This window comes from Streptomyces sp. GL_141, assembly GCF_057834385.1.
The window spans coordinates 5,500,276-5,614,106 of record NZ_CM174402.1; the positions used below are offsets into that span (position 1 = coordinate 5,500,276).

A 113,831-nucleotide genomic window follows, 5' to 3' on the forward strand; every position below is an offset into this window, starting at 1 on the left:
GGTCGTCGAGGTACAGGTACCCGTCGGCGTCGAAATGCCCGACGTCCCCCGTGCGCAGCCAGCCGTCGTGCAGCACCTCGGAGGTCAGGGCGGGCTGGTTGCGGTAGCCGGCCATGACCATGGGGGACCGCACCCACACCTCACCGGTGGCCCCGGGCGCCGCTTCCCGCACCTCGACCTCCACCCCGGGCGCCGGGCGGCCGACGGAGCCGAGCAGGTGGGGGCGGTCGGCGGCCGCCGCGTCGTGGTCGGCCGGGGAGAGCCGACTGAGCACCCCGGCCTCGTTCATCCCGTAGCCCTGGGTCCAGCGCACCCCCGGACCCCACCGGGTCAGCGCCCGCCGCAGCCGCTCGGGGTGCACGGGGGAGTCGCCGTAGGAGACCCGTACCAGGCCGGGCACGCCGTCGGCGGTCTCCGGGTCGTCGAGCAGCCGGTACAGCATGGAGGGCGTCAGGTACGTGGCCGCGGGCCCGAGCCGCCGGCAGGCCTCGGCGAACTCCCGGGTGCCGAAGGGGTGCAGGATCTCGGAGCGGCCGCCGACCCGCAGCTGCTCCAGGCACCGGCCGCCGGAGCGCTGGGAGAGCGAGTCGGTCGACACGAAGGTGAGCGGGGCGGAGTCCGGGGAGCCCGGGGCGTCGGTGCGGGTGGCCGTACGGGCCGCCATCGCGGCGAAGGTCGAGGCCACCCCCTTCGGCCGGCCCGTCGTACCGCCCGTGTAGGTCACCCGGGCCACGTCCTCGCCGCGCGCCGCCACCTCGACGGGCAGTGCCTTGCGGGCGGAGGCCGACTCCAGCAGGGCGGCCAGGCCGATGCGGGCGCCCGGGCCCGGCGGCACCGGGGTGTCGTGGACCACCAGGGCGGGCGCGCAGTCCCGTAGCAGGTGGTCGAGTCCGTGGGTGGTGGGGCCGACGCACACGTGGGTCAGCCGGGCCCCCAGCACGTGCGCGGCCAGCCGCACGAGCAGGGTCTCGGGCGGATTCCCCGCCGATACGCAGGCCAGCCCGGAGCCGCGCCGGATCCCCAGCTCGGCCAGGGCGCCCGCCAGCCGGTACGTCCAGGCGAGCACCTCGGAGTAGGTCAGGACCCAGGGCCCCGACCCGAAGGCGGGCCGGTCCGCGTACCGCTCGCAGGCGTCGATCAGGTCGGTGACGTACCGCGCGCCGGTGCTCATGGCGCCACGGTATCCGGCGGGCCCGAGCCGGGGCACGGGCCCTACGGGTCGGCCGATGGATCGGCCGGCTAGGGGTCGACGGTCTCCACCAGCGGCGGGTGGTCGTGCCAGGTGCAGAACACCGACACCTCCCGGCCGTCACGGGTGAAGGTGACGCGGATCCAGGACGGCTGCTTCCAGACCTGCATCCGCCAGCCGGCCAGCGGGGTCGCCGACACCAGCTCGGCGGAGGCGGCGCCGAGATCGAAGACGACGCGGCCGCCCGAGACGCTGTACGCCTTCACGTTCGCGCTCGGGGTCCCCTGCCGCTGCGAACGCGGGGTGGGCGTCGCGGAGGGCTTGGCCGAGGGGGAAGGGGAAGGGGACGGAGAGGCCGGCGCGGTGGACGCGGAGGGGGAGGGGGACGGCGACGGCGAGGGCGTCGGATCCGGCGGCTGCGCCCGGTGGGTGGAGGAGGAGAGGGGCTGCGTGGCCAGCGGCACCGCGAGCGGCGGATCGTAGGCGGTACCGGACATGACCGAGTGCACGCCCCACCACGACAGCGTCACCGCCGCCCCGGTCGCCAGGGTCCACGCCCCCGCATGGCCGACTGCTCTACCGACAAGTCCTCTTCGCATCGGGGGACATACTGCACCACCCGCCCCAGACCCGGCCCGCCACCCCTCGGGGTCCCCCGGATGGGCTACGGTGCGGGCCATGGCAAGTGTGCTCGTGGTCGAGGACGACCAGTTCGTACGTTCCGCCCTCATCCGGCACCTGACCGAGGCCTCGCACACCGTGCGCAGCGTCGGCACCGCTCTGGAGGCGCTGCGCGAGGTCGCCCACAACCGTTTCGACGTGGTGATCCTCGACCTCGGACTGCCCGACCTGGACGGGGCCGAGGCGCTCAAGATGCTGCGCGGGATCACCGACGTGCCCGTCATCATCGCGACCGCCCGCGACGACGAGGCGGAGATCGTCCGGCTGCTCAACGACGGCGCCGACGACTACCTGACCAAACCCTTCTCCGTGGAACACCTCTCCGCCCGGATGGCCGCCGTCCTGCGCCGTGCCCGTTCCGCCGCCGGGGCCGAGCCGCCCTCCCGGGTGCTGCGCGTCGGCGGTCTCGCGATCGACCCGCTGCGCCGGCAGGCCGAGCTGGACGGGGCCGTACTGGACCTCACGCGCCGGGAGTTCGACCTGCTGGCCTTCCTGGCCGGGCGGCCGGGCGTGGTCGTGGCCCGCCGGGAGCTGCTCGCCGAGGTCTGGCAGCAGTCGTACGGCGACGACCAGACCATCGACGTCCACCTGTCGTGGCTGCGCCGCAAGCTCGGCGAGACCGCCGCCAGTCCGCGCTACCTGCACACGCTGCGGGGGGTCGGGGTCAAGCTGGAGCCGCCGCGGTGATCCGCCGATGAGGTGGGCCCTGGTCAAGGTGTGCCTCGCGGTCACCGTGATGGTGGTCGTGGCCTTCGCCGTACCGCTCGGGATGGTCGTCCAGGAGATGGCCAGCGACCGGGCGTTCTCCAACGCCGAGCGGCAGGCCGCCACCATCGGGCCGACGCTGTCCATCACCACCGACCCGGTGCAGTTGCGGAAGGCCGTGGAGTCCACGCAGATGGGCGCCGACCGGCGGATGGCCGTGCACGTGCCGGCCGTCGGGGACGACCCGCGCGTGGACGTCGGCGACGGCTGGGCCGGTGAACGGGCCGTCTCCGAGACCCGGCGGATCGGGCGGGCCGCGACCGTCCCGGTGGCGGGCGGCGGCTCCGCGCTGCTCCAGCCCGTGGCGCTCGGCTCCGGGGACATCGCCGTCGTGGAGATCCTGGTTCCGGAGAGCGAGGTCAGCAATGGCGTCGCCACCGCCTGGCTGGTCCTCGCGGGCGTCGGCCTCGCCCTGATCGTGGGCTCGGTGGCGGTCGCGGACCGGCTCGGAGCCCGTCTGGTGCGGCCCGCCGAGCGGCTCGCGGACGCCGCGCACCGGCTGGGCGAGGGGCGGCTGGGGGCCCGGGTCCCGGAGGAGGGGCCGAAGGAACTCCGCTCGGCGGCCGTCGCCTTCAACTCGATGGCGGACCAGGTCGTGGAACTCCTGGCCAACGAGCGGGAGCTGGCCGCCGACCTCTCGCACCGGCTGCGGACGCCGCTGACGGTCCTGCGGCTCAACGCGGCCTCCCTCGGCGACGGCCCGGCCGCGGAGCAGACCCGGGCGGCCGTGGAGCAGCTGGAGCGGGAGGTCGACACGATCATCCGTACAGCCCGCGAGCAGCGCCCGGCCGCCGCGCAGGGGCCGGGCGCGGGCTGCGACGCCTCCGAGGTGATCCGCGACCGGATGGGGTTCTGGTCGGCGCTGGCGGAGGACGAGGGCCGCGAGGTGCGGCTCGCGGGGGTCGACCGTACGGTACGGATCCCCGTGGCCCGGCCGGAGCTCGCCGCGGCGCTGGACGCCATGCTCGGCAACGTGTTCCGGCACACCCCGGAGGGCACGCCCTTCGCGGTGGACGTCCACGACGCGGGGGACGCGGTCATCGTGCTCGTCTCGGACGCGGGGGGCGGCATCGCCGATCCGGACGCGGCCCTGCGGCGCGGCAACGACGGCGGCCGCGACGGGTCCACGGGCCTGGGGCTGGACATCGTCCGGCGGGTCGCGGAATCGACGGGCGGGGACGTGCGGCTGGGGCGTTCGGTGCTCGGCGGCACCGAGGTGCGGGTGTGGATCGCGCTGGACGGGCGGGCCCGGGGAGACTCGGGGCGCGCCGGACGCAGCCGACGCAAGCGGCGACGCAACTGACGTAACCCTGCGGGCGGCGGGGGCGCGCCGCGCGCCCGGTACGTCCCCCGGTCGGTACGGTCCGCGCCATGGACACCCTCATCTTCGGCGGCCTCCTCGCCACCCTGATCGCGATGTACCGGGACTCTCCGCGGTTCGTCGTGCTCGGCGCCTGGTGGCTCGTGCTCCTCGCCGTGATCCTGCTGATGGCGCACCACATCACCAGCGGTCTCGCCCTCACCTTGAGCTACTGACCGTGGCCGCGATGTCCAGCCTCCTTCCGGAGGCACAGCTGGAGGGCGGCCTGCTGGGCCGGGTCCAGTTCTGGTTCGCGTGCGCCTTCGCCATCGGCTGGACCGGGGTGGTGTGCGGCGGGCTCTTCTACCAGTTCGGGCTGGGGGAGTACCCGTGCCCGCTCTGCATCGTGCAGCGGATGTTCATGCTGCTGGCCGCCATGGGGGCGGCCCACATCGTCCGCACGGCCCTGTTGCGCGGGGCGGTGACCGGCCGCGACTACATGATGGGCTGGGGCCTGTCCCTGGTCGCCGTGATCGCCGGCTCCTTCGCCTCGTGGCGGCAGACGATGCTGCACATCCTGCCGGGCGACAAGGGGTACGGGAGCGAGGTGTTCGGCCTGCACCTCTACGTCTGGGCGTGGATCCTCTTCCAGGCCTCGGTCGTCGCCGTGGGCATCGTCCTGGCCTTCGCCCACGCCACCGCGGACCGGGCCGTCCCGGCCGAGGACCCGGGACCGTACCGCACGGTGGGGATGGTGGCGCTGTGGTTCCTGGGGCTGGTGATCGCCGTGAACCTCGTGGCCGTCTTCCTGGAGGAGGGCTTCCACTGGTTCCTGCCGGACGACCCGACGCGCTATCAGTTCTTCTACGACGTGGGGATCCTGGACTAGCTGAGGTTGGCGCGGAGTTGACGCCTCCCGCGCGGGAATCCGTACGACCTGCTTGAGTGGGTCCGCCTTTCTCTTCCGCTTGGTTCCTTTCCCCGATTCCTTCCGTACGCGATGGGAAGCCGTCATGCGCTATGCAGTCCTCGGCACCGGGATCGTCGGCCGTACGGTGGCCGCCCGCTTGCTCTCCCTCGGCCACGAGGTCGTCATCGGCACCCGGGACCCCGGGGCCACCCTCGAGCGCACCGAGTACGCCGCATGGCAGCAGGCCCACCCGGAGGCGGGCCTCGCCCCCTTCGCGGAGGCGGCGCGGCTCGGCGAGGTGCTCGTCAACGCCACGGGCGGGCAGGTCAGCGTGGCCGCCCTGACGGAGGCCGACGCCGCGCACCTGGACGGCAAGATCCTGATCGACATCGCGAACCCGCTGGACTTCTCGCGCGGGTTCCCGCCCGGGCTCGAACCGGTGGACAGCGACAGCCTGGGCGAGCTGATCCAGCGGACCTTCCCGGGGCTGCGCGTGGTCAAGACGCTGAACACCATGAACTGCCAGGTCATGGTCGACCCGGCCCGGGTCCCCGGCGACCACACCGTCTTCCTCTCGGGTGAGGACGCCGAGGCCAAGAAGGCGGTACGCGAGCTCCTGTACTCCTTCGACTGGCGCGAGCACACCGTCATCGACCTGGGCGGCATCGAGACGGCGCGCGGCACGGAGATGCTGCTGCCGGTCTGGCTCCGGCTGATGGGGACCCTCGGGCACACGGACTTCAACTTCCACATCCAGGGAGCGACCCGGACGGAGTAGCCGGAGTGATCAGCCGGAGTGATCAGCCCGACGGATTAGCCGGACGGCGTAGCCCCCGCCCGGACGGAGGCGGAGATGTTGCCGCCCCCCGCACCCGCGCCCAGGGTGGCCGTGACGAAAGGAGCCGCGCATGAGAGTCATGCTCAAGGCCCATATGGACACGGCGGCGACGAACGAGGGCATCAAGAGCGGCGCCCTCCCGGCAGCCCTCAAGGCGCTCATGGACAAGGTGAAGCCGGAGGCCGCCTACTTCGGTCTCGACGAGGGCGTCCGGTCCTGCTGGGTCGTCTTCGACCTCCAGGACAGCTCTCAGCTGCCGCCCCTCTTCGAGGACCTGCTGCTGCAGTTCAACGCCGAGCTGGAGGTGTCCCCGGTGATGAACGCCGAGGACCTGGCGAAGGGGCTGGCGGCGATGAAGGCTTCGCCGGGCTGAGCCCTGGCCCCAGAACCCGGTCGGCGGCCGCCCACGCCAGTACCGTTGAGGCGGCCGCGGCCGTGCACGAGACGGCGAAAGCGGCCCGGTACCCGTAGGCCGCGGCGAGCGGACCGGAGACCGCGGCGGCCAGTGCCTGGCCGATGATCAGACCGCTGCCGGCCAGGGGCATGGCCTCGCCCATCCGCCGTGCGGGGCCGGCCCGTTCCACGAGGCCGAACAGCGCGATCAGGTGCGGGGCGACGGCCAGTCCGATGCCGGCGACGGCGAAGGCCGCCCCCCACAGGCCGGAGACGGCGAGCAGCGGAAGTGTCAGCAGCGCCTGGGCGGCGATGGTCCCGCGCAGCCGGACGGTCAGGCCGGCGGTTCCGGGCCGGGCCACGGTCACGAAGCCGGCCACCGAGCTGGTCACGGCCATGGCGGCCCACACGAGCCCGGCGGCCCCGGGGGAGCCGACCGACACGGCGAGCGCGTTGACCCCGGTATTGGCCCCGCTCCACGAGGCGCCCTGCAGGACGGCCACGACGAACAGCAGGGCGAGCCCCGGAGACCACAGCCGTACGTCGCCCCGCGCGGCGGCGCCCGGTCCCGTCGGGCCCGTCGGTTCGGTCGGCCCGGGCGCTGTGGGATGCAGGGCGAAGAGCGTCCCGAACACCAGGCCCAGGGCGGCCGCGAGGAGCAGCGCCGACGCGGGGTGGACGGTCACCGCGAGGATTCCGGCCAGCGCGGGCCCGACCATGAAGCCGACCTCGTCGACGGTGGTGTCGAAGGAGAGCGCGGCCCCGACCAGGGCCTTGTCCTCCCCGGCCAGCCGCGCCCACCGGGCCCGGGCCAGCGGCCCGACCTGTGCGGCCGTGAGGCCCGCGGCGACGGCGAGGGCGATCCGGGCGGCGAGCGGCAGCCCGCCGAGGACGGCGGCGACCAGGGCGAGGAGCACGGCGGCGTTCGCGGCGCAGGCGACCAGCAGGACGGGCCGGTGGCCGCGCCGGTCGGCGAGCCGGCCGATGACCGGGCCTCCCAGGGCCTGGCCGAGCCAGAGGGCGGCGGCGATGGTCCCGGCGTCGCCGATGCCGTCGCGTTCGTTGATGAGCAGCAGCGTCCCGATGGGGCACAGCGCGGCGGGGAGGCGGGCGAGGAACCCGTAGGCGGGGAGGGCGCGGCCGCCGAGGGCGAACACCCCGCGGAAGCCGGCGGGGGCGGATGTGGGCATGGGCAACCTCCAGCCGCACGCCGACCCTCCCGTTTCTCCGGCGTGCGCTGTTGCCCGTTGGGCGGGAGGTTAGCGCCGGAGCGGCCGCTTCGGTAGGGCGGGGCCGTCGGTCGCTGCCTCCGAGGTCAGTCGCTGTCGCCCGAGGTCAGCCGCTTGGCCTGGGCGCGGCCGACCTCGGCGGCGCGGTGCAGGTAGTCGGCGATGACGGCGAGTTCGGTGTCGGAGTAGCTCGCCAGAACGGCGCCGAAGGCGCGGCCCGGGGTCTCCCAGGCGGCGCCGATCCGGTCGCGGGCGGCGGGGGCGAGGGCGACGAGGGAGCGGCGGCGGTCGTTCGGGTCGGCGTGCCGCTCGACGATGCCGGCCTTGACCATGCGGTCCACCAGGCGGGTGGCGGATCCGGAGGTCAGGCCGGTGAGCCGGGCGATGTCACCGGTGCTGACCGGTTCGGGCTCCATGTCGAGGAGGGCGACGCACTGCATGTCGGTGGGGTGCAGGCCGACGTGGTCGGCCATGGCCTGGTTGAAGAGCGAGTAGTCGGCGTAGTGCCGCTGGCTCTCGGTGACGATGCGCGCGAGCAGCTCGGCGCGGGTCCACTCATCACTCGAACGAGCGTAATCGGTTGACATCGGCTTCTCCGTGCTCCAAATTTATCTGTGTGACGCAGAGAGTGTGTCACGCAGAATCTGTGTCACGTATTCAGTCTAGAACAGAGAAGAGCAGGAATCCGCCATGTCGAACACGCCGAACACGCCGAACACGCCGAACACGCGGAGCGCGCCACCGAAGGTTCTCGTCACCGGTGGCCGTGGCGCCGTCGCCCGCGGTCTCTCGTCCCTCCTCACCGCCCGCGGCGTCCCACACCGCCTCGCATCCCGCGAGCCGGACACACCCGGCACCGTCCACTGCGACCTCACCGATCCCGCGACCTTCCCCGAAGCCCTCGCCGGAGTCCGCTCCGTCTTCCTCTATGCCGAGGCCGCCGCCATCGAGGACTTCGTGAAGGAGGCCGTCGGTGCCGGCGTCGAACACGTCGTCCTCCTGTCCTCCTCCTCGGTCCTCGCCCCCGACGCAGCCGACAGCCCCCTCGCCGCCTCCCACCTTGCGGTGGAGCGGGCACTCCTCGACTCCCCGCTGCGCACGACGCTGCTGCGCCCCGGATCCTTCGCGAGCAATGCCCTCGGCTGGGCCTGGGCGATGAAATCGGGCCACCCCGTCCACCTGCCGTACCCGGGTGCGTACAGCGACCCGGTCCACGAGGCCGACCTCGCCGAAGCCGCCTTCGCGGTCCTCACCGACCCCTCGCTCGGGGGTCGCGCGTACACCCTGACCGGGCCGCGGACGCTGACCTTCGCCGCGCAGCTGGCGATACTGGGCGAGGCCGTAGGCCACCCCATACCCTTCGAGCCCGTCTCGCGCGCGCAGTGGAAGTCCGAGGCCGACGGCTACATACCGGGCCCGTATGCGGAGGCCCTGCTCGACTTCTGGTCCGCCTCGGACGGTCTCCCGGTCGACCTCACCGGCGACCTGGAGCGGCTCACCGGCCGCGCCCCGCGCACCTTCGACACCTGGTCCGCCGACCACGCGCACGCCTTCCGGTCCTAGGACCGTCTTCCCGGGGAATGGCAAAGGGCCCCGGTCCGCTTTCGCGGAACGGGGCCCTTGTGCAGGGTGAGTGACGGGACTTGAACCCGCGGCCACCTGGACCACAACCAGGTGCTCTACCAACTGAGCTACACCCACCATGTCCGGTCGGAAAACCGACCGGCCGAAGAAAAGGGTACAGGGTCGGGGAGGGTGCTCGCTCCCACCTTTTCCCGTACCCCTCTCCGGTGGGTGCTAGGCGCCGGGGACGACGTGCTTGGCGGCGATGGTGCGCGCCGTGTCCGAGTCCGGACCGGGCTGCGGTACGAAGACGGCCTCCCGGTAGTAGCGCAGCTCGGCGATGGACTCCTTGATGTCCGCGAGCGCCCGGTGGTTGCCGTTCTTCGGCGGGCTGTTGAAGTAGGCGCGCGGGTACCAGCGGCGTGCCAGCTCCTTGATCGAGGACACGTCCACGATCCGGTAGTGCAGGTAGCCCTCCAGTGCGGCCATGTCGCGCAGCAGGAAGCCGCGGTCGGTGCCGACCGTGTTTCCGCAGAGCGGGGCCTTGCGGGGTTCCTTCACGTGTTCCCGTACGTAGGCCAGGACCTGTGCCTCCGCGTCCGCGAGGGTGGTCCCGCCGGCCAGCTCGTCGAGCAGGCCGGACGCCGTGTGCATCTCGCGCACCACGTCGGGCATGGTTTCCAGGGCCGCGTCCGGCGGGCGGATCACAATGTCCACGCCTTCGCCGAGCACGTTGAGCTCCGAGTCGGTGACCAGTGCGGCCACCTCGATAAGTGCGTCGTCCGTCAACGAGAGCCCGGTCATCTCGCAGTCGATCCACACCATGCGATCGTTCATGCGCCCCACCTTATGCGGAAGGTCCCCCGCATCGGTGACCACCGAGGTGACCACTGATGCGGGGGACCTTCCCGGGACCTTGTTACGCGTGCTCGCGCAGCACCCGGCCCGGGGCGTACAGCTCCGTCACCGTGGGACCGGACGCGGCCAGGGCCGCGGCCGCCCGCTGCGGCTGCGGAGTGCGCTGGTGCGGGACCGGCGACTCCGACAGCTGAGCCACCTGGACCACGTCCGCCTGCGGGCGGCGGGCCCGGTAGGCGGAGCGGTAGGCGGCCGGGGAGGACCCCAGCTGGCGGCGGAAGTGCCCGCGCAGCGCGACCGGCGAGCGGAACCCGCAGCGTCCGGCGACCTCGTCGACCGAGTAGTCGGAGGTCTCCAGCAGCCGCTGTGCCTGGAGCACCCGCTGGGTGATCAGCCACTGCAGCGGCGCACTGCCGGTGAGCGAGCGGAACCGCCGGTCGAACGTGCGCCTGCTCATGTAGGCGCGCGCCGCCAGCGTCTCCACGTCGAACTGCTCGTGGAGGTGTTCCAGTGCCCAGGCGACGACCTCGGCCAGCGGGTCGGCGCCGATCTCCTCCGGCAGCGACCGGTCGAGGTAGCGTTCCTGGCCACCCGTGCGGCGCGGCGGGACGACGAGCCTGCGGGCCAGTGCGCCCGCCGCCTCGCTGCCGTGGTCCGTGCGCACGATGTGCAGGCACAGGTCGATTCCGGCCGCGGTGCCCGCGGACGTCAGCACGTCGCCGTCGTCGACGAACAGCTCGCGCGGATCGACGTGGACGGACGGGTAGCGCTTGGCAAGCGTCGGCGCGTACATCCAGTGCGTCGTCGCGGGCCGGCCGTCCAGCAGACCGGCGGCGGCGAGCACGAATGCCCCCGTGCACAGTCCGACGATCCGGGCCCCCTCCTCGTGCGCCAGACGCAGCGCGTCGAGCGCCTCCGGCGGCGGCGGTGAGGTGATGGAACGCCACGCGGGAACGACGACCGTGCCTGCCCGGGCGATCGCCTCCAACCCGTATGGCGCGGTCAGTTCGAGTCCGCCGGTGGTCCTCAGCGGACCGTCCTCACCGGCGCACACGAGCAGTCGGTAGCGTGGAACTCCCGCGTCCTGCCGGTCAATGCCGAACACGGAAAGTGGAATGGAGCTCTCGAAGATCGGTCCGCCGCTGAAGAGCAGCACCGCGACGATCTCCCTGCGGCGACGCCCCGCGAGCTTCCTGCCGTCAACGACGACGGCGGTGGAATCCTGGCTCATGGCGCTAAGCCCCCCTTGGGTGTCGCGACTCCTTGGTCTGGTCGCACCTGCACGTATCCCCTCGGCCTTGCACGTGGCTCCCCCGCCGTAAATACATGATCGAATCTACTGCGTCCCGTGGTGTCGGCGTGACAAGTTCAGCACGCAGCGCTATGTCGACTTGGCAACTTGGCGAAAAGCATTCGATCAGGAAGCGTTCCACTCCGCTACCCGGGTGGAAAGCGCACTGTCCGGCCATGGCCAGTACTCGTAGGGTCAAAGACCCCTTGTGGCGCCGTAGTCGCTGATGGTGAGGGGGTCGGGGGGACATTCCGGCAAGGGGGGTGACCTGCCGGGAAGTTGGCTGAAAACATGCGGGTGTGGATGTGCGAATCGGTCAGTCGTGAGGGGACATCCCGCCGGAAACCTGACATCCGCGCTGACTTGAGGTCCCGGCACGCGAGTGCCGGCCCCGGTGCGAGGGCGCCAATCGGTCCTCCGAGAGGACCCGGGCGGCATTCCGCTCCGCCTGTTCGGAGTGGCGCAGCAGCACCCGGCAGGCCGCCGTGACGGCCGCGAGGCCGAGGGTGGCGACGGCGGCCCCGCCGAAGGAGGTTCCGTAGACGACGAGGACCACGGGGACGAGCAGGCAGCTGAAGGCCGCCCAGCGCACCACGTCACCCGCGGGGTCCTCGTGTGCCCCCCGGGCGGGCTGCACGGACGAGTGAAGGGGAGGGGGCGGCATGTGGACGGACTGCGTCGGCTGAGCGGGCGACTGAGCGGGCTGGACGGGGCCAAGACCTCGATGGCCTCGCGGATGACCGGGCACGGCGTGCTCCCTGCGGGCTCTTCCTGGACGGTCGGACTCGTGTCCAACGGCGTGCGGCGCGGCTCGGTCACTGCGCGCACGGGTGGCACCCACCCGATGGGGTGCACCTCGTCACTGGCTGTAGGGGGCAGCGGACATTGCCAAGGAGGCGTGGCTGCGGCATGCTCCCTGGGACGCTCTCCAAGGGCGGCATGACCTGTGCAGCACAGGAGTGTCGCCGTACCCTGGTGGGTATGGGCTTGGGAAGATGCTTCCCGGACAGAGCTCGGTCACACTGAGTTGTCGTTTTCTGGAATCGTCCCGCTTGAATCGTCGCTTCCGCCTACTGGCGCCCCGTCCCCTTGTCCCTTCCCCTGAGGACCTCTTCGCCGAGACACCCATGGCCGGTCACGAATTCTCCGAACCCGCGGACCGCAAGCGCAAACGCCTCGCCGACCCAGAATCGGCCGACCTGCGCGCGGTGGAACAGCCACGTCATCCCTGCGACCCGGCCTTCCGGCACGGGGTCGTGGTGGGCTTCGACGGATCCACGTCCAGCGAGCGCGCCCTTGCGTACGCGATCGGCATGGCCCGTCGCTCAGGCTCCGGTCTGATCATCGTCCACGTCGCGAACCGGCTGCCCACCACCGTGTGGGCCGGCTGCGAGCCGCCGGTCTTCGTGGACGTGCCGGACCACCGCACCGAGGTGCTGGGGCTGGAGCTGGCCTGCGCGGACTACCTGTCCGAGGTTCCCTGGATCCTCGTCGAGCGGGGCGGGGACATCTGCCACGAGCTGGAGGAGGTCGGCCGGGAGTACTCGGCGGACGCCATCGTGGTCGGCTCCACGCACGGGATCGTCGGCCGGATCTTCGGATCGGTGGCGGGCCGGCTGGCGAAGCGGGCGCAGCGACCCGTCGTTGTCATCCCGTAACCGACTGTATGTCGATTGTGCGGTTGTGCACCCCCATGTAAGGGGTAGATAAAGGCTGCTGGGACGCAGCAAACAACTGCAGATCGAAGGGAGCCCGCCGTGGACAATGGTGTCTCTGCGGGAAGCACGGCCTCGACTTCGACCCTCGGGCACATCGCCCTGGGTCTCACCCTTCTCGCGTTCGGTCTCGGGACCACCGGAATCATCGACGGTGTGACCGCGGCCAACTCCGTGTCGCTCGCCATGTACCTCGGCGGACTCGCCCTGTTCGTCCTGGGGGTCCTCGAGTACCGCGGCGGCAACGGCTTCAACGGCACGGCCTTCGCGGGCATCGGCACCTTCTGGTTCATCTGGGCCAACGGGGCCGACGGAAAGGTTTCGGCAGACGCGGCCGGAATGTTCCTCGTGCTGTTCGCCATGCTGGCGCTGACCCTCACCGCCGCGGCCTCGGGCGGGCTGTTCGGTCAGGGCGTGTACGGCCTGTTCACCCTCTCCCTGCTGCTCCTGGCGATAGGCACCTTCGCCGAGAGCGACGGGTTGGCCAAGGCGGCCGGCTGGGTGGCGGCGCTCTGCGGACTGCTGGCCTGGTACGGGGCCACCGCGGCGCTGGCGAGCTGGCCGATGGCCCTCGGGAAGGGTTCGCGCGGCGCGGTCGCCGCGAGCTGACGGACCACACGAAAAGGCCCCCGGGGGATCCCCGGGGGCCTTCCTCGTGCGTGCGACTGCGCGGTCTACGCGGGCTGTGCGACCTACTCGACGGTGACGGACTTCGCCAGGTTGCGCGGCTTGTCGATGTCCCGGCCCATGGCCAGGGCGGTGTGGTACGCCAGCAGCTGCAGCGGGATGCCCATCAGGATCGGGTCCAGCTCGTCCTCGTTCTTGGGCACGAGGATCGTGTGGTCGGCCTTCTCCTGCTTGGTGTGCGCGACCGCGAGGATCCGGCCGCTGCGGGCCTTGATCTCCTCGAGCGCCGCGCGGTTCTTCTCCAGCAGGTCGTCGTCCGGGACGATCGCGACCGTCGGCAGCGAGGGCTCGATCAGGGCGAGCGGACCGTGCTTGAGCTCGGAGGCCGGGTAGGCCTCGGCGTGGATGTAGGAGATCTCCTTGAGCTTCAGGGAGGCCTCCAGGGCCACCGGGTAGCCCCGGACGCGGCCGATGAACATCATCGACTTGGCCTCGGCGTACTCGGCGGCCAGCTTCTTGATGTCCTCCTCGCCGTCCAGGATCTCCTGGATCTGCGAGGGCAGCTTGCGCAGGCCGTCGATGATCCGCTTGCCGTCGGTGACGGACAGGTCGCGGATGCGGCCCAGGTGCACGGCGAGCAGCGCGAAGGCCACGACCGTGTTGGTGAAGCACTTGGTGGAGACGACGCACACCTCGGGGCCGGCGTGCACGTACACGCCGCCGTCGGCGGCGCGGGCGATCGCGGAGCCGACCACGTTGACCACGCCGAGGACGCGGGCGCCCTTGCGCTTGAGCTCCTGCACGGCCGCGAGCACGTCGTACGTCTCACCGGACTGGGAGACCGCGATGTAGAGGGTGTCGGGGTCCACGACCGGGTTGCGGTAGCGGAACTCCGAGGCCGGCTCGGCGTCGGCGGGGATGCGGGCCAGGCTCTCGATGAGGCCCGCACCGATCATGCCGGCGTGGTACGAGGTGCCGCAGCCCAGGATCTTGACGCGGCGGATGCCGCGCGCCTCGCGCGGGTCCAGGTTCAGGCCGCCCAGGTGGACGGTGCTGAAGCGGTCGTCGATCCGGCCGCGCAGGACGCGGTCGACCGCGTCGGCCTGCTCGGAGATCTCCTTGTGCATGTACGTGTCGTGGCCGCCCATGTCGTAGGAGGCGGCCTCCCACTCCACGGTCTCGGGCGTGGCGGTGGTCGTCGTGCCGGAGGTGGTGTAGGTCCGGAAGTCGTCGGCCTTCAGGGTCGCCATCTCGCCGTCGTCGAGGGTGACGATCTGGCGGGTGTGGGCGACGAGCGCGGCGATGTCCGAGGCGACGAACATCTCCTTCTCGCCGATGCCGAGGACGACCGGGGAGCCGTTGCGGGCCACGACGATGCGGTCGGGGAAGTCGGCGTGCATGACGGCGATGCCGTAGGTGCCCTCGACGACCTTGAGCGCCTCGCGGACCTTCTCCTCCAGGGTGTCGGCCTGGGCGCGGGCGATGAGGTGGACGAGTACCTCGGTGTCGGTCTCCGAGAGGAAGACGACCCCGTCGGCCTCCAGCTTGGCGCGCAGCTCGGAGGCGTTGTCGACGATGCCGTTGTGGACGACGGCGACCTTGTTGTCGGCGTCCAGGTGCGGGTGGGAGTTCAGGTCGCTCGGGGCGCCGTGGGTGGCCCAGCGGGTGTGGGCGATGCCGGTGGTGCCGGCGAAGCGCTTGGGTACCCGGGACTCCAGCTCGCGTACGCGGCCCTTGGCCTTGACGACCTTCAGGGCCGCGGCCTTCGGGCTGTTGACGACGATGCCCGCGGAGTCGTACCCGCGGTACTCCAGCCTCTGCAGGCCCTCCAGCAGCAGCGGTGCCACGTCACGCTTGCCGATGTAACCCACGATTCCGCACATAAGGTCTTTCCCCTCCTGAAGTTCGGTTGCTCTTGCCGCTGTCCGGATCCCCGGCTGGTGTCTCAGCCGTAGACGATGCGGCGCAGTTGCCGGAGCGAGAGCTCCGGCGGTGCCACGGCGCGGTGCGGCAGTTCTGCCGCGATCCGCTCGAAGATGTCCGCGTTGACCGCGCCCCCGGACTGGAGCTCACGGTGGCGCCGGCGGACGAACTCCTCGGTGCTCTCGTCGAAGTACGCGAGTACGTCGAGCACCACTCGGGCGGCTTCGCCCCGCTGGAGCGAGGTGCTGCGCACCAAGTGGTCGACGAGGTCCTCGTGCGACGGGCGGCGGTCGGGCATCCGTCGATATTGGCGGTACGAGCGGCAGAACGCAAAAATCCTGCCCGAAATCGGGCAGGATCGCGCTGGTCTGGACCAGGGGAGGGGTGAATTCCGGTCTTTGATGGTCAGAAACGACCCAAAACCGCCGCTTTCGCCGTCGTGAACTCCTCGGCCGTGAGGATCCCGGCCTGATGCAGCTCCCCCAGCTCGCGCAGCCGGCGCAGCAGGGCGTCGTGGTCCTCCGCCGGGGCGGCGGCCGCGGCGAGGGCCGGGGCCGGGGCGGGCTCCGGTTCGATCTCCGGCCGGGCGCCGGACCCGGACGCGGGCTCCGGCGGGGAGGCGGGCGCCGCCGGGTGCGGCATGCGCACCGCGACCGCCGCCGCGACCAGCGCCATCAGGGGGTCCTTCTTGAAGCCGAACAGCTCCACCGAGTGCGGGTCGTACTTCGGCGGCGCGCTGTGGGCGGGGGCGCCGGCCAGGGCGAAGCGGATCCACCCGTTCTCCAGCCCCCGGGACGGGGCCCACTCCACCGACCGCAGGTCCGCGACCCTGAACTCCCGGGCCCCGCCGGACCGCTTCGCCTCCTCCGTCGTCCAGTTCCACTCCAGGGACACCCGGTCCCCGTCGAAGGCCGCCGTCCCGTCTCCCGCGCCGACCGTGATCGGCACGGCGGGACCCGGCAGGAGGTAGGAGTCGACGGGCCCGGGGTCCACCTGGTCCAGCAGCAGGGCGTTGCGCACCTCGTCGACGAAGTACTCCGCCACCCCGCCGCGGTCCGGCTCCACCGTCAGCCGGTACGGATCGGAGGCCTCCGGCAGCCTGCCGCCCGTCACCTGGAGCAGCGGGTCGGCGCCGTCACGCAGCCGCAGGCGCAGCCGGCCCGCCTTGCGCCCCGGTTCGTAGGAGATCCCGGCCAGCGCGCGCAGCGGGACGAGCACCTCGCCCAGCGTCTGGCGCAGCAGGCCCACCCCCTTGTCGCGGCCCGGCACGATGCGCACCGCGTCCCCGTCGAAGGTCCATGTGCCGTCCTTCTGGATGATTTCCGCCATCCTTGGATTCTTGCATCGGCCCCACGGGCCCGGTTGGCCTATACCTATGGCCATGAGAGTCCCGCGACGCGTGCTCGCCGCCCTCCTCGTCCTCGCCGCCGTCCCCGCGGCCGCCTCCTGCAGCAGCGCCGCCAGGGGGGACGACGCCCGCCCCGGCGATGATCCGCCCGTCGCGCTCGCGCCCTACCAACGGCTCCTGCCGGCGCCCGTCTCCGCCCGGGCCGAAGGCCCCGGGTACGCCTTCGGCCCGGGCACGGTCATCCGTACCGGCCTGACCGGCGACGAGGAGGTCCGCAAGGTCGGCGAACTCCTCGCCGAACAGCTGCGCGGCCCCAGCGGGCTGCCGCTGCCCGTGGTCGACGGCGCGGAGGGCGACGGGATCCGGCTGCGGCTCGACGGGGAGGCCGAAGGCGCGGGGGAGGAGGGCTACCGGCTGGAGTCCGGGCCCGGCGGGGTCACCCTCACCGCCCGTACGCCCGCGGGCCTCTTCCACGCCGGGCAGACGCTGCGCCAGCTCCTGCCGGTGTCCGGCCCGGGCACGGTGCCGGGCGGCACGGTCACGGACGCGCCGCGCTTCGCGTACCGGGGGGCGATGGTGGACGTGGCCCGCCACTTCTTCACGGTGGAGCAGGTCAAGCGGTACGTCGACCAGCTCGCGCAGTACAAGGTCAACACCCTGCACGTGCACCTGACCGACGACCAGGGCTGGCGCCTCGCCATCGACTCCTGGCCGAGGCTGGCGGAGTACGGGGGTGCGGGCGAGGTCGGCGGCGGACCCGGCGGGCACTGGACGAAGGACGAGTACCGGGACCTGGTGGCGTACGCCTCGGAGCGGTACGTGGACGTGGTCCCCGAGGTCGACATGCCCGGCCACGTGAACGCCGCGCAGGCCGCCTACGCCGAGCTGAACTGCGACGGCAAGGCGCGCGAGCGCTACACCGGGATCAAGGTCGGCTTCAGCTCGCTGTGCGTGGGCAAGGAGCGGACCTACGAGTTCATCGACCAGGTGCTGGGGGAGCTCGCGGAGCTGACCCCCGGCAAGTACCTGCACATCGGCGGCGACGAGGCGCACTCCACGCCCGCGGCGGACTACGCGGCCTTCATGGACCGGGCCCAGGCGGTCGTGGCGAAGCACGGCAAGACGGTGGTGGCCTGGCACCAGCTCGCGACGGCCCGCCCGGCCCCCGGCGCGGTCCTCCAGTACTGGGGACACGACCGCACGACGGCGGCCGAGAAGGCCGCGGTGGCCGCGGCGGCCAAGGCCGGCAGCCCGGTGATCCTCTCCCCGGCGGACCGGCTCTACCTGGACATGAAGTACGACAAGGAGACGAAGCCGGGCCTGGCCTGGGCCGGGTACGTACCGGTGCGCCGCGCCTACGACTGGGACCCGGGCACCTACCTGACGGGCCTCCCGGAATCCGCGGTCCTCGGGGTGGAGGCCCCGCTGTGGACGGAGACCATCGCGACGCGGGGCGACTGGGAACTGATGGCCTTCCCGCGCGTCCTGGCCCTCGCGGAACTGGGCTGGTCCCCGGCCGCCACCCGCGACTGGACCGCGTACAGCCTGCGCCTGGCCGCCCAGGGCCCGCGCCTGGACGCCCAGGACATCACCTACTTCCGGGCACCGGACGTGCCGTGGGGCCGGTGACGGCCCGCCCGGAGGGGGCGCCACAGGCGCGGGAGGTCGCCGTGTGCAAGGGGAGGGCGGGCTCGTGAGGAAACCGAGCGGGACCGGGGCGGCGGCCTAGAGTTCCGCGGTCGGGTCCTCGTCGGGGGCGCGGCCCGCGTAGGCCTCCGCGAGGAGCTGCTCCTCGCTCGCGCCGAGGCGCCAGTAGCCGGTGAAGCGGACCGCACGGCGGTCGACGCCGCAGTCCTGGACGAAGTGCCTGCGGACCGCGCGGATCGTCGCGGACTCGCCCGCGATCCAGGCGTACGGGGCCGCGGTGGCGGGCCGTTCGGCGGTGCGGAGGGCGTCCAGGACGCGGTCGGTGCGTTCGTGGCCGGCGCCGGGGTCCCGTACGACCCAGGTGATGTCCGCGCCGGCGGGAGTCTGGAGGTACAGGCGGTCGTCCTCGTGCGGGATCTCGAACCAGGCCCTGACCGGGGTGCCCGCGGGGAGCCGGTCCAGGATCGCGGCGGCCGCGGGCAGGGCGGTCTCGTCCGCGTAGAGGAGGAACGCGTCGGCGGCGGCCGGCGGCTGGAAGCGTACGGACTTGTTCTCCGCGACGGCCGGGCCGATGGCCATGATCCGGCGGCCGGTCACCGCGCGGCCCGCCCAGGAGGAGGCGGGGGAGGAGGCGCCGTGCAGGACGAAGTCGATGTCCACCTCGTCCACGCCGTCGGGGGTCCGGCGCTGGTCGCGGACCGTGTACGAGCGCATCACCGGGCGCTCCTCGTCCGGCATCCCGCGCCAGTCCGCGAACCAGGTGTCCTCGCCCGTGGAGGGCAGCACCGTGTGCTCCCGGCCGGCGGGCGGCAGGAAGAGGGACAGGCTCTGGTCGTAGCCGCCCGAGCGGAAGTCGCTCAGGGACGCGCCGCCGAAGGTGACCCGCAGGAAGGAGCGGCCGAGGCGGCGCGTACGGAGCACTTCGAGCTCGAAGAACCGGAAGTGGGGGGTGTCATCGGCGATTTCGGCGATTTCGGCGGCTTCGGGTGCGGCGTCCGGGGCGGTGGCGGTCATGCGGTCCCCCTGGGAGTCGGGTCGGTGGCGGGCCGGGCGGCCGGCACGGCAGCGGGGCGCTGCGGCCCGGTGGTGCGCCGGATGCGACAGAAGGCCCCGGCGCCCGGGTGGGGCGCCGGGGCCGGACGGTCAGGGGTCAGCTGACCTTCTTGGCGTTCTGGATGGCCTTGGTGAGCTCCTCGACGATCTGCGCGCACTTCTCGTAGGAGTAGATCGGCTCGGTCACGCGGGGGGTGATCTGACCGGCCTTGACGGCCGGCATCTCGGCCCAGGTCGGCTTGGCCTTCAGCTCCTCCGGCTGGAGGGTGCCGGTGCGGTTGTCGAGGAGGATCACGTCGGCCGGGTACTTGCCGGCGTTCTCCCAGCTGAGGCTCTCGAAGAAGCCGCCGTCGACCTTGTCGGGGGTGACGAACTCGACGCCGAGGGACTGGAAGTACTTCAGGTCGGCGGAGGTGGCCGGGGTGGAGACGTAGAACAGGTCGGCGGCGCCGGAACCGACGAGCACCCTGATGCCGGGGTTCGCCTTGGTGGCCTCGCGGAGCTTCGCGGAGGCGGCCTCGAAGCGGGCCTTGGAGTGGACCGTCTTCTTGTCGTTCAGGTCGGCGCCCAGGGACTTCGCGAGGTCCGCGGTGCGGGCCAGCGCCTTGTCCATGGTGACGTCGCCGCCCACGCCGATGGCGGCGGCCGGGGCCAGCTTCAGGATCTTGTCCTTGGAGGCTTCCGGCAGGTACCAGTAGCTGTCCTTCTCCCAGGTGTTGGTCACCAGGAGGTCGGGCTGCAGGGCCGCGTACTTCTCGACGTTGAACTCGTCGTAGACGTTGCCGATGATCTCGACCTTGGAGATGTCCATCGAGCCGGCCTGTACGTCGGCCTTGCCGTCGGCGGTCTTCGTCGGGCCGAACACGCCCTTGACGCCGACCCCGTAGTCGTGGAGCGCGGCCGCGGTGCCGGTGAAGGCGACGATGTTCTTCGGCGTGGACTTGGCGGTGACGTCCTTGCCCATGTCGTCCTTGAAGCTCCAGGCCGCGGCGCCCGTGCCCTTGTCGCCCGAACCGTCCTTCGCGGAGTCGCTGCCACCGCAGGCCGTGAGCGCGGCCACGAGGCCGAGGGCGCCGCCTGCCGCGATGAGGCCGCGGCGGGTGAGGAGGGAGGAGCGGGACTTGGGCATGGCGGTGTCCACTTTCGTGCGTACTGGGTGGCTCGGGCGTTCGATAGGAAGGTTAGCCTAACCTTGGCTGGGGGCGATAAAGGCGATGAGGGGCCCTCCGCTTGGAGGGCCCCTCATCGCGCCACCGACTGCCGCTAGGCGGAAAGTCCCAGCTCACGGGCGATCAGCATGCGCTGCACCTCACTCGTGCCCTCGCCGATCTCCAGGATCTTCGAGTCGCGCCACATGCGGGCCACCGGGTACTCGTTCATGAACCCGTAGCCGCCGTGGATCTGCGTGGCGTCGCGCGCGTTGTCGACCGCCACCGTCGAGGAGTACAGCTTCGCGATGGCCGCCTCCTTCTTGAAGGGCTCCCCGGCCACGAGGCGGGAGGCCGCGTCGCGCCAGCCGATCCGGGCCATGTGGGCGCGCATCTCCATGTCGGCCAGCTTGAACTGGATGGCCTGGTTGTCGCCGATCGCCTTGCCGAAGGCGTGCCGCTCCTTGGCGTACTTCACCGACTCGTCCACGCAGCCCTGCGCCAGGCCCGTCGCGAGCGCGGAGATGGCCACGCGGCCCTCGTCGAGGATCCGCAGGAACTGGGCGTAGCCGCGGCCCTCCGCGCCGACCAGGTTGGCCAGGGGGACCCGTACGCCGTCGAAGGACAGCTCGCGGGTGTCCGAGGAGTTCCAGCCGACCTTGGAGTAGGGGGCGGCCACCGTGAAGCCGGGGGTGCCCGACGGGACGATGATCGAGGAGATCTCCGGGCGGCCGTCCGCCTTGCGGCCCGTCACGGCGGTGACGGTGACCAGACCGGTGATGTCCGTGCCGGAGTTGGTGATGAAGCACTTGGAGCCGTTGATCACCCACTCGTCGCCGTCCCGGACGGCGGTCGTGCGCGTGCCGCCCGCGTCGCTGCCCGCACCGGGCTCGGTCAGGCCGAAGGCGCCGAGGATCTCGCCGGAGCACATCCGCGGCAGCCACTCCCGCTTCTGCTCCTCGGTGCCGAAGAGGTACAGGGGCATCGCGCCGAGCGAGACGCCGGCCTCCAGGGTGATGGCGACCGAGGAGTCGACGCGGGCCAGCTCCTCCAGTGCGATGCCGAGGGCGAGGTAGTCGCCGCCCATGCCGCCGTACTCCTCCGGGAAGGGCAGGCCGAACAGGCCCATGCGGCCCATCTCGCGGACGATCTCGTACGGGAACTCGTGCCGCTCGTACAGATCGCCGATCTTGGGCGCCACCACATCGTGCGCGAACGCCTCGACGGTGCGGCGGAGTTCCTCGTGCTCGGGGGTGAGCCGGTGGTCGAGGGCCATGGTCTTCGTTACTCCTTGTGGGAGAGGGCGCGGACGGTACGGGAGGGGCTGGGGCGCCCCAACTGCTCGGCCATCCACACGCTCGTGGCGGTGAGGGCGGCCAGATCGACCCCGGTCTCGATGCCGAGGCCGTCGAGCATCCAGACGAGGTCCTCGGTCGCGAGATTGCCGGTGGCGCTCTTGGCGTACGGGCATCCGCCGAGGCCGCCCGCGGAGGCGTCGACGGTGGTCACGCCGTGCTGGAGCGCGGCGAGGGTGTTGGACAGGGCCTGGCCGTAGGTGTCGTGGAAGTGGACGCCGATCCGGTCGGTGCCCACGCCCTCCTCGTTGAGCGCGGAGAGGAGGGCCCGCACGTGCCCCGGGGTGGCGACGCCGATGGTGTCGCCGAGGCTCAGCTCGTCACAGCCGAGGTCCAGCAGGGCCTTGGCGACGCCGACCACCTGGTGGACCGGGACCGGGCCCTCCCAGGGGTCGCCGAAGCACATGGAGAGGTAGCCGCGGACGTGCGCCTCGTGCTCCTTGGCGCGGGCCACGACGGGCTCGAACATCTCGAGGGACCCGGCGACGGTGCGGTTGAGGTTGCGGGAGGCGAAGGTCTCGGTGGCCGAACCGATCACGGCGATCCGGGTGGCCCCGAGGGCGAGCGCGCGGTCGAGGCCGCGCTCGTTGGGGACGAGGACCGGCAGCGCGGCCGGCACGTCGGCGAGCAGCGGGAACAGCTCGTCGGCGTCGGCCAGCTGGGGGATCCACCGGGGGTGCACGAAGCTGGTCGCCTCGATGGTGGTGAGCCCCGCGGCGGCCAGCCGGTGCACGAACTCGGCCTTCACGTGGGTCGGGACGGCCGTCTTCTCGTTCTGCAGCCCGTCGCGGGCGCCCACCTCGTGGATCCGGACCCGGGCCGGGAGGCCCTCGTACGGGAAGCTCATCGGAAGCCCGTTCATGCGTCCTTCTCCTCCTCGTCCGGGGTGACCACGGCGAGCACCTGGTCCATGGCGACCGTGGTGCCCGGGGTGACGTCGAGTTCGGTGACGGTGCCGGCGTGCGGGGCGGAGATGACGTGCTCCATCTTCATGGCCTCGACGACGAGCAGGCTCTGGCCGGCGGTCACCTTCTCGCCCACGGTCACCTTGACCACCGTGACGGTGCCGGGCATGGGGGCGGCGAGGGTGTCGGCGCCTGCGCGTCCCGCGCCGCGGAGGTTGGCCTCGACCGGGTCGTGCGCCTGGACGTGCCAGGAGTCGCCGTCGCGGCCGAGCCAGGTCCCTTCGGGGGAGGCGGCGTGGCTGAACCGGTGGGTTACCCCGTCCAGTTCGACCGTGAGGTGGTCGGGGGTGCGGTGCACGATCCGGCCCCGGGCCGGGCTGCTGGGGCTCCGCCCCGGACCCCGCGCCTCAAACGCCGGCGGGGCTGGATTTTGCCCGGCGCCGCCGTCGGGTGCGGGCAGGGGGCGCGACTCCGTCCGCGTCGCGGATTCGGCCGGTTCCAGGAGGAGCTCCGTGTCGGGGCCCGTTCCGGCGGGGCGGGTGCGGACCGTGACCGGGTCCTGGCCGGGGAGGCGGAAGTGGTGGACCGTCCAGGCGGGGGTGCCGCCGAGGCGCCAGCCGGTGGCGGCGTCGAAGGGGTCGATCCAGCCCCCGGCAGGGTTTCGGGAAGGGGCGCGGTGGGGGGCGGAAGCCCCGGCCAGCAGCGCGGCGGCCGCGTACACCTCGGCCGGGACCCCCTCCGGGAGGAGCTGGGACAGGTCCCGCTCGACCAGGCCCGTGTCCAGGTCGCCCGACACCACGTCCGGGTGCGCGAGCAGCCTCCGCAGGAAGCCCGTGTTGGTCTGGACGCCCAGGATCACGGTGTCCGCGAGGGCGCCCCGCAGGACGCGGAGCGCCGCCGCCCGGTCGGGACCGTAGGCGATGACCTTCGACAGCATCGGGTCGTAGGTGGAGCCGGTGTCGACCCCCGCCGCCAGCCCGGAGTCCGTACGGACGGAGCCGCCGTCCGGCTCCGACAGGGCCAGCACCATGCCGCCGGAGGGCAGGAAGCCCCGCGCCGGATCCTCCGCGCAGACGCGGGCTTCGATCGCGTGCCCGGTCAGCCGGACCTCCGACTGCCCGAAGCCCAGCTCCGCGCCCGCCGCGACCCGGAGCTGCTGCTCCACCAGGTCCAGTCCGGTGACGAGCTCGGTCACCGGGTGCTCCACCTGGAGCCGGGTGTTCATCTCCATGAAGAAGTACGAGGAGGGGTCGCCGCCCGGGACGATGAACTCCACCGTGCCCGCGCCGACGTACCCGCAGGACCGCGCCGCCTCCACCGCGGCCGCGCCCATCGAGGCCCGCAGCTCCGGCGTCAGCAGCACCGACGGCGCTTCCTCGATCACCTTCTGGTGGCGCCGCTGGAGCGAGCACTCGCGCTCCCCGAGGTGGACCACGTTCCCGTGCGCGTCCGCCAGGACCTGGATCTCGATGTGCCGGGGCCGGTCCACCCAGCGCTCCACGAGCAGGGTGTCGTCGCCGAAGGAGGACTTCGCCTCGCGGCGGGCCGCCGCGATCTCCTCGCCGAGCAGCGCGGAGTCCCGTACCAGCCGCATGCCCTTGCCGCCGCCGCCGGCCGAGGGCTTCAGCAGCACCGGCATGCCGATCTTCTCGGCGGCCGAGACCAGTTCGGCGTCGGACAGCCCGCTGCCCGAGGAGCCGGGGACCACGGGCACGCCCGCCGCCTTGACGGTCTCCTTGGCGCGGATCTTGTCGCCCATCAGGGAGATCGCCGAGGCCGGCGGCCCGATGAAGGCCAGGCCCGCGTCCGCGCAGGCGGCCGCGAAGGCGGCGTTCTCCGCGAGGAAGCCGTAGCCGGGGTGGACGGCCTCGGCGCCCGTGCGGCGCGCCGCGTCGAGCAGCCGCTCCACCGACAGGTAGCTCTCGGCGGCCGCCGCCGGGCCGATCCGGACGGCCGTGTCGGCCTCCCGTACGTGCCGGGCGTCCGCGTCGGCGTCGCTGAAGACGGCCACGGAACGGATGCCGAGCTCCCGCAGGGTGCGGATGACGCGGACCGCGATCTCGCCCCGGTTGGCGACCAGAACAGTGCTGAACATCAGTGAGGTCCTCACGTCACATACGGAAGATGCCGAAGCCCGAGTCGCCCAGGGGAGCGTTCGCGCACGCGGTCAGGGCCAGTCCCAGCACCTGCCGGGTCTCCATCGGGTCGATGACCCCGTCGTCCCACAGCCGCGCCGTGGCGTAGTAGGCGTTGCCCTGTTCCTCGTACTGGGCCCGGACCGGGGCCTTGAAGGCCTCCTCGTCCTCTGCGGGCCACTCCTGGCCCGCGCCCTCGATCTGGTCGCGCTTGACCGTCGCCAGGACGGAGGCCGCCTGTTCGCCGCCCATCACGGAGATCTTGGCGTTGGGCCACATCCACAGGAAGCGGGGGCTGTACGCCCGGCCGCACATCGAGTAGTTGCCCGCGCCGTACGAGCCGCCGACCACCACCGTGAGCTTCGGGACCCGGGTGCAGGCCACGGCCGTGACCATCTTGGCGCCGTGCTTGGCGATGCCGCCCGCTTCGTAGTCCCGGCCGACCATGAAGCCGGAGATGTTCTGGAGGAAGAGCAGCGGGATGCCGCGCTGGTCGCACAGCTCGATGAAGTGCGCGCCCTTCTGGGCCGATTCGGAGAACAGGATGCCGTTGTTGGCGACGATCCCGACCGGGTGCCCGTGGATCCGGGCGAAGCCGGTGACCAGGGTCTGCCCGAACTCCGCCTTGAACTCCTGGAAGCGGGAGCCGTCCACGATCCGGGCGATGATCTCGCGGGCGTCGTAGGGGGTGCGGGAGTCGACTGGCACCGCGCCGTACAGCCCGTACGGGTCGACCTTGGGCTCCTCGGGAGCCTCGACCGACCAGGGCAGCGCCTGGCGCTCGGGCAGGGTCGCCACGATGTTCCGTACGATCCGCAGCGCGTGGGCGTCGTCCTCCGCGAGGTGGTCGGTGACCCCGGAGGTCCGGGAGTGGACCTCGCCGCCGCCCAGCTCCTCGGCCGTGACCACCTCGCCGGTGGCGGCCTTCACCAGCGGCGGGCCGCCGAGGAAGATCGTGCCCTGGCCGCGGACGATGACGGCCTCGTCGCTCATGGCCGGTACGTACGCGCCGCCCGCCGTGCAGGAGCCGAGGACGGCGGCGATCTGCGGGATGCCGGCCCCCGACATGCGGGCCTGGTTGTAGAAGATGCGGCCGAAGTGGTCCCGGTCGGGGAAGACCTCGTCCTGCATGGGGAGGAAGGCGCCGCCCGAGTCGACCAGGTAGAGGCAGGGGAGACGATTCTCCAGGGCCACTTCCTGGGCGCGCAGGTGCTTCTTCACGGTCATCGGGTAGTACGTGCCGCCCTTGACGGTGGCGTCGTTCGCGACGATCACGCACTCGCGGCCGCTGACCCGGCCGATGCCGGCGATCACCCCGGCGGCCGGGGCCGCGCCCCCGTACATGCCCTCGGCGGCCAGCGGGGCCAGCTCCAGGAAGGGGGACCCGGGGTCGAGGAGGGCGTCCACGCGGTCGCGCGGCAGCAGCTTCCCGCGGGCGGTGTGCCGGGCGCGGGCCTTCTCGCCGCCGCCGAGCCGGGCCGCCTCCAGCCGGGCCCGCAGGCCCTCGGAGAGCTCGCGGTGGGCGGCCTCGTTGGCCCGCCAGGCATCGGACGCCGGATCGGCGGCGCTCGCCAGCACTGGTGCCTGCTGCATCGGTCGAGCTCCCTTGCTCGGTGCGCTCATGTTAGTGAGCGTTAACGCATGTGGGACTTAGGTTAACGACCGCTAACGGCCCTGTCTAGAATGGATTCCCATGAGCACCAGAGCGGCCGCCCCGACCCGGCGCGAGCAGATCCTCGGCGAGGCAGCGCGCCTCTTCGCCGAGCGTGGTTTCCACGGCGTGGGCGTGGACGAGATAGGGGCCGCGGTGGGCATCAGCGGCCCCGGGCTGTACCGGCATTTCGCGGGCAAGGACGCGATGCTCGCCGAGCTGCTCGTCGGCATCAGCGAACGGCTGCTGACGGGCGGCCGCCGACGGGTGGAGGAGGCCGCTGCTGCCCCGCACGGGGACAAGGCAGCCGTACTGGCCTCGCTGATCGACGGCCACATCGACTTCGCGCTCGACGACCGGGCGCTGATCACCCTCCACGACCGGGAGCTGGACCGGCTGCGCGAGGCCGACCGCAAGCTCGTGCGGCAGCTCCAGCGCAAGTACGTCGAGCTGTGGGTCGACGTCGTACGGGAACTGCACCCCGAGGTGGGCGAGGCGGAGGTACGCGTCTCCGTGCACGCGGTCTTCGGTCTGCTCAACTCCACCCCGCACCTGGCGGCGCTCGGCCGGGACGCGACGGAGTCGCTGCTGCGACGGCTCGCGAACGGGGCCTTCGGGGCGCTGTCGGGATGACCGGGCGCGTCCGCAGGTCGGGATGGACGGGACGGCTCCGGGTGCTCGGCGGCAGAATGGGCCGCATGCCGAAGCCGATAGAGACGCCTGTGCCCAGCCGAGCCGAACTCATCGACCACCTGGTCCGGACGCGGATCGCGGGGGACGTCGCCACTCCGCGCGACAACAACCTCTCCCACTACCGCAAGCTCGCCAACGGCGACCGGCACTACTGGCTGGGCCTGGAGCTGGGCGACCGCTGGACGGACGAGCAGGACGTGCTCGCGGTGATGGCCGAGCGCTGCGGCGTCGTGGACGACCCCGCGCACCGCGTCGGCCAGGACACCATCGACCCCGAGCTCACCGTGGCCGCCCTCGACCGGATGGCCGCGCGGCTGCACAAGGCCGCGCTGGACCGGCAGAGCGTGCTGCTGGCCACGGGGCACCCGGGCGGGCTGTTGGACGTCCACCGGGCCACCGCCGACGCGTTGCGCTCCGCGGGCTGCGAGATCGTGGTGATTCCGCCGGGGCTGGTCGCCGACGAGGGCTCGGTGTGGCAGTTCGCGGACGTCGCGGTGCTGGAGCGGGGGGCGACGCTGTGGCACACGCACTCGCCGGAGCCGATGGCGGCGATCCTGGACGGTTTGGCCGCCCACGGCCGCCCCCAGCCCGACCTGGTCGTCGCCGACCACGGCTGGGCGGGGTGTGCGGCGCAGCGCGGGCTGGACGCGGTGGGGTACGCCGACTGCAACGACCCGGCGCTCTTCCTGGCCGAGGCCGAGGGCACGCTGCAGGTGGCGGTGCCCCTGGATGACCATGTCCGGGACCCCCGCTTCTACGACCCTCTGGTCGCGTACCTCCTCGCGGGGGCGGGTCTGCTGTAGCCGAGGCGGTTGCCGGGGGCCGGTCCCCGGACCCCTGCGCCTCAAACGCCGGCGGGGCTGTGTTGTGGTTGGGGTCCGTCTGTGGGTGGGGGTGGGCTGCGGGTGGGTCGGTGCCGGGGCCGGGGTGGGGTGTTGGCCTGGACTGCATGATTTAGGCGCCCTGTGTCCTGCTCCGCCAGGCCGCGGGGTGTTTCCGCGCCACAAATCACGCTCTACGTCCAGGCCAACACCCCACCCCGTCCCCGACCCCGACCCGCCGGGCCCGACCCCTCAACCTCCGGCCCCGCCCGGGGGCGACCTTCCAGCCCCGCCCGGCCGGGGTTGGTCTTTTCAGCCGTCCGGCGTTTGAGGACCGGGTCCGGGCAGAGCCCGGGGAACGGGCGAAGGGTGGGTAGGGGAACTTCGCCCCGCGTAGCGGCAAGGGTCGCGGCGGGGACTTGGCCCCGCAGGGCAGCCCACCTGTACGCGCCAGCGGGCCCACGCCGGGGTTATCAAGATCGGGCATGTGCGTCAAGCCCCGAATGTGAGTGGCGTGACGCGGATCCCGCCAGAGGGTTTATTTGGAGTACGCCCTCACCGGGAAGCACCGGAAGAAATAGAGGGCAGGGAATCATCCCGGATCCTTTCCTGGATGATTTCCGAATCCCCTCCCCTTCCTTCCCTTTCTTTTCCGAATGGAGAACGGCCATGTTCAAGATCCTGTCGACCCGCCGCATCGTCCTCGCTTCCGCTTCCGTCGCCCTGCTGGGCGGTGGCATCGCCCTCCCCGCCACGGCCATGGCCGCCCCCACGACCGCCCCGCAGCACGTGGTGTCGCTCCTTCAGGACGACAGCGCCGACGGCATCGGCACCGGCGGCGACGCCAACGCCGAGAACACCACCGTCGGCGGCGACTCCCGCGGCGGCGACGCCAGCACCGGCGTCGGGAACTGCAAGGGCAAGTGCACGATCACCACGGGAGACGCCCGGGGCGGCGACTCCAGTGCCGACGCCATCAACACCGGCGACGCCACCGCCGTCGGCGGCGACGGCAACGGCAAGGGCGGCAACCTGAACAAGGTCAACAAGAACACCGTCAAGAACCAGCTCAAGCAGGACCTCAAGGCCAAGCTCGGCAACTGACACCAGCACACCACCCAGCAGAACGGCGCCCCCGGGAATCCCGGGGGCGCCGTCGTGCGTTCCGAGCCGCTATCAAGATCGGGTATGTGCGTCAAGCCCCGAATGTGAGTGGCGTGACGGGATTCCCGCCATCGGGTTTATTTGAAGTACGCCCTCACCGGGAAGCGCCGGAAGAACCAGAGGGCAGGGAATCACTCCGAATCCCTTTCCCTCCCTTTCCTTTCTGAATGGAGAACGACCATGTTCAAGATCCTGTCGACCCGCCGCATCGTCCTCGCCTCCGCTTCCGTCGCCCTGCTCGGTGGTGGCATCGCCCTCCCCGCCACCGCGATGGCCGCCCCGCAGCACGCGGTCTCCGTCCTTCAGGACGACAGCGCCGACGGCATCGGCACCGGCGGCGACGCCAACGCCGAGAACACCACCGTGGGTGGCAGCTCGCAGGGCGGCAACGCCGACAGTGGCGTCGGGAACTGCAAGGGCAAGTGCACGATCACCACCGGTGACGCCCGGGGCGGCGACTCCAGTGCCGACGCCATCAACAGCGGCGACGCCACCGCGGTGGGCGGCGAGGGGACCGGTACGGGTGGGAACCTGAACAAGGTCGACAAGCAGACCGTCAAGAACCAGCTCAAGCAGGACCTCAAGGCCAAGCTCGGCAAGTAGGCCCAGTTACCACCCCCACACGGCGGCGCCCCGGGAAACTCCCGGGGCGCCGTCCTGTGTGTCAGGCGGGGGGAGGGGAAGGGGTCGGGTCCAGGTAGACCCGGCGGATCGCCGGGAAGCGGTCGCGGAGCTGGGCCTCGGCGGTCTCGCAGGCTGCTTCCACCTGTGCCGCGGACGCCAGGTCGTGGAAGTCGATCTTCGCGGCGATCAGTACCTCCGAGGGCCCCTGCACGAGCGTGGTCAGCTCCAGCACGCCCTCGATGTGCAGGACGGAGAGCAGCTCCTCCCGCACCTCCGCCCGCATCCCCTCCGGCAGAGGCCGTCCGATCAGGTACTGCGCGTTGGAGCGGCCCAGTTCCCAGGCCACCCACACCAGCAGCAGCCCGATGAGGAGTGAGGCGACGCCGTCGTACACGCCCGATCCCGTGAGCTGCGCCCCGAGCAGGCCGCCCGCCGCCAGTGCCAGTCCGATCAGGGCGGCGACGTTCTCCAGGAGGACGGCCTTCACCGCCGTGTCCGGGGTGTGTTTCACGTACAGCCCCAGGGGCGCGCTCATCCGCGCCGCCTCGCCCTTGACCTGCCGCCAGGCGACCAGCAGGGAGTAGCCCTCCAGGACGGCGGCGACGGCCAGGATGATGTAGGAGAGGGTCGGATTGCCGGGGTCCTCCCCGTGCATCAGGGTGTGGATGCCGTCGTAGACGGCGAACACCGCGCCGCCGACGAAGGTGGCGATCGAGGCGAGGAGTGCCCAGATGTACCGCTCCGGCCCGTAGCCCAGCGGGTGCGCCTCGTCCGCCGGCTTCGCGCTCCGCTTCAGCGCGGTCAGGAGCATCACCTCGGTCACCGTGTCGGCCACCGAGTGCGCCGCCTCGGAGAGCATCGCGCTCGATCCGCTGACGACCCCGCCCACGGCCTTGGCGGCGGCGATGCCGAGGTTCGTGACCACGGCGACGATGACCGTGCCGACGCTCTCGTCCTCGCCCGGGGCCCCGTCGGGGCTCCCGTCCGGGCCGCCGCTTCCGGTTCCGCTTCCGTTCACCATCGCATCGCTGCTGGACATGGTGTGACGTTATGTCGGACGGCCGTACTACGCGCGCGGGACGCGCACCACGCCCTCCTGGATGACCGTCACGGCGAGCCTGCCGTCCTGCGTCCAGATCCGGGCCTGGCCCAGGCCCCGGCCGGCGGCGGCCGAGGGGGACTCCTGGTCGTACAGCAGCCATTCGTCGGCGCGGAACGGCCGGTGGAACCACATCGCGTGGTCGAGCGAGGCGCCGACCACGTCGCCGACCGCCCATCCGCCCTTCCCGTGCGCGAGCAGCACCGAGTCGAGCAGGGTCATGTCGGAGACGTACGTGGCCAGGCAGGTGTGCAGGAGCGCGTCGTCGCTCTCCAGCTTGCCGGCGGTACGGAACCACACCTGCGAGCGCGGTTCGACCGGTTCGCCGACGCTGCCCCAGGGCGGGACCGTCGCGTAGCGGAGGTCCACCGCGCCGCGTGCCTCGATGAGCCGTTCCACCGTGCCCGGGTCGCGGAAGATCTCCCGGTAGAGCGGGAGGGATTCGGCGGCCGTCGGGAGGGTCTCCGGATCGGGGGCGTCGGGCATCGCGGTCTGGTGGTCGAGGCCCTCCTCGTACGTCTGGAAGGACGCGGAGAGGTGGAAGATCGGCTGGCCGTGCTGGACGGCGACGACGCGGCGCGTGGTGAAGGAGCGTCCGTCGCGGATCCGGTCGACCGAGTACACGATCGGCGCGCCCGGGTCACCGGCGCGCAGGAAGTACGAGTGCAGCGAGTGCGCGGTGCGGTCCTCGGGGACGGTCCGGCCTGCCGCTACCAGGGCCTGGGCCGCGACCTGGCCGCCGAAGACCCGCGGTACCAGCGCGGAACGACTGGTACCGCGGAAGATGTTCTCCTCGATCTGCTCCAAGTCGAGCAGATCGAGGAGAGTCGTGAGGGCCTCGTTCATGGGTGAAGGCTAGATGCCTTACAGGCCCATCGACTTGGCGATGATGGACTTCATGACCTCGCTGGTGCCGCCGTAGATGCGGTTCACGCGGTTGTCGGCGTACAGGCGGGCGATCGGGTACTCGTTCATGTAGCCGTAGCCGCCGTGCAGCTGGAGGCACTTGTCGATGACGCGGTGCGCGACCTCGGTGCAGAACAGCTTCGCGGAAGCGGCCTCGGCGGCGGTGAGCTCACCGGCGTCCAGGGCCTCCAGGGCGCGGTCGGCGACGGCCTCGGCGGCGTCCACCTCGGCCTGGCAGGCGGCCAGTTCGAACTTGGTGTTCTGGAAGTGCGCGACCGGCTTGCCGAAGACGGTGCGGTCCGTGACGTACTGCTGGGCGAACCGGACGGCGGCCTTGGACTGCGCGTACGCGCCGAAGGCGATGCCCCAGCGCTCGGACGGCAGGTTGGCGCCGAGGTAGTAGAAGCCCTTGTTCTCCTCGCCGAGCAGGTCCTCGACCGGGACCTTCACGTCGACGAACGCCAGCTCGGCGGTGTCGGAGGTGCGCAGGCCGAGCTTGTCGAGCTTGCGGCCGATGGAGTAGCCCTCGGACTTGGTGTCCACGGCGAAGAGGGAGATGCCGAAGCGGCGGTCGTCCTCGCTGGGGGCGGAGGTGCGGGCGCAGACGATCACGCGGTCGGCGTGCACGCCGCCCGTGATGAAGGTCTTGGAGCCGTTGAGGACGTAGTGCGTGCCGTCCTCGGAGAGCTTGGCGGTGGTCTTCATGCCCGCGACGTCGGAGCCGGTGCCCGGCTCGGTCATCGCCAGGGCCCACATCTCCTCGCCGGAGACGAACTTCGGCAGGAAGCGCTTCTTCTGCTCGATGTCGGCCAGCATCTTGATGTAGGGGAGGGCGAGCAGCACGTGCACGCCGGAGCCGCCGAAGTTGACGCCCGCGCGGGAGGTCTCTTCGTAGAGGACGGCCTCGAACTTGTGGGTGTCCAGGCCCGCGCCGCCGAACTCCTCGGGGACGTTGATGCCGAAGATGCCCAGCTCGCCGAGCTTGTAGTAGAACTCGCGCGGGGCCTGGCCGGCCGCGAACCATTCGTCGTAGACCGGGACGACCTCGGCCTCGATGAAGGCGCGGATGGTCTCGCGGAACGCCTCGTGGTCCTCGTTGAACACCGTACGGCGCACGGCCGACTCCCTTCGTCGCGGCAGTCAGCCGCCCAATCTAAGCGCTTGCTCAGATTAAGTTACCGGCGAGTTGGTCGCGCTGTCCAGAGTGAGGTCGGGCACGTCGGCGCGGAGCTGCCCCGGAGGTCCTTCAGAAACCGTTGCAGACGGCCGAGGCGAAGGGGCCGGTGGCCGTCGCCGTGATGGGCGCGGAGTCGTCCACGGTCACCGAGCAGGTGGCGGTGCCGCCGTCGGGGCCCAGGGTGACGACCAGGGAGCCTCCCTTGACGAAGCCCTTCGTGGTGATCTCCTTGGTCCAGGGCAGGGTCCGGTCGCCGACCTGGCTGGTGGACAGGTTTCCGTCGCGCCAGGTCGAGTAGGTGATGGCCACGCCCGAGGCGGTGCCGGTGGCCGCGTACGCGATCTTGGCGGGCCGCGCGGCCTCCTCGGACACCTCGTTGACGAAGACGGCGAAGAGGGCTGCGCAGCCGCCGAGCAGGAGGAGGAGCAGACCGAGCAGGACCCACGGCCAGCGGCGGTGCCTCCGGGGCGGCGGGGGCGGGTAGGGAGGGGGCTGCTGGGGTGGGCGCGGTCCCCAGTGCGGGGGCTCCGAGGGCTTTGAGGGCCCCGAAGGCTCCGAGGGCTCCGAGGAGCTGTCCGGCCGGTTCATGTCCTCAGGGTGGACCCGCCCGTCTGCCGCCGCGACACGGCCTACGGGGCGTCCGGGCCATCGGAGTGCCGGAGCGCGAACCACAGCTCCATCCGGGTGTCCGGATCGTCCAGGTCGGAGCCCAGGAGTGCGGCCGCGCGGGCGATGCGCTGGCGGACGGTGTTGCGGTGGATCCCGAGCGCGGCCGCGCTGCGGTCCCAGCTGCCGTGGTGGGCCAGCCAGGCCCGCAGGGTCTCGCGCAGGGCGGGGGAGAGGGGGCCGAGCAGGGCCTCGGCGTGGGCCCGGGCCTCGGCCGCGCCGACCAGGCCCGCGAGGCCGGGCTCCGTGTGGCGGGCCAGCGGGGTACGGGCCGCCTCGGCGCGCTCCAGGGCCCGCCCGGCCTGCGCGTCGGCGCCGGGCAGGCCCTCGGGCCGGGTCGGGGCGCTCACCCCGAGCCGCCACCCGGGCTGCGGGCCGGGCTCGCGCTCGGTGAGCAGCCGTACGGAGTCCGCGGGCGCGGGGCCGACGGGCGCGGGGCCGACGGGCGCGGGGCCGACGTGTGCGGGGCCGACGTGTGCGGAGTCCTCGCCTACGGAGTCCCCGCGCGGGTCCAGCAGGACGGTGCCCAGCGCGGCCGCCAGGGCCCGCGGGTCCCCGGTGCCGCGGGCGTGTACGGCGTACCAGGGCCCGGGGCCCAGTGCCCCGGCCGGATCCCCGCCGAGCAGCAGGCGGGTCAGGGCGGCGGCCTCCGCCCCGGCCGGGCGGCGCGCGGTGAGCAGGGTCAGCAGGACGGCCGCCACCGAGGCGACGGTGTGGTCTCCGGGGGCCCGCGTCGGGGTCGCGAGGGCGAGGACCCACCCGTCGCCGAGGGCGTGGACGCTGAGGTGGAGCCCCTCGTGCGCGGCCGTGGCGGTGACCGCGGATCCGGGTGCGACCCGTCGGGCGAGTGCCCCGAGCACGTCGAGCACCTCCGCGTCGGGCGCCGCTCCGGCGGAGGCGCCGGGGACGGCCGGCGCGATCCGGCCCGGCCCCCCGAGCGTCGGCCCGACGGCACCCGCCCCGAAGCCCGACTCCCGGCGACTGTCCGGGCCCTCCGGCGTGGTGGACGCGGGCCCGGCTCCGGTCCCGGTCCCGGCGGGTGTGGGGCGAAGGGTGCTCGCTCCGGGGGTGGGTGTGAGTGTGGGGCCAGCCCCGGTGGGTGTGGGTCGAACGGCGCTCGCTCCGGGGACGGGCGTTGGTCCGGTCCCGGCCCCGGTCGGTGCGGGGCGAACCGTGCCTGCACCGGCGGTCGGCGCGGGCCCGGCCCCGGTCCCGGTGGGTGTGGGCCGCATGGCGGTCGCCCCGGCGGAAGGGCCGGCTCCGGCGGTGGCGGATGCGGGCCGAGCGGTGCTTGCCCCGGCGTCGGGTGCGGGTCCGGCTCCTGTCCCGGTGGGTGCGGGCCGCACGGTGCCCGCCTCGGCGGAAGGCCAGGGCCCGGCTCCGGCCCCGGTGGGTGCGGGCCGGACGATGCCTGCCCCCGCGGCGGGTCCCGCCCCGGTGGTCGACGGGGCGTCCGGACGGGCGGCGGGGAGCAGCCCGGCCCAGCCGCCCAGGGTCGCCGCCAGCCGGCGCAGGACCGCGGGCACCGGGTCCGGGCGGGCGGCGGCCGCCGCCAGGGACTGCTGGGCCTCGGTCACCCGGCGGAGCTCGGCCGTCCTGGCCCGTGCCATCAGCCGCCAGACGCTCCGGCCGACCGCCGTGAACGGGGTCCCGGGCGGCACCTCGACGAGGGGCAGACCGTACCGGTCGCAGGCCTCGACGAGGGACTGCGGCACGGTCGTGTACACCGGGGTCACCCCGAAGCCGATGGCCCCGACCCCGGCCCGGACCAGCCGCGCGACGTACGGTCCGGCGTCGACCAGCCCGGCGCCCACGTGTCCGGTGCCCGCGTGCCCGGCGCCCGTGTGTCCGGGACCTGCGTGTCCGGCATCCGCCGGTCCGGCACCTGGGTGCCCGGCGCCCGCGTGTCCGGGACCTGCGTGTCCGGCGCTGGCCGGGTCCGTGCCGACCGGGTTCGTACCGGCTGCCCCGGTGTGGGCGTGCCCGCTGTCCGCGTGTCCCGCGCCTCCGTGGCCGGGGCGAACGCCGGCGAGCCCGGCTCCCGCCGGACCGCCGCCCGCCCCTGAGGGCTGGGCCTGGCCGCCTGTGGCGTGGTCTGCTTCCCGGGTCGACCAGGCCTCCACCCCCGAGGGTTCGGTGTCCCCGGCCGCCCAGGCCCCTGCCCCGGAGGTCCCCGTCGGGCTGCCCACGGCGGGTTCCGTGTCCCCGGTCGGCGAGGCGTCCGCTCCCGAGGGTTCTGTCCGGCCGCCTGCGGCGGGCTCCGTGTCCCCGGCTGCCCAGGCCCCTGCCCCCGAGGGCTCCGCCCGGCCGCCTGCGGCGGGCTCCGTGTCCCCGCCCGGCCAGGCCCCCGCCCGGCCGTCCGCGGTCGGCCAGGTGGCCGGTTCCGTGAGGCTTGTGCCCGCCGTGAGGAGGAGTTCGCCGCCCAGGAGGTACGGGGAGGGGTCCGGCATCTCGGAAGCGTGGACTCCGTGCAGTTCCGCCTCGGCGGGGCCGGCCAGGTGGCGTAGGCCCAGCTCGTGGTCGGCGAGCAGTCGGGTGAGGGTGACCGGCGGGGTGGGCGGGGCTTCCATGGATACTCCGTACACATCGAGGGAGCCGGATGGATGAAACGTACACTTCGCGCCCCGGGGGTGTCCGTTTACGCTCGAAGGACCGCACCAGCATCACCAGGACCTCCCGAAGGGCACCCCCTCATGAGCACGCAGCCGCGCGGCCCCGTCGACTCCTCCCGCATCCCGCGCTACGCGGGCCCCGCGACCTTCGCCCGGCTGCCCCGCCTCGACGAGGTCGGCGGCAAGGCCGACGTGGCCGTCGTCGGCGTGCCGTTCGACTCCGGAGTCTCGTACCGCCCCGGCGCGCGCTTCGGCGGCAACGCCATCCGCGAGGCCTCCCGCCTGCTGCGCCCGTACAACCCGGCGCAGGACGCCTCCCCGTTCGCGCTCGCGCAGGTCGCCGACGCCGGCGACATCGCCGCGAACCCCTTCAACATCAACGAGGCCGTCGACACGATCGAGGCCGCCGCCGACGAGCTGATCGGCAACGGATCCCGCCTGATGACCCTCGGCGGCGACCACACCATCGCGCTGCCCCTGCTCCGCTCGGTGGCGAAGAAGCACGGCCCGGTCGCGCTGCTCCACTTCGACGCCCACCTGGACACCTGGGACACCTACTTCGGCGCCGAGTACACCCACGGCACCCCGTTCCGCCGCGCCGTCGAGGAGGGCATCCTCGACACCGAGGCCCTGTCCCACGTCGGCACGCGCGGCCCGCTGTACGGCAAGCAGGACCTGGACGACGACGCCAAGATGGGCTTCGGCATCGTCACCTCGGCCGACGTCTACCGGCGCGGCGCCGACGAGGTCGCGGACCAGCTCCGCCAGCGCATCGGCGACCGCCCGCTGTACATCTCCATCGACATCGACGTGCTGGACCCCGCGCACGCGCCCGGTACGGGCACCCCGGAGGCGGGCGGCATGACCTCCCGCGAGCTGCTGGAGATCATCCGCGGGCTCTCCTCCTGCAACCTGGTCTCGGCGGACGTCGTCGAGGTCGCCCCGGCGTACGATCACGCGGAGATCACCTCGGTCGCGGCCTCGCACACCGCGTACGAGCTGACCACGATCATGAGCCGTCAGATCGCTGCGGCACGCAGCGTCAAGTAGGCACGGCGCGCAGGCGAAGGCGAACCCGAAGGGCAACTAAGAGCGTGACGCACGACCACGACCTGGTACTCCGTCCCACCGAAGCCCAGAAGGCGGCCGCGCTCGCGCCGCCGCCGGGGCGCACGGGCGGGGACCTGGTCGTGGAGACGCTGCGCTCGCTCGGTGCGACCACCGTCTTCGGGCTGCCCGGCCAGCACGCGCTCGGCCTCTTCGACGCCGTCGGCCGCTCCGACCTGCGCCTGGTCGGACTCCGTACGGAGAACAACGCCGGGTTCGCCGCCGACGCGTACGGCCGGATGACCGGCGAGGCGGCCCCCCTCCTGCTGTCCACGGGCCCGGGCGCGCTCATGGCGCTCCCCGCCCTGGCCGAGGCGGCGGCGGCGTCCGCGCCCGTCCTGGCGATCTCCTCGCAGGTCCCGACCCCGGGCCTGGGCGGCGGCCGGCGCGGTCACCTGCACGAGCTGCGCGACCAGTCGGCCTCCTTCCGGGACGTGGTCAAGTCCGTGCACACCGCCCGGACCCCCTCCCAGATCCCGTCCGTGATCGCCGAGGCCTGGGAATCGGCGCTGACCGCCCCGCACGGGCCGGTGTGGGTGGAGATCCCGGAGGACGTGCTGCGCGCGGAAACCGTGGTCCCGCAGGTCACGGGCATGGACGCGACCCCGCACGAGCTGGCCCCGCGCCCGGAGCTGACCGCGCTGGCGGCGCACTGGCTGGAGAACGCCGAGCGCCCGGTGATCATCGCGGGCGGCGGGGTGATCCGTTCGGACGCGGCGGGCAAGCTGAAGCAGCTCGCGGAACGCCTGAACGCCCCCGTCGTCACCACCTTCGGCGGCAAGGGCGCCTTCCCCTGGACCCACCCGCTCTCCCTCCAGTCCTGGCTGGAGGACCGCCACATGACGGACTTCCTGGAGGACGCGGACGTCCTGCTGGTGGTCGGCTCGGGCCTGGGCGAACTGTCCTCGAACTACCACACGTTCTTCCCGGAGGGCCGGGTCGTCCAGATCGAGGCGGACCTCGGCAAGCTGGAGTCCAACCACGCGGCCCTCGGCATCCACGCGGACGCCCGCCTCGCCCTGCAGGCCCTCCTGGAAACGGTCGCCGAGCGCCCCGACCCGCAGGCCCCCGAGCGCGTCGCCCTGCTCCTCGCCGACATCGCGGCCCGGCTGGCCGAGCAGGACCTGACCCTGGAGCAGCGGCTCCTGACCTCGATCCGGCAGGCCCTCCCGCCCCGCTCCCCGTCGTTCTGGGACATGACGATCCTGTCCTACTGGGCCTGGTCGGCCTTCGACCCCAAGCACCCCAACACCATGCACTCGGCGCAGGGCTCGGGCGGCCTCGGCTACGCCTTCCCGGCGGCCCTCGGCGCGGCCGTGGCGGAGCCGGACACCCCGGTCCTCGCGGTCTCCGGCGACGGCGGCGCGATGTACTCGATCGCCGACCTGGCCACCGCCCGCCAGCACGACCTGGACGTCACCTGGCTGATCGTGGACGACGGCGGCTACGGCATCCTGCGCGCGTACGGCAGCGAGACGGGCACGACCCTGACCCGCCCCGACTTCGTGGCGCTGGCGGCCTCCTTCGACGTCCCGGCGACCACCACCTCCCCGGAGTCCCTCCGCGAGGACCTGGCCAAGGCACTCAAGACCCCCGGCCCCTCGCTGCTGGTCCTTCCGGCCGAGCTCAGGATGTTCGCCCCCACCCACGTCTGACCCACCCACGTCTGACGGGCGCGCGGGCCAGGTTAGGTTGGTACCGATCAGTCCCGGTCGCACGTCTTTGGTCGCAGATCCCTGGGGGAGCGTTGTCATTCGAGCAGGAGTGGGCCCGTCCGTGTCCATCCACGACCCCGTCGGGCGGCAGCCAGTGAGCGTCACCTCGGCCGCGGCCAAGCGGTCCGTGCTCGCCCTCGTCTGCCTGGTCGCGGCGGCCGGGTGCTCCGTGAAGCAAACCGGGCCCCCCGCCGCGAACCCGTGCGCGATCGCCGATCCGTCGGGCGAAAGGGATCTCCTCAAGCAGATCACCGGGTCCGGTGACTTCGACACCCGGATCAACGCCACCACCGGGCACCTGGTGGACAGCCTCAAGGCGGACTTGCGGGCGTCCTCCTTCTGGACGTCGCCGTGGCTCATGTGCGGGTACGTCCCCGCACAGCAGAAGAGCGGCGGCCGCGTGCAGCTGCAGGTCCGCTGGCAGTCCCTGGACAACAAGGAGCAACTCCCGAAGGACAGCGTGCCCGTCGAGGTGAACGGGGCCGTCGGCAGGGCCGACGACATCGGGTCGCTGCTGCGCGTGCGCTGCGACATGCCCGGCGACCTCCGGATCCAGTCCGACAAGGGCCTGCTGACGGTGGAGGGCTCCTTCGGAATCCGCGCCCCCCGGGCGAACATGACCCAGGCGGACCGGGACCGGCAGACCGCCTTCACCTACCTCATGGCCCGCCGCGTCACCGAAGCCCTCGGCTGCGAGAACAAGCCGCTGAAGCGGGCGCCCGTGGTGAAGGTGCTGCCGATGCCAACACCGACACCAACACCAACGCCAACTCACAAGTCCTGACCTCGGCCCCGACGGCCGTGCCGATGCCGTGGCACCGGGGGCAGCAGCCCCCGGCGCCGGCGGCCTCCGCGCGCGGCACCCCGTAGGCGCAGTACCGCGCGCGGATCCCGCGCAACCCAGTTCGAATTGTTGCGGCGGGATGAAATCCGCCGGTCGGAGCGTTGGCGCTTCCGGCAGGGCAGGACGAACGGGGAGGCAGTACGTGGCTACGGCGACGGCGGAAACGGCGGCTGGAAGCAAACAGGGGTGGGGCAGGCGGCTCGCCGCCTACACCTGGCGGTACAAGACCAATGTGCTGCTGGCCCTCGGGTCCTCGCTCGGTGGCATGGCCGTCATGGCGCTCGTGCCGCTCGTCACCAAGGTGATCCTCGACGACGTCATCGGCGACGAGAGCAAGCCCATGACGCCCTGGGCCCTGATGCTCATAGGCGCCGCGGTCCTCGTGTACGTGCTGACCTACATCCGCAGGTACTACGGCGGCCGGCTCGCCCTCGACGTGCAGCACGACCTGCGCACCGACATGTACGACACCATCGCCCGGCTCGACGGCCGCCGCCAGGACGAGCTGTCCACCGGGCAGGTCGTGGGGCGGGCGACCACCGACCTCCAGCTGATCCAAGGGCTGCTCTTCATGCTGCCCATGACCATCGGCAACTTCCTGCTCTTCGGGATATCCCTCGGCATCATGCTGTGGCTCTCGCCGCTGCTGACCGTCGTCGCGCTGCTCATGGCCCCCGCCCTCTGGTTCATCGCCAAGCGCAGCCGCAAGAAGCTCTTCCCCGCCACCTGGTACGCCCAGAGCCAGGCCGCCGCCGTCGCCACCGTCGTCGACGGGGCCGTCACCGGCGTCCGCGTCGTCAAGGGCTTCGGCCAGGAGGAGCAGGAGACCGGCAAGCTCCGCGAAGCCGGCCGCCGGCTGTTCGCCGGGCGGATGCGCGGCATCCGGATGAACTCCCGCTACACCCCCGCCCTGCAGGCCGTACCGGCCCTCGGCCAGGTCGCCATGCTGGCCCTCGGCGGCTGGATGGCCACCAAGGGGCAGGTCACCCTCGGCACCTTCGTCGCCTTCTCCACCTACCTCGCGCAGCTCGTCGGCCCCGTCCGGATGCTCGCCATGGTGCTCACCGTAGGCCAGCAGGCCCGCGCCGGCGTGGAGCGGGTCTTCGAGCTCATCGACACCGAGCCGGTGATCCGGGAGGGGACGAAGGAGCTCCCCGCGGACGCGCCCGCCACCGTCGAGTTCGACGACGTGCGGTTCGGGTACGACCCCGAGCGGCCCGTGCTCGACGGGTTCGGCCTGTCGATCGCCGAGGGGGAGACCGTCGCCCTCGTCGGGTCCTCGGGCAGCGGGAAGTCCACCGTTTCGCTGCTGCTGCCGCGCTTCTACGACGCCGACCGCGGCGCCGTCCGGGTCGGCGGCCACGACGTGCGCGAGCTGACCTACGACTCCCTGCGCGACGCCATCGGACTGGTCCCCGAGGACTCGTTCCTCTTCTCCGACACCATCCGCGCCAACATCGCCTACGGCCACCCCGGCGCCACCGAGGACCAGATCCGGGCCGCCGCCCGCGCCGCCCAGGCCGAAGGCTTCATCGAGGCGCTCCCCGCCGGGTACGACACCAAGGTCGGAGAGCAGGGCCTGACCCTCTCCGGCGGCCAGCGCCAGCGCATCGCGCTCGCCCGCGCCATCCTCACCGACCCCCGGCTGCTGCTCCTCGACGACGCCACCTCCGCCGTCGACGCCCGCGTCGAGCACGAGATCCACGAGGCGCTGCGCGCCGTCATGGCCGGCCGCACCACCCTGCTCATCGCGCACCGCCGCTCCACGCTCGCACTGGCCGACCGGATCGCCGTACTGGACCACGGGCGGCTCTCCGACGTCGGTACGCACGAGGAGCTGGAGCGTCGCTCCGCCCTGTACCGGCGGCTGCTCACCGACCCGGACGCGCTGGGTGCCGGCTCCCCGCGGACGCCCGAGGCGCCCTTGATGGAGGAGTTCGAGCGAGCCCTCGACCGGGACATGGAGCGGGGCATCGAGCTCGAAGCCGAGATCGACTCCGAGCCGGTCAACGCCAAGCGCCGGGTGGCCGGCGGGATCACCCCCGAGCTCTGGCAGCGCCAGGAGGAGGCGGAGGAGACCGTCGCCGCCGCCGGGATGTCCGCCACCCCCGAACTGCTCGCGCAGGTGGCCGCGCTGCCGCCCGCCGACGACACCCCCGACGTGGACGAGGCCCGCGCCGCGTCCGCCGAGGACAGCTACAACCTGGGCCGCCTGCTGCGCGGCTTCTGGGCCCCGCTCGCGATATCCCTCGGCCTCGTCGCCCTCGACGCCGGCTCCGGACTGCTCCTGCCCATCCTGATCCGGCACGGCATCGACCAGGGCGTCGAAGCGGCCGCCCTCGGCGCCGTCTGGGCGGCGTCCCTCCTCGCCCTCGGCGTGGTCCTGGCCCAGTGGGCCGCGCAGTTCGCCGAGACCCGGATGACCGGCCGCACCGGCGAGCGCGTGCTCTACGCCCTGCGCGTCAAGATCTTCGCCCAGCTCCAGCGCCTCGGCCTCGACTACTACGAGCGCGAGCTGACCGGCAAGATCATGACCCGGATGACCACCGACGTGGACGCCCTGTCCAGCTTCCTGCAGACCGGGCTCGTCACCGCCGTCGTCTCCGTCCTCACCTTCTTCGGCATCCTGGTCGCCCTCCTCGTCCTGGACGTGGAGCTGGCGCTGATCGTCTTCGCCACGCTGCCCCTGCTGATCATCGGCACCGTCTTCTTCCGCCGGAAGTCCGTGGCCGCCTACGAGCTCGCCCGCGACCGGGTCGGACTGGTCAACGCCGACCTCCAGGAGTCCGTGGCCGGACTGCGCATCGTCCAGGCCTTCCGCCGCCAGCGCGCCGGTGCCCTCCGGTTCGCCGAGCGCAGCGACTCGTACCGCGAGGCCAGGGTCCGCGGCCAGTGGCTGATATCCGTGTACTTCCCCTTCGTGCAGCTGCTGTCCTCCGGGGCGGCCGCCGCCGTGCTGATCGTCGGCGCGGGCCGGGTGGAGGCGGGCACGCTCACCACCGGTGCGCTGGTCGCGTACCTGCTCTACATCGACCTGTTCTTCGCCCCCGTCCAGCAGCTCTCGCAGGTCTTCGACGGTTACCAGCAGGCCACCGTCTCCCTCGGCCGGATCCAGGGCCTGCTGCGCGAGCCCACCAGCACCCCCCGCCCGGCCGACCCCCGCCCGGTCCCCGAGCTGCGCGGCGAGATCGCCTTCGAGGAGGTCGACTTCTCGTACGGCACGGCAGAGGAGCGCGGGCAGAAGGAACCGGCGCTCACCGGAATCAGCCTGCGCATCCCCGCCGGGCAGACCGTCGCCTTCGTCGGCGAGACCGGGGCCGGCAAGTCCACGCTGGTCAAGATGGTGGCCCGGTTCTACGATCCGACCTCCGGCCGGGTCACCGCCGACGGGGTGGACCTGCGCGAGCTCGACCTGACGGGCTACCGCCACCGCCTCGGCGTCGTCCCCCAGGAGCCGTACCTCTTCCCGGGAACGGTCCGCGACGCCATCGCCTACGGGCGGCCCGAGGCGAGCGACGCCGAGGTGGAGGCCGCCGCCCACGCGGTCGGCGCCCACGCCATGATCGCCACCCTGGACGGCGGCTACCTGCACACCGTCACCGAGCGCGGCCGCAACCTCTCGGCCGGCCAGCGCCAGCTGATCGCACTGGCCCGCGCCGAGCTCGTCGACCCCGACGTGCTGCTGCTCGACGAGGCCACCGCCGCCCTCGACCTGGCCACCGAGGCCCTGGTCAACCAGGCCACCGACCGGCTCGCGGGCAAGCGCACCACCCTGGTCGTGGCGCACCGGCTGACCACCGCCGCGCGCGCCGACCGGGTCGTGGTCATGGACCGCGGCCGGGTCGCGGAGGACGGCACCCACGCCGAGCTGCTGGCCCGCGGCGGCCGGTACGCCGAGCTGTGGCGCACCTTCGCGGGCGAGGACGAGCCGGCCGCCGTGGCGTAGGGCGGACGGGCCCGGCCGCACGACGGCGCCCCCGGGATTCCCGGGGGCGCCGTTCTGCTGGGTGGTGTGTTGGGGTCAGTTGCCGAGCTTGGCCTTGAGGTCCTGCTTGAGCTGGTTCTTGACGGTGTTCTTGTTGACCTTGTTCAGGTTGCCGCCCTTGCCGTTGCCGTCGCCGCCGACGGCGGTGGCGTCGCCGGTGTTGATGGCGTCGGCACTGGAGTCGCCGCCCCGGGCGTCTCCCGTGGTGATCGTGCACTTGCCCTTGCAGTTCCCGACGCCGGTGCTGGCGTCGCCGCCGCGGGAGTCGCCGCCGACGGTGGTGTTCTCGGCGTTGGCGTCGCCGCCGGTGCCGATGCCGTCGGCGCTGTCGTCCTGAAGGACGGTGACCGCGTGCTGCGGGGCGACGGAGGGGGCGGCCATCGCGGTGGCGGGGAGGGCTATGCCACCGCCGAGCAGGGCGACGGAAGCGGAGGCGAGGACGATGCGGCGGGTCGACAGGATCTTGAACATGGTCGTTCTCCATTCGGAAAAGAAAGGAAAGAGAGGGGAAAGGGATTCGGGGTGATTCCTTGCCCTCTATTTCTTCCGGTGCTTCCCGGTGAGGGCGTACTTCAAATAAACCCGATGGCGGGAATCCCGTCACGCCACTCACATTCGGGGCTTGACGCGCGTACCCGATCTTGGTAATTTCCGGCCTCGCCGTGGAGTCCCGGCAACACGCCGTGGGTGGATGAATCCATACGGTGATGGAATCCGCGCGATAGCGTCGGCCCCGACCAAACCCCAGGGGATCCCCGCGTCCGTATGTCACCGGACGTATCTGACCGACGGCCTCGGCGCGCGCACGCTTGGCCACAGTCGAATTGCTCCGCACGAGAACCCCGGAGAATTTCCGATGAACCAGCGTTCCTGGACCCGTCGCATCGTGCTGGCCACGGCCTCCGTGGCCCTGGCCGGCGGCATCGCCCTGCCCGCGACCGCGATGGCCGCACCGGCGGCCCCGTACTACGGCCACAGCAGCATCAGCGCCCTCGTGGGCAGCGCTTCCCCCGGAGCCTGTGAAGGGTTCTGCGAGGGGAGCAACAACATCGCCACGGGCGAGGGTGCCTCCGGCAGCTGCACGGGCCTGTGCCGCGACAGCACCAACACCGCCGTGGGCGACCGCGCCTCCGGCCTGTGCACGGGCCTGTGCGGCGACAGTGCCACCACCGCGGTCGGGGCGGGCGCGTTCAACGAGTGCTCGGGCCTCTGCGGCACCAGTACCAACACCGCCGTGGGTGACGGCGCCTCCAACCGGTGCAACGGCCTCTGCTTCGACAGCGTCAACACGGCCGTGACCGCGGACGTGCTGAGCCGCAGCAACCACACGGCCGCGAGCTCGACCGGCAAGACCGTGCGGGGCGGGGACGGCGGCGGCGGCGACCAGGGCGACCGCAGGGGCGGTGACGCCACCGCCACCAGCGGCTCCGCCAACGCGGAGAACACCACGGTCGGCGGCACGGCCACCTCGGGCTCCGCCGCTTCCGGTGTGGGCACGTGTATCGGCAGGTGCACGATCACCACCGGGAACGCGACGAGCGGCAACGCGAGTGCCGACGCGCTCAACACCGGCGACGCCATCGCGGTGAGCGGCGACGCGACCGCCACGGGCGGCAACTCCTGATACCGGGGGCCGACGCCAGACGGTTCGGGTTCGCAACGCACGGCGGACGCCGGAGGGGTCGGCCCTCTCCGGCGTCCGCGGCACGCGAAGGCGCCCCGGGAATCCCGGGGCGCCGTTCTGCTGGGTGGTGCGTGGGTGGCCGGCCGGCCGGGGTCAGCCGAGCTTGGCCTTGAGGTCCTTCTTGAGCTGGTTCTTGACCGTGTTCTTGTTGACCTTGTTCAGGTTGCCGCCCTTGCCGTTGCCGTCGCCGCCCACCGCGGTGGCGTCGCCGGTGTTGATGGCGTCGGCGCTGGAGTCGCCGCCCCGGGCATCGCCGGTGGTGATGGTGCACTTGCCCTTGCAGCTGCCCACGCTGCTGTCGGCGTTGCCGCCCTGCGAGGTGCCACCCACGGTGGTGTTCTCGGCGTTGGCGTCGCCGCCGGTGCCGATGCCGTCGGCGCTGTCGTCCTGAAGGACGGTGACCGCGTGCTGCGGGGCGACGGAGGGGGCGGCCATCGCGGTGGCGGGGAGGGCTATGCCACCACCGAGCAGGGCGACGGAAGCGGAGGCGAGGACGATGCGGCGGGTCGACAGGATCTTGAACATGGTCGTTCTCCATTCGGAAAAGAAAGGAAAGGGAGGGGAAAGGGATTCGGGGTGATTCCCTGCCCTCTTCTTCTTCCGGTGCTTCCCGGTGAGGGCGTACTTCAAATAAACCCGATGGCGGGAATCCCGTCACGCCACTCGCATTCGGGGCTTGACGCGGGGATGCTTTCCTTGTAAAAGCGCCGCTCGCGTCTCCTCGTACACACACCGGAGCCCCGGGTCCGTCGTGCGGACCCGGGGCTCCGGTGTGCTGTCCCTCTCGGGCGGTGTGAATCGCGGCCGATCCTCATGTCCTCGCGATGTGGGAAACGGGCTCGTCTCCCTCCGTGCCGTCGTCGAGGATCACGTCGGGCGGCCCGCAGGGGGCGGTGATGCACTGCCATTCCGGCTTGTCGGGAGCCTGGAAGACGGGGGGAGGGCTGTGCTTGCCGGGGCGCTTGCCGTGCTTCTTCTTGCCCCACGTGTCCGGGCCGTCCTTGGCGGGATTGTTCTTGCCGATCAAGGCCTCGTCGGTGCGGAGCAAGAGGGTGGACTCGTTGCCGGTGTCGTCCGCCCTGACCGCGTGCGTACTCGCGGGGGTGGCGGCGAGCGCGGTCGCGGGTGCGAGCACGCCGCCCGCTACGAGGGCCGCCGATGCGGCGAACAGGACGAGGCGCGGCTTCCTGGAAGCGTGGTTCATGACTGCTCTCCTCTGGTGAGCGAGGCGGATGGGGGTTCGTCCCAGTACGCCCCGCCACCCGTGCGGTGTCACGACCCGACATCTCGCGGCTTGACGGAACCCGCCTCCCCGGCTAGCCGCCGCCAGGACTAGAGCTCGCCGAAGAGCAGGTTGCCCGGGGCGTCCTCTTCGGTGCCGGTGTAGTACTCCCGCACCGCGCCGAGGAGCTCGTCCACGGAGAGGAACCCGTCGTGGTCCGCGTCGATCCGGGCGAAGAGCGCGTCCGTGTCCTCGCGGCCCAGCTTCGTGTCGAAGGCCGTCTGGGCCTTCTGGAACTCCTCGGGGCTGATCCGCCCGTCGTCGTCCTTGTCGGCGACCAGGAGCATCGCGTGGGCCATCGGCCGGAACGACTTGTCGTACGCCGCGAGGTCGTCCTGGAAGAGGCGCTTCATGCCCTGCTTGTACTCCTCCGGCGTGACCTTCCCGTCCCGGTCCATGTCCAGCTCGGTGAAGAGCTCCTGCCAGAAGTCGACCAGCCCGCCCATCACCTGGGTCGCCTTGGGGGAGGTCGCCGGCTCGCCGAGGGCCGACAGCAGGCGGGAGCCGAGCCCGATGATGTCGTGCTCGTCGATCACCTGGTCCTCGTTGACGTCGAGGTGGGCGAAGGCGCGGTCCAGCTTGCGGTCGAGCAGGTCGTTCGTCATTTCAAGTGCCTTTCACGGCTACGGTGCGGGGTCCTGCGTTCACCTAGCGTAATCTCCAGCGTGATCACGAACTCCTGTTATCCCGCTAGGAAGTTGTGGATGCACTCTTACGAGGTATGGGTCAACGGCGTCGCGGAGCCCGGCACTCGATGGGTCTACTGGCCGCGGGTGGGTCAACTCCTCCGCGAGCCCTTCGAGGTGCTCGGGCTCAAGGCCCGGCTGGAGCGCGGCGAGGACCTGCCGTACGACGACCGGCTGCTGGCCGGCCGCGTCGCCCTGTCCGCCCCCGAGCAGGGTCTGCGCGCCCTGGCCGCCGCCCGCGCCGCCCAGCCGGGATGGGCGGCGGTCCCGCTCGCCGAGCGGATGGAGCTGCTGCACGGCATCCACCGGGCCGTCGTCGAGCGGCGCGAGGAGCTGACCGGGCTGCTGGTCGCCGAGGGCCACCCCGTACGGCTGGCCGCCTGGGAGCTGGACTCCGTCACCGCCTCCTTCCACCCGGACTCCGTCGCCGACTTCGCCGGGCGGCTGCGGGAGCCCGAGCGCACCTCGGCCGGCCGCCGGACCCGCATGGTGCGCAAGCCGGACGGGGTGGTGTGCCTGAGCCCGCCGCGCAACGCCCCGACCTCCAACTCCTTCTACGGGGCGATGGCGCTCGCCGCGGGCAACAGCCTGGTCGTCAACGCGCCGCCGACCGCCCCGCTGGGCGTCAGCTTCGTCTACCGGGAGATCGTCGCCCCGCTCCTGGAGCGGCTCGGCGCCCCGCCCGGCACCCTGAACGTGGTCTGTACGCACGCCCGCGCCGTGGTGCGCCAGTGGCTGGACAGCCCCGACTGCGACGACCTCGTCTTCTTCGGCGGCTCCGAGCAGGGCCTCAAGCTGGAGCGGGACTGCGTGGCCGCGGGGAAGAAGCCCGTACTCGAACTGTCGGGCAACGACGGGGTGCTGGTGTGGCACGACGCCGAGACCGATCTCGCGGCGCGGGCCCTGTGCGAGCGGTACTACGGCTCCGGGCAGATCTGCATGACCCCGAAGTTCGCCATCGTCCATCCGGAGGTGGCCGACCGGCTGCTGAAGGAGCTGATGGAGCAGGTGCGGGAGATCCGGCCCGGGCCGCCGGAGGATCCGCGCACGGTGCTGAGCCCGGTGGTGAAGCGGGCGGAGTTCACCGAGGTGCTCGGCGAGGTGCTGGCGGCCGGCGGGGAGCTGCTGTGCGGCGGCGAGTTCGTCGACGTGGACGACGAGCCCTCGGCGGCCGGGCCGTTCATCCGCCCGGCGGTCGTCCGGGTGGACGGGCTGGCCGCGGCGGCCCGGCTGCGCGCCTTCCGCGAGGAGACCTTCTTCCCGCTGCTGTGCGTGGTCGTGCCCGAGGAGCCGGTCCGGCTGGAGGAGGCCATCGGCTTCCTGAACGCCAACCGCTACGGGCTGCGCAACTCCCTGTGGAGCCGGGACGAGCGGGTCGTCGAGCGGTTCTGCGAGGAGGTGGTCAACGGCGGCATGCTGAAGGTCAACGACTCGCACATCGGCTGCCTGCCCGCGATCCCGTACAACGGCGGCACGGGAGCCACGGGCGGCATCTTCGGCGAGGCCAACCTGCCCGCCGTGCGCACCACCCACCTCCAGTCGATCGCCGTCGCCACCCTGGTCCGGCCGCGGGAGTCCGTCTTCGAGCACGCGGCGGCCTGCGGGACTGGTCCGGCGGGTCCGGCGGCTTCGGCGGGTCACATGGGGTGAGTTCTTGTTCCGGGCAACCATTCGGGGCGGCCCGGCGTCGTACGAACGTGCGCACGTTGTACGTACGACCGATGGGGGACAGGGTGCTGAAGGCGCGGAACCCGCGGAGGCGATGGGCCGCCTGCGCGGGGGTGATCACCATGACGCTGTGGCTGGCCGTGGCCGGACTGCTGGCGGCGCAGCCCGCGCAGGCCGCGACCGGCGGGTGCGCGGGGAACCTGGTGCGGACGCTGCCGTTCTCCACGGGGGAGGTGCGCGTCTACAAGACCCGCGACCGGGCCTGCGCGGTGGCGGTGGCCCGGGAGCCCGGTCAGCGGCGCTCGATGGCGGTGAGCATCCAGCCGCGCGGCGGCTTCCCGGTACGCGATGCGGGGCAATTCACCCGGTACGCCGGCCCCGTCACGGCCCACGCGATCAACCGCTGCGTGTATGTAAAGGGGAGCGTAGGGGCCGGATCCGTCGATTCCGGCTGGATCCTTTGCTGATGGAGCGGCCCAACTAGGTCTGTTCAGCCGCGTGTTCCCCCGGCTAGGTTCACGGCGACCGATGTGAACTCATGGGGAGTGTGAATGCGCAAGAAGCTCGGATGGCTGCTGTCGCTCGCGGTGCTGATCGGCACCGTGGGTGCGGCCGGCACCACGGCGCAAGCGGCCACCGCCGCGGAACCGTCCGCCGTCACGGATGCCACCGCCACGGATGCCAAGGCCGCCACGGAAGACATCAAGGACCGGATCCTCGCGATCCCGGGGATGAGCCTGATCGAGGAGAAGCCGTACCCCGGCTACCGCTTCTTCGTCCTGAACTACGAGCAGCCGGTCGACCACCGGGCGCCGTGGAAGGGCACCTTCAAGCAGCGCCTGACCCTGCTGCACAAGGACGTCACGCGGCCCACGGTGTTCTTCACCTCCGGCTACAACGTCAACACCAACCCGCGCCGCAGCGAGCCGACGACCATAGTCGACGGCAACCAGGTGTCGCTGGAGTACCGTTTCTTCACCCCGTCCCGCCCCGATCCGGCCAACTGGGCGAACCTGGACATCTGGCAGGCCGCCAGTGACCAGCACCGCGTCTTCACCGCCCTGAAGAAGGTCTACAAGAAGAACTGGCTGGCCACGGGCGGCAGCAAGGGCGGCATGACGGCCACCTACTTCGAGCGCTTCTACCCGCGCGACATGGACGGCGTCGTCGCGTACGTCGCCCCCAACGACGTGGTGAACAAGGAGGACTCGGCCTACGACCGGTTCTTCGCCAAGGTCGGCACCAAGGAGTGCCGCGACAAGCTGAACGCGGTGCAGCGCGAGGCGCTCGTGCGCCGCGAGCCGCTGGAGGCCAAGTACGCGGCCGCCGCCGCCGAGAACGGCTGGACCTTCACCACCGTCGGCAACCTCGACAAGGCCTACGAGGCCGTCGTGCTCGACTACGTGTGGGCCTTCTGGCAGTACAGCCTGCTCGCCGACTGCGCCACGATCCCGGCCGCGGCCACCGCGACCGACCAGGAGATCTGGGACACGATCGACGCGATCTCCGGCTTCTCGGCCTATGCCGACCAGGGCCTGGAGACGTACACCCCGTACTACTACCAGGCGGGCACCCAGCTCGGGTCCCCCGACATCAAGCAGCCCCACCTGGGTGACCTGAGCCGCTACGGCTACCAGCCGCCGCGCAACTTCGTGCCCCGCGACATCCCGATGACCTTCCAGCCGGCGGCCATGCGGGACATCGACACCTGGGTGAAGAACAACGCGAACCAGATGCTCTTCATCAACGGGCAGAACGACCCGTGGGGTGCCGAACCGTTCCACCTCGGCTACGGGGCCCGCGACAGCTACGTGATGATCGCTCCGGGCGCCAACCACGGAGCCAACGTCTCCAAGCTCATGGAAGCCGAGAAGGCGCTGGCCACCGAGAAGATCCTGAAGTGGGCCGGAGTGGCCCCGGCCACCACGCCCAGCGGCGCCGCGAAGGCCGCGCCGCTGGCGAAGCCGGACGCGCAGCTCGACCAGCGCGACATCGAGCGCGAGCCGATGCTGCGCCCGTAGGACCTCGGCAGGCGGACCCGTGGGGCCGCGGGAGGGGTACGGGGACTACCCGTACGCCAGCCCGTGGCCCAGCGGGTAGCGGCCCGGCACCGGGACGGGCAGGCGCCCGGTGGGGCGTACGGTCCCGGTGACCACCCGGGCCGCCGCCCGCAGCTCCACGTCCGTCCAGGTGTACGTGGCCAGTTCGGCCGCGCACGCCGGCAGACGGGCCGGGTCGTAGGGGTTGCGGATCGCCACCAGGACCACCGGCACGCCGGTGGCCAGCAGTTTCGTGACCAGCTCGCGCTGCGGGCTCTCGCCTCCGGGGACGTTGTACGTGCACACGAGCACGGCCGCGTTGCCGGGGGCGGCCGCCACCGCGCGGGCGGGCGGCAGGGCCGTCGCCCGGCAGCCCAGCGCGGACAGCTCCCGGGCCAGTACCGCGGTGGGGGGTCCCGTCGTCCCCGTGGGGGAGACCGGGTCGGTCCCCGTGACCAGGAGCAGCGGTCGGTCCGCCGGATCCAGCGGCAGCAGCCCCACCGGATTGGCCAGCAGGGTCGTCGTGCGGTCCGCGATCTCCCCGGCGGCCGCCAGGTGCGCCGGGATGCCGACGGCCGCATCCACCGCGTCCATGGCCCGCGCCGCGTCCTTGGCCCGCGCCGCCGTGTCGAACAGGCCCCGGCGGGCCTTCAGTTCCAGGATCCGCAGCACCGACTCCTCGATCCGGGCCCGCGTCAGCTCGCCCGACTCCACGGCCGCCAGTACGCTGCGGACGGCCAGCCCCAGGTCCGGCGGGTTCAGCAGCTGGTCGCAGCCCGCCTTTAGGGCCAGCACCGGGACCCGGTCGTCCCCGTACTTCTGGCGGACCCCGGCCATGTCGAGGGCATCGGTCACCACCACCCCGCGGAAGCCCAGGCGTTCGCGCAGGATCCCGGTGACGATCGGCCGCGAGAGGGTCGCCGGATCCCCCGAGGGGTCGAGCGCGGGGAAGACGATGTGCGCCGTCATCACCACGTCGACGCCCGCCTCCACCGCCGCCCGGAACGGCGGCTCGTCCAGCTCCTCCCACCGCGCGCGCGTGTGGGTCATCAGGGGCAGCCCGACGTGGCTGTCGGTGCCGGTGTCCCCGTGCCCCGGGAAGTGCTTCGCCGTGGCGGCCACCCCGGCGCTCTGGTAGCCGCGGATCTGGGCGGAGACCAGGGCCGACACCGCCTGCGGGTCGGAGCCGAAGGACCGTACGCCGATGACCGGGTTGGCGGGATCGACGTTCACGTCGGCCACCGGGGCGTAGTTGTGCCGGATGCCCATGGCCACCAGCTCGGTGCCCGCGATGCGTGCGGCCCGGCGGGCCTCGGCGGTGGAACCGCCGGTCCCCAGGGCCAGGGCCCCAAGCGCCATGGCCCCCGGGAGCAGGGTCGCGGGCCGGCCCACGCGGGCGACGGCGCCGTGCTCCTGGTCGATGGAGAGCAGCAGCGGGACGCCCGCTCCGGAGTCGGCGGCCGCCCGCTGGAGGCCGGCCGACAGCTCGGCGATCTGGCGCGGGGAGCGGGTGTTGTGCGCCCAGCCGAAGTAGACGATCCCGCCGAGGTGGTAGCGGGCGACCAGCTCGGCGGGGGTGCGGACCCCGAACGCCTGCTGGTTGAGCGCGGCGTCCTCGGGGTCGGGCTCGGTCGCCGCGTGCCCGTACGCCCGCGACACGAAGAGCTGCCCGACCAGTTCGGCCAGGCTCATCCGCTCCACCGTCTCGCGCGGCCGGACCCGGGGGGCGGGGGAGCGCCCCGGTGCGCGGTCGCCCGGCCGGGCGTCGTCGGGGGTCGGGTCGCCGGGGTTCCGGGCGGGGCCCACCGAGGCGGAGGCGACCCCCGCGGCGGTGACGGCGGCCACGGCGGCCACGGTGAGCAGGGTCCGGCGGGAGGCGTGGTTCGGCACGCGCCGGACGCTACTGCGGGGCGGGGCCTTCGGAGCGGGGGACACTCGCGGAGTCCCCCGGACGGGGGGCCACCCGGGGCCAGTGCTCGCGCAGGGTCCGTACGGCCTCGGTGATCGCCGGCCGGCGGGCGGCCCCGGTCCGCCACAGGGCGTACAACCGGCGTACGGGGCCCGGCTCCAGCGGTACGGCCACCGCGCCGGGCGGCAGCGTCCCGGTGCCCAGCCGCGGTACGACGGCCACCCCGAGCCCGGCGGCGACCAGCGCGACGATGGTGTGGTTCTCCTCGGCGACGTGGGTGATGTCGGGCTCGAACCCGGCCGTGCGCAGGGTCCGTACCAGCCAGTCGTGGCAGACCCGGCCGGGCGGCTGGCACACCCAGCGCTGCCCGCCCAGGTCCGAACGGTGGATGACGGCGCGGGAGGTGAAGGGGTGCCCGGCGGGCACCACCAGGTCGCAGCGGTCGTCCCCGATCACGGCCTGCTCCACGCCCTCGGGGGCGGGCAGCGGGGCGATGTCCCAGTCGTGGGTCACCGCCAGGTCGGTGACCCCGCGCGAGACCAGGTCCATCGACAGGTGCGGGTTGATCTCCGTGAGCCGTACTTCCAGGGCCGGGTGACGGTGGGCCAGATCGGCGAGGACCCCGGGGAGCAGGCCGCGGGCGGCCGAGGCGAAGGCGGCCACCCGCAGCCGGCCGACGGGCTGGCCGCGGGACTCCTCCAGCGCGGTCTCGGCCTGCTCCGAGATGTCCATCAGCTGCTGGGCCGTCGCGGCCAGCAGCTTGGCCTCCTCGGTGAGGGCGACACCGCGGCCGTGGCGTTCGAGCAGGGTGGTGCGGGTCTCCCGTTCCAGCTTGGCGATCTGCTGGGAGACGGCGGAGGGGGTGTATCCGAGGGCGGCCGCGGCGGCGCCGACCGAGCCGTGGACGGAGACGGCGTGCAGGGCGCGCAGCCGGGAGAGGTCGAGCATGCCAGGCAGCTTAGGGCGCGGGCAGGGGAGTTGGATGAAGCAACGCTACATCCGACCCTGAAGACATCCGCGCTAGTGCTAAATGGTTGATGAGCGGATGCTCGGACCATGCGACCCATTCACACCGCCCTCGCGGTCCTCGTAGCCGCGGTCTGGGGTTTCAACTTCGTCGTCATCGAGTTCGGGCTCGGATCGTTCCCGCCGCTGCTGCTGTCCGCCCTGCGCTTCCTGGTCGCGGCCCTGCCGGCGGTGTTCTTCGTCGGGCGCCCCAAGGTGGCGTGGAAGTGGATCATCGCGGTCGGCGTGGTCCTCGGCATCGCGAAGTTCGGGCTGCTCTTCTCCGGGATGGCCAACGGGATGCCCGCCGGGCTGTCCTCGCTGGTCCTCCAGGCGCAGGCGGTGTTCACGGCCGTGTTCGCGGCCGTCGTGCTCAAGGAGCGGCCGGGCGGGCTGCGGATCGCGGGCATGACCGTGGCCTTCGCGGGAATCGCGGTGGCCGCCGTGGACGAAGGCGCGTCGGGGCCGGTGCTGGGCTTCACGATGGTGATCGCGGCTGCCGCGTGCTGGGGCGTGTCCAACGTGCTGACCCGCAAGGCGTCCCCGCCCGACGCCCTCAACTTCATGGTGTGGGTGAGCGTGGTGCCGGTGCTGCCGCTGGCCGGGCTCTCGCTGCTGATCGAGGGCCCCGAGCGGGACCTGGCCGCGCTGCGCGGGCTCGACTGGAGCGGGGTCGGGGTCATCGTGTACCTCGCCTGGATCACCACGGTGTTCGGCTTCGGGGCGTGGGGGTTCCTGCTGCGCACCTATCCCGCCTCCTCGGTGGCCCCGTTCTCGCTGCTGGTGCCGGTCTTCGGGATGAGCTCGGCGGCGCTGGTGCTGGGGGAGGAAGTGAGCGGGCTGCGCTGGGTGGCGGCCGTCCTGCTGGTCGGCGGGGTGGCGGTGACCTCGCTCGTCCCCTCGAAGCCCAGGCCCGCGGCGGCGGAAGCGGAGGCGGGTTCGCAGGCACAAGCGGAAGCCGCGGCGGAGGTGCCGCAAGCCGCGGAGCCGATGGACCGGGCGCCCGTGCCCGCGGCCGCGGAGGCGCCCGCACCCGACCCCGGCCCGGTTCCGCTTCCGGCCGCGGGCGGTCGCTAGCGGGAACGCTTCCGGCTCCCCGGCCGCCCGTGCCGCCCCCGTGCGGCCCGGGCGACCGGAGGCTCAGACGCCGTTGAAAGGCTCCTTGCCCAGCAGATATCCGGCGTGCAGCCGGTTGCGGGCTCCGATGCTCTTCATGATGTTCGCAATGTGGCGTTGGCAATTCCGCAACGATATGCCGACCACATGCGCTATTCGATTGTCCGATTCACCCTGGATGAGCAGCGAGACGATGGTCTGCTGAATGTCGGAGGTAATGGCCGCGCGGGCCGGCCGGTCGTCCTCCGAGGTGAATTTCTCGGCCGCGCTCCAGGCCCGCTCGAAAGCCTCCACAAGAAATGAGACAAGGTGGCTGTTTCTCGATACGGCCGCTCCGTGGGATCCGTCCGCGAGCGGAAGGATCGCCACTTCCCTGTCGAAGATGATGCAGCGCGGAAATCCGTGGGCGAGCGTGCACACCTCCGCGCCGAGCGGCGTGACCCGGCCGACGAAGGACGCGGTGGCCGGGCTGAACCGGGCCGTGTGCTGGTACAGGGTCCGCATCCGCACGCCGCGTTCCAGCAGCCGTTCGGTGCGCTCCAGGCTCTCCTGGAGCACCTCCTCGTCCCGGGCTCCGCCGGGCTGGGAGGTCAGTACCTCGGTGCGCGTGCCGTCCGCGAGGCCGGCGATGAGCTTGCGGACGTCCCCCACGCCCGGGACCAGCTCCAGTGTGGCGTCGTCCTGCAAGTGCGCCGTCGTGAGGGTCAACTCATCTAAATCTCCGCGTAGTTGATCGAGGAAGGTCTGCGTCTCGTTCAGGCTGTGCTGCGCCGGGTTGAGGACCTTGATGCGCGCGTGGTCCACGGGGTAGGAGGTGTAGATGCCCGTTACGGGGCACTTGCTGAGGAGCCCCAGTTCGTCCAGGGCGATCGCGGCTTCCTCCACCTCTGAGGCGTCCATGTCCAGAGCCGCGGCAGCTGTTTCGCATGTTGTACCCGGTGTCTGTGTACAGAACCGGTAGAGACGGTCTCCGGCAGGGGTGAGCCGGGGTACGGGAAAAGGGTGGACTTGTCTGATTGGGTTCAATTCATCCCCCTGTCATGTTTTCGCCAGCGGCAACATGATCCCAGAAAGGGATGGCTCCGGATGTCGTCGAACGGACAGGATGAAGCCGAAGCTGATCCGGACCGCAAGACATCTTGAGGGGCAGGCAAGCATGCCACGTATAGCGAGTTTCCTCATCGCCATTGCGGCAACTTTCGCGGTGACCGTCTTCCTCGCCCCGTCGACGAGTGGTGCGGCGAACATCGCCGCCGCCACTGGTCCGGGTCAGGTAGTCAACGATCTCGGCTGGGGATGAGATGCCTCGTAGTAAGTCGTACAACACGTACTCCAACCTGCAGCGCCCTGAGTTCCGCAAGCGCGTCGACGAGCTCCTGCTGAAGTTCGAGCGGGACTTCTACGAGCGCAGCGCGGGCGCCGACGGGATGCTCGACAAGGAGAAGTTCGACCTCGAGCTGTACAAGCGGCACAACGTCGAGACGATGATCCGGATCGGTCTCAAGCGTGCCGTCGACCCGCTCATCGCCAACTACTGGGCCACCCGGGACCCGCAGCTCTGCAAGGAATGGGGCCTGTACGGAGCGGAGGAGGGCCGCCACGACCGCATGTTCGCCGGCGACCTGCACAAGGTCGGCATGACGGACGAGGAGATCTACGCGATCCGTCCGACCTTCGCCACCGAGCTGCTCAACGGCTACTTCTACTACACGATGGCCACGGAAGGTCCGCTGGCCGCGATGATCAGCGGGTTCTACCTGGAGTACATCGCGGGCAAGACGCAGCCCGACTGGCTGGACATCATGGAGCAGCACGTCGGCGCCGACAAGACCAAGGGCGCCCGCGCCCACCTGGCCCTCGACGACGACGACGACCACGTCGACATGGTCTGGAACCTGATCATGCGCATCATCAAGGACGAGGCCGACGAGGAGCGCTTCGTCGAACACCTCATCAAGATCAACTCGCTGTTCGTGTCCTACTTCGTCGAGGTCTACGCGGCCACCGTGCTCGGTGCCGGCGCGGACGCCTCGCTGCTGACCCAGGCCGCACCGGCCGCCGCCGTACAGACCAACCTGCAGACGAAGGCCACCGCTTCGGTCTGACCGACCGGCCCACACCTGCCGGCGACGCCCTGAAGGGCCGACGCCCTAAGGGGCCGAAGGGCCGACACTCCCGCAGTCCGGCGATCCCGGGCATTGCGTTCCAGATGTGCCGCGCCGCCCCCACGGGGGCAGCGCCGCGATGTCCGGGGTCCGGCTGCTCCACCGTCTACTCACCAAGGAAGACGATGCACTATTCATGGCCGCGCGAACTGTCCGAACAGGACATGCGCGAAATGATCGAACTGATGGACGCCGTCGCGGTCAAGGAGATGACCCTCGGCTTCTACGAACCCGTGGGACTGGAGAAGGGCCTGCCCCTGATGCGGGCCTTCGAGGCCGACCTGCGCAAGGGCGCCGTCGACCTCCTCCACGTCCGCACCGACGAAGGCCGCATCGTCGGCATGGTGACGCTCGCCCGGGCCCCGCTGCCCGCCCGGCGCCACATCGTCGAAATGCGCCGCTGCGTCGTGGCCCCCGACCACCGCGGGCAGTTCCTGCTCGAAGGCTGGGCCGAGGCCCTGCGCAAGGTCGGCGAGATGGGCTGCGACGTCATCACGCTCGAAGTCCGCGACGACGGCCCCTCCGCGCTCTGGCAGCGCCTGGGCTTCCGCGAGTACGGCCGGCTGCCCGACTACGCCCGCGCCGACGGCCGCCCCGTCACCGGCTTCTACATGCACGCCCGGCTCGCCGACATCACGGCCCACTTCGAGGCCACCGGCACCTGGCTGCACGAGCTCGAGTCCGACCGCGTCGCGGTCGCGAGCTGACCGTTCAACCCCGGTCCGATCCCCCTGCCGGCAGCCCGCAGGCGTAGCAAGCCGTACGCGCACCACGCCTGAGGTACGCTCCGCGCACCCGCACCCCTCTCCCCACCGCCGCACCCCTCCCCACCGCCGCGCCGCTCCCCAGGGCCGCGCAGGCCCCCGCACCGAGCACGCCGTACACCGACCGGGCCGATGCGCCCGTGCGGTACGGCCCTTCGCGGCCGACCGGCCGGTGCACGCACACCCCTCGCACTTCACCCACCGCCCGCCGGGGCGCACTTCGACGTGCGCCGGACGGGCTCCGGGACCACACCACTCCACCGAAGGGCACAGCCATGTCCAAGATCGCCGTCCTGACCAACGACCTCCAGTACGAACTGGTCGAGAAGAACCCGGAGCGCGTCGCCGCCGTCGAGGCCGCGACCCCGCACTTCACCGGTTTCCTCGACGAGATGCGCAGCCGCGGCCACCACATCTTCCACCTGCAGCTCGTCAACGACCCGGACGACCCGAACGCCGAGCGCTACGACGGCCACCTCCCGGTCCAGCGCGGCACCCACGGCGCCGACATCATCGAGGCCTTCCTGGCCCCCGAGGACGTCGTCATGGAGAAGAGCAAGGACTCGGGCTTCTACGAGACCGACCTGCACGAGCGCCTCCAGGCCCTCGGCGTGGACACCGTGCTGATCACCGGCATGCAGACGCAGATATGCGTCCAGACCACCGCCGCCGACGCGTTCTTCCGCGGCTACAACATCTGGGTCCCCTCCGACTGCGTCGTCTCGGCCCGCCTGGACGACAAGCAGCGCGCCCTGGACTGGCTGGAGGGCTACTGCGCCACGGTGACCGACTCCGCCGAGGTCATCAAGGTCCTCGACGCCGAGGGCGGCCTGCCCCGCAAGAACATCAAGACCCCGTGACCACGCCCCTCCCCACACCTCCCCGTTCCAGAAAGGAACAGGCATGACCACGAGCGTGGATCCCACCGAATTCATCGTCCTCGACCACGGCACCGGCGCGAAGCTGAGCCAGGACCTGGTCCAGCTGATCGCGGCGACCCTCGGCGACGTGTACGTCGGCATCATGGAGGACAGCGCGGTCCTCAAGATCGAGGGCGACCGCATCGCGATGACCACCGACTCCTTCGTGATCGACCCGCCGTTCTTCGGCAACGGGGACATCGGGAAGATCGCGGTCTGCGGCACCGTCAACGACCTGGCCGTGGCCGGCGCCCGGCCCAAGTACCTCACCCTCGGGATGATCCTGGAGACCGGTCTCCCCATCCCCAAGCTGGTCCAGGTCCTGGAGTCGATCCGCGACACCGCCCGCGAGGCCGGCGTACAGATCGTCGGCGGGGACACCAAGGTGGTCCGCAAGGGCGAGGCCGACCAGATCTACCTGAACACCGCGGGCGTCGGGGTCTTCGAGCGCGAGCCGCTCACCATGACCGACGTGCGCCCCGGCGACAAGGTGATCCTCAGCGGGCCCATCGGCAACCACACGGTGCACCTGCTCTCCATCCGCGAGGGCCTCGGCTTCGAACAGCGCGTGGACAGCGACTGCGCACCCCTCAACGGCCTGGTCGACACGGTCCTGTCGACCGTGGCAGCCGGCGCCGTCCGCTCGATGCGCGACGTCACCCGCGGCGGCCTGACCGCCGTGCTCCACGAGTACGCCCACAAGCTCGGCCGCACCATCCGCGTCGCCCAGGACGACCTGCCCATCCAGCACGAGACCGCGATGGCCGCCGACATGCTCGGCATCAACCCGCTGCACTGCGCCAACGAGGGCTGCCTCGCGGTCTTCGTGGCCCCGGAGGCGGAGGCCGACGTACTGGCCGCCCTGCGCTCGCTGCCCTACGGCAAGCACGCGGTCACCATCGGCGAGATCTCCGAGGACACCGAGGGCCTGGTGCTGCTGCGCGACAAGGACGGCCGCGAAACCCAGCTGGAGGAACTCCTCGGCGCCGAACTCCCCCGGCTCTGCTGAGAAAGGGACCGAGGAAACCGCCATGAGCAGCACCGAGCAGCAGACCGTCACGGACGAGTGGCGCATCCGCGTCACCGGCGTGGTCCAGGGCGTCGGCTACCGGCCGTTCGTCTACAAGCTGGCCCGTGAACTCGGCCTCTCCGGCTGGGTTCGCAACGACCCCGAAGGCGTGCTGGTGGAGGCGTCCGGACCGGTCGCCGCCCTGGAGGAGTTCGCGGAGGGCCTCAGCGGCCGTGCCCCCGAACTCGCCCGGGTGGACGAGGTCCGGCCGACCCGGGGACTGGACCGCGGCACCGTGCCCGCGGGCCCGTTCACCATCGTGCACAGCGAGCACACCGGAGCCCGGTCCGCGCTGCTCCCGGCGGACACCCACGTATGCGGCGACTGCCAGGCGGAACTTCGCGACCCGAAGGACCGCCGGCACCGCTACCCGTTCATCAACTGCACCAACTGCGGGCCCCGGTACTCCATCATCCAGGACCTGCCGTACGACCGTCCGATGACCACCATGGCCACCTTCACCATGTGCGCGGACTGCAAGAACGAGTACGAGGACCCGATGGACCGGCGCTACCACGCGCAGCCCAACGCGTGCCCGGACTGCGGCCCCAGGCTGCTGCTCCAGGACCGCGAGGGGGGCACGGCCGAAGGGGACGAGGCCCTCCTGCGGGCCGCCCGGGTCCTGGCCGACGGCGGGATCGCGGCCATGAAGAGCGTCGGCGGCTTCCACCTCGTGGTGGACGCGACGAACGCGGAGGCCGTGGCCCTGCTGCGCAGCCGCAAGCGCCGCGACTCCAAGCCGTTCGCGGTGATGGTCCGCGATCTCGCCACGGCACAGGGCCTGGTGGACCTCTCCGAGGCGGAGATCGACGTCCTGCGCTCGCCGGCCCGGCCCATCCTGCTGGCCCGCAAGCGCCCGGGCTCCCTCCCGGAGTCCGTGGCCCCGCGCAACCCCAACCTGGGGATCATGCTGCCCTCGGCACCCCACCACCACCTGCTGCTGGACGAGCCCGGCCTCGAAGCGCTCGTCGCCACCAGCGGCAACATCTCCGGCTATCCCATCGCCTACCGCAACGAGGAGGCCCTGGAGCAGCTCTTCGAGATCGCGGACGTGATCCTCTACCACGACCGCGACATCGAGATCCGCGTCGACGACTCGGTGGTCCGCCTCTCCGACCACCCCGAACTCGACGAGCCGCTGCTCCAGTTCATCCGGCGGGCCCGCGGCTACGCCCCCTACCCGGTGGACGTCGGCCGCGAGGTGGCCCCCGTGGTCGCCCTCGGCGCCGAACTGAAGACGACCGTCGCCCTCACCAACGGCTCCCAGGTCTTCCTCAGCCAGCACATCGGCGACCTCAAGAACGACGAGACCTTCGCCGCGCACCACCGCACCGCCCGGCACCTGGCGCAGCTGTACGCGCTCAAGCCGGAGGTCACGGCGCACGACATGCACCCGCAGTTCCGCTCCACCCGGGCCGCCCTGGACGACGACGGCACGGGCCCGGCGCTCCCCACCGTGGAAGTCCAGCACCACCACGCCCACATGGCCTCCTGCATGGCGGAGAACCACGTGAGCGGCACCACCCTCGGCGTGATCTTCGACGGCTTCGGCTACGGCGAGGACGGCACGGTGTGGGGCGGGGAGTTCCTCCTCGGGGACTTCGCCGCCTACCGCCGGGTCGGCCGGATGCGCCGGCTGCCGCTGATCGGCGGCGACCAGGCCGTGCGCGAACCCATCCGCACCGGGTACGCACTGGCCCTGGACGCCTTCGACGGGGACGGGGACCGGGCCCTGGCGGGCTTCCCCGCCCTCGCCGGCCTCGACGCGCAGCGCCGCCAGGTCTTCGCGACGATGGCGGCCCGCGGGATCAACTCCCCGCCCACCTCCAGCATGGGCCGCCTCTTCGACGGGGCCGCCGCCCTCGCCGGGGTCTGCGCCAAGGCCGAGTACGAGGCCCAGGGCCCGATCGAGCTGGAGGGGCTGCTCGACCGCGACGCCACCCGCGAGCCGCAGGCCTCGTACCGCTTCGGGTCCTACGAGGCGGACGGTCTGACCGAGGTGGACCCCCGGCCCGTGATCCGAGCCATGGCGGACGACATCGCCGCCGGACTGCCCGTGGACCGGATCAGCCGCCGGTTCCACACGGCCGTCGTCGACATGGTCCGCGAGCGCTGCAAGGCCCTGCGGGAGGAGACCGGCGTCAACCAGGTCGCCCTCTCCGGAGGCGTGTTCCTCAACGAGTTCCTGCTGCTCAACTGTCTGACCGGGCTGACCGCCGACGGGTTCGACACCTATGTCCACCGGCTCGTTCCGACCAATGACGGAGGGATCGCCCTCGGCCAGGTCATGGTCGCCGACGCCCGCTCACACCTGAGGAAGTGACGACGTGACCACCCTCACGCCGGACGAGATGTACACCTTCGTCGAGGAGCGCGAATCGGGCGCCCGGACCTATGCCAACGCCTTCGGCAAGCTCCTCGCCGAAGGCCACGGCGCACGCATCCGCGACGGGCACGGCCGCGCGTACCTGGACTGCCTCGCCGCGGCGGGCACCCTCGCCCTGGGGCACAACCACCCGGACGTCCTGGCCGCGGTGGGGGAATACCTCACCTCCGGTCAGGTCCAGCAGGCACTGGACCTGACCACCCCGGCCAAGTACGAGTACCTCCGGGCGCTGTACTCCAAGCTGCCGGGCACCATGGCGGACACCTTCAAGACGCAGTTCTGCGGACCGGCGGGCACCGACGCCACCGAAGCCGCCATCAAGCTGTTCAAGATCGCCACCGGCCGCCGGACGGTGATCTCCTTCCACGGGGCCTACCACGGGATGACGGCGGGCGCCCTCGCCCTCACCGGCAACCTGGGCGCCAAGGAATCCGTGCCGTCCCTCATGCCGGACGTCCACCACCTCCCCTATCCCTACGACTACCGCTGCCCCTTCGGCATCGGCGGCGAGGCGGGCATCCGGGCCGGCCTCACCTACATCGAGCGGCTGCTCACCGACCCGGAGAGCGGCATCACCACACCGGCCGCGATCTTCGTCGAAGCCGTCCAGGGCGAGGGCGGGGTGATCCCGGCGCCGGCCGCCTGGCTGCGCGGGCTGCGGGAGATCACCGCCCGGCTGGACATCCCGCTGGTCCTGGACGAGATCCAGGCCGGCTTCGGACGCACCGGCACCATGTGGGCCTTCGAGGAGTCCGGGATCGAGCCGGACGCCGTCCTCGTGTCCAAGGCGGCCGGCGGCGGCTTCCCGCTGTCGCTGCTGCTCTACCACGGCAAGTACGACGCCTGGACGCCCGGAGCCCACGCGGGCACCTTCCGCGGCAATCAGATCGCCCTGGTCGCGGGACTCGCCGCCATGCGGGTCACGGAGTCCGAGGGACTGATCGAACAGGCCGCCGCCAAGGGCAAGGTGATCGGCGCGCTCCTCGGGCGGCTGGCCGCCGGGCACCCCGAGATCGGCCAGGTCCGCGGCCGGGGGCTGATGTGGGGCATCGAGATCGTGGACCCCACGGGTCCGGCCGACCTCCTCGGGTCGCTGCCCGCGGACGGGGCCCGGGCCAAGCGCATCAAGCGCGCCTGCCTGGACCACGGGCTGCTGCTGGAGAGCGGCGGCCGGCACGGCGCCGTGCTCCGGCTGCTTCCGCCACTGGTGATCACCGACGAGGAGATCCACGAGATGGCGGCGGCCCTGGAGAAAGCTCTGATCGACTGCGCCTGAGCCGGATCGGCCGGCTCGGCACGGCAGAGCACGGATCCACGAAGAGTAGGGACAGCGGACATGGCAATGGCCACGGGAACGAACAACAGCGGTGAGCACGGCGGCGAGTGGCGGGTCGACTTCGACGCGGAGGTCGTCTTCAGCAACGGAGGCGCCCTGCAGATGCAGGGGTTCCGCCTGGACATCCCCGGTGACGACATCGCCGACGGGGAACTGGGCGAACTGATCGTCCGCCACCTCGGACTGCTGATGGTCGGCAGTACGAAGATCACCCGCCGGGAGCTGCTCCAGGAGCCCCACAAGGGCTCCCGGAACACCGGCTCGGCCGCTGTGGGCCGCACCACGACGGACCTGACCGGCCCCGCCACCCGGGCCGCCTGGCCGACGGGCCCGGGCGGCGCCGCACCGGGCCTGGCCGGCCTGGTGGACCTTCCCGTGGTCCTGGTCCGGCTCCTCGGAGCCGGACAGCCCGTCGCCGACCGGCTCGCACTGGCGCCCTTCGACCTCGCGGGGCACGCCGTGGTCGTACAGACCGGCCGCGCGGCCGGCCCGTACCTCACCGAGGACGCCGTGGACCTGCTCGCCGGGCAGGGCGCGCTCCTCGTCGCCACGGACAGCCGCGAGGGCAACGGGCCGGTGGCGGCGGCGCTCGCCGCCGCCGGCCTGCCCGCCCTCACGGGCCTGACCGGCCTGGAAGCCCTCCCGGCGACCGGGGTCCGGCTGCACGCCGTGCCCTTCCCCGGGCAGGACACCTCATTGATCAGGGCCTACGGAGTCACAGATGACCAGCAGCACTGAACAGGCCGGCCTCCCGGCGGCGGACGCGGCGGCGGACGTGACCCCCGCCGCCGCACCGGCGCCGGCCCGGCGCCCCCGCAGGGAACTGGCCGCCGCCACCGTCGGCTCGGTCGTCGAGGCCTACGACTGGACCATCTACGGCATCCTCGCCCCCTACTTCGCCGAGGCACTGTTCCCCGGCACCTCGCCCACCGCCAAACTCATCGCCGCCTACCTGGGCTTCGCCCTCGGCTTCCTGGTCCGGCCGCTGGGCAGCGTGCTCATCGGCCGCCTCACCGACACCCGCGGCCGGCGCTACGGACTGACCCTCACCGTCGGCCTGATCGCCGCCGGCTCCCTGTTCCTGGCCGTCGTACCCGGCTACGCGTCCATCGGCCTGGCGGCTCCGCTCCTGGTGGTCGGGGCCCGGCTGGTGCAGGGGCTGTCGGTCGGCGCGGAGAACCCGAGCGTGGCCGCGTACGTCACCGAGACCGCGCCGGCCGGCCGCCGCTACTTCTACAGCGCCGTCTCCTACGCGGGCGTGGTGCTGGGCAGCGCGCTCTCCTTCATCGTCATGAACGTCTTGCTCGGGGTGTTCGGGGAGAGCGGAGTCGAGGACGGCGCCTGGCGCTACGGCTTCGTCTTCGGCGGACTGCTCGGACTGACCGCCCTGTGGATCCGGCGCGGCGCGGCGGAGAGCGCGGTCTTCACGGCCGCCGCGGGCGGGGCCGCGCAGGGAGCGGCCCCGCCCGCGGGAGCGGATTCGGACTCAGCGGTGAAGGCGCCGGCGGTGAGGGCGCGAGCGGTGAGGGCGCGAGCGGTGCGGGCGCCGGCGGTGAAGGCGCCGGCCGTGAAGGCCCCGAGCCCCTGGCCGGTGCTGCGGGCCCATCTCGGGCGGCTCGCCGTGGTGTTCGCCATCACCTCCGGGGCCACCACCACCTTCTACTTCGTCACCGTCGACTTCCCCTCGTACGCCGAGAGCGCCGGAGCCGCCACCAAGGAGGAGACCTCCGCCGCCCTGCTCCTCGGCATGGTGGCGCTGCTCGCGGCCATGCTCGGCGGCGGCAAGGCGGCCGACCGGTTCGGCGCCCTGCCCGTGCTGCGCCTCGGCTTCGCCGGGCTCGCGCTCGGCAGCGTGCCGCTGCTGGCGGCCATGACCTCCGGACGGGTCCCCGTCCCCGTCGTCACCGTGGTCCTGCTCTTCCTGCTGGGCCTCCCGCTCGCGGTGAGCAACGTCTTCGCGGGGCAGCTGTTCCCGCCCGCCGTGCGCGCCGTCGCCGTCGGGCTGCCCACCGCGGCCGCGATCAGCCTCTTCGGCGGCACGTTCCCGATGCTCGCGGAACTCCTGAGGTCGGCCGGCCTGGGCGGCTGGCTGCCGTGGTGGCCCGCACTGACCGCCGCGGCGGCGCTGGCCGCCTCATGGGGCGTCCGCGAACACCCCGGTAGCGAACACCCCGGTAGCGAACACCCCGTGTCCGTAACCCCTCATGCCTGAGAAGGACGCCATGACTGCACTGCTCGAAGGTCTCGACTCGCTGCTGCCGGCCCTGGAGGCCGACTACCGCGAGCTGCACACCCACCCCGAACTCGCCTTCCAGGAGAAGCGGACGGCAGCCCTCGTCGCCGAGCGCCTCACCGCCCAGGGCGGCTGGGAGATCACCACCGGCGTCGGCCGCACCGGCGTCGTCGCCGTCCTGCGCAACGGCGAGGGACCGGTGGCCATGCTGCGCGCCGACATGGACGCGCTGCCCGTCAAGGAGGCCACCGGGCTGCCCTACGCGAGCACCGAGACCGCCACCGACGAATCGGGCGCCGAGGTCCCGGTGATGCACGCCTGCGGCCACGACCTGCACGTGGCCGCGCTGATCGGGTCCTGCGCCCTGTTCGCCCGTAACCTCGCGGCCTGGCGGGGCACCGTCGTCGCCGTCTTCCAGCCGGGGGAGGAGAGCGGCTACGGAGCCCGCGAGATGGTCGAGGACGGCCTCTTCGAGCGCTTCCCGCGCCCCGACGTGATCCTCGGCTCGCACGTGGGCCCCGGCCCGGCCGGGCTCATCGCGACCCTGCCCGGCGTGGTCATGGGCGCCACCGACTCGATCACCGTCAGGCTCTTCGGGCGCGGCGGCCACGGCTCCAAGCCCGAGGCGGCCGTCGACCCCGTGGTGATGGCGGCCTCGCTCGTGCTGCGGCTCCAGACGGTGGTCTCCCGCGAGATCGCCGCCCAGGAACCGGTGGTGGTCACCGTCGGCAAGCTGCACGCCGGCACCACCGCCGCGGTCATACCCGACACGGCCGAGCTCGGCATCAACGTGCGCACCAGCTCCGCGCCGGTCCGCGAGAAGGTCCTCGCGGCCATCGAGCGGCTCGCACGCGCCGAATCGGCCGCCGCGGGCGCCACCGCCGACCCGGAGATCACCTCCGTCTACCACCTGCCGATGACCGTCAACGACACCGCGGCCGCCGAGCGGGTGGCCGACGCCCACCGCGAGCACTTCGGGGCCGGCGCCGTCATGACGATGGGCCCGACCACCGCCAGCGAGGACTTCGGGCTCCTGGCCTCCGCCGCCCAAGTCCCCTCGGTGTACTGGTTCTACGGCGGCCTCGACCCGCAGGCCTTCGGCGAGGCCTTCGCGGCCGGCAAGCTGGACGAGCTCCCGCAGAACCACTCCTCCACCTTCGCGCCCGTCGCCGGACCCGCGCTCTCCGTCGGCGTCCGCACGATGGCCACGGCGGCACTGCCCTGGCTCACCTCGCACTCCGCTGCCGCGACGCCCGCCGCCGGCACCGCCACCGACGCGGGTGAGGGGGGCGAGACGGCATGAGCGCCGACCGGCCGCACATCATCGTCCTGCACCGCTGGCGGGACACCCACGCGCACTACGCCGACTACCTGGACCACGCCGCCGCCCACGTCACCTACGTGAGCACCGGGCTCGGCCGTGCCTCGTTACCCGAGACCGCCGCCGCGGTCACCACCGTCGCCCTGACCGACGACCTGCCCGCCGTCCGCGCCGCCGTCACCGGGCTCGTGGCCCGCTTCGGCGCCCCGGCGCGGCTGATCGCCCTCAACGAGGGGGACCTGGACACGGCCGCGCTGATCCGCGAGGAGTTCGCGATCCCCGGCCAGCACACCGCCGAACTGGCCGTGTTCCGCGACAAGCTGACCATGTGCCGCACGGCCGAGGCCGCCGGACTGCCGGTCCCCGCCTTCGCCCCCGCCCCCGACCCGGCCGCCGTGCTCGCCTTCGGCGAGGCCCACGGCTGGCCGCTGGTCGTCAAACCGCACCGCGGCACCGCCAGCCGGGGCGTGGTCCAGATCGACTCCGCCGCCGAACTGTCCGGGCTCGGCGGGCTGGCCGCCGCCCTGGCCGCCGAACCGCACCTCGTCCAGAGCTACGTGGACGGGCCGATCCTGCACATCGACGGCCTGTGGGAAGGCGATTCGCTCGGCAGCTGGACCGTCTCGCGCTATGTGGGCGGCACCTGCGCCGACTTCACCCAGGGCACCTGGCTCGGCTCCGTCGAGGAGGACGACCCCGCCCTCCTGGAAGCGGTCGAGGCCTTCGCCGCCGCGGTCGGCCCCGCCCTCGGCGGCTCCCGGCCCTGGGTCTTCCACCTGGAGGCCTTCGTCACCCCGGCGCCCGGCGGCGGGCCCGCGCTGGTCTTCCTGGAGTGCGGGGCCCGGGTGGGCGGCGGGGAGATCCCCTTCACCTGGCGCGACGTCCACGGAGTCGACCTGATGGCCGCGGCCGTGGACATCCAGCTCGGCCTGACCCCGGTCCTGCCGCCGCTCAAGACCGGCGGGGTCGGCGGCTACCTGCTGCTCCCGCTCCCGGTCCCCGCCCCCTGCCGGGTCGAAGCGGCCGGCTGGGTACGGGAACCCGCGCCCGGCCGGCTCCCGTACGCCGTCAAGCACACCCCGGTCGGCGCCACCGCCCCGGCGATCAGCGGCTACGAGCACGTCGGCACCCGCTTCCGCTTCCGCGGCGCCACCACCCGGGAGGTCGAGGCCGCCATCACCGAGTCCGCGAACTCCTTCCGGCTGACCTGCGTACCGGTCGGAGCCCCGTCCGCCGACGGGGGCTGACCCCCCACCACACCTCTCGTGCTCGCCAAGGACCCCCTCTCGCACCCCTGTTCTTCGGGGCGAAGCAGCTCCACGCCCCGCATCGGAAAGGAACCCACCGTGGTCGTCATGACCTCCGAACGCCAGCGCGTCATCCTCGTAGGCAGCCGCATACAGCAGTACCGGGAATACGCCCTGGCCTCCCTCGCCCAGCACTACGAGGTGACCCTCGTCGCCCCGGAGGCCCCCACCTGGCAGGCCCGCTACGTGGAGACCCACCGGATCGCCGACACCACGGACGCCGCCAAGCTGTACGCCCCGGTCGCCGACCTGCGCGGCGAGGTCGCCAACGCCGCGATCGTCACCTGGGACGAGTGGTCGCTGGTCGCGGTGTCCTCGGTCGCCAAGAAGCTCGGCATGCGGGCCATGGACCCGGCGGCCGCCAAGATCTGCCGCGACAAGTACGCCACCCGCCAGGCCCTGGAAGCGGCCGGCATGGCCGCCGTCCGCTACGTCCCGGCCACCACCGAGGACGAGGCCGTCGCCGCCGCCGAGTCCATCGGCTTCCCCGTCGTCGTCAAGCCCCGCACCCTCGGCGGCAGCTTCGGCGTGATGATGGCCCGCGACGTGGACGGCCTGCGCCGTGCCTTCCGGCTCGCCTCCACCAGCCGGCTGCGCGGCGCCGGCACCACCGCCTCGGTCCTGATCGAGGAGTTCATCGAGGGCCCCGAACTGAGCGTGGACAGCGTCGTCGTGGACGGCGTCGCCACCCCGGTGTGCGTCGCCCGCAAGCGCCTCGGCGCCCACCCTTACTTCGAGGAAGTCGGCCACCTGGTCACCGACTGGCGCCACGAGCCCTGGGCCGACGCCGTCACCCGGCTCGTCCAGGACTCGCACCGCGCGGCCGGAGTCGACTACGGCGTCACCCACACCGAACTGCGCGTCGCCGCGGAGGGTCCCCGCCTGATCGAGCTCAACGGCCGCCTCGGCGGGGACCTCATCCCGCACCTCAACAAGCTCGCCACCGGCGTGGACCTGCCGCTGGCCGCCGCCCGGATCGCCTTCGAGGAGACCCCGGACATCACCCCGACCCGCGCGCTGAGCGCCGAGGTCCGCTTCCTCTACCCGGCCTACGACGGCGCCGTCGACCGCGTCGTCCTGCCCGCCCCCGAGGACGTCGAGGACCTGGCCGAGGCCGTCGCCCTCGTGGAGCCCGGCGACGAGCTGCTGCTCCCGCCGCGCGGCCTGACCCCGCGCTCCGCCGCGCTCGTCGCGGTCAGCGAGACCCCGGCCGGTACCCGCCGCGCCCTGGACCGCGCCGAGGCGCTCTCCCGCACCGAGGTCTCCGGAGTCGCCGCACACCGGCTCGGCGCCCGCGTCGAGAACGCCGTGACCCGCCGCTTCTTCGACCACGAGCGCACCGCCGCCCGCCAGACCGTCTCCGGAGTCCGGGGCGTGGAGTGGTTCCGCTACGGAGCCGGCGGCGGCGAGGGGCTCAACCGGCCCGTCTTCCTCAGCGAGGCCGACGTCACGGGCCTGGAGAACGACCTGAACGGCCTCTTCGAACTGCTCAAGGCGGTGCCCGCCCGGCTCTTTGGCGGCGACCTGCGCGCCTTCGCCACCGCCGTAGGCATGTCCCCCACCCAGGCCGACCTGGTCCTGCGCGGCTCCGTGGACGAGTTGGCCCCGCTCTCCCGCGCCGACCTGTACCGCGAGACCGGCGGCTTCCGCGTCATGGAGCTCAACACCGGCTCCTCGCTGGGCGGCTGGCAGATGGGCGAGTTCGCCCGCGCCCTGATCCAGGACGCCGAGTTCGCCGAGTTCGCGGCCACCGAGGGCCTGGTCTACCCCGACCCGCTCGCCCGCATCACCGAGGTGCTGCGCCGCCAGGCCCCCTCCCTCGAAGGCGTCGAGCGGCCGCTGCTGGCGATCACCGACTGGCCCGAGGGCTTCGAGAAGTCCAAGTGCTGGATGGAGTTCGTCGTACCGGCCTTCGAACGGCTCGGCTTCGAGACCGTCGTCTGCCACCTGGGCGACTTTGCCTACGAGCACGGCAACGTCCTCCACCAGGGCCGCAAGGTCGACGTGGTCTACCGGATGTTCCTGCCCGGCGAAATGCCCGACGAGCCCCGCACCTACGACCTCGTCAACCCGCTGCTCGACGCCGTCGAGGCCGGCACGGTCGAACTGTTCGCCCCGCTCGACTGCGAGCTGTACGGGAACAAGGGCAGCCTCGCGATGCTCAGCGACGAGCGCAACCGCGCCGTCTTCACCGAGGCCGAGCGCGAGCTGATCGACCGGATCCTGCCCTGGACCCGCTTCGTCCGCGACGAGAAGGTCACCTTCGGCGGCGAGAAGATCGACCTGCTGCCCTACGCCATCGCCAACAAGGACCACCTGGTCCTCAAGCCCACCCTGCTCTACGGCGGCGTCGGCGTCACCCCCGGCTGGACCACCGACCAGAAGGAATGGGTCGCCAAGCTCCGTCAGGCCGTCGACGGCCCGTACGTCCTCCAGCACCGCCTGCTGCCGACCACCGAGCGGTTCCTCTCCGAGGACGGCGAGACCTGCGAGGACATGGCCGTCGCCTACGGAACGCTGATGGTCGACGGACGCTACGCCGGCACCCTGGCCCGCGGAGTCACCGACCCGGCCGTGGGCATCGTGAGCATGCTGCGCGGCGCCCAGATCGGCTGCGCGTTCCACGTCGACCCGGCGGCAGAGGGAGTGGAAGCGAAGTGACCGACATCGGGAACGGAGCCGCCGAGCCGGTGGAGCAGACGGCGGCCGAAGCACCGGCCGCCGCCGCACCCGCCACGCTCTGGCGGGACCCGGAGTTCCTCAAGTTCTGGTCCGGGGAGGCGATCTCACAGGTCGGGGCCCAGGTCACGACCCTGGCGCTGCCGCTCACCGCGGTGCTGACGCTCGACGCCAGCTCCTCCCAGGTGGGCTTCGTCAACGCCGCCTCCTACGCCCCGTTCCTGATGGTCACCCTCCTGGTCGGCGTCTGGGTCGACCGGGTGCGGCGCAGGCCCCTGATGATCATGGCCAACGTGGGGCGGGCACTGCTGGTCAGCGCGGTACCGCTGCTGGCCGTGCTCGACCTGCTCCGCATCGAGCACGTGTACGTCGCCGCGCTGCTCGTGGGCACCCTCACGGTGGTCTTCGACGTCTCCTACCAGTCCTACCTGCCGACCCTGGTCGGCAAGCAGCACCTGGTCGAGGGCAACAGCAAGCTCCAGGGCACCAGTTCGCTGGCCCAGATCGGCGGGCCGGGCCTCGCCGGTCTGCTCATCGGCTGGGTCACCGCCCCCTACGCGCTGCTGATCAACGGGATCTCGTACCTCGTCTCCGTGCTGACGCTGCTCGCCGTACGGCGCGTCGAGCCGGAGCCGGTGCCCCAGCAGGAGCGGACCGGGATCCGGACCAGCATCGCCGAGGGCATCCGGATCATCTGGGACAGCGCCCACCTGCGGGCCTGCGCCCTCCAGTCCGGGCTGTACAACCTGTGCTGGATGTCCCTCCAGACGGTGTTCGTGCTCTACGCGGCCCGCACGCTCGGCATCTCGCCCGGCGGCATCGGCCTGCTGCTGGGCACCGGGGCGGTGGGCTCGCTGGTGGGCTCGATGCTCGCGCAGTGGCTCAAGCGGAAGATCGGTCTCGGCCACGCCATCCTGGCGGCGCTCCTGCTGTGCTGCCTGGCCCCCGCGGCCATCCCGGCGGCCCCGGCGAACGGCGGGGCGCTCTCGCTGGCCCTGTTCGTCGCCGCCTTCGGCCTGATCGGGGCCGGCGGCACCATGGCCAACATCCACATCATCAGCCTGCGCCAGTCCATGACCCCGGATCACCTCCTGGGCCGGATGAACGCCGGGTACCGCTTCGTCTCCTGGGGGACGCTCCCGCTCGGCGCCCTGCTGGGCGGCTGGCTCGGCGACCTCATCGGGCTGCGGGAAACGCTCTTCGTCACCGCCGCGCTCTTCCTGACCGCGGTCCTGGTCGTCCTGAAATCGCCGGTGTGGCGCCTGAAGGAGTTCCCGCCCCAGATCGTCGCGCAGCCCCGGAAGGCGGACGCAAGGTGAGCATCGCGCAGCAGCCAGCGGCCCTTCGCGGCATCGAGAGCCTGCTCGCCCGCCGGACCGGCTGGGGCCGCTCCGACGCGGTGAGCCGGATCCTGGCGGCGGCCGCCGCCCCCGGAGTGCTCTCCATGGCCGGCGGGATCCCGGCCCCCGACAGCTTCCCCGTGGCCCGGCTCGCCGAGGCCACCGACCGGCTGTTCGCCGGGTCGGCGGTACGGGCCCTCCAGTACGCCCCCACGGACGGCATCGCCCCGATGCGCGAGGTGATCGCGGCCCGGGCGAGCGCGACCGGGGCCCCCGCCGGCCCCGACCGGGTGATGGTCACCGCGGGCAGCCAGCAGGGCCTGGACCTCGTCGCCCAGACCCTCATCGACGAGGGCGACGAGGTGGCCCTGGACGACCCGAGCTACCTGGGCGCCGTACAGGTCTTCCGGCGGGCCGGCGCCCGGCTGCTGCCGGTGCCCGGCGACGCGGACGGGATGCGCACCGACGTACTGGAGCAGCGCCTCCTCGCCGGGGCACGGCCCAAGCTGGTCTACGTCGTGCCGCACTTCCACAACCCCACCGGAGCCGTGCTCTCCGAGGAGCGGCGCCGCCACCTGGCCGCACTGGCCGAGCGGTTCGGCTTCCTCGTCGTCGAGGACGACCCGTACGGGGACCTGGCCTTCGAGGGGAGCCGGCTGCCGTCCACCGACGTCCACAGCGGGCGGGTGGTCCGGCTGATGAGCCTCTCCAAGACGGTCTGCCCGGGGCTGCGGGTGGCCGGGCTGGTCGCCCCGGCCGAACTGATCGGGGAGCTGGTCGCCGCCAAGCAGTGCGGGGACCTCCAGACCAACACCTTCGGCCAGTACCTGCTGGCCGATCTGCTGGGGGACCCGGAGTTCCTGCCGGCCCATCTGGCGGGCCTGCGCACGCTGTACGGCGGCCGGGCCCGCGCCATGGAGACCCTGCTGCGCGAGCGGCTGCCCTGGCTGGAATTCGAGCGGCCGCGCGGCGGGCTCTTCTTCTGGTGCCGCCTGACCGACCCCCGGGTGGGCTCGGACGCGCTGTACGAGCACGCGCTGGCGCAGGGGGTGGCCATCGTGCCCGGTACGCCCTTCTGCATAGAGGAGGACGGCTCGCGGGTCCTGCGGCTGTCCTTCGCCTCCCTGGACGGCGCGCAGCGCCGGGAAGGGGTTTCGCGACTGGCCGCGGCCTGGGAGAAGGCCCTCGCCGACGGGCCGTGACCCCTGCGCGCACCCGCACCTTCCTTCTTTCTTCTTACTTCTTTCTCCGTTCCGCACCGTCCCCACCCCTAAGGAGCAAGGCCGTGACAACGACGTCGCCCGCACCGGTGACCGCCGAATCCCTGGTGGCCCGGCTGTTCCAGGTGATCGACACCCGCTCGTGGGACCGGCTCGGCGAGGTCTTCGCGCCGGACGCCGTGTACGAACGGCCGGGCTACCCGGCGCTGGAGGGTCTCGACCGGATCCGCCGGTTCTACGAGCACGAACGGATCATCACCTCGGGCGCCCACGAGGTGACCCAGGTGACCGGGGGCCTCGCCGCGGCCGCCTGCTGGGGGCGCTTCCAGGGCGCCGACAAGGACGGCACGGCCCTGGACGAGGCCTTCGCCGACACCTACCTCGTGCGCGACGGCAGGATCGAGCGCCGCAAGACCTTCTTCTACCGTCCGGCGATCTGACCGGTGTCCGAATCCGGGTCGGGTCCGGACCGCCGGGGGGCGGTCCGGACCCGACCCGGGGCCGTTTCGTCCGAACGGGTGAGGCGCTGCTTGAAGAACCCGGCTACTTCTTGCCGCCGCCGAGGATCTGCCCGAGCAGGTCGCCGAGGCTGCCGCCGGCCGCCGGGGCGGCGCCGGCCGGACCCGCGGGGGCCGCGCCCGCCGCTCCCGGGACCGCTCCCGGCGAGGGGATCGGGGACTCGCCGCCGGCCGCCGTCGGGGCCCCGGCACCCGCGCCCCCGGCCTTCCCGGCCGCGCGCTTGGCGAAGACCGCCAGCAGGACCGGGATCAGCAGCTCGATGACCCGGGCGACGGTGGGTGCGGGGATGCCGGTCTTCTTCGAGACGGCATTGGCCACGGGCTTGCTCACCTTGGCGAGCACCCCGGCCATCATCCCGCCGCTGAGCATGCCGCCCAGGCCGCCGCCGAGGGTGGCCACGCCCTCCAGCGGGGCCTGGGTGACCTCGGCGAAGGCCTGGCGGACCTCGTTGCCGTCGTCGTCATCGGCGTCGGCCTTCTGCTGGAGGTCGCCGGTCATCGCCCCGACCGTGGCCGCGACGGTGTCGCGGGCGCCGTTGGTGTCGGTGCCGAGGAGGCCGGCGATCTCGGTCAGCCGGTCGTCGCCGAGTTCGGTCAGCACGTCGTCCTGGAAGGAAGGTTCGCTCATGCCTGAAACGCTACTTCTGTGGCGATTCGGCGGCACCTCGGATGGCCTCCGGAGCCCCGTTGGGTAATGGAAAGGTAAAGTTCCGGATCCGCGTGCAACCAAGAGCAGGGGTGGCGGGTCGTATGGTGCGTCGGGACTTCCGGGGGGGATCCGGGGGGATCGGGAAGTCCGATGAGGGAGGGGTAACCGTGAGGGGGTCCGGCCGGAAGGCGGGACCCCCTTTTGGTTCGTTCTGTGGTTCGGCTCTCGGCTCGACTCCTGGTTCGCCGCACGGGGTTGCGGCGGTCGCCGCCCGGATTTCCACAGGCCTGGTGGACCTGTCGCACCCGGGCTGTAGCTTCGGGCCATGACGACGAACGCGGCCATGGCACCGGCGGTGGTCGAGGGCGTGCTGGAGCGCATCACCTACGCCAACGAGGAGAGCGGCTACACGGTCGCCCGGGTGGACACCGGCCGTGGCGCCGGCGACCTGCTCACGGTCGTGGGATCCCTCCTCGGGGCCCAGCCGGGTGAATCCCTGCGCATGGAGGGCCGCTGGGGCTCGCACGCCCAGTACGGCAGGCAGTTCACCGTGGAGAACTACACGACGCTGCTGCCCGCGACCATCCAGGGCATCCGGCGCTACCTAGGCTCCGGCCTGATCAAGGGCATCGGCCCGAAGATCGCCGACCGGATCGTGGAGCACTTCGGACTCGACACCCTCGACGTCATCGAGGAGCAGCCGAAGCGGCTGATCGAAGTGCCCGGCCTCGGCCCCAAGCGGACCAAGCTGATCGGCGCCGCCTGGGAGGAGCAGAAGGCCATCAAGGAGGTCATGGTCTTCCTCCAGGGGGTCGGCGTCTCCACCTCCATCGCGGTGCGCATCTACAAGAAGTACGCCGACGCCTCCATCTCCGTGGTGAAGAACCAGCCGTACCGGCTCGCCGCCGACGTCTGGGGCATCGGCTTCCTCACCGCCGACCGCATCGCACAGGCCGTCGGGATCCCGCACGACAGTCCGGAGCGGGTCAAGGCCGGCCTCCAGTACGCCCTGTCCCAGTCCGCCGACCAGGGGCACTGCTTCCTGCCCGAGGACCGGCTCATCGCCGACGGGGTCAAGCTGCTCCAGGTGGACACCGGGCTGGTCATCGACTGCCTGGCCGAGCTCGCCGCCGATCCGGAAGGGGTCGTACGGGAATCCGTGCCGGACCCGCAGGGCGGCCCGGACCCCCTCACCGCCGTGTACCTGGTGCCGTTCCACCGTGCCGAGCTGTCCCTGGCCGGTCAGGTGCGCCGCCTCCTGAACGCGGACGAGGACCGGCTGCCCGCCTTCCGGGACGTGGACTGGGACAAGGCCCTGGGCTGGCTCGCCGGCCGGACCGGAGCCACGCTGGCCCCCGCGCAGCGGGACGCCGTCCGGCTCGCCCTCACCCGCCGGGTCGCGGTCCTCACCGGAGGCCCGGGCTGCGGGAAGTCCTTCACCGTCCGCTCGATCGTGGAGCTGGCCCGGGCCAAGAAGGCCAAGGTCGTCCTCGCCGCCCCCACGGGCCGGGCCGCGAAGCGGCTGGCCGAGCTCACCGGGGCCGAGGCCTCCACCGTGCACCGGCTCCTGGAACTGAAGCCCGGCGGGGACGCGGCGTACGACCGGGAGCGGCCGCTCGACGCGGACCTGGTCGTCGTGGACGAGGCCTCGATGCTCGACCTGCTGCTGGCGAACAAGCTGGTCAAGGCCGTGGCACCGGGTGCCCACCTGCTGCTGGTCGGGGACGTGGACCAGTTGCCCTCGGTCGGGGCGGGGGAGGTGCTGCGCGATCTGCTCGCCGAGGGCGGGCCGGTCCCGGCCGTCCGGCTGACCACCATCTTCCGGCAGGCCCAGCAGTCCGGGGTGGTGACCAACGCCCACCGGATCAACACCGGCCTGCCGCCGATCACCGACGGGCTGCCCGACTTCTTCCTCTTTCCCGAGGAGGACACCGAGGAGGCCGGAAAGCTCGCCGTGGACGTCGCCGCCCGTCGTATTCCGGCCAGATTCGGCCTCGACCCGAGGCGGGACATCCAGGTCCTCGCCCCCATGCACCGCGGCCCGGCCGGCGCCGGAAACCTCAACGCGCTGCTCCAGCAGGCCATCACGCCGGCCCGGCCGAACCTGCCCGAGAAGCGGTTCGGCGGCCGCGTCTTCCGGGTCGGCGACAAGGTCACCCAGATCCGGAACAACTACGACAAGGGCGCGAACGGGGTCTTCAACGGCACGGTCGGCGTGGTCACCGGGCTTGACCTGGAGGAACAGCGGCTGACGGTGCGCACGGACGAAGACGAGGAAGTGGCCTACGAGTTCGCGGAGCTCGACGAGCTGGCCCACGCGTACGCCGTCACCATTCACCGTTCCCAGGGGAGTGAATATCCGGCCGTCGTGATCCCCGTCACGACCGGTGCTTGGATGATGCTCCAACGGAACTTGCTCTACACGGCGGTCACCCGGGCGAAGAAACTGGTCGTCCTGGTCGGGTCCCGCAAAGCCTTGAGCCAGGCGGTGCGTACCGTTTCCGCAGGCAGGAGGTACACGGCCGTCGCCCCCAGACTGTCCGGCCGCATACCGGTGGGAAACATCACCTAGATGATCGATCATTTGGGGTTCCTACAACGGTTGCGGAGGGGGCAGGATGTGCACGCTGGCGGCACTGAGTGCCGTCAAAAACACCAAAGCTCGACCCCGAGTGCACTCACCTGCGCCAAATGGGGGAAGGTAGAGGCAGTCAGGGCACCTCGAAGAAGAGGCACTACGTCGGTGAGGGATGACGTGAGCGACAACTCTGTAGTACTGCGGTACGCGGACGGTGAATACACCTACCCGGTGGTCGAGAGCACCGTCGGTGACCAGGGCTTCGACATCTCGAAGCTCAGGGCTCAGACCGGGCTGGTCACCCTGGACAGCGGCTACGGAAACACCGCCGCCTATAAGTCCGCCATTACTTACCTCGACGGTGAGCAGGGCATCCTGCGCTACCGCGGTTACCCGATCGAGCAGCTGGCGGAGCGCTCGACCTTCATCGAGGTCGCCTACCTGCTGATCAACGGGGAGCTGCCGACCGTCGACCAGCTCGCGTCGTTCCGCAACGAGATCACCCAGCACACGCTGCTGCACGAGGACGTGAAGCGCTTCTACGACGGCTTCCCGCGCGACGCGCACCCGATGGCGATGCTGTCCTCCGTGGTCAGCGCGCTGTCGACGTTCTACCAGGACAGCCACAACCCGTTCGACGAGAAGCAGCGCAACCTCTCGACGATCCGGCTGCTGGCCAAGCTCCCGACGATCGCGGCGTACGCGTACAAGAAGTCGGTCGGCCACCCGGTGGTCTACCCGCGCAACGACCTCGGCTACGTCGAGAACTTCCTGCGCATGACCTTCTCCGTGCCGGCCCAGGAGTACGACCTGGACCCGGTCGTGGTCGCCGCGCTCGACAAGCTGCTGATCCTGCACGCGGACCACGAGCAGAACTGCTCGACGTCCACCGTGCGTCTGGTCGGCTCCTCGCAGGCGAACATGTTCGCCTCGATCTCCGCCGGCATCTCGGCCCTGTGGGGTCCGCTGCACGGTGGCGCCAACCAGTCGGTTCTGGAGATGCTCGAGGGCATCAAGAACGACGGCGGCGACGTCGACGCCTTCATCCGCAAGGTGAAGAACAAGGAAGACGGCGTCCGCCTCATGGGCTTCGGACACCGCGTCTACAAGAGCTTCGACCCCCGGGCGAAGATCATCAAGGCGGCGGCGCACGATGTCCTCTCGGCGCTCGGCAAGGACGACGAGCTCCTCGACATCGCCCTGAAGCTGGAAGAGCACGCGCTGGCCGACGAGTACTTCGTCGAGCGCAACCTCTACCCGAACGTCGACTTCTACACCGGCCTGATCTACCGGGCCATGGGCTTCCCGACCGAGATGTTCACCGTGCTCTTCGCGATCGGCCGGCTGCCCGGCTGGATCGCCCAGTGGCACGAGATGATCAAGGAGCCCGGCTCCCGCATCGGCCGCCCGCGCCAGATCTACACCGGCGAGGTCCTGCGCGACTTCGTTCCGGTCGAGTCCCGCTGACCCGAGGTTCGAGCCGCAGCACCCGCAGGACTCGTAGGCCCCGTAGTACTCGTAGTACAGGAAAAGCGCCCCGCCATCGATCCCCCCACGGGTCGAAGGTCGGGGCGCTTTCCTTACCCCGGAACGGATTCCCCCCACGGGACCCGGACCGGGTGTCTGCGTGCCGAAGCAACGTGTAGTCGTCCCAACACGTTTCCGGCATCGCCCCATTAGACCCGTGAGGGTGTCCGAAGGTTACGTCGGGGTCCCTGTGATCTGCGTCTCGTGTGAAGGCGGCGTGCGCGAGACGTGAAGGCTGATCACTAGCGGAAGGACCGCAGCCGCAGGCTGTTGGTGACCACGAAGACCGAGGAGAAGGCCATCGCGGCCCCCGCGATCATCGGGTTGAGCAGTCCGGCGGCGGCCAGCGGCAGCGCCGCGACGTTGTAGCCGAAGGCCCAGAAGAGGTTGCCCTTGATGGTGGCCAGGGTCCGGCGCGAGAGCCGGATCGCGTCCGCCGCCACCCGCAAGTCGCCCCGTACGAGGGTCAGATCGCTCGCCTCGATCGCCGCGTCGGTGCCGGTGCCCATGGCCAGGCCCAGGTCGGCCTGGGCCAGCGCGGCGGCATCGTTGACCCCGTCGCCGACCATGGCGACCGTACGGCCCTCGGCCTGCAGCCGGCGCACGACATCCACCTTGTCCTGCGGGAGCACCTCGGCGATGACCTCGTCGATGCCCACCGCGCGGGCCACGGTCCGCGCCACGGCCTCGTTGTCGCCCGTCAGCAGGACCGGGGTCAGCCCCAGCGCCCGCAGCCGGGACACGGCCTCGGCGCTGGTCTCCTTGACCGCGTCGGCCACGGTCAGCACCCCGCGGGCCTCCCCGTCCCAGGCGACCAGCACGGCGGTGGAACCCTCGGCCTCGGCGGCCGCCTTGACCTCGGCGAGGGCGGCGGGCAGCGCGATCGACCAGTCGGCGAGCAGCTTCTCGCGGCCCACCAGGACGGCGTGGCCGTCGACCACGCCCTGGACACCGAGACCGCCGTGGTTCTCGAAGCCCTCGGGGACCGACAGGCCGCCGGGGAGCTCCGCGGCGCCCGCCGCGACGGCCCGGGCGATCGGGTGCTCGGAGGCGTACTCCAGGGACCCGGCCAGGCGCAGCAGTTCGGTCGGGTCCACGCCCTCGGCGGGGTGGGCGGCGATCAGGGTCATCCGGCCGGTGGTCACGGTGCCCGTCTTGTCCAGGACGACGGTGTCCACGCGGCGGGTGGACTCCAGTACCTCGGGGCCCTTGATCAGGATGCCGAGCTGCGCGCCCCGGCCGGTGCCGACCATCAGCGCGGTCGGGGTGGCCAGGCCCAGGGCGCACGGGCAGGCGATGATCAGGACGGCCACGGCGGCGGTGAAGGCGGCCGTCGGGTTGTCGGTGATCAGCAGCCAGGTGACCCAGGTGCCCAGGGCCAGGACGAGCACGACCGGGACGAAGACCCCGGAGATCCGGTCGGCGAGGCGCTGCACCTCGGCCTTGCCGTTCTGCGCGTCCTCGACCAGCTTGGCCATCCGGGCGAGCTGGGTGTCCGAGCCGACGCGGGTGGCCTCGACGACGAGGCGTCCCGAGGTGTTGACGGTGGCTCCGGTGACGGTGTCGCCCACGGTGACCTCGACCGGGACCGATTCACCGGTCAGCATGGCGGCGTCCACGGCGGAGCTGCCCTCGACGACCGTGCCGTCGGTGGCGATCTTCTCGCCGGGCCGGACGAGGAACCGGTCGCCCACGGCGAGCGCGCTCACGGGGATGCGCACCTCGGTGCCGCCGCGCAGGACGGCCACGTCCTTGGCGCCGAGCCGCATCAGGGCCTTGAGGGCCGCGCCGGCCTTCCGCTTGGAGCGGGCCTCCAGGTACCGGCCGAGCAGGATGAAGCTGACGACTCCGGCCGCCACTTCCAGGTAGATCGCCGAGGAGCCGTCCGTACGGGAGACGCTGAAGTCGAAGCCGTGGCGCATCCCGGGCATTCCGGCGTGGCCGAAGAACAGGGCCCACAGCGACCAGGCGAAGGCGGCCCCGGTGCCCACGGAGACCAGGGTGTCCATGGTGGCGGCGCCGTGCCGGGCGTTGGTCCAGGCGGCCTTGTGGAAGGGGAGTGCGCCCCAGACGACGACGGGGGCGGCCAGGGTCAGCGAGAGCCACTGCCAGTTGTCGAACTGGAGGGCCGGAATCATCGCGAGCAGGACGACGGGCAGCGAGAGCGTCACGGAGACCAGCAGGCGCTGGCGCAGCGCGGCCAGTTCGGGGTCGCGCGCCTCCTGGGGCGATGCGTCCCGGGCCTCGGATTCCGGCTCGGGCTCCGGCGGCGGGGGCTCCTCGGCGGTGTAGCCGGTCTTGACGACCGTCGCGATGAGGTCGGCGACCTGCACGTCGGCGCCGTAGGAGACCTTGGCCTTCTCGGTGGCGTAGTTCACCGAGGCGGTGACCCCGTCCATCCGGTTCAGCTTCTTCTCGATGCGGGCCGCGCAGGAGGCGCAGGTCATCCCGCCGATGGTCAGCTCGACCTCGGCCGCGGGCCGGGCGGTCGGCCCGGCGGCGCCGGTCGCGCCGGCCGCCGCTATGGGTCCGTCGTGCACTGTGCTGCTGCTCATGATCCGGGCTCCAGAGGTGGGCCGGGCCGTACGGAACCAGTATGAGCTGGCCGGTACGGCCCGGCGGGGTGCTGCTGCTGCGGATGCTGCGGAAGAGGAGGGTGCTCAGGCCTGGCCGGCGAACTCGTAGCCGGCCTCGTCGACGGCGGCGCGCACGGCGGCCTCGTCGAGCGGGGTGGCCGAGACCACGGTGACCTCGCCGGTCGCGGCGACGGCCTTGACCGAGCTGACGCCCGCCAGGGCGGAGAGTTCGGCGGTGACCGCGCCCTCGCAGTGCCCGCAGGTCATGCCGGTCACCCGGTAGACGGTGGTGGTCTGGGTGTCCGTGTCGGCGCTCATGTCGTTCTCCTCTGCAAGGGCGTTTCCGGGGGGCCGGAAGGGGCGGCGGATCTCTTTTGGATCGCTCGTGGAGTGTCCACCGTTCATCCCGACACTTCGAGACTATACCCCTAGGGGGTATCAATGCGAGCACCCGGCGAGATCTTTTGCGGTGGACAATCAGCCAGAACCGTATGTAAATGGCACACATGGTGCACTCGGGGACCACTCTCATCCTGATCATGTCGATCGCGGTCCTCGCGCCCTTGCTCGCGTACGGGGTCTCGCGCTGGCTCCCCGTTCCGCTGGTGATCTTCGAGATCGTCCTGGGCGTCCTGGTCGGACCCGACGTCCTCGGCTGGGCGCACTCCACCGATGTCATCGACGTGCTCAGTGAGCTCGGGCTCGCGATGCTGATCTTCCTGGCCGGCTACGAGATCCAGTTCGCCCAGGTCAAGGGCGACACCCTGAAGCGGTCGGTGTGGGCCTGGGTGGCCGCCCTCGCGCTCGGGCTCGGGCTCGGGCTGCTGCTGTCGGGCGGCGGATTCGAGAAGGGCGTCTACATCGGCACCGCGCTCACCAGTACCGCCCTCGGTACGATCCTGCCGGTCCTGCGGGACTCGGGGGACCTCCAGAGCCGGTTCGGCTCGGTGATGATGGCGATGGGCGCGGTCGGCGAGTTCGGGCCGATCATCGCGATGGCCCTGCTGCTCAGCGGGCGGGCGCCGGGGCAGTCGGCGGCGCTGCTGATCGGCTTCGCGGTGCTCACGGCAGCCGCCGTGTTCTGGGCGATGCGGCCCAAGCCGCCGTGGTTCGCCCGGGTCATCGCCAAGACCCTGCACAGCAGCGGGCAGTTCGCGGTGCGCCTGGTGGTGCTGATCCTCGTGGCGTTCCTGGCGCTCTCCGAGGTGCTCGGCCTCGACGTCCTGCTCGGTGCCTTCGCCGCCGGGCTGATCACCCGGCTCGTGCTGCACGGGGCCGCCCCGGAGAGCAGTGAGGCCGTCCTCTCGAAGGTGGAGGCCTTCGGTTTCGGCTTCCTGGTGCCGCTGTTCTTCGTGGTCACCGGGATCGAGTTCGACCTGGCGGCGCTGCTCGGGGGCGGGTGGGCGCTCCTGCTGCTGCCGGTGTTCCTGCTGCTCTTCCTCGTGGTGCGCGGGCTCCCGATGTGGCTGCTGGCCCCCCGGGACCTCGGGCGCAAGGACCGGTCGGCGCTGGTGCTGTTCGGCTCCACGGCGCTGCCGCTGGTGGTGGCGATCACCACCCTGGGCGTGCAGGCCGGAAAGCTGGAGTCGGGGGAGGCCGCGGCGCTGGTCGGGGCCGGGATGGTGTCCGTACTGGTCTTCCCGCTGGTGGGGCTGCGGTTGCGGGCGGGATCCGGTGGCGGGACCGGGTCCGGGCCGGGGTCCGGGCCCGGCGGGCCGGGGTCCGGGGGTGTCGGGCAGATGGTCAGCGAGGAGGAGGCGTGGTGATCATCGGGTCCAGGTAGCGGAACAGGACGGTCTTCAGTTCCGTGACGTACGCGGCCCGTTCCGCGCCCTCGCTGGCCAGGATCAGTTCGAGCGAGATCTTGACGATGCCGAGCACCATCGTGGCGACCTGGGTGAGCTCGGTGTCGGTGGCGGGGGCGCCGTCGGCTGCCGGGCCGACGCATGCGCGCAGCACCCCTTCGACGCGGGTCAGCATGCCGACGTGCAGCTCGTCGTGTTCCTGGGCGATGCCGGGGATGCCGGAGCCGTGCATGAGTGCCAGGAAGGCCGGGTTCTCACAGTTGAAGGCGATGACCGGATCCAGGACGGCGTCGAGGAGTTCGGGCAGCGGCCGGTCCAGGTTCTCGGGGAGGAAGGCCCGGCCGTGCGCCTCGTGGGCGCGCTGGAGGAGGTGCCCGCCGAGCTCTACGGCGATGGCCTCCTTGTTCGGGAAGAACTGGTAGAGCGTGCCCGGGGAGACGCCGGCCTCGCGGGCGATGGCGTTGGTGCTGGCCGCCGCGTAACCCGTACGGCAGAACACCCCGGCGGCGGCCGTCAGGAGCTGGGCGATCCGGCGCTCACCGCGGGCCTGGCGGCGGCGGGGGGCGGCTTCCGCGGCTGGTTCGGGCCCGGGCCCCGGCGTGGTCGCCGGCCCGGTCTCCGGCGCGACCTTCCCGGTCGGTTCACCCGCTTTGTCCGCGCTCTTGGCCCGAGAGGTCTCCCGCATGTCCAATCCCTTGCTTCCCGTTGCTTCCCGTGGGTGATTGACAAACGCGAGAGATCGCTCGCATTCTTGAAGAACGCGAGCGACTGCTCGTGTTTGCCAGTCTAAGTGGCCTGGCAACCACGGTGAAGGGGACACCGAGACATGTCCGAAGTCAAGAAACCGCCGTCGCCTGGGGAGGGCGGCCGGTGGACCGGGTTCGTCACCACACGGCCGAGGCTCTCGCTGCTGCTCGCCCTCGTGGTCACGGCCCTGGCCGTCTTCGCCGGCGGAGGCGTCGCCGACCGACTGGGAAGCGGGGGCTGGGAGGACCCCGGCGCCGCCTCCACCTATGCCACCAAAGCGCTGGAGCGCGAGTTCCCCGGCTCCCAGCCCAATCTGCTGCTGCTCGTCGACGCCGGAGCCGCCGCCGGTGCGGCCGGGGTGGACGACCCCGCCGTCGCCGCCGAGGCCGAGCGGCTGACGGCGCGGCTCGCCGCCGAGCCGGGGGTGACCGGCGTGGGCTCGTACTGGCGGACCGGGATGCCCACCCTGCGCTCCGAGGACGGCCGGCAGGCCCTGATAGCCGCCCGGGTCCTCGGCGACGAGAAGACGGCCAACGCCGTCCTGGACCGGATCGTGCCGAGCTACCGCGGCGAGCACGGACCGGTGAAGGTGTCCCTCGGCGGCCCGGCCGCCGTCCAGCGCGAGGTGACCTCCACCATCCAGGAGGACCTGCTCCTCGCCGAGCTGATCGCCCTGCCCGTGACGCTCGTCCTGCTCGTCCTCGTCTTCGGCAGCGCCGTCGCGGCCCTGCTGCCCCTCGGTGTCGGCATCATCGCCATCATCGGAACCAATGCCGTGCTGCGCGGGCTCACGGAGTTCACCGACGTCTCCGTCTTCGCGCAGAACCTCACCACCGCCCTCGGGCTCGGCCTCGCCGTCGACTACGCCCTGTTCATCGTGCGGAGGTTCCGCGAGGAGCTGGCCGCCGGGCGCGACCCGGTCGCGGCCGTCGGAGTCACCCTGCGGACCGCCGGGCGGACGGTCCTGTTCTCCGCGCTGACCGTGGCCGTCGCCCTCTCGGCCATGCTCTTCTTCCCGATGTACTTCCTGCGCTCCTTCGCCTACGCCGGAGTCGCGGTGGTCCTGCTCGCCGCGGCGGCCGCGCTCATCGTGCTGCCGGCGGCGCTGGTGCTGCTGGGGGAGCGGGTCAACTCCTTCGACCTGCGCCGGCTGTGGCGCCGGGCCGGGCCGGCCGGGAGCGACCCGGGACGGGCCGGGGGCGGGCGGGGCTGGGCCCGGCTGACCGACCTGGTGATGCGCCGGGCCCCGGTGTTCGCCGTGGCCACCACGGCCGGACTGCTGCTGCTCGGACTGCCCTTCCTCGGAGTGAAGTTCGGCACCGTGGACGACCGGCAGCTGCCGGCGACCGCCGAATCGCACGTGGTGCAGCAGCACATCCGCGAAGGCTTCCCGGGCAGTCCCGGCGGAGCACTGACCGTACTGACCGAGGGGGCCTCCGGCGCCGCCGATCTCGACGCCTACAAACAGCGGGTGGCAGCCCTGCCCGGAGTGCTGGGAGTGGAGGGGCCGGTGAGTTCGGCCACCGGCACCGGATACGCCTACTTCTCGGTGCTCACCGAGGGCGAGGAAGTGGGACAGGGGGCCCAGGACCTGGTGGGCCTGGTCAGGGCGGTGGACGCCCCCTTCGACACCGCGGTGACCGGACAGGCCGCCGTGCTCGTCGACGCCCGCGACGCCATAGCCGAGAAACTGCCCCTGGCCCTGGCCCTCGTGGTGCTGGCCACCCTGCTCCTGGTCTTCCTGCTCACCGGGAGCCTGCTGATACCCATCCAGGCGGTGCTGCTCAACGCACTGAGCCTGACCGCGATGTTCGGGGCGGTGGTGTGGGTGTTCCAGGAGGGCCACCTCTCCGGACTGCTGTCCTTCACCTCCACCGGAGACATCGAGACCACCCTGCCGGTGCTGATGTTCTGCATCGCCTTCGGACTCTCCATGGACTACGGGGTGTTCCTCATATCCCGGATCAAGGAGGAGTACGACCGGACCGGGGACCACGAGGGTGCGGTGCGCGCCGGGCTGACCCGCACCGGCGGACTGATCACCGCGGCGGCCGTGATCCTGGCGGTGGTGATGGTCGCCATCGGCAGCTCGCGGGTGACCAACACCAAGATGCTGGGCCTGGGAATCGCGCTGGCCGTGCTGATGGACGCGATGGTCGTGCGGAGCCTGCTGGTGCCGGCGGTGATGAAGCTGACCGGGAAGGCCACCTGGTGGGCGCCGGCGCCGCTGCGCAGACTGCACGAACGCTTCGGGCTGAGCGAGGGGGAACCGGCGCCGACGGCCGGGCAGTCCGAGCCCGAGTCCGAGTCCGAGCCGGTGCCCGCCGGGAGCCGCTAGCGGACGGGGCCCGGGAGGGTCCCGTCCCTGGTCCGGACGCCGCGTCAGTCCTCGCGGCGTCCGCGGTTGCCGGGCCGGCGCGCCACCCAGGCGCGGATGGTGTCGGCGTACCAGTAGGGCTTGCCGCCCTCCACGTGGTCGGGCGCGGGCAGCAGCCCGTGCTTGCGGTAGGAGCGCACCGTGTCCGGCTGGACCCGGATGTGAGCGGCGATCTCCTTGTACGACCACAGCTGTCGGTCGCTCATCCTCGACACCTCCTTGTCCACGCCGCGGGGCCGGCCGGGAGGCCGTCGGGGGAGCCGGCGCGTGGACACTGACGATCACTCAGGTTGTGCCCGGGGAACGACGCAGGGTGAGCTCAGGGGAGGGGCTGTCGTCCGCCTGTGACGGAAGACCCGCGTAATGCGGACATGTGTGACACGCCGACGACCCCCGTGACACAGGTGGCACACAGGGCGCAGGCGGCACACCCGGCCCCGCCCCGTCACATGGGGAGGGAGAACAGCCGTACCGGCCCCGAGGGCCGGACCGCGTCGTCGTGCAGGGGGGTCGTCATGGTGCGGAGGGGCATGGTGACCAAGCGGTCTCCAGGCTGTTCGACGAGCACGTCCTCGTCGAGCAGGTGCCATCCGAGGTGCTCGTACAGCGGCACGAGCGGCGGTCGGCAGAACAGGAGCGCGTGCCGCGGGCCCATCGTGCGCGCGTGGTCGAGTGCGGCCGCGAGGACGAGCCGCGCCAGCCCGCGACCTCGTACGTCGGGTGCGACGGCCACGCCTCCGACGCCCACGACCTCCGTCTCGGCGGCGCCGATCGCCACGGGCAGCCGGAGCAGGCCCGCGTGCGCCAGCAGCCGGCCCCCGTACGCGACGCCGAAGTGTTCCTCCTTGGGCAGCCAGGTCAAGCCGGCCGCGCCCACGCCGAAGGGGTCGGCGCCGCCGCCGAGGATCTCGTCCTGCTCCGTCTTCGTGTACCGGGGGAGCCGCATCGCGACCGGGGCCGCGGAGGAAGGTATCTCGGGCATTCCCCCATGATGCCCCTGCCGTCCGGCGACCGGCCAGGGGTTGTGCCCCGGGGCCGGTCTGCGGGCGGATCAGCGGTACAGGGAGGGGCGTTGGGCCAGCTCCACCTGGGTCCGTACGCCGCTGCGGGCCGCGGTGAGGCCCGCCTCGGAGACGGCCGCCGCCGCATAGCCGTCCCAGGCGTCGGGACCGTCCACCCGGCCCAGCGCGGCCGCGGCGACCCAGCGGCGGAGCTGGCGGTCGTAGGCGTCGGCGAACCGCACCGTGAAGTCCTGGTCGATCTCCCCGCCCCACCGGCCCGCCGACTGGACGACCATCGCGTGGCCGTCGCCGATCCGGGCGGTGCCGGACTCGCCGACCGCCTCGCACTGCACCTGGTAGCCGAAGCCGCAGTTGACGAAGATCTCCACGTCGACCACGGCGCCTCCGGAGGTCTCCATGAGGACGAACCGGGGATCGCGCAGCCCCTCGCGGGCGGCCGAGGCGGGCGTCGGGGAGAACACGGTCACCGCGGTGATCTCCTGGCCCAGCAGCCAGCGGGCCGCGTCCACCTCGTGCACCACCGAATCGCTGATCAGCATGTCGCTGGTGAAGAAGGACGGCGAGGCGGCGTTGCGGTGCCGGCAGTGCAGGAACAGCGGCCGCCCGATGCCGCCCGCGTCGAGCAGCTCCTTGAGCCGCGCGTACTCGGCGTCGTAGCGCCGCATGAAGCCGACCTGGACGAGCCGGCGGCCCAGCCGCGCCTCCGCCTCCATGACCCGCAGGGCGCCCGCCGGATCGGGGGTCAGCGGCTTCTCGCAGAGCACCGGCAGCCGCCGCTCCAGCGCGTGCAGGATCGCTTCCTCATGGGCGGGCCCGGGCGAGGCGATCAGTACGGCGTCCACCCCGGGCGCCGCTATCGCGGCCGCCGGATCGGTGTGCGCGCTCGCCCCCTCGAGACCGGCCGCGACCTCCTTGACCCGGTCCCCGTCCGGGTCGGCCACGGCCACCACCCGGGCCCCGCCGACCGTCCGCCCGAAGCGGCGGACGTGGTCGGAGCCCATCTTCCCGGTACCGATGACGGCGATGCCGAGCGTGCTGGTCATGTCGTGTTCCTCCACGAGGGTTCGTACGGCAGGTACGGCAGGTGCGGCAGGTGTGACCGGGGATCGGTTCAGCGGGCGCCGCAGGAGCGCAGGTAGGCGCGGGTGCGGCGGGCGATCGGCAGCGGCCGGTCGGGCGGGCACGGGTACATGTCCTGCTCCACGATGGCGAACAGGTCCACGCCGAGCCGCTCGGCGGCCGCCAGCACCGGTTCCAGCGCGGGCACCCCCGCCGGCGGCTCGCACATCACCCCGCGGGCCACGGCCGGCCCGAAGGGGACCTGGTCCCGGACGACTTCGGCGAGGATCCGCGGATCGACCTGCTTGAGGTGGAGGTAGTCGATCCGCTCGGCGAACGTCTCGATGGCCCGGACGCTGTCGCCGCCGCAGTACGCGTAGTGCCCGGTGTCCAGGCAGAGGGAGACCAGCGCGGGATCGGTGGCGTCGAGGAAGCGCGCCACGTTCTCGGGGGTGTCGATGTGCGTGTCCGCGTGCGGGTGGACGACGATCCGCAGCCCGTACTCGTCCTGGACCCGCTTCCCCAGCCGCTCGGTCTGCGTGGTCAGTTCGCGCCAGCCGTCCGGGGTGAGGGTGCGGTCCTCCAGCACCTCGCCGGTCTTGTCGTCCCGCCAGAAGGACGGGATCACGACGAGGTGCGCCGCGCCCACGGCCCGGGTGAGCTCCGCGATCCGCGACACGTGCTCCCAGGTGTCCTCCCACACGGCGGGCCCGTGATGGAGTCCGGTGAAGACGGTTCCCGCGGAGACCCGCAGGCCGCGCGCCCCGACCTCGTCGGCGAGCCGGACGGGATCGGTGGGGAGATAGCCGTAGGGACCGAGCTCGATCCACTCGTACCCGGCCTCGGCGACCTCGTCGAGGAAACGCCCCCACGGGGTCTGCCGGGGATCGTCGGGGAACCAGACCCCCCAGGAGTCCGGAGCCGAACCGACGCGGATACGGGTCAACGCGGGCGGTGAGGACGTCATACGGCCACCTTAGGGTGCGAGGCTCTTGGGTACGGGGAGCACTCGGTCGGGAGGAATGGTGTGGTGATGGCTGCGGATCCGTTGGCGTTCGACCTGATCACGATGGGCCGGATCGGGGTGGATCTCTACCCCCTGAAGACGGGCGTACCGCTCGGCGAGGCGGACACCTTCGGGAAGTTCCTGGGGGGTTCCCCGACCAACGTCGCCGTCGCGGCGGCCCGGCTGGGCCGGCGGACGGCGGTGATCACCCGGACCGGCGCGGACCCCTTCGGCGCGTATCTCCGGTCGGAACTGCGCGGATTCGGGGTGGACGACCGGTGGGCCGGGGAGGTGGCGGCCTATCCGACGCCGGTGACCTTCTGCGAGATCTTCCCGCCCGACGACTTCCCGCTGTACTTCTACCGGTACCCGAAGGCGCCGGACCTGGAGATCGCCGCGGACGAGCTCGACCTCGACGCGGTGCGGGCGGCGCGGGTGTTCTGGATGACTGGTACGGGACTCGGCGCGGAGCCGAGCCGGACGGCCACCCTGGCCGCGCTGGAGGCGCGCGGGAGGACCCCGTTCACGGTGTTCGACCTGGACTGGCGCCCGATGCTGTGGCCCTCCGGGGACGGGGCAGGGGCCGACGGGCCCGGGGAGTGGTACCGCCGGGCGCTGTCCCTCGCCACGGTGGCCGTGGGCAACGCCGAGGAGTGCGCGGTCGCCACCGGCGAGACCGAGCCGTACGCGGCGGCGCGGGCGCTGCTCGGCGCCGGAGTGGAGCTGGCGGTGGTCAAGCGGGGCCCGGCGGGGGTCCTGGCCGTCCATCGCGACGGGATGGTGGTGGAGGCCGCGCCGGTCCCGGTGACCGTCGTCAACGGCCTCGGCGCGGGGGACGCCTTCGGCGGAGCCCTGTGCCACGGGCTGCTCGCGGGGTGGGAGTTGAAGCGGGTGATCGGCTACGCGAACGCCGCCGGGGCGATCGTGGCCTCGCGGCTGGCGTGCTCGACGGCGATGCCGTTCGCGGAGGAAGTGGAGGAGGTGCTCGGCCGTGCCGGTGCTGTCTGAGTGGGCGATGGAGTGGACGGGGCTGCTCGTCCTGGACCTGGCACCGGGGGAGGTGTACGCGCACCCGTGCGGGGAGTCGGAGTGGATCGTGCTCCCTCTGGCGGGCGGCTGCGAGGTCCGCTGCGCGGAGCCGTCCGCCGACGCCGGTGCGAACCCAGCCCCTCCGGCGTTCGAGGAGCGGGGGCCGGGGCGGCGCCCCGGGAGCGGACCGCAGGTCTTCCGACTCCGGGGGCGACGCGGGGTGTTCGACGGCCCCACCGACTTCGCCTACCTCCCCCGGGACGGACACGCCGAGATCCAGTCGGCCGGCGGCGGCCGCTTCGCCCTCGTCGGCGCCCGCTGCGAGCGCCGCCTGCCCGCCCGGTACGGGCCCGCCGCCGAGGTCCCCGTGGAGCTCCGCGGAGCCGGACAGTGCTCCCGCCAGGTCAACAACTTCGCCGCCGCCGGAGTCTTCGACTGCGACCGCCTCATCGCCGTGGAGGTGCTCACCCCCGGCGGCAACTGGTCCTCGTACCCGCCCCACAAGCACGACGAGCACCACCCCGGCGCGGAATCCCGGCTGGAGGAGATCTACTACTACGAGATCGCCCCGCACGGGGACACGCCCGGCCTCGGCTATCAGCGTGTCAGCCCGTCCCCGGCGGGGAAGACCGACATCCTCACCGAGGTGAGGACCGGTGACGGGGTCCTGATCCCGGACGGCTGGCACGGTCCGTCCATCGCCGCGCCCGGCCACGACATGTACTACCTCAACGTCATGGCGGGCCCCGGCGCGACCCGGGAGTGGCTCATCCGCGATCACCCCGATCACGGCTGGATCCGCTCCACCTGGACCGGTCAGGACATCGATCCCAGGCTGCCCTTCCACCACCGAGCGGAGGACCCCGCATGACGCCGACCGTCCGGCTCACCGTCGCGCAGGCCCTCGTCCGCTTCCTCTCCCGGCAGTACACCGAGCGCGACGGGCACCGCCAACGGCTGATCGCCGCCACCTGGGGGATCTTCGGGCACGGGAACGTCGCCGGGATCGGCCAGGCCCTGCTGGAGAGCGGCCGCGGGGAGATGCCGTTCCTCCAGGGCCGCAACGAGCAGGCCATGGTGCACGCCGCCGTCGGTTACGCCCGGCAGAGCGGGCGGCTGTCCGCGCACGCCGTCACCACCTCCATCGGCCCGGGCGCCACCAACCTCGTCACCGGGGCCGCGCTCGCCACCATCAACCGGATCCCGGTGCTCCTGCTGCCCGGGGACGCCTTCGCGACCCGGCCCGCCGACCCCGTGCTCCAGCAGCTGGAGGTCCCTCATGCGGGTGATGTCTCCGTCAACGACACCCTGCGCCCCGTCTCCCGCCACTTCGACCGCGTCACCCGTCCCGAAGCCCTGATCCCCGCCGCCCTCCAGGCCGTACGGGTGCTCACCGACCCGGTGAGCACCGGCGCCGTCACCCTCGCGCTGCCGCAGGACGTCCAGGCCGAGGCGTACGACTGGCCGGAGGAGTTCTTCGCCGAACGGGTGTGGGGCGTACGCCGGCCCCGGCCCGACCGGACCGAGCTCGCGGCGGCCGCCCGGGCCGTACGGGGCTCCGCGCGGCCGCTGATCATCGCCGGGGGCGGGATCCGGCACAGCGCGGCGGGGGCGGCGCTGGCGGAGTTCGCCGAGGCCACCGGGATCCCGGTGGCCTCCACCCAGGCGGGCAAGGGGGCCCTGCCGTGGGACCACCCCGCCGATGTGGGCGGGATCGGGCACACCGGCACGGCCACCGCCGACGCGCTGGCCCGCGAAGCCGATCTGGTGATCGCGGCCGGGACCCGGCTCACCGATTTCACCACCGCCTCCGCGACGCTGTTCCAGCATCCGGGCGTGCGGTTCCTCGGGCTCAACCTCGACCCGTACGACGCCCACAAACTCGCCGCCCGCCCCCTGGTCTGCGATGCGCGGGCGGGCCTGGAGGAACTGCGGGCCGAGGTCGCCGGGTACCGGGTGGACCCCCCGTACGAGGCGGCGTACAAAGAAGGGAAGAGGGCGTGGGAGCGGCTGGTCGACGGGGCCTACGCGGCTCCCGACGAGGACTCCGTCCCGACGCAGGCACAGGTGCTGGGCCTGCTGGACGGCCTCGTCGACGGTGACGACATCCTGATCAATGCCGCCGGTTCGCTCCCCGGGGACCTGCACAAGCTGTGGCGGGCCCGCTCCGCGGACCAGTACCACGTCGAATACGGGTACTCCTGCATGGGCTACGAGATCCCCGCCGCGATCGGCACCGCGCTGGCCGCCCCCGGCCGGCCGGTGTGGGCGCTGGTCGGCGACGGGACGTACCTGATGAATCCGACCGAGATCGTCACCGCCGTGCAGGAAGGGATCCCGGTCAGGCTGGTGATCCTCGACAACCACGGATACGCCTCGATCGGCGGCCTCTCGGAGGCGGTGGGCGCCGAGGGGTTCGGTACCGCCTACCGCTTCCGGGCGGTGGACGGTTCGTACAGCGGTGCGCCGCTGCCGCTGGACCTGGCGGCCAACGCGGCCTCCCTCGGGATGGCCGTAATCCGCCCCCGCACCATCGGTGACCTGCGCAAAGCCCTCGCGGAGGCGCGGGCGGCGGACCGTCCCACATGTGTCTACGCACAGACCCGAACACCCGACACTGTGTCGGGCCCGCCCCCCGCACAGGCGTGGTGGGATGTCCCTGTGGCCGAGACCGCGACCCGTGCGTCGGCGGTCGGAGCCCGCGAAGAGTACGACCGGCAAGCCGCGCAGCGACGTCGCCATCTGTGAAGGAGTTAGGCATGAAGACCGTCAACCACTGGATCGGTGGCAAGACCGTCGAGGGCGCGTCGGGTAACTACGGCCCGGTCACCGACCCCGCCACCGGCGAGGTCACCACGCAGGTCGCCCTCGCGTCCGCCGACGAGGTCGACGCGGCCGTACAGGTCGCCAAGGAGGCGTTCCTGTCCTGGGGGCAGTCCTCGCTGGCCGCCCGCACCAAGGTGCTGTTCGCCTACCGCGCCCTGCTGGACGCCAACCGCGACGCGATCGCCGACCTGATCGTCGCCGAGCACGGCAAGGTGCACTCCGACGCGCTGGGCGAGGTCGCCCGCGGCCTGGAGATCGTCGAGCTGGCCTGCGGGATCACCGTGCAGCTCAAGGGCGAGCTGTCCACCTCGGTGTCCAGCCGCGTGGACGTCTCCTCGATCCGCCAGCCGATCGGCGTGGTCGCGGGCATCACCCCGTTCAACTTCCCGGCGATGGTGCCGATGTGGATGTTCCCGCTGGCCGTGGCCTGCGGCAACACCTTCATCCTCAAGCCGAGCGAGAAGGACCCCTCGGCCTCCACGCTGCTGGCGCAGCTGGCGAGCCAGGCCGGCCTGCCGGCGGGCGTCCTCAACGTCGTCCACGGTGACAAGGTCGCCGTCGACGCGCTCCTCGCGCACCCCGACGTCGCGGCCGTCTCCTTCGTGGGCTCGACCCCGATCGCCCGCCACATCCACACCACCGCCTCCGCCAACGGCAAGCGCGTACAGGCCCTGGGCGGCGCCAAGAACCACATGCTGGTGCTGCCGGACGCCGACCTGGACGCCGCCGCCGACGCCGCGGTCTCGGCCGCCTACGGTTCGGCCGGCGAGCGCTGCATGGCCATCTCCGCGGTCGTGGCCGTCGGCTCCATCGCCGACACCCTCGTGGACAAGATCCGCGAGCGCGCCGAGAAGATCAAGATCGGCCCCGGCAACGACCCGACCTCCGAGATGGGCCCGCTGATCACCGCGGCCCACCGCGACAAGGTCGCCTCGTACGTGACGGGCGCGGCCGCGCAGGGCGCCGACGTGGTCCTGGACGGCACCGGCTACACGGTGGAGGGCAACGAGAACGGCCACTGGATCGGCCTCTCGCTGCTGGACAACGTCAAGACCGACTCCGACGCCTACCGCGACGAGATCTTCGGCCCGGTGCTGTGCGTGCTGCGCGTGGACACCTACGAGGAGGGCGTGGCGCTCATGAACGCCTCGCCGTTCGGCAACGGCACCGCCATCTTCACCCGTGACGGCGGCGCCGCCCGCCGCTTCCAGCTGGAGATCGAGGCCGGCATGGTCGGCGTCAACGTGCCGATCCCGGTGCCGGTGGGCTACCACTCCTTCGGTGGCTGGAAGGACTCGCTCTTCGGCGACCTGCACATCTACGGCAACGACGGCATCCAGTTCTACACCCGGGGCAAGGTCGTCACGACCCGCTGGCCCGACCCGTCGGACGCCCCGGCCGGCGTGGACCTCGGGTTCCCGCGGAACCACTGACCGCCGGGTCGAGGCCCCGTACGCCTCGTCATGCTGCTCGCCCCCCGCAACCCTCACCGCGGGGGGCGAGTTCTTTTGCCGCGCTACCCCGGCTCAGAGCAGCGACCAGACGTCGGCCGCCGCCGTCTGCGACCAGACGGGGTCGCCGTGCCCGTAGCCCGGGACGACGGTGAAGCGGACCCGCGGGTTGCCGCCCGCCCGGATCAGCCGGGGGCCGCGCGTGTGGTCGCCGCGGCCCAGCTCGGTGTTGATCCACACCACTTCGGCGGAGATCCGCTCCCAGTCGATCGCGTACGTCTTCCCGTCGCCCGCCCAGACCGCGGCCAGGTCCCGGGCCAGGGCGTCCGGGATCAGCCCGCTGCCCAGGCCCGCGGCGGCCGCGTGCCAGGTCGCGAGCGGGGTGTGGGCGAGGCCGAAGCGGTCCCCGGCCGGGGTGGCACCGAAGGCGTACGAGCCCGCGGCGTGGCCCTGGGTGTGGATCCAGTCCGCCGGGCCGGGCAGCAGGGAGGTGCGGACCAGTGCGAAGTGGGCGAGCCCGGCGTTGGTGAAGCGGAGCCCGGGATCCGGGGGCCAGGGGACCTCCGAGGGGCCCGCCGGGTCGGTGACCGCCCGGGAGAGCAGCGCCGCCAGGCCCGGGTCCGTCGCGTACGCACCCCGCTCGATCCGGGCCTCGTAGGCGTCCCGGGTCTGGGCCGCCCGTACGGCCAGGTCGCCGGAGAAGGGGCCGGTCGTGTCCAGCGCCACCACCCGGGTCAGGCGGGGCGAGTCGTCGTGCGCGGCCGCGTCGAGGGCGAGCAGGGCCCCGGCGGAGTGGCCGACGTACTGGTACGGCAGCCCGAGCGCCTCCTCCAGCGCCTCCACGACCGCGGCCAGATCCCGGCGGTGCGCCGCGAGCCCCCAGTCGGGGCCGATGTCCCCGGCGGCCGCGGCGTCCTCGCGCGGGGTGACGCCGACGACGAGCAGGCCCTCGCGGCGCAGCCGGTGGGCGAGGTTCAGGTCGGACGGGGTGAAGAAGGCGGAGGCGAAGTTCAGGCCCCCGCCCGGCAGGAGGTACGCGATCCCGTGCGGGGTCCGCCGGGTGTCCGCGACCACGTCCACCGTGACCGGGGCCGGACCGCCGTCTTCGAGCGGGAGCGTGAGCCGGATCCAGCCGTCCCCCGGGACGTACACCGCGGTGCCGGTGCCCAGCGTCCGCTCGACGAGGGTCAGCAGTCCGATCCCCGCGGCGGCGGTGTCCACCGGCGGACCTGCGGGGACGGTTCCGTGCGCCGGCCGGCCGGGCCCCGCTTCGCCGTGCTGTCGTGCCATGTGTGGTGCCCCCCGGCGCCTTCGCCCTGCCCGGCGATGGCCGAATGCCGTCACCTGGGGACACCTTGGCCGATCATCGCGCTTCAGCCAAGTCCGGTGCCGGTTCCGGCTGTTCGGCGGCGGCCCGGCGGCGTCGGCGCAGCACCCGGGCGGCGATGACGCCGCCGGCCAGCACCAGGAGGGCGCCGAGTGCGGTCCACGGCACGGCGAGGAACCCCGTAGCGGAGGAGGAGACGAGGCCGGGGTAGGCGGAGGCGCCTGCGGTGATGTCGACGGTGACCCAGTCCGACTGGGGTGCGTCCGCCCATTCCTCGGTCAGCTCGATCCGCTGGCCCGGCAGCAGGACGAGCTTCAGCTCGCGGGACGGCCGGTCGAGCACCCGGCGGCCGAACAGCCCCTCGGCGGAGACCGTCACCTTCGGCTCGACGACCACGTTGCCCCGGTTGACCAGGGAGTACGTGATCTTGGCGCGGGCGTCCATGACCCAGGGCAGCAGCGGCGCCGCCCGGCTGACCTTCACGTCCTCCACGCTCAGCCCCGGGGTCACCGGCCCCGGAACCCGGAAGTAGAGCCGGGCGCCGACCTGGCGCTTCACCCCGACCTGGACCTTGCCCTCCTGCTGGATGCCCTCCACGGCGGTGTTGAGGGCGACGATGCCGCCCACGTGGTCACCGGGCGTCGCGTCCGCCGGAACCTTCACGGAGAACGGGAAGTCCTTGCGGCCCTTGGGCGGCACGGTGACGGTGGTCTTGGTCTCGGGCGGCAGCATCACCCACGTGCCCACGTCCTTGGGCCCCGTCTCCACCGGCAGCAGCGCGAAGCCGCCGCCCACCGGGGTGTTGACGGCGTCGGTGGCGAAGATCCGGAACGTCAGCTCCTTGTCGGAGGAGTTCACGATCGTCGCGCTGTCGCTGATGGTGGTGCCGGCCTCGCCCTGGTGGAAGAAGTACGCCCGGTCGGTCATCGCAGCACCGGCCGGGGGCGTCGGGAAGACGCCCCAGGTGCCGTTGTCCGCGGCCGTCGCGGGAAGGGCGGGGAGCAGCAGGGCGGCGAGGCCGAGGAGCAGGCCGAGGAGGAGGGTGCGGGTGCGCATGGGCGGTTCTCCAGTCGGGCCGGACGGGGACATCTGATGGAGGCGTGGTGCGCGGAAGGGTGGTGCGGCGCCGGAGCGCCGCACCACCCGGGTGGAGCGGGGTCGTACGGGTCAGGCGATCGAGAAGGTGACGACCGACTGGTAGCTGTCCGCGAACATGAACGGCGGGAGCTGGATCATTCCGGCTCCGCCGATCTCGAACTCGCCGCCGGTCAGTTCGTCGCCGCCCGCGGCCGCCGAGGCGACCTTCATCGGGACGTCGGAGATCGCACCGGGCGCACCCGCGGTGCAGGGGCTCGGGCTGGCCGGGTTGGTCACCTTGCAGGTCGGCTGGATGCCGATCTGCGCCGTGGCCATGGAGTGGCCGGTGACCGAGTTCAGGAAGGGCGTCCGGGTCGCCGAGACGTCCCAGCCGAGGGTCCCGCCGCGGAAGTCCTGGACGGCCATCGCGGTGAACTGACCCACGACCGACTGGGACTTGCCGTTGATGGTGACCGAACCGAAGCTGACGGCGGGGTTGCCCGCCTGCGGGCCGATGGCCAGCGGGCCGGGCAGGACCTCGACGTCGACCGGGTTCTGCACGCCCGGCTGCTCGACGATGAAGGAGTAGTCCTTGTACGGGAGGATCGAGCCGTCGATCCGGATCTTGTCGGCAGCCTGGTTGACGACGATGGTGCAGGTCGCGACGCCGGCCGCGGTGGCCGTGCCGTTACCGGTGTCACCCGTGGCCGTACCGTTCTTGAACGCGGAGCAGGTGACCGCGCCCGCCGGGAAGTTGGCGCCCGTGACGACGACCTCCTGGCCCGCCTTGCCGCTGTTGGGCGTCAGCTTGGTGGTGATCGGGTCCTTGGGCAGGGCCTCCACGGCCACCGAGCCGAGCGAGGCGCTCGGACGCGGGTTCGGGGTGCAGGTGGTGGTGAAGACGGAGCCCATGAGGCTCGCGTCGGTCACCGCCAGGTCCAGGGCGACCTGGACCGTGGTGCCCTCGGTGCCGTCCGGGATCTTGACGGTGCCGGAGAAGGCCGAGGGGTCGAGAGGCACACCGGGCTTCACGTCGACCGTCTCGGGCGGGCTGACCACGGTCTGGAGGGTCGACCCGACCTTGAGGGTGATCTTGGAGACGTTGGTGGTCGTCACCGCGAAGCCGGGGACGACCGGGCTCGCACCCGGGTCGATGGTGATCGGGACCACGTCGCCGGCCTTGGCGCCGTCGGGCAGCGTGATCGTGTAGTTCTGCGTGCCCGAACCACCCGGCTGGGGCGCGGGGGCGACGCAGTCCATCGGGACGGGCGTCGTCTTGGTCGCGGCCTGCGCGGTTCCCGACAGACCCACCACGGCGCCCGTCAGGGCCAGGGACAGAGCGCCAGCCCCGGCCAGAACTCTTCGTCGAAACGTTGTACTCACTGGGTCGCGACTCCTTCGTCATACGAACCCTCCCCCCACCCGCTGTGTGGGGGAGGTCGAGCCGGTGCGGTGGCCGACATTGACGCGTCGCGGGATTGAGAAGTCAATGACTTGCTTTCGCCCGAAGCACACAGAAATTGATGTGCCATCAGGCCGGGTGGAGCGGAGGGGTGGATACCCGTTGACCGATGGGCAGTGCGGGTGGGGCGGGTGGGGCCTGCGGGCGGGTTCCGGGGGTGGTCCGGCAAGGGTGTCCGGCCGGGGTGTCCGGCCGGGGTCCGCCGGGGCGGGGGGCGCCGCCGGCGGAGGGTCCCGTACGCGCTACTTGTCGGCCGGGACGTGCAGCAACAGGTTCGGCGTCCCGGCCGGCAGGGCGGTGATCCGGTCCCGCACGGAGTCCCGTACGAGGACTTCGGCCACCTGCGCGGGCGTCTGGCGCGGGCCGCCTGCCGCCAGGCCCCGCGCGAGCACCAGCGCTGCGGCGCCCGCCACGTGCGGGGCCGCCATCGAGGTGCCGGAGGCGCGGGCGACGGCCGTGGTGGAGCCCTTCCAGGCGGAGGTGACGGCCACGCCGGGGGCGGAAAGGTCCACGCAGGCACCGTGGTTGGAGAAGGCGGGCCGCTGGTCCCGTGCGTCCGTCGCGCCCACCGTGAGCGCCTGCGGGACACCGCCGGGGGAGCCGGTGCAGGCGTTCTCACCGGAGTTGCCCGCCGCCACGGCGAAGGTGATCCCCGACGCGATCGCCCGCGTCACCGCCCGGTCGAGCGCGAAGCTGTGGCCGCCGCCCAGGCTCATGTTGGCCACGGCCGGGGTGGCGGGGGACTTGAGGGCGTCCTTCACCATCCAGTCGATGCCCCGCGTGATGGCCGACAGGGTCGCGTCCCCGCGGCAGTCCGCCACCTTCACGGCGACGAGCGAAACCCCCTTGGCCACCCCGTAGGTGGCTCCGCCGACGGTCCCCGCGACGTGCGTGCCGTGGCCGTTGCAGTCCGTGGCGCCCTCCATGAACACCGCGTTGGCGCCCCAGCGGGCCCGGCCGCCGAACTCCTGGTGCAGGGTGTTGATCCCGGTGTCCACGATGTACGCGGTGACCCCCTCGGCCTTGGCCGGGTACGCGTACGAGCCGTCGAGGGGCAACTCACCCTGGTCGAGCCGATCCAGGGCCCAGGGCGCGGGAACCTGAACGAAGGGGGCCTGGGCGAGCGGAGGTTGGACGAGGGGAGGTTGGACGGGAGGGGCCTGGACGAGAGGGGGCTCCCCGGCCGGGGGTTCGCCAGCTGGGGTTTCGCCGGTCGGGGGTTTGCCAGCCGGGGGTTTGCCGGTCGGGGTTTCGCTGGTCGGGGTTTCGCCAGCCGGGGGTTTGCCAGCCGGGGGTTCGCTGGTCGGTGGTTTGCCGGTCGGGGTTTCGCCAGCCGGGGGTTTGCCGGCCGGGGTGTCACCGGCCGGGTTGCTGCCTGCGGGGGAGCTGCCTGCGGCGGAGCTGTCGGCGGGGGTGTCGCCGATCCGGAACACCGCGTCGGGCTCCACGGAGGCCACCCGGGGATCGGCGGCGAGTTCGGCGGCACGGGCGGCGGTGGTGCGGACGGCGAAACCGCTCAGGGCGGTGTCGTAGACCGCCCCGACGATGTCGCCGGACGCCTCGGCCTCGGCGGCGAGGGCGCGGGTGACGGCGGCCGCGGAGGCGCGGGTGGAGCCGTCCTTGAGGACGACGACGTAGGAGGCGGTGGGGGCGTCGGAGGCAGCGGCTGCGGCGTGTGCGGAGTGTGGCGGCAGGGCGGTGGCCACTGCCAGCAGGGCGGCGGCCGGAAACAGCGCGGTGAATGCGGTCATGCCGCCGATGCTCGGCGAGGCACGCCCCGACCGCGCGGAGGGTGCGCCGACTGGCCCCACGACACGCCGCCCCCAGGGTCGCCGCCCAACCGAAACAAGCCCCCCGCCCCCCCCTACGGCCCCGCTTGATCCGCTCCCGCTACGGCCCTGCTTGATCCGCTCCCGCGACGGCCCTTCCCGGCCCGGCCCCGCCCGGCGCACTCCCGCCCGACCCTTCCCCGCCCGGCCCTTCCCGGTCCCGCCCGGTGTGCTTCCGCCCGGTCCTGCGCGGTCCGGCCCAGCGCGGTGTACTCCCGCCCGCCCCTGCCTGGTCCCGCCCGGTGTACTTCCGCCCGACCCTTCCCGGTCCGGCCGTTCCCGGTCCCGCCCGGTGTGCTTCCGCCCGGTCCTGCGCGGTCCGGCCCAGCGCGGTGTACTCCCGCCCGCCCCTGCCTGGTCCCGCCCGCCCCTGCCCGGCCCTGCTCGGCTCTGTCCTGCTCTGCCCGGCCCCGACCGGTCCGGCCCTGCCCCTTCCGGTCCGGCCCTGCCCGGTTCCGACCGCTTCCGCGCGGTCCAGCCTGGTCTGCTCCCGCCCGGTCCGCTCCCGCCGCTCCGGTCCGCTCCCACCTGGTCCGCTCCCGCCCGGCCTTGCCTGGTTCCGCTCCCGTCCTGCCTGCTCGGCCCGTGCCTGCTCCGCCCGAGCCAGCTCGATCCGTGCCCGAGCCGCCCCGGCACCGGACGGCGGGGGCGGCGCCGGACGGCACGGGTCTATCCGCGCTGACCCGAAAGGGGCGCGCGCCAGGCTCTGTTGTCGGATTCTCGTCTGCCCCGCGAGCGCCCACCAGACGCGGCGGGGGTCGCCCCTCGGACAGCGACGGGAGCGTGACAACGGTCCCTAGACGGTGCCCTGCCGATCAGGGGGGATCTTGGCATCCGGCACCCGGCGTCGGCACTGCGCCTCGCCGCGTCGTCGTCGTCGGTCGCCGACTCCCCGGCTCTCGGCATCACTTGGGCAGGGGAGGCCCCTTCGCGTCGACTCCCTCCTCCGCCTTGCGGTGAACGGCACTGGACGGCGCTGCCTGCTCCGGCCGGATCGGCAAGACGACCGCTACTGGGCGAGGGGCCAGCCGAGCATCCTGAAGACCCCCTCGTCGCGGGCGCCGGCCGCCCCGTACGTGGCCAGCGCGGCTTCGTTGTCGGTGTCGACGCCCACCCACATGCCGTAGCAGCCCCGCGACTCGGCCTCGACGGCGAGCGCTTCGGTCAGGGCCCGGCCGATGCCGCGCCGGCGGTGGGCCTCGTCCACGGAGAGCTCGTAGAGGCACATCTCGGTGCCCTTGTCGGGGTGGACCATCTCGATGCCGGAGACCATGCCGACGGGCGCGCCGTCCACGTAGGCGATCAGCATCAAGTGCCCCGGGGCGGCGAGGAACCGCTCCGACCAGTCCGCACGGGCGGGCCCGTCGAAGAGGGCTTCTGCGGCTAGGAGTTCGGCGACGGTATGGGCGGGGCGGATATCCATGGCGGCGACGATAGCGCCGCGGCGGGCGCTGCCGCTGCTGCTGCGATGGCGGGAGCCGCGAGGCGAGCGGTGCCGGAGGCGGTGATGGGGGCGGCCTGGTGACCGGTGCCGAAACGGTGCCGGAAGTGGCGGGGGAGTGGCGCCGAAGGCGGTACGAGGGGCGGTGGTGAGTGGTGCCGGAGTCGATGGCGGGAGCCGCGAGGCGAGCGGTGCCGGAGGCGGTGATGGGGGCGGCCTGGTGACCGGTGCCGAAACGGTGCCGGAAGTGGCGGGGGAGTGGCGCCGAAGGCGGTACGAGGGGCGGTGGTGAGTGGTGCCGGAGTCGATGGCGGGAGTGGCGGCGAGAGCGGTGCCGGAGGCGATAGCGGAAGGGGCTGGGAGGGCAGTGCCGAAGACGGTGAAGGGGTGGCGCCGAAGGCGGTGTGAGTGGCTGTGGTGAGTGGTGCCGGAGGTGGTGTTGGGAGTTGCCAGACGAGCGGTGCCGGGAGTGGCGGCGAGAGTAGGACCGGACCGGGCGGGAGCGGAACCAGGCAAGGCCGGGCGGGCGCGGACCAGGTGGGACCGGACGGGAGCGGCGGGACCAGACCGGGCAGGACCAGACCGGGCAGGACCGCGCGGAAGTGGGCAGGGCCGGACCGGGAGGGGCAGGGCTAGGCAGGGGCGGGCCGGGAGGGGCAGGGCCGGAACAGGGGGGGGCAGGGCGGGACAGGGCCGGACCAGGCAGGGCCGGACCAGGCAGGACCAGGCAGGACCAGGCAGGGCCGGGCCGGACCAGGCAGGGCCGGGCCGGACCAGGCAGGACTGGGCGGGAGTACACCGGGCGGGGCCGAACCGGGAAAGGCAGGACCGGGCGGGAGTGCGCCGGGCGGGGCCGGGCAGGGCCGTGGCGGGAGCGGATCGAGCAGGGCCGTAGTCGGGCGGCGGCCCTGGTGGCGGGGTGGTCTCGGAGGGGGTGGTGATAATGGCTGGATGATCAACGGGGAGCACGGTTTCGACACGGCGTGGCGTGTTGTGCCGGAGCCCCTGCGCAGGGCGCTCGCCCTCGCCTACGAGGCGCTCGCGGCCGGGGGGTTGGCGGTCGGAGCGGTCCTGACGGACGCCGACGGGAAGCCGGTCGCAGAAGGGCGCAACGAGGCGTACGAGGACGGCCCGGGCACCGGGCCGCTGCGCGGAACGCCCCTTGCCCACGCCGAGATGAACGCCCTGGGGGCCGCCCGCACGGGCTGGGACCTGGGCACGGCGACGCTGTGGAGCACCCAGGAGCCGTGCTCGATGTGCGCGGCGGCAGCCGAGTTCACCGGCGTGGGGCGGGTCCGGTACCTCGCCCCGGACCCGTGGGCGCTGTCGAGCGGCAACGGAGCCGGATCCGAGGCCGACCCGGGCCGGCCGCACTGGCTGCTGGTGGCCAATGCCATGTTCCTGCGGAGCGTGGTCGTGGCTTCGGAGGGCTCCGAGGAACCGCGGATCCTGACACACCACCGAGCCGTCGAACCGGAGACCGCCGCCTTCCACGACAGCCTGCCGCCGGGCCTGCCCACGGCCGCCTCACCGCAGGACTGGCTGCGCCCTCACTGGGCCCGTCTCACGGAACTCGCGACGGCCCGCGAGCTGCGCACGCGTCGCTGAACCCGAGGGGCGGCCCGGATCAGGGGGTCGTGGCCGACACCTGCCGGACCGGGACGCCGTCCTGCGCCCCCGTTCCCGCTCCCGGGGACGGGGTGCCGTCGGTCCAGGCGTAGACCTCCTTGCCGCGCACCGTGACCTGGTACTGGAGCTCGCCACGGCACTCGGGCCGCTCCTCGGCCCTGGTGCCCGCCGGCCACCACTTGGCCTCCAGCGCCGTCCCCGCGTGCTTGCTGGGCGTGCCCGCCGAGCACTGCGGGCCGTCCAGCGGGGTCGGGCCCAGCGTGAAGCGGAGCAGCCGCGCCTTGCCGTCGGTGCGGGCCATTATTCGCACGTCGGTCGCGTCCTTCGGCACCCAGCGCGGCAGCACCCACGTCGACGCCCCGCGCGCCGACGCCCCGCGCCCCGGCTCCCCGAGCCGCCCCGGCTCCGCGCGCGTGGGGGCGTCGGCGGCCGTCGCGAAGCGCATGCCCTTCTCCTTGAACACCCGGTCGTTGATCGTGTCGGTCAGGGGGTTGGGCGGGAGGTTGGGCAGCGCGATGGCGGCGGTGGCGAGGACTCCCACGGTGGCGGCGGCGATGACGAGAGGACGGCGGTTCATGTCTACGAGTATTCGCGGCGGCAGCCGTAGTCCGCGTCCCTCCCGAGGCTGAACCGGATCTCTGCCGGAAGGGTGACATCGACTCATACCTGAGTCCCGGTCCGGACCGCCGGTCATACCTGAGTCCCGGTCCGGTCCGGTCCGGACCGCCGGCCGCGGCCCGGATCCCCCGCGAGCCGGATGCCAGGCGCCTGCGCCCGCCATCCCGACACCCGTGATGGCACCCCTCGTTAGAGGACGCGTGCCCCACCACCCCGCCCCCACCCCCGCACCGGCCACGCGCGCCCGGACCACCGCCCGGACCGGAGCCCGCCTGTCCGCCCTCGCCTCCGGCGCCCTGGTCGCCGTACTGGCCCTCGCGCCACCGGCGTTCGCGGCCCGGCAGGCCCCGCTGGTTCCGCACGCCCCGCTGGTGCCGCAGGACAAGCCGCAGGTGCTGAGCGGCTGGACGCAGCCGGGCGCGGCCAGCCAGGACGCATGGACCGCGGCGCGCGGGAACCGGGGCGAGTGGGAGCCGTACGGCTTCGACTGGTCCACGGACTACTGCACCACGTCCCCGGACAACCCCTTCGGCTTCCCCTTCAGGACGGCCTGCGCCCGCCACGACTTCGGCTACCGCAACTACAAGGCGGCGGGGGAGTTCCCGGCGGTCAAACCCCGGCTGGACGAGATGTTCCACTCCGACCTGAAGCGGGTCTGCGCCGGCTACTCGGGCGCCCGCAAGGCCTCGTGCGAGGGCACCGCGTGGACCTACTACCAGGCCGTCAGGGCCTTCGAGTAGTCCTGCGGATCCGTGTTGCCGATCAGGGCTTACGCCGCCGCTACGGAGACCCGGTTAGGGTGCCGCTCACCTGCGGAAAAGCCCTCCCGGAGGGGAGGGCTGAGGGATGGGTGGGAGGAGTGCCCCCGGCAGGACTCGAACCTGCGGCCAAGTGCTTAGAAGGCACCTGCTCTATCCACTGAGCTACGGGGGCCGGAAGGTGGCCGTGGTGGCCTGGAGCCCCTGGGTGGGGGTGGGGCTGTGGTCCGTGCCGGGTCAAGGATAGGGCTCCGGTTGCCTTGTCCCGGTTGCTTCACTCGCGTGCCACGATGTGGAGGTTCGGTGAAGCGGTCCCGATAATCGCAGGCAGGTGCGATTCTCGCACCGCTTTTGCGCCGTGGCGCCCTGGGTGTTGTGCACTCGTTATGCCTGCGCCCCACTCGTCCGGTGTGTCCGGGATGTGCCGCTGGAGTAGCGCTCGGCGCGCAGAGGACGTATAAGCTTCAAAAATGCTCCTAAATTGGGCATTCTTCGCATGTGGTGACCTTGGATGTTCGGCCTCAGCTGCTCGATGCCCTGTCCGCCCTGCGCGACCGGGTCGCGTCCGTGCGTCTGCCGCTGCCCCTGCCCGGCGCCCCCCGCGCCCGCCAGACCAGAGCGGAGCTGCTCGCGCAGCTCGACGACTACCTCGTACCCCGGCTGAAGGCGCCGGAGGCGCCGCTGCTCGCCGTCGTCGGCGGGTCCACCGGGGCCGGTAAGTCCACCCTCGTCAACTCCCTCGTGGGGCGCCAAGTGAGTGAAGCCGGAGTACTCCGGCCCACGACGCGCACCCCCGTCCTCGTCTGCCATCCGGATGACCACCACTGGTTCGCCGGAGTGCGGGTGCTGCCCGACCTGATGCGGGTCTGGGCGCCCCAGGACGACGAGGACACCCCCGTGTCGGCCCGGAAAGCCCAGCGGCGACCGGGTGACAGGCACGGGCATCCGCCCACCACCCGCGAGGTGCGGATCGAGACCGTCTCCACCCTGCCCCGCGGCCTCGCCATCCTCGACGCCCCCGACATCGACTCCCTGGTGGTCGACAACCGGACGCTCGCCGCCCAGCTCATCTGCGCCGCGGACGTCTGGGTGATGGTCACCACCGCTTCGCGGTACGCCGACGCGGTGCCCTGGCACCTCCTGCGCACCGCCAAGCAGTACAAGGCCACCCTCGTCACCGTCCTCGACCGGGTCCCGCACCAGGTGCTCGCCGAGGTCTCCCGCCAGTACGGCGCCCTGCTCACGCGGGCCGGGCTCGGCGAGGTGCCCCGGTTCACGGTTCCCGAGCTGCCCGAATCGGCCGGCGGGGGCGGGCTGCTGCCCGCCAGCGCCGTGGCCCCGCTGTTCGCCTGGCTCGCGCACCACGCGCAGGACCCGGCCGCCCGCCAGTACGCCGTCGGGCGCACCGCGCTCGGCGCGCTCGACTCCCTCGGGCGCCGGATGCCGGAGCTCGCCTCGGCCGTCGCGGCCCAGCACGCCGCCGCCGTACGGCTGACCTTCGCCGTCGAGGACGCCTACAAGCGGGAGGGCAAGCGGGTCCGGGGCCGCCTGGACCGGGGCGCCGTACTCGCCGGGGACGCGCTGACCCGGTGGCGCGGCTACCCGCTCGACACCAGCGCCGACGAACTGCTCGACTCCCTCGCGGAATCCCTCGCGGCGCTGCTCCAGTGCGCCGTCGCCGCCGCCGACGAACGCATCGCGGAGGCCTGGCGGCGCGAGCCCGCCGCCGGCGCGGTGTCCCTGCCGGCCCCCGACCGCGAGGCGGCGGAACGTATCGGCATGGCCGTACGCCGCTGGCGGCGCGTGCTGGAGGAACTCGCCGAGGAAGAGGTCGCGCGGCTCGACAAGCAGCCCGCGCCCGACCCCGACGGGGTCGCCGCCCTGCTGGTCGCGGCCCTCCTCGGAGGCAAGCGGGCCCGGCCGGCCGGGGAGAAGCTCGCCGAGCGGATCGGAGTGCAGGCCGCCGTACGCCTGCGCGACCGGGGAGGCGAGCTCGTCGCCGAGCACCTCGACCAGGTGCTGCGGGCCGAACGCGACCGCCGCCTCGCCCCGATCGAAGCGCTCGAAGTGAGTCCCGAACCCCAGGCCGAGCTGATCGCCGCGCTGTCCGTACTGCAGAAGGAGAGGTGACGCGGTGACCGCCCTGACCGACCGCACCGACGACCGCTGGGACGACGGACTGATCGCCCGCTCGCGCCCCCGGACCAGCGAGGACGACTGGCCCGCTAGCGGTGACGAGGAGGGCGACGAAGCACTCGTACGGGCGGTTTCCGGCGCCGGAAGCGACGGCGGCAAGGCCCCCGCGCCCCCGCTCAGCCCCGAGGCCCAGGCCCTGCGGGTGCGCCTCGACGCGCTGCGCCAGCTCATCGGGCTGTCCCGGACCAGGATCCTCGACGGAAAGACCCTCGCCGAAGCCGGACGCGTCCTGGACGAGGCGGCCGCGCGCCGCGGGCTGTCGGCGCAGCACACCGTCGTCGCCATCGCCGGAGCCACCGGAAGCGGCAAGTCCACGCTCTTCAACTCACTCGCCGGAGTGCAGATCTCCGAGACCGGGCTGCGCAGGCCGACGACCGCCGCACCCATCGCGTGCAGTTGGTCCGACGGCGCCGCGGGCTTGCTGGACCGCCTCGAGATCCCCGGCCGGCTGCGCCGCCGCCCCCGCGAGACCTCGGAGGCCGAGGCGCTGCGCGGCATGGTCCTCGTCGACCTGCCCGACCTGGACTCGGCCGTCGGAGCCCACCGCGACCACGTGGACCGGGTCCTGGCGCTGGTCGACGCGGTCGTGTGGGTGGTGGACCCGGAGAAGTACGCGGACGCCGTCCTGCACGAGCGGTACCTGCGCCCGCTGGCCGGGCACGCCGAGGTGACCTTCGTCGTGCTGAACCAGGTGGACCGGCTGCCCGGGGAATCCGCCGACCTCGTCCTGGACGACCTGCGCCGGCTCCTCGACGACGACGGGATCGCACTCGGCGAACACGGCGAGCCGGGCGCCACCGTCATCGGACTTTCCGCCCTTACGGGTGAAGGCGTCGGGGAACTGCGCGAGATGCTCGGACAGTTCACCCAGGAGAAGGGCGCCGCGACCCGCCGCATCTCCGCCGATGTCGACAAGGCCGCGGCCCGCCTGCGGCCGCTCTACGTGGCCGACGGCCACGCCGGGCCGGAGATCGGGGAGACAGCGCGCGCCGAGTTCGAGGACCGGCTCGCGGAGGCGGTCGGGGCGTACGCGGCCGGCCTCGCCGCCGAGCGGGCCTGGCGGCGCAACGCCGGAAGGGCCTGCGGCACCCCGTGGCTGCGCCTGTGGCGGTGGTACGAGAGCCGGCGCTCCCCGCGCTCACTGGCCGGCCTCGCCGCCCTGGCGGCGATCGGGCGTTCCCCGATGGCGTCCGAAGCGCCGGTCGAGGAGGAGGTGACGGCCCGCCAGCGGGTGGAACAGGCCGTACGGACCGTCGCCGACGAGGCGGTCCGCGGCCTGCCCGACCCCTGGGCGCAGGCCGTACGGGAGACCGCGGTCCGTGGCGCCGAAGGGCTCCCCCAGGCGCTGGACGAGATCGCGGTGACCCTCGGGCCGGCGGTCGCGGTACCCAGCACCCGTCCGCCGCGGCCCTCGTGGTGGCCGGCGGCGGTGCTGGCGCAGGCGGCCATGACCCTGCTCCAGATCTACGGCGGGCTGTGGCTGGTCGGGCAGATCGCCGGGGTGCTGGAGCCGAGCCTGATGCCGCCGGTCCTGCTGATGGTGGCCGGCATCATCGGCGGACCGCTCGTGGAGTGGGCCTGTTCGATCGGGGCCAGGGGTCCGGCGCGGCGCTACGGGCAGGACGCGGAGCGCCGGCTGCGCGAGGCTGCGGCCGGCTGCGGCCGGGCCCGGGTGCTGGAGCCGGTGGCGGCGGAGCTGCTGCGCTACCGGGAGGTGCGCGAGCAGTACGCGACGGTGGCGAAGTTGTCCACAAGCCGTCAGTAGTCCACAGCCTCCAGCGGGTTCCAGCCCTCCGGGCCAGCATGGTCGTACCCCGTGCGGATGGTCCGGACGGGTACGGAATGCGGGTCGGAGCGGCGCGTGCGCGAGCGCGCCGCCGGACCCCGGAAGGGCGGCCGGGATGAACGACACCCAGGTGACGCTGGTGGGCTACGTGGCCACGCAGATCGACTACAAGGACACGGCGGGCGGTCCGGCGGCCCGGTTCCGCTTCGCGGTCACCCCGAGGTACTACGACCGGAAGAAGGAGACCTGGGCGGACGCGCCCACCAGCTTCTACACGGTGTGGGCCCGCCGCGGCCTCGCCGTGAACCTCGCCGGATCCGTCTCGGTGGGCGAACCGCTGGTGGTCCACGGAAGGCTGCGGGTACGGGAGGACCCGCCCGACGGGGAGGGGAACCGGTGGTTCTCGGCGAACATCGACGCGACCGCCATCGGGCACGACCTGAACCGCGGCACGGCGGCCTTCCGGCGGGTCGTCAGGACGGACGTGCCGCTGATGGCCCCTCAGAAGGCGGCGGTGGTCTGAGTGTTCGAGGAGGCTAGGATTCCCCGGTACTCACGGGCACCTGGGCCTTCGGCCCGAAGGGGAAGACTGTGTCGATTGCCGTTCCCGCATCCTCCGCTCCTGCCGCCTCGATGGGCCTTGCTCCTGTCGGCGTTCCTGTCGGCGCTCCCAGCGGCGTTCCGGTTCCCCCTGCCGCACAGGCCTGCGACGCACCAGCGACGCGCACCACGTCCGCCGCGGCCATACGGGGCTCCGTGCGGCGGCCGATCGCGGTGGCCCTGCTCGCCGCCGCGCTGGCCGGGGCACCGGGTGCGGTGGCAGTCGCCGACGCCGGCCCGGCCGCACCCCGGACGCCGGAGGGAGCGAGCGCCGTCCTGGACGGGCTGAAGACGTACGGACAGGCCCTCCTGCGCGGCACGGACGGAACCGCGCGGCAGATCCCGGCGGGACTGTACGAGATGCGGGTCGACGGCGGCGGCATGCTCCAGACCTACGGAGTCGGCGTCGCGGGCGATGCGCAGCCCATGGCCCGGTTCACGGAGATCGGGTGGAGCGGCACGCCGCTCGCCGGGAACGGCGAGGCGGCCCGGATCCGTTGGGTGCTGGAGCACTCCTACCCCCAGCTGAACGATCTGGCCGGACTCGCCAAGGCGGCCGGAGCCGCCGCGCTCACCGCGGAGAGCGCGGCGGCCGGGACCCAGGTGGCCATCTGGCGGCTGGCCGAGGGCGCATGGGTGGAGGCCGTCGACCCGCAGGCGGAGAAGCTGGCCGACTACCTCCAGCGGGAGGCGCGACGGCTGCCCGAACCGCCGGCGTCCCTCGCGGTGGATCCCGGCGAGGTGTCGGGTCCGCTCGGCACCCGGATCGGGCCGGTCACCGTGCGGACGGGTGCGCAGAGCGTGAGCGTGACCCCGGACGCGGCGGCCGTGGCCATGGGGGTCCGGGTGGTGGACGCCCAGGGGCTGCCGGTCAGCTCCGCGGTCAACGGGGGGAAGCTGTTCTTCGAGGTGCCGGAGGGGACACCGGACGGCAGCGCCGAGATCACCCTCCGCGGGTCCACCCGCGTGCCGGTCGGCCGGGTCTTCACCAGCGGGGTCCCGGCGCAGGTCCAGATCGTGGCCGGCTCCAGCGAGTCCGCCACGGTCGCCACGGCGACGGCGAAGTGGCCGCGGCTCCCCGCCGCCCAGCAGACCGCCGTCGCGGCGTCGGGCGGGGCGATGACGGCGCTGGGCGCACCGGGCGCCCTGTCCGCACCGTCGGAGGAGTCTTCCGCCGGGGATCCGGACACCTCGGAAGAGCGGCTGGCAGCCAGCGGCAGCTCGGCGGCCACCCCGGTGATCGCCTCCCTGGCGGTGGGTCTGGTCGTCCTGGGCGGCCTGGTCGTCCTCCTCCTGCGCAAGCGCCCCCTGGAGGACGGCCCCGCCCCGGACCGGACACCGGACCCGGAGTAGGGGGATCGGGGTGCCCGGAGCCGGGGGTCGATGCGGATCCGGGGGTTCGGGGGGCGGGGTGCCCGAGGTGGGGACTGATTCGGATCCGGGGGTTCGGGTAGAGGCAGGGGATGGCTGATCAAGAGCTGACCTGGCGGGGCGCGGTCGCACGAGGGGACCGGTGGCTGTTCGACGTGGTGGCCCGGCGGCACTGGCCCGGGGCCGACCGGGTGCTGCCGCGGCTCGGCCGGGCCGCGAACCACGGGCTGCTCTGGGGCGGCGCCGCCGTCGGGATCGCCGTCCTCGGCTCGGCCGGGGCCCGCAAGGCGGCCGTGCGCGGGGCCGCGTCGCTGGCACTGGCCTCCGCGACCATCAACACCGTCGGCAAATGGTCCGTGCGCAGGCCGCGCCCGGTGCTGGACGGGGTCCCCGCCGTACGGCAGCTCACCACGCAGCCGCGGACCACCTCCTTCCCCTCGGGGCATGCCGCGTCCGCGTTCGCCTTCACCGCCGGAGTGGCGCTGGAGGCCCCGCTCTGGGGCGCCGCGCTGGCCCCCGTCGCCGCCTCCGTCGCCTTCTCCCGCGTGTACACCGGGGTCCACTACCCCTCGGACGTGTTCGCGGGCGCGGCCCTCGGGGTGGCGGCCGGATTCGTCGTGCGCCGCCTCACCCGGGACGCCGTGGAGGCCCGGATCGCGCCGGGCGACGAGCGGCCCGCCGCGGGGGCGCCCGCGCTGCCCGACGGGGCCGGGCTCACGGTCGTGGTCAACACCGGGTCCGGTACGGCGGCCACGGCGGGGCTCGACGTACTGCTGCGCGAGCGGCTGCCGAAGGCCGAGCTCATCGAGTGCGAGGGCCCGGAGCTCGCCGCCGAACTGGCCTCGGCCGCCGAGCGGGCCACCGTCCTCGGCGTGTGCGGCGGCGACGGCACGGTCAACGCCGCCGCCACCGCCGCGCTGCGCGCCGGGATCCCCCTGGCGGTGTTCCCCGGCGGCACGCTCAACCACTTCGCGCTCGACCTGGGCCTCGCGGGAACCGAAGACACCTGCCGGGCCGTGGCGGCCGGTCACGCCGTCCACATCGGCGTCGGCCGCTTCACCCCGGGCCCCGGCCCGGACCCCGAGGACACCAGGGCCGGGTACTTCCTGAACAACTTCAGCATCGGGGCCTACCCGGAGCTGCTCGGCCACCGGCTCCGCTGGGCCCCCCGGATCGGCGGCGGCCCGGCCGCCCTGCTGGCGGCGTACCGGGTGCTGCGCGCGGAGCGCCCGGTACGGCTCAAGCTCGCCGGGAAGCCGCGCAGCGTCTGGCTGCTCTTCGCGGGCAACGGCACCTACCAGGGCACGGGCCCGGCGCCCCGCTCCCGCAAGAGCCTCGGCGAGGGCCTGCTCGACGTACGCCTGGTCCACGGCGGCGGCCGCCCCGGCCCCCGCCTGCTCGCCGCCGCCTTCGCGGGCCCGCTGACCCGCTCCCCGGTCCACGTCGCCACCCGGCTGCGCAGCCTGCGCGTGAGCGACATCCCCGCCGGGACCCCGCTCGCCTACGACGGCGAGTACGCCCAGGCCCCCACCGCCCTGGTCCTGGACGACCTCCCGGACGCCCTCACGGTCTACCGCCCGCGCTGACCCCGCCCGCGCTGACCCCGCGGGCGTCCGGGCCCGGCGCCGGCCCGGCGCCCGCGCCCGCCCTCACACCATGCCGAGATCCGCCCGCATGGTGCCCCGCATGACGTCCGAGCGCTCCGTGAGGCTGAGCAGCTCGGCGTGGATCTCCTCGAAGGAGCAGTCCGGCCCGGGAGCGCCCTCGGCCAGCCGCATCGTGCGGGCGTAGGCCCCCGCCATGCCCCGGGTCATCGAGTCCAGCTCCGCGAGGACGGCGGCGGAGGCGATCATCTGCGCCTCCGCGAAGGCGGCGTGATGGCCGCCCCGGGCCTCCTCCACCGCCGCCCGCGCGGTCGCGGGCGGCTCCGCCGGGTCGGCCGGCGCGTTGTGGACGACCCAGAGGAAGGACATGAGCGCGATCCGGTACCGCCGGTACGCGGCGTTCGTCGCCGCGTAGCACTCCCGCTTGCGATCCAGCTCCGCGAGCTGCTGCTGCCGAGCCCATCCCACCTGCGCGACCCGCTGCTCCCGCTCGAACTGCGCCGCCTGCACCCGCGCCAGCATCCGCTGCGAAAGCACGGTCGCGAGCAAAGTCCCGGCCACGCCGACCACGGCCGCTCCGAGCGCGATCAGTCCGCTGTCCATACGTCCCCCCACCTCGGACGCAGCCCCCCGGCCGCGCCCTCGTCGGTGGCATCCTGCCGTGCGGCACAAGGCCCCGGGGCGGTTTTACGGACCTCGCTCGGGTGGTCTCGGGGCAACAGGGGGGCTGGCGGACCTCGTAGCAATCGCTGAGCGAGCCCGCCGCCGGGCGCCCCCGGGCGCTGGGTCGTGCGGCCCCTGCCTAGGCTGGCGGCGTGACCAGCCAGCTGCCCTCCTGCTCCTGCTGCGGCGACTCCCTTACGGACGAGCGGCGCATCGACGTCGGATTCAACCTGC

General features: G+C 72.5%; 97 protein-coding genes and 2 tRNA genes (2 of these 99 only partly in view). 54 read left to right on the forward strand and 45 right to left on the reverse strand.

Annotation, left to right across the window (positions count from 1 at the left end; translation table 11 throughout):
• Both AC3IX6_RS24435 and AC3IX6_RS24440 read right to left on the reverse strand, forming a co-directional pair.
• A protein-coding gene (locus AC3IX6_RS24435) for a class I adenylate-forming enzyme family protein (protein ID WP_489364608.1) crosses the window boundary here: on the reverse strand, positions 1-1,171 show its 5' portion. It extends 332 nt beyond the left edge of the window; the window shows 1,171 of its 1,503 coding nt (coding positions 1-1,171); its start codon is at positions 1,169-1,171; the stop codon falls past the left edge of the window.
• 68 nt (positions 1,172-1,239) lie between these two features.
• Positions 1,240-1,788, reverse strand: a complete 549-nt coding sequence (locus AC3IX6_RS24440; RefSeq protein WP_489364610.1) for a hypothetical protein — start codon at positions 1,786-1,788, stop codon at positions 1,240-1,242.
• Positions 1,789-1,867: 79 nt separating this feature from the next.
• On the opposite strand from AC3IX6_RS24440, the gene AC3IX6_RS24445 reads away from it, so the two are divergent.
• The 6 genes from AC3IX6_RS24445 to AC3IX6_RS24470 all read left to right on the forward strand — a co-directional run bounded on the left by AC3IX6_RS24445 (position 1,868) and on the right by AC3IX6_RS24470 (position 6,056).
• On the forward strand, positions 1,868-2,557 hold the full coding sequence (locus tag AC3IX6_RS24445; RefSeq protein WP_489364612.1) for a response regulator transcription factor: 690 nt from the start codon (positions 1,868-1,870) through the stop codon (positions 2,555-2,557).
• Positions 2,558-2,564: 7 nt separating this feature from the next.
• Complete coding sequence (locus AC3IX6_RS24450) at positions 2,565-3,938, forward strand: sensor histidine kinase (protein WP_489364614.1); 1,374 nt, start codon at positions 2,565-2,567, stop codon at positions 3,936-3,938.
• Between the two features lie 68 nt (positions 3,939-4,006).
• Positions 4,007-4,171: a DUF5993 family protein gene (locus AC3IX6_RS24455; RefSeq protein WP_489364616.1), complete on the forward strand. Its 165-nt coding sequence runs from the start codon at positions 4,007-4,009 to the stop codon at positions 4,169-4,171.
• A gap of 11 nt (positions 4,172-4,182) precedes the next feature.
• Positions 4,183-4,824: a disulfide bond formation protein B gene (locus AC3IX6_RS24460; protein ID WP_489364618.1), complete on the forward strand. Its 642-nt coding sequence runs from the start codon at positions 4,183-4,185 to the stop codon at positions 4,822-4,824.
• Between the two features lie 124 nt (positions 4,825-4,948).
• Positions 4,949-5,623 (forward strand): NADPH-dependent F420 reductase, encoded by a 675-nt coding sequence (locus tag AC3IX6_RS24465; RefSeq protein ID WP_489364619.1) that lies wholly within the window; start codon positions 4,949-4,951, stop codon positions 5,621-5,623.
• A gap of 130 nt (positions 5,624-5,753) precedes the next feature.
• A complete protein-coding gene (locus AC3IX6_RS24470; protein WP_489364621.1) occupies positions 5,754-6,056 on the forward strand; it encodes a hypothetical protein in 303 nt (100 codons plus the stop codon).
• Here AC3IX6_RS24470 and AC3IX6_RS24475 read toward each other — a convergent pair.
• Positions 5,971-7,266 carry an MFS transporter gene (locus tag AC3IX6_RS24475; RefSeq protein WP_489364623.1) on the reverse strand — a complete coding sequence of 432 codons (1,296 nt, stop codon included), beginning with the start codon at positions 7,264-7,266 and terminating at the stop codon, positions 5,971-5,973. The two genes, AC3IX6_RS24470 and AC3IX6_RS24475, sit on opposite strands and share 86 nt — an antisense overlap.
• 125 nt (positions 7,267-7,391) lie before the next feature.
• On the reverse strand, positions 7,392-7,892 hold the full coding sequence (locus tag AC3IX6_RS24480) for a MarR family winged helix-turn-helix transcriptional regulator (RefSeq protein WP_489364624.1): 501 nt from the start codon (positions 7,890-7,892) through the stop codon (positions 7,392-7,394).
• 103 nt (positions 7,893-7,995) lie between these two features.
• Here AC3IX6_RS24480 and AC3IX6_RS24485 point away from each other — a divergent pair, with 103 nt between their 5' ends.
• Positions 7,996-8,868, forward strand: coding sequence for an NAD(P)H-binding protein (locus tag AC3IX6_RS24485; protein ID WP_489364625.1), 873 nt, complete (start codon positions 7,996-7,998; stop codon positions 8,866-8,868).
• Between the two features lie 65 nt (positions 8,869-8,933).
• On the opposite strand, the gene AC3IX6_RS24490 is transcribed toward AC3IX6_RS24485, so the two are convergent.
• From AC3IX6_RS24490 to AC3IX6_RS24505, 4 genes are all read right to left on the reverse strand, one after another.
• A tRNA-His gene (locus AC3IX6_RS24490) sits at positions 8,934-9,006 on the reverse strand.
• A gap of 96 nt (positions 9,007-9,102) precedes the next feature.
• Positions 9,103-9,705, reverse strand: coding sequence for an oligoribonuclease (gene orn, locus AC3IX6_RS24495; protein ID WP_250741286.1), 603 nt, complete (start codon positions 9,703-9,705; stop codon positions 9,103-9,105).
• Positions 9,706-9,787: 82 nt separating this feature from the next.
• Entirely contained in the window at positions 9,788-10,957 is a 1,170-nt protein-coding gene (locus AC3IX6_RS24500; RefSeq protein ID WP_383940501.1) for a helix-turn-helix domain-containing protein, read from the reverse strand.
• 376 nt (positions 10,958-11,333) lie between these two features.
• A complete protein-coding gene (locus AC3IX6_RS24505; protein WP_489364628.1) occupies positions 11,334-11,654 on the reverse strand; it encodes a hypothetical protein in 321 nt (106 codons plus the stop codon).
• 490 nt (positions 11,655-12,144) lie between these two features.
• Here AC3IX6_RS24505 and AC3IX6_RS24510 point away from each other — a divergent pair, with 490 nt between their 5' ends.
• Together AC3IX6_RS24510 and AC3IX6_RS24515 are read left to right on the forward strand one after the other, a co-directional pair.
• A complete protein-coding gene (locus tag AC3IX6_RS24510) occupies positions 12,145-12,675 on the forward strand; it encodes a universal stress protein (protein WP_214951587.1) in 531 nt (176 codons plus the stop codon).
• A 99-nt stretch (positions 12,676-12,774) separates the two neighbouring features.
• Complete coding sequence (locus AC3IX6_RS24515; protein ID WP_489364629.1) at positions 12,775-13,341, forward strand: acetate uptake transporter; 567 nt, start codon at positions 12,775-12,777, stop codon at positions 13,339-13,341.
• Between the two features lie 83 nt (positions 13,342-13,424).
• On the opposite strand, the gene glmS is transcribed toward AC3IX6_RS24515, so the two are convergent.
• From glmS to AC3IX6_RS24530, 3 genes are all read right to left on the reverse strand, one after another.
• Positions 13,425-15,242 (reverse strand): glutamine--fructose-6-phosphate transaminase (isomerizing), encoded by a 1,818-nt coding sequence (gene glmS / locus AC3IX6_RS24520; protein ID WP_489364631.1) that lies wholly within the window; start codon positions 15,240-15,242, stop codon positions 13,425-13,427.
• Between the two features lie 62 nt (positions 15,243-15,304).
• Positions 15,305-15,580 carry a hypothetical protein gene (locus tag AC3IX6_RS24525; protein WP_250741293.1) on the reverse strand — a complete coding sequence of 92 codons (276 nt, stop codon included), beginning with the start codon at positions 15,578-15,580 and terminating at the stop codon, positions 15,305-15,307.
• Positions 15,581-15,687: 107 nt separating this feature from the next.
• The gene (locus AC3IX6_RS24530; RefSeq protein ID WP_489364633.1) at positions 15,688-16,611 is read right to left on the reverse strand and encodes a DUF4429 domain-containing protein; all 924 of its coding nucleotides are present in this window, start codon (positions 16,609-16,611) and stop codon (positions 15,688-15,690) included.
• 52 nt (positions 16,612-16,663) lie between these two features.
• Between AC3IX6_RS24530 and AC3IX6_RS24535 the strand changes: the two genes are divergently transcribed.
• Entirely contained in the window at positions 16,664-18,259 is a 1,596-nt protein-coding gene (locus AC3IX6_RS24535) for a beta-N-acetylhexosaminidase (protein ID WP_489364635.1), read from the forward strand.
• A 96-nt stretch (positions 18,260-18,355) separates the two neighbouring features.
• On the opposite strand, the gene AC3IX6_RS24540 is transcribed toward AC3IX6_RS24535, so the two are convergent.
• The 6 genes from AC3IX6_RS24540 to AC3IX6_RS24565 all read right to left on the reverse strand — a co-directional run bounded on the left by AC3IX6_RS24540 (position 18,356) and on the right by AC3IX6_RS24565 (position 26,466).
• Positions 18,356-19,291, reverse strand: a complete 936-nt coding sequence (locus tag AC3IX6_RS24540; protein WP_489364637.1) for a siderophore-interacting protein — start codon at positions 19,289-19,291, stop codon at positions 18,356-18,358.
• Between the two features lie 136 nt (positions 19,292-19,427).
• Positions 19,428-20,459 carry an ABC transporter substrate-binding protein gene (locus AC3IX6_RS24545; RefSeq protein WP_489364639.1) on the reverse strand — a complete coding sequence of 344 codons (1,032 nt, stop codon included), beginning with the start codon at positions 20,457-20,459 and terminating at the stop codon, positions 19,428-19,430.
• A 134-nt stretch (positions 20,460-20,593) separates the two neighbouring features.
• Entirely contained in the window at positions 20,594-21,754 is a 1,161-nt protein-coding gene (locus tag AC3IX6_RS24550; RefSeq protein WP_403714998.1) for an acyl-CoA dehydrogenase family protein, read from the reverse strand.
• An 8-nt stretch (positions 21,755-21,762) separates the two neighbouring features.
• Positions 21,763-22,695: a hydroxymethylglutaryl-CoA lyase gene (locus AC3IX6_RS24555; protein WP_489364641.1), complete on the reverse strand. Its 933-nt coding sequence runs from the start codon at positions 22,693-22,695 to the stop codon at positions 21,763-21,765.
• Entirely contained in the window at positions 22,692-24,833 is a 2,142-nt protein-coding gene (locus AC3IX6_RS24560; RefSeq protein ID WP_489364643.1) for an acetyl/propionyl/methylcrotonyl-CoA carboxylase subunit alpha, read from the reverse strand. Before AC3IX6_RS24560 ends, AC3IX6_RS24555 begins: the two co-directional genes overlap by 4 nt.
• Before the next feature lie 16 nt (positions 24,834-24,849).
• Complete coding sequence (locus tag AC3IX6_RS24565; RefSeq protein ID WP_489364645.1) at positions 24,850-26,466, reverse strand: carboxyl transferase domain-containing protein; 1,617 nt, start codon at positions 26,464-26,466, stop codon at positions 24,850-24,852.
• Between the two features lie 100 nt (positions 26,467-26,566).
• Between AC3IX6_RS24565 and AC3IX6_RS24570 the strand changes: the two genes are divergently transcribed.
• From AC3IX6_RS24570 to AC3IX6_RS24585, 4 genes are all read left to right on the forward strand, one after another.
• Positions 26,567-27,157 (forward strand): SACE_7040 family transcriptional regulator, encoded by a 591-nt coding sequence (locus tag AC3IX6_RS24570; RefSeq protein ID WP_489364647.1) that lies wholly within the window; start codon positions 26,567-26,569, stop codon positions 27,155-27,157.
• Between the two features lie 56 nt (positions 27,158-27,213).
• A complete protein-coding gene (locus tag AC3IX6_RS24575) occupies positions 27,214-28,020 on the forward strand; it encodes a phosphatase (protein ID WP_489371548.1) in 807 nt (268 codons plus the stop codon).
• 687 nt (positions 28,021-28,707) lie between these two features.
• Positions 28,708-29,142, forward strand: coding sequence for a hypothetical protein (locus AC3IX6_RS24580; RefSeq protein ID WP_489364648.1), 435 nt, complete (start codon positions 28,708-28,710; stop codon positions 29,140-29,142).
• Positions 29,143-29,382: 240 nt separating this feature from the next.
• Positions 29,383-29,805, forward strand: a complete 423-nt coding sequence (locus AC3IX6_RS24585; protein WP_489364650.1) for a hypothetical protein — start codon at positions 29,383-29,385, stop codon at positions 29,803-29,805.
• Between the two features lie 61 nt (positions 29,806-29,866).
• Here AC3IX6_RS24585 and AC3IX6_RS24590 read toward each other — a convergent pair whose 3' ends face one another.
• The 5 genes from AC3IX6_RS24590 to AC3IX6_RS24610 form a co-directional block, all read right to left on the reverse strand.
• A complete protein-coding gene (locus tag AC3IX6_RS24590) occupies positions 29,867-30,865 on the reverse strand; it encodes a cation diffusion facilitator family transporter (RefSeq protein ID WP_489364651.1) in 999 nt (332 codons plus the stop codon).
• 27 nt (positions 30,866-30,892) lie between these two features.
• Positions 30,893-31,771, reverse strand: coding sequence for an acyl-CoA thioesterase II (tesB, locus tag AC3IX6_RS24595; RefSeq protein WP_382976001.1), 879 nt, complete (start codon positions 31,769-31,771; stop codon positions 30,893-30,895).
• Positions 31,772-31,789: 18 nt separating this feature from the next.
• Positions 31,790-32,947 (reverse strand): acyl-CoA dehydrogenase family protein, encoded by a 1,158-nt coding sequence (locus AC3IX6_RS24600; RefSeq protein WP_266957923.1) that lies wholly within the window; start codon positions 32,945-32,947, stop codon positions 31,790-31,792.
• Positions 32,948-33,077: 130 nt separating this feature from the next.
• Positions 33,078-33,596 (reverse strand): hypothetical protein, encoded by a 519-nt coding sequence (locus tag AC3IX6_RS24605; RefSeq protein WP_489364653.1) that lies wholly within the window; start codon positions 33,594-33,596, stop codon positions 33,078-33,080.
• Positions 33,597-33,637: 41 nt separating this feature from the next.
• Positions 33,638-36,244, reverse strand: a complete 2,607-nt coding sequence (locus AC3IX6_RS24610) for a helix-turn-helix domain-containing protein (RefSeq protein WP_489364654.1) — start codon at positions 36,242-36,244, stop codon at positions 33,638-33,640.
• A gap of 123 nt (positions 36,245-36,367) precedes the next feature.
• Here AC3IX6_RS24610 and speB point away from each other — a divergent pair, with 123 nt between their 5' ends.
• The 4 genes from speB to AC3IX6_RS24630 all read left to right on the forward strand — a co-directional run bounded on the left by speB (position 36,368) and on the right by AC3IX6_RS24630 (position 43,898).
• Positions 36,368-37,336, forward strand: a complete 969-nt coding sequence (speB, locus tag AC3IX6_RS24615; protein WP_489364656.1) for an agmatinase — start codon at positions 36,368-36,370, stop codon at positions 37,334-37,336.
• A 44-nt stretch (positions 37,337-37,380) separates the two neighbouring features.
• The gene (locus tag AC3IX6_RS24620; protein WP_489364658.1) at positions 37,381-39,048 is read left to right on the forward strand and encodes a thiamine pyrophosphate-binding protein; all 1,668 of its coding nucleotides are present in this window, start codon (positions 37,381-37,383) and stop codon (positions 39,046-39,048) included.
• A 121-nt stretch (positions 39,049-39,169) separates the two neighbouring features.
• Complete coding sequence (locus AC3IX6_RS24625) at positions 39,170-39,892, forward strand: hypothetical protein (RefSeq protein ID WP_489364660.1); 723 nt, start codon at positions 39,170-39,172, stop codon at positions 39,890-39,892.
• A gap of 139 nt (positions 39,893-40,031) precedes the next feature.
• Positions 40,032-43,898: an ABC transporter ATP-binding protein gene (locus AC3IX6_RS24630; protein WP_489364661.1), complete on the forward strand. Its 3,867-nt coding sequence runs from the start codon at positions 40,032-40,034 to the stop codon at positions 43,896-43,898.
• A 75-nt stretch (positions 43,899-43,973) separates the two neighbouring features.
• Here the strand turns inward: AC3IX6_RS24630 and AC3IX6_RS24635 are convergent, their stop codons facing one another.
• Positions 43,974-44,408, reverse strand: coding sequence for a hypothetical protein (locus tag AC3IX6_RS24635; protein WP_489364663.1), 435 nt, complete (start codon positions 44,406-44,408; stop codon positions 43,974-43,976).
• 385 nt (positions 44,409-44,793) lie between these two features.
• Here AC3IX6_RS24635 and AC3IX6_RS24640 point away from each other — a divergent pair, with 385 nt between their 5' ends.
• On the forward strand, positions 44,794-45,561 hold the full coding sequence (locus AC3IX6_RS24640) for a hypothetical protein (protein WP_489364665.1): 768 nt from the start codon (positions 44,794-44,796) through the stop codon (positions 45,559-45,561).
• 153 nt (positions 45,562-45,714) lie between these two features.
• On the opposite strand, the gene AC3IX6_RS24645 is transcribed toward AC3IX6_RS24640, so the two are convergent.
• The 3 genes from AC3IX6_RS24645 to AC3IX6_RS24655 form a co-directional block, all read right to left on the reverse strand.
• Positions 45,715-46,146, reverse strand: a complete 432-nt coding sequence (locus AC3IX6_RS24645; protein ID WP_489364667.1) for a hypothetical protein — start codon at positions 46,144-46,146, stop codon at positions 45,715-45,717.
• A 286-nt stretch (positions 46,147-46,432) separates the two neighbouring features.
• Entirely contained in the window at positions 46,433-46,825 is a 393-nt protein-coding gene (locus tag AC3IX6_RS24650) for a hypothetical protein (RefSeq protein ID WP_489364669.1), read from the reverse strand.
• Between the two features lie 128 nt (positions 46,826-46,953).
• Complete coding sequence (locus AC3IX6_RS24655; protein WP_489364671.1) at positions 46,954-47,508, reverse strand: EF-hand domain-containing protein; 555 nt, start codon at positions 47,506-47,508, stop codon at positions 46,954-46,956.
• 99 nt (positions 47,509-47,607) lie between these two features.
• On the opposite strand from AC3IX6_RS24655, the gene AC3IX6_RS24660 reads away from it, so the two are divergent.
• The 3 genes from AC3IX6_RS24660 to AC3IX6_RS24670 all read left to right on the forward strand — a co-directional run bounded on the left by AC3IX6_RS24660 (position 47,608) and on the right by AC3IX6_RS24670 (position 51,278).
• Positions 47,608-49,239: an aldehyde dehydrogenase family protein gene (locus AC3IX6_RS24660; RefSeq protein ID WP_489364672.1), complete on the forward strand. Its 1,632-nt coding sequence runs from the start codon at positions 47,608-47,610 to the stop codon at positions 49,237-49,239.
• Between the two features lie 71 nt (positions 49,240-49,310).
• Complete coding sequence (locus tag AC3IX6_RS24665) at positions 49,311-49,724, forward strand: hypothetical protein (protein WP_489364674.1); 414 nt, start codon at positions 49,311-49,313, stop codon at positions 49,722-49,724.
• A gap of 84 nt (positions 49,725-49,808) precedes the next feature.
• Positions 49,809-51,278, forward strand: coding sequence for a S28 family serine protease (locus tag AC3IX6_RS24670; protein WP_489364676.1), 1,470 nt, complete (start codon positions 49,809-49,811; stop codon positions 51,276-51,278).
• Between the two features lie 45 nt (positions 51,279-51,323).
• On the opposite strand, the gene AC3IX6_RS24675 is transcribed toward AC3IX6_RS24670, so the two are convergent.
• Positions 51,324-53,186, reverse strand: coding sequence for a glycoside hydrolase family 3 protein (locus AC3IX6_RS24675; RefSeq protein ID WP_489364678.1), 1,863 nt, complete (start codon positions 53,184-53,186; stop codon positions 51,324-51,326).
• Between the two features lie 10 nt (positions 53,187-53,196).
• Complete coding sequence (locus AC3IX6_RS24680; protein ID WP_489364680.1) at positions 53,197-54,153, reverse strand: LysR family transcriptional regulator; 957 nt, start codon at positions 54,151-54,153, stop codon at positions 53,197-53,199.
• A gap of 108 nt (positions 54,154-54,261) precedes the next feature.
• Between AC3IX6_RS24680 and AC3IX6_RS24685 the strand changes: the two genes are divergently transcribed.
• A complete protein-coding gene (locus tag AC3IX6_RS24685; protein WP_489364681.1) occupies positions 54,262-55,287 on the forward strand; it encodes an EamA family transporter in 1,026 nt (341 codons plus the stop codon).
• A 63-nt stretch (positions 55,288-55,350) separates the two neighbouring features.
• Here AC3IX6_RS24685 and AC3IX6_RS24690 read toward each other — a convergent pair whose 3' ends face one another.
• Positions 55,351-56,226 (reverse strand): helix-turn-helix transcriptional regulator, encoded by an 876-nt coding sequence (locus tag AC3IX6_RS24690; RefSeq protein WP_489364683.1) that lies wholly within the window; start codon positions 56,224-56,226, stop codon positions 55,351-55,353.
• Between the two features lie 205 nt (positions 56,227-56,431).
• Between AC3IX6_RS24690 and AC3IX6_RS24695 the strand changes: the two genes are divergently transcribed.
• The 15 genes from AC3IX6_RS24695 (at position 56,432) to AC3IX6_RS24765 (ending at position 74,506) form a co-directional block, all read left to right on the forward strand.
• Positions 56,432-56,626 (forward strand): hypothetical protein, encoded by a 195-nt coding sequence (locus tag AC3IX6_RS24695; RefSeq protein ID WP_274553234.1) that lies wholly within the window; start codon positions 56,432-56,434, stop codon positions 56,624-56,626.
• Position 56,627: 1 nt separating this feature from the next.
• Positions 56,628-57,431, forward strand: coding sequence for a hypothetical protein (locus AC3IX6_RS24700; RefSeq protein WP_250739588.1), 804 nt, complete (start codon positions 56,628-56,630; stop codon positions 57,429-57,431).
• Positions 57,432-57,616: 185 nt separating this feature from the next.
• Entirely contained in the window at positions 57,617-58,198 is a 582-nt protein-coding gene (locus tag AC3IX6_RS24705; protein WP_489364686.1) for a GNAT family N-acetyltransferase, read from the forward strand.
• A 332-nt stretch (positions 58,199-58,530) separates the two neighbouring features.
• A complete protein-coding gene (locus AC3IX6_RS24710) occupies positions 58,531-59,115 on the forward strand; it encodes a cysteine hydrolase family protein (RefSeq protein ID WP_422522557.1) in 585 nt (194 codons plus the stop codon).
• 43 nt (positions 59,116-59,158) lie between these two features.
• Entirely contained in the window at positions 59,159-60,184 is a 1,026-nt protein-coding gene (gene hypE, locus AC3IX6_RS24715) for a hydrogenase expression/formation protein HypE (RefSeq protein WP_489364688.1), read from the forward strand.
• Between the two features lie 22 nt (positions 60,185-60,206).
• Complete coding sequence (gene hypF / locus AC3IX6_RS24720; RefSeq protein WP_489364689.1) at positions 60,207-62,567, forward strand: carbamoyltransferase HypF; 2,361 nt, start codon at positions 60,207-60,209, stop codon at positions 62,565-62,567.
• Between the two features lie 4 nt (positions 62,568-62,571).
• Positions 62,572-63,906 (forward strand): diaminobutyrate--2-oxoglutarate transaminase family protein, encoded by a 1,335-nt coding sequence (locus tag AC3IX6_RS24725; RefSeq protein WP_489364690.1) that lies wholly within the window; start codon positions 62,572-62,574, stop codon positions 63,904-63,906.
• Between the two features lie 60 nt (positions 63,907-63,966).
• Positions 63,967-64,704 carry a hypothetical protein gene (locus AC3IX6_RS24730; protein WP_489364691.1) on the forward strand — a complete coding sequence of 246 codons (738 nt, stop codon included), beginning with the start codon at positions 63,967-63,969 and terminating at the stop codon, positions 64,702-64,704.
• Entirely contained in the window at positions 64,688-66,178 is a 1,491-nt protein-coding gene (locus AC3IX6_RS24735; protein ID WP_489364693.1) for an MFS transporter, read from the forward strand. Before AC3IX6_RS24730 ends, AC3IX6_RS24735 begins: the two co-directional genes overlap by 17 nt.
• 10 nt (positions 66,179-66,188) lie before the next feature.
• Entirely contained in the window at positions 66,189-67,502 is a 1,314-nt protein-coding gene (locus AC3IX6_RS24740; protein WP_489364695.1) for an amidohydrolase, read from the forward strand.
• Positions 67,499-68,767, forward strand: a complete 1,269-nt coding sequence (locus AC3IX6_RS24745) for an ATP-grasp domain-containing protein (RefSeq protein ID WP_489364697.1) — start codon at positions 67,499-67,501, stop codon at positions 68,765-68,767. Before AC3IX6_RS24740 ends, AC3IX6_RS24745 begins: the two co-directional genes overlap by 4 nt.
• 108 nt (positions 68,768-68,875) lie before the next feature.
• Positions 68,876-71,488 (forward strand): ATP-grasp domain-containing protein, encoded by a 2,613-nt coding sequence (locus tag AC3IX6_RS24750; RefSeq protein WP_489364699.1) that lies wholly within the window; start codon positions 68,876-68,878, stop codon positions 71,486-71,488.
• Positions 71,485-72,825, forward strand: a complete 1,341-nt coding sequence (locus tag AC3IX6_RS24755) for an MFS transporter (RefSeq protein WP_489364701.1) — start codon at positions 71,485-71,487, stop codon at positions 72,823-72,825. The genes AC3IX6_RS24750 and AC3IX6_RS24755 overlap by 4 nt, the downstream gene beginning before the upstream one ends.
• Complete coding sequence (locus tag AC3IX6_RS24760) at positions 72,822-74,048, forward strand: aminotransferase-like domain-containing protein (RefSeq protein ID WP_489364703.1); 1,227 nt, start codon at positions 72,822-72,824, stop codon at positions 74,046-74,048. The genes AC3IX6_RS24755 and AC3IX6_RS24760 overlap by 4 nt, the downstream gene beginning before the upstream one ends.
• Positions 74,049-74,131: 83 nt before the next feature.
• Entirely contained in the window at positions 74,132-74,506 is a 375-nt protein-coding gene (locus AC3IX6_RS24765) for a nuclear transport factor 2 family protein (RefSeq protein WP_489364705.1), read from the forward strand.
• Positions 74,507-74,609: 103 nt separating this feature from the next.
• Here AC3IX6_RS24765 and AC3IX6_RS24770 read toward each other — a convergent pair whose 3' ends face one another.
• Positions 74,610-75,212, reverse strand: a complete 603-nt coding sequence (locus AC3IX6_RS24770) for a DUF937 domain-containing protein (protein ID WP_489364706.1) — start codon at positions 75,210-75,212, stop codon at positions 74,610-74,612.
• 364 nt (positions 75,213-75,576) lie between these two features.
• On the opposite strand from AC3IX6_RS24770, the gene recD2 reads away from it, so the two are divergent.
• Positions 75,577-77,805, forward strand: coding sequence for an SF1B family DNA helicase RecD2 (gene recD2, locus AC3IX6_RS24775; RefSeq protein ID WP_489371549.1), 2,229 nt, complete (start codon positions 75,577-75,579; stop codon positions 77,803-77,805).
• Positions 77,806-77,988: 183 nt separating this feature from the next.
• Positions 77,989-79,278, forward strand: coding sequence for a citrate synthase (locus AC3IX6_RS24780; RefSeq protein ID WP_243335006.1), 1,290 nt, complete (start codon positions 77,989-77,991; stop codon positions 79,276-79,278).
• Between the two features lie 302 nt (positions 79,279-79,580).
• Here the strand turns inward: AC3IX6_RS24780 and AC3IX6_RS24785 are convergent, their stop codons facing one another.
• The gene (locus AC3IX6_RS24785; protein WP_489364708.1) at positions 79,581-81,893 is read right to left on the reverse strand and encodes a heavy metal translocating P-type ATPase; all 2,313 of its coding nucleotides are present in this window, start codon (positions 81,891-81,893) and stop codon (positions 79,581-79,583) included.
• A 105-nt stretch (positions 81,894-81,998) separates the two neighbouring features.
• On the reverse strand, positions 81,999-82,232 hold the full coding sequence (locus AC3IX6_RS24790) for a heavy-metal-associated domain-containing protein (RefSeq protein ID WP_489364710.1): 234 nt from the start codon (positions 82,230-82,232) through the stop codon (positions 81,999-82,001).
• Positions 82,233-82,420: 188 nt separating this feature from the next.
• On the opposite strand from AC3IX6_RS24790, the gene AC3IX6_RS24795 reads away from it, so the two are divergent.
• Entirely contained in the window at positions 82,421-83,680 is a 1,260-nt protein-coding gene (locus AC3IX6_RS24795) for a cation:proton antiporter (protein ID WP_489371550.1), read from the forward strand.
• On the opposite strand, the gene AC3IX6_RS24800 is transcribed toward AC3IX6_RS24795, so the two are convergent.
• The gene (locus AC3IX6_RS24800; RefSeq protein WP_489364712.1) at positions 83,658-84,404 is read right to left on the reverse strand and encodes a TetR/AcrR family transcriptional regulator; all 747 of its coding nucleotides are present in this window, start codon (positions 84,402-84,404) and stop codon (positions 83,658-83,660) included. The two genes, AC3IX6_RS24795 and AC3IX6_RS24800, sit on opposite strands and share 23 nt — an antisense overlap.
• A 141-nt stretch (positions 84,405-84,545) precedes the next feature.
• Between AC3IX6_RS24800 and AC3IX6_RS24805 the strand changes: the two genes are divergently transcribed.
• The gene (locus tag AC3IX6_RS24805) at positions 84,546-86,804 is read left to right on the forward strand and encodes an MMPL family transporter (RefSeq protein WP_489364714.1); all 2,259 of its coding nucleotides are present in this window, start codon (positions 84,546-84,548) and stop codon (positions 86,802-86,804) included.
• 44 nt (positions 86,805-86,848) lie between these two features.
• Here the strand turns inward: AC3IX6_RS24805 and AC3IX6_RS24810 are convergent, their stop codons facing one another.
• From AC3IX6_RS24810 to AC3IX6_RS24825, 4 genes are all read right to left on the reverse strand, one after another.
• A complete protein-coding gene (locus AC3IX6_RS24810) occupies positions 86,849-87,049 on the reverse strand; it encodes a helix-turn-helix transcriptional regulator (protein WP_053674774.1) in 201 nt (66 codons plus the stop codon).
• A gap of 239 nt (positions 87,050-87,288) precedes the next feature.
• A complete protein-coding gene (locus AC3IX6_RS24815) occupies positions 87,289-87,825 on the reverse strand; it encodes a GNAT family N-acetyltransferase (RefSeq protein WP_489364716.1) in 537 nt (178 codons plus the stop codon).
• 69 nt (positions 87,826-87,894) lie between these two features.
• Positions 87,895-88,908, reverse strand: coding sequence for a Gfo/Idh/MocA family protein (locus tag AC3IX6_RS24820; RefSeq protein ID WP_489364718.1), 1,014 nt, complete (start codon positions 88,906-88,908; stop codon positions 87,895-87,897).
• Positions 88,909-88,976: 68 nt separating this feature from the next.
• Positions 88,977-89,891 carry a sugar phosphate isomerase/epimerase family protein gene (locus tag AC3IX6_RS24825; RefSeq protein ID WP_489364720.1) on the reverse strand — a complete coding sequence of 305 codons (915 nt, stop codon included), beginning with the start codon at positions 89,889-89,891 and terminating at the stop codon, positions 88,977-88,979.
• A 66-nt stretch (positions 89,892-89,957) separates the two neighbouring features.
• Here AC3IX6_RS24825 and iolC point away from each other — a divergent pair, with 66 nt between their 5' ends.
• The 4 genes from iolC to AC3IX6_RS24845 are packed head-to-tail and all read left to right on the forward strand — an operon-like array spanning position 89,958 to position 95,218.
• The gene (gene iolC / locus AC3IX6_RS24830; RefSeq protein WP_489364722.1) at positions 89,958-90,938 is read left to right on the forward strand and encodes a 5-dehydro-2-deoxygluconokinase; all 981 of its coding nucleotides are present in this window, start codon (positions 89,958-89,960) and stop codon (positions 90,936-90,938) included.
• Positions 90,939-90,945: 7 nt separating this feature from the next.
• On the forward strand, positions 90,946-91,830 hold the full coding sequence (gene iolB / locus AC3IX6_RS24835; protein WP_489371551.1) for a 5-deoxy-glucuronate isomerase: 885 nt from the start codon (positions 90,946-90,948) through the stop codon (positions 91,828-91,830).
• Entirely contained in the window at positions 91,827-93,707 is a 1,881-nt protein-coding gene (gene iolD, locus AC3IX6_RS24840; protein WP_489364724.1) for a 3D-(3,5/4)-trihydroxycyclohexane-1,2-dione acylhydrolase (decyclizing), read from the forward strand. The genes iolB and iolD overlap by 4 nt, the downstream gene beginning before the upstream one ends.
• Positions 93,708-93,718: 11 nt before the next feature.
• On the forward strand, positions 93,719-95,218 hold the full coding sequence (locus AC3IX6_RS24845; RefSeq protein ID WP_422522534.1) for a CoA-acylating methylmalonate-semialdehyde dehydrogenase: 1,500 nt from the start codon (positions 93,719-93,721) through the stop codon (positions 95,216-95,218).
• Between the two features lie 93 nt (positions 95,219-95,311).
• Here AC3IX6_RS24845 and AC3IX6_RS24850 read toward each other — a convergent pair whose 3' ends face one another.
• The 5 genes from AC3IX6_RS24850 to AC3IX6_RS24870 all read right to left on the reverse strand — a co-directional run bounded on the left by AC3IX6_RS24850 (position 95,312) and on the right by AC3IX6_RS24870 (position 102,354).
• Positions 95,312-96,526 carry a hypothetical protein gene (locus tag AC3IX6_RS24850; RefSeq protein WP_489364726.1) on the reverse strand — a complete coding sequence of 405 codons (1,215 nt, stop codon included), beginning with the start codon at positions 96,524-96,526 and terminating at the stop codon, positions 95,312-95,314.
• A gap of 73 nt (positions 96,527-96,599) precedes the next feature.
• Positions 96,600-97,619 (reverse strand): WxL protein peptidoglycan domain-containing protein, encoded by a 1,020-nt coding sequence (locus tag AC3IX6_RS24855; protein WP_489364728.1) that lies wholly within the window; start codon positions 97,617-97,619, stop codon positions 96,600-96,602.
• A gap of 111 nt (positions 97,620-97,730) precedes the next feature.
• Positions 97,731-99,023, reverse strand: a complete 1,293-nt coding sequence (locus AC3IX6_RS24860; RefSeq protein ID WP_489364730.1) for a hypothetical protein — start codon at positions 99,021-99,023, stop codon at positions 97,731-97,733.
• Between the two features lie 321 nt (positions 99,024-99,344).
• A complete protein-coding gene (locus tag AC3IX6_RS24865) occupies positions 99,345-100,853 on the reverse strand; it encodes a S8 family peptidase (RefSeq protein ID WP_489364732.1) in 1,509 nt (502 codons plus the stop codon).
• A gap of 1,087 nt (positions 100,854-101,940) precedes the next feature.
• A complete protein-coding gene (locus AC3IX6_RS24870; protein WP_489364734.1) occupies positions 101,941-102,354 on the reverse strand; it encodes a GNAT family N-acetyltransferase in 414 nt (137 codons plus the stop codon).
• 969 nt (positions 102,355-103,323) lie between these two features.
• Between AC3IX6_RS24870 and AC3IX6_RS24875 the strand changes: the two genes are divergently transcribed.
• Positions 103,324-103,980, forward strand: coding sequence for a nucleoside deaminase (locus AC3IX6_RS24875; protein WP_489364736.1), 657 nt, complete (start codon positions 103,324-103,326; stop codon positions 103,978-103,980).
• A gap of 19 nt (positions 103,981-103,999) precedes the next feature.
• Here AC3IX6_RS24875 and AC3IX6_RS24880 read toward each other — a convergent pair whose 3' ends face one another.
• Entirely contained in the window at positions 104,000-104,578 is a 579-nt protein-coding gene (locus AC3IX6_RS24880) for a hypothetical protein (RefSeq protein ID WP_489364737.1), read from the reverse strand.
• A 349-nt stretch (positions 104,579-104,927) separates the two neighbouring features.
• Here AC3IX6_RS24880 and AC3IX6_RS24885 point away from each other — a divergent pair, with 349 nt between their 5' ends.
• Entirely contained in the window at positions 104,928-105,359 is a 432-nt protein-coding gene (locus AC3IX6_RS24885; protein WP_489371552.1) for a phospholipase, read from the forward strand.
• Positions 105,360-105,479: 120 nt separating this feature from the next.
• On the opposite strand, the gene AC3IX6_RS24890 is transcribed toward AC3IX6_RS24885, so the two are convergent.
• Positions 105,480-105,552: transfer RNA gene (locus AC3IX6_RS24890), tRNA-Arg, on the reverse strand.
• 332 nt (positions 105,553-105,884) lie between these two features.
• Between AC3IX6_RS24890 and AC3IX6_RS24895 the strand changes: the two genes are divergently transcribed.
• The 5 genes from AC3IX6_RS24895 to AC3IX6_RS24915 all read left to right on the forward strand — a co-directional run bounded on the left by AC3IX6_RS24895 (position 105,885) and on the right by AC3IX6_RS24915 (position 112,916).
• Positions 105,885-107,507, forward strand: coding sequence for a dynamin family protein (locus AC3IX6_RS24895; RefSeq protein ID WP_489364739.1), 1,623 nt, complete (start codon positions 105,885-105,887; stop codon positions 107,505-107,507).
• Between the two features lie 4 nt (positions 107,508-107,511).
• Entirely contained in the window at positions 107,512-109,338 is a 1,827-nt protein-coding gene (locus tag AC3IX6_RS24900) for a GTPase (protein WP_489364741.1), read from the forward strand.
• 136 nt (positions 109,339-109,474) lie between these two features.
• Positions 109,475-109,882, forward strand: coding sequence for a single-stranded DNA-binding protein (locus tag AC3IX6_RS24905; RefSeq protein ID WP_489364743.1), 408 nt, complete (start codon positions 109,475-109,477; stop codon positions 109,880-109,882).
• Positions 109,883-110,115: 233 nt separating this feature from the next.
• Complete coding sequence (locus tag AC3IX6_RS24910; RefSeq protein WP_489364745.1) at positions 110,116-111,312, forward strand: thioester domain-containing protein; 1,197 nt, start codon at positions 110,116-110,118, stop codon at positions 111,310-111,312.
• A gap of 110 nt (positions 111,313-111,422) precedes the next feature.
• On the forward strand, positions 111,423-112,916 hold the full coding sequence (locus AC3IX6_RS24915; protein ID WP_489364746.1) for a bifunctional phosphatase PAP2/diacylglycerol kinase family protein: 1,494 nt from the start codon (positions 111,423-111,425) through the stop codon (positions 112,914-112,916).
• A 63-nt stretch (positions 112,917-112,979) separates the two neighbouring features.
• Here AC3IX6_RS24915 and AC3IX6_RS24920 read toward each other — a convergent pair whose 3' ends face one another.
• Positions 112,980-113,537 (reverse strand): hypothetical protein, encoded by a 558-nt coding sequence (locus AC3IX6_RS24920; protein WP_489364748.1) that lies wholly within the window; start codon positions 113,535-113,537, stop codon positions 112,980-112,982.
• A 212-nt stretch (positions 113,538-113,749) separates the two neighbouring features.
• Between AC3IX6_RS24920 and AC3IX6_RS24925 the strand changes: the two genes are divergently transcribed.
• Positions 113,750-113,831, forward strand: partial view of a DUF2199 domain-containing protein gene (locus AC3IX6_RS24925; RefSeq protein WP_489364750.1) — the 5' portion only. It continues 824 nt past the right edge of the window; only the first 82 of its 906 coding nucleotides appear in the window; its start codon is at positions 113,750-113,752; its stop codon lies off the right edge, out of view.

Bases quoted from the DNA above. Each gene is read 5' to 3' on its own strand.
- AC3IX6_RS24440 (WP_489364610.1), bottom strand. From the start codon at position 1,788: ATGCGAAGAGGACTTGTCGGTAGAGCAGTCGGCCATGCGGGGGCGTGG.
- AC3IX6_RS24445 (WP_489364612.1), top strand. From the start codon at position 1,868: ATGGCAAGTGTGCTCGTGGTCGAGGACGACCAGTTCGTACGTTCCGCC.
- AC3IX6_RS24450 (WP_489364614.1), top strand. From the start codon at position 2,565: ATGAGGTGGGCCCTGGTCAAGGTGTGCCTCGCGGTCACCGTGATGGTG.
- AC3IX6_RS24455 (WP_489364616.1), top strand. From the start codon at position 4,007: ATGGACACCCTCATCTTCGGCGGCCTCCTCGCCACCCTGATCGCGATG.
- AC3IX6_RS24460 (WP_489364618.1), top strand. From the start codon at position 4,183: ATGTCCAGCCTCCTTCCGGAGGCACAGCTGGAGGGCGGCCTGCTGGGC.
- AC3IX6_RS24465 (WP_489364619.1), top strand. From the start codon at position 4,949: ATGCGCTATGCAGTCCTCGGCACCGGGATCGTCGGCCGTACGGTGGCC.
- AC3IX6_RS24470 (WP_489364621.1), top strand. From the start codon at position 5,754: ATGAGAGTCATGCTCAAGGCCCATATGGACACGGCGGCGACGAACGAG.
- AC3IX6_RS24475 (WP_489364623.1), bottom strand. From the start codon at position 7,266: ATGCCCACATCCGCCCCCGCCGGCTTCCGCGGGGTGTTCGCCCTCGGC.
- AC3IX6_RS24480 (WP_489364624.1), bottom strand. From the start codon at position 7,892: ATGTCAACCGATTACGCTCGTTCGAGTGATGAGTGGACCCGCGCCGAG.
- AC3IX6_RS24485 (WP_489364625.1), top strand. From the start codon at position 7,996: ATGTCGAACACGCCGAACACGCCGAACACGCCGAACACGCGGAGCGCG.
- orn (WP_250741286.1), bottom strand. From the start codon at position 9,705: ATGAACGATCGCATGGTGTGGATCGACTGCGAGATGACCGGGCTCTCG.
- AC3IX6_RS24500 (WP_383940501.1), bottom strand. From the start codon at position 10,957: ATGAGCCAGGATTCCACCGCCGTCGTCGTTGACGGCAGGAAGCTCGCG.
- AC3IX6_RS24510 (WP_214951587.1), top strand. From the start codon at position 12,145: ATGGCCGGTCACGAATTCTCCGAACCCGCGGACCGCAAGCGCAAACGC.
- glmS (WP_489364631.1), bottom strand. From the start codon at position 15,242: ATGTGCGGAATCGTGGGTTACATCGGCAAGCGTGACGTGGCACCGCTG.
- AC3IX6_RS24525 (WP_250741293.1), bottom strand. From the start codon at position 15,580: ATGCCCGACCGCCGCCCGTCGCACGAGGACCTCGTCGACCACTTGGTG.
- AC3IX6_RS24530 (WP_489364633.1), bottom strand. From the start codon at position 16,611: ATGGCGGAAATCATCCAGAAGGACGGCACATGGACCTTCGACGGGGAC.
- AC3IX6_RS24535 (WP_489364635.1), top strand. From the start codon at position 16,664: ATGAGAGTCCCGCGACGCGTGCTCGCCGCCCTCCTCGTCCTCGCCGCC.
- AC3IX6_RS24540 (WP_489364637.1), bottom strand. From the start codon at position 19,291: ATGACCGCCACCGCCCCGGACGCCGCACCCGAAGCCGCCGAAATCGCC.
- AC3IX6_RS24545 (WP_489364639.1), bottom strand. From the start codon at position 20,459: ATGCCCAAGTCCCGCTCCTCCCTCCTCACCCGCCGCGGCCTCATCGCG.
- AC3IX6_RS24550 (WP_403714998.1), bottom strand. From the start codon at position 21,754: ATGGCCCTCGACCACCGGCTCACCCCCGAGCACGAGGAACTCCGCCGC.
- AC3IX6_RS24555 (WP_489364641.1), bottom strand. From the start codon at position 22,695: ATGAACGGGCTTCCGATGAGCTTCCCGTACGAGGGCCTCCCGGCCCGG.
- AC3IX6_RS24560 (WP_489364643.1), bottom strand. From the start codon at position 24,833: ATGTTCAGCACTGTTCTGGTCGCCAACCGGGGCGAGATCGCGGTCCGC.
- AC3IX6_RS24565 (WP_489364645.1), bottom strand. From the start codon at position 26,466: ATGCAGCAGGCACCAGTGCTGGCGAGCGCCGCCGATCCGGCGTCCGAT.
- AC3IX6_RS24570 (WP_489364647.1), top strand. From the start codon at position 26,567: ATGAGCACCAGAGCGGCCGCCCCGACCCGGCGCGAGCAGATCCTCGGC.
- AC3IX6_RS24575 (WP_489371548.1), top strand. From the start codon at position 27,214: ATGGGCCGCATGCCGAAGCCGATAGAGACGCCTGTGCCCAGCCGAGCC.
- AC3IX6_RS24580 (WP_489364648.1), top strand. From the start codon at position 28,708: ATGTTCAAGATCCTGTCGACCCGCCGCATCGTCCTCGCTTCCGCTTCC.
- AC3IX6_RS24585 (WP_489364650.1), top strand. From the start codon at position 29,383: ATGTTCAAGATCCTGTCGACCCGCCGCATCGTCCTCGCCTCCGCTTCC.
- AC3IX6_RS24590 (WP_489364651.1), bottom strand. From the start codon at position 30,865: ATGTCCAGCAGCGATGCGATGGTGAACGGAAGCGGAACCGGAAGCGGC.
- tesB (WP_382976001.1), bottom strand. From the start codon at position 31,771: ATGAACGAGGCCCTCACGACTCTCCTCGATCTGCTCGACTTGGAGCAG.
- AC3IX6_RS24605 (WP_489364653.1), bottom strand. From the start codon at position 33,596: ATGAACCGGCCGGACAGCTCCTCGGAGCCCTCGGAGCCTTCGGGGCCC.
- AC3IX6_RS24610 (WP_489364654.1), bottom strand. From the start codon at position 36,244: ATGGAAGCCCCGCCCACCCCGCCGGTCACCCTCACCCGACTGCTCGCC.
- speB (WP_489364656.1), top strand. From the start codon at position 36,368: ATGAGCACGCAGCCGCGCGGCCCCGTCGACTCCTCCCGCATCCCGCGC.
- AC3IX6_RS24630 (WP_489364661.1), top strand. From the start codon at position 40,032: ATGAAATCCGCCGGTCGGAGCGTTGGCGCTTCCGGCAGGGCAGGACGA.
- AC3IX6_RS24635 (WP_489364663.1), bottom strand. From the start codon at position 44,408: ATGTTCAAGATCCTGTCGACCCGCCGCATCGTCCTCGCCTCCGCTTCC.
- AC3IX6_RS24640 (WP_489364665.1), top strand. From the start codon at position 44,794: ATGAACCAGCGTTCCTGGACCCGTCGCATCGTGCTGGCCACGGCCTCC.
- AC3IX6_RS24645 (WP_489364667.1), bottom strand. From the start codon at position 46,146: ATGTTCAAGATCCTGTCGACCCGCCGCATCGTCCTCGCCTCCGCTTCC.
- AC3IX6_RS24650 (WP_489364669.1), bottom strand. From the start codon at position 46,825: ATGAACCACGCTTCCAGGAAGCCGCGCCTCGTCCTGTTCGCCGCATCG.
- AC3IX6_RS24655 (WP_489364671.1), bottom strand. From the start codon at position 47,508: ATGACGAACGACCTGCTCGACCGCAAGCTGGACCGCGCCTTCGCCCAC.
- AC3IX6_RS24660 (WP_489364672.1), top strand. From the start codon at position 47,608: ATGCACTCTTACGAGGTATGGGTCAACGGCGTCGCGGAGCCCGGCACT.
- AC3IX6_RS24665 (WP_489364674.1), top strand. From the start codon at position 49,311: ATGGGGGACAGGGTGCTGAAGGCGCGGAACCCGCGGAGGCGATGGGCC.
- AC3IX6_RS24670 (WP_489364676.1), top strand. From the start codon at position 49,809: ATGCGCAAGAAGCTCGGATGGCTGCTGTCGCTCGCGGTGCTGATCGGC.
- AC3IX6_RS24680 (WP_489364680.1), bottom strand. From the start codon at position 54,153: ATGCTCGACCTCTCCCGGCTGCGCGCCCTGCACGCCGTCTCCGTCCAC.
- AC3IX6_RS24685 (WP_489364681.1), top strand. From the start codon at position 54,262: ATGCGACCCATTCACACCGCCCTCGCGGTCCTCGTAGCCGCGGTCTGG.
- AC3IX6_RS24690 (WP_489364683.1), bottom strand. From the start codon at position 56,226: ATGGACGCCTCAGAGGTGGAGGAAGCCGCGATCGCCCTGGACGAACTG.
- AC3IX6_RS24695 (WP_274553234.1), top strand. From the start codon at position 56,432: ATGAAGCCGAAGCTGATCCGGACCGCAAGACATCTTGAGGGGCAGGCA.
- AC3IX6_RS24700 (WP_250739588.1), top strand. From the start codon at position 56,628: ATGCCTCGTAGTAAGTCGTACAACACGTACTCCAACCTGCAGCGCCCT.
- AC3IX6_RS24705 (WP_489364686.1), top strand. From the start codon at position 57,617: ATGCACTATTCATGGCCGCGCGAACTGTCCGAACAGGACATGCGCGAA.
- AC3IX6_RS24710 (WP_422522557.1), top strand. From the start codon at position 58,531: ATGTCCAAGATCGCCGTCCTGACCAACGACCTCCAGTACGAACTGGTC.
- hypE (WP_489364688.1), top strand. From the start codon at position 59,159: ATGACCACGAGCGTGGATCCCACCGAATTCATCGTCCTCGACCACGGC.
- hypF (WP_489364689.1), top strand. From the start codon at position 60,207: ATGAGCAGCACCGAGCAGCAGACCGTCACGGACGAGTGGCGCATCCGC.
- AC3IX6_RS24730 (WP_489364691.1), top strand. From the start codon at position 63,967: ATGGCAATGGCCACGGGAACGAACAACAGCGGTGAGCACGGCGGCGAG.
- AC3IX6_RS24735 (WP_489364693.1), top strand. From the start codon at position 64,688: ATGACCAGCAGCACTGAACAGGCCGGCCTCCCGGCGGCGGACGCGGCG.
- AC3IX6_RS24740 (WP_489364695.1), top strand. From the start codon at position 66,189: ATGACTGCACTGCTCGAAGGTCTCGACTCGCTGCTGCCGGCCCTGGAG.
- AC3IX6_RS24745 (WP_489364697.1), top strand. From the start codon at position 67,499: ATGAGCGCCGACCGGCCGCACATCATCGTCCTGCACCGCTGGCGGGAC.
- AC3IX6_RS24750 (WP_489364699.1), top strand. From the start codon at position 68,876: ATGACCTCCGAACGCCAGCGCGTCATCCTCGTAGGCAGCCGCATACAG.
- AC3IX6_RS24770 (WP_489364706.1), bottom strand. From the start codon at position 75,212: ATGAGCGAACCTTCCTTCCAGGACGACGTGCTGACCGAACTCGGCGAC.
- recD2 (WP_489371549.1), top strand. From the start codon at position 75,577: ATGGCACCGGCGGTGGTCGAGGGCGTGCTGGAGCGCATCACCTACGCC.
- AC3IX6_RS24785 (WP_489364708.1), bottom strand. From the start codon at position 81,893: ATGAGCAGCAGCACAGTGCACGACGGACCCATAGCGGCGGCCGGCGCG.
- AC3IX6_RS24790 (WP_489364710.1), bottom strand. From the start codon at position 82,232: ATGAGCGCCGACACGGACACCCAGACCACCACCGTCTACCGGGTGACC.
- AC3IX6_RS24795 (WP_489371550.1), top strand. From the start codon at position 82,421: ATGGTGCACTCGGGGACCACTCTCATCCTGATCATGTCGATCGCGGTC.
- AC3IX6_RS24800 (WP_489364712.1), bottom strand. From the start codon at position 84,404: ATGCGGGAGACCTCTCGGGCCAAGAGCGCGGACAAAGCGGGTGAACCG.
- AC3IX6_RS24805 (WP_489364714.1), top strand. From the start codon at position 84,546: ATGTCCGAAGTCAAGAAACCGCCGTCGCCTGGGGAGGGCGGCCGGTGG.
- AC3IX6_RS24810 (WP_053674774.1), bottom strand. From the start codon at position 87,049: ATGAGCGACCGACAGCTGTGGTCGTACAAGGAGATCGCCGCTCACATC.
- AC3IX6_RS24815 (WP_489364716.1), bottom strand. From the start codon at position 87,825: ATGCCCGAGATACCTTCCTCCGCGGCCCCGGTCGCGATGCGGCTCCCC.
- AC3IX6_RS24820 (WP_489364718.1), bottom strand. From the start codon at position 88,908: ATGACCAGCACGCTCGGCATCGCCGTCATCGGTACCGGGAAGATGGGC.
- AC3IX6_RS24825 (WP_489364720.1), bottom strand. From the start codon at position 89,891: ATGACGTCCTCACCGCCCGCGTTGACCCGTATCCGCGTCGGTTCGGCT.
- iolC (WP_489364722.1), top strand. From the start codon at position 89,958: ATGGCTGCGGATCCGTTGGCGTTCGACCTGATCACGATGGGCCGGATC.
- iolB (WP_489371551.1), top strand. From the start codon at position 90,946: ATGGAGTGGACGGGGCTGCTCGTCCTGGACCTGGCACCGGGGGAGGTG.
- iolD (WP_489364724.1), top strand. From the start codon at position 91,827: ATGACGCCGACCGTCCGGCTCACCGTCGCGCAGGCCCTCGTCCGCTTC.
- AC3IX6_RS24845 (WP_422522534.1), top strand. From the start codon at position 93,719: ATGAAGACCGTCAACCACTGGATCGGTGGCAAGACCGTCGAGGGCGCG.
- AC3IX6_RS24850 (WP_489364726.1), bottom strand. From the start codon at position 96,526: ATGGCACGACAGCACGGCGAAGCGGGGCCCGGCCGGCCGGCGCACGGA.
- AC3IX6_RS24855 (WP_489364728.1), bottom strand. From the start codon at position 97,619: ATGCGCACCCGCACCCTCCTCCTCGGCCTGCTCCTCGGCCTCGCCGCC.
- AC3IX6_RS24865 (WP_489364732.1), bottom strand. From the start codon at position 100,853: ATGACCGCATTCACCGCGCTGTTTCCGGCCGCCGCCCTGCTGGCAGTG.
- AC3IX6_RS24870 (WP_489364734.1), bottom strand. From the start codon at position 102,354: ATGGATATCCGCCCCGCCCATACCGTCGCCGAACTCCTAGCCGCAGAA.
- AC3IX6_RS24875 (WP_489364736.1), top strand. From the start codon at position 103,324: ATGATCAACGGGGAGCACGGTTTCGACACGGCGTGGCGTGTTGTGCCG.
- AC3IX6_RS24880 (WP_489364737.1), bottom strand. From the start codon at position 104,578: ATGAACCGCCGTCCTCTCGTCATCGCCGCCGCCACCGTGGGAGTCCTC.
- AC3IX6_RS24905 (WP_489364743.1), top strand. From the start codon at position 109,475: ATGAACGACACCCAGGTGACGCTGGTGGGCTACGTGGCCACGCAGATC.
- AC3IX6_RS24915 (WP_489364746.1), top strand. From the start codon at position 111,423: ATGGCTGATCAAGAGCTGACCTGGCGGGGCGCGGTCGCACGAGGGGAC.
- AC3IX6_RS24920 (WP_489364748.1), bottom strand. From the start codon at position 113,537: ATGGACAGCGGACTGATCGCGCTCGGAGCGGCCGTGGTCGGCGTGGCC.